The sequence below is a fragment of the Ensifer sp. GW821-FHT05G01 genome (assembly GCF_059419585.1).
This window is the reverse complement of the sequence record NZ_JBWKSC010000004.1, coordinates 215,167-330,509: the sequence shown is the minus strand read 5'-3', so window position 1 is coordinate 330,509 and position 115,343 is coordinate 215,167. Positions and strand designations below refer to the sequence as shown.

Genomic DNA, 115,343 nt, shown 5'->3' with positions numbered 1-115,343 from the left:
TTGGAAGCGCGAGACGAGCTGGATGAGGCCGAGGCAGCCCCAGGTGATGCCGAACGCGATGACGGCGAGGGCGGCTGGCTCATAGGCGCGGTTGGCGCCCAGAAGCTGCATATACGGACCGAAGGCCGGCCTGTTCAAAAGCGCTGCCATGGTGAATTCGCCGATGACGATGGCAAACGTCAGGAAGGCGCCGGAGAGCACCGCGACCAGGACATTCGGCAGAATGATCCGGCCGAGAATGGTCGCCCATCCTGCCCCGAGGCTTTGAGCGGCCTCTGTCAGAGTGGCGATGTCGATCGTGCGAAGCCCGGTGTCTACGGCCCTGTACATGTAGGGAAGGGCGAGGATGGCATAGCCGAACATCAGAAGCACATTGGTGCCCGCGATCGATCCGGTCAGCGGCAGCCAGCTCGAGGTGTTGTAGAGGCGGATGTAGCCGAAGACGATGACGATCGCCGGGATGACGAGCGGCAGCAGCGTGATGAACTCGATGTAGGGCCGCAACCGCGGCAGCTTCAGGCGAACCCAGTAGGCCGTCGGCACCACGAGCAGCACGCCGAAGGCGATGGTGAACAGCGCCTGCATGATGGAATAGGTGAAGGTCTCCTGGAAGCGCGGATCGCTGAAGACCTTGCCATAGGCGTCGAAGGAATACTCGCCGCGACGCATCTTCAGCGAGAAGTTCGTCATGCCGATGAGCGGCAGGGTGAAATAGAGGAGGCCGAAAATGAGGGCCCCCCAGGCCCATATCTTCTTCATTTCAGCCACCTCTCGCTGCGGGCGCGAAGCCAGATGTAGATCGCGTTGGCGATGCCCGTGACGACGATCATGCCGAAGGCGAGTGCGTAGCCGAGGTGCGGATTGCCGAGAACGTCGCCGCGGATCTGGGCGAAGAGCAGGATGGGGACGATCGAGAGCGACGAGCCGGTGAGCGCGATCGCCGTCGCGACGGCTCCGAAGGCGTTGGCGAAGAGGAGCGCGAGGGTGCCGAGAAGTGAAGGCAGCAGGATCGGGAAGGCGACCATGCGCCAGTACTGCAGGCCGGTGGCACCGAGAATTTCGGCAGCCTCGCGCCACTCGCGCTTCAATCCGTCGAGAGCCGGGGTGATGATGAGGATCATCAGCGGAATCTGGAAGAACAGATAGGTGACGGTCAGCCCCCAGAACGACAGGAGGTTGAAGCCGAGCAGCCTGAGGTCGAGACCGAAGTTCGAGCGCAGGAACACGGTAAGGATGCCGACGGGGCCGAGCGTTGCGAGAAACGCGAAGGCGAGCGGGACGCCGGCGAAGTTCGAAGCGACGCCGGAAAAGGTCAAAAGCGGTCCGCGGATCCATTTCGGCAGACTGCCGAAGACGACGGCAGACGCAATCGCAAAGCCGATCAGGCAGCCGAGAAGCGCCGAGGCGATGCTGATCTTGATGGAGATCCAGTAGGCCGACAGGATCGACGGCGTGAACAGGCCGATGATGTTGTCGAAGGTGAAGCTGCCATCAGGCGTCTGGAAGGCGCCGACCACGATCTTCATCGTTGGCAGAATCAGAAAAAGGAACACGAACGCTGCAAAGGGCAGGACGCCGAGCCAGTGAAGCGGAAGACGGCGCGCAGGTGGCCTGGCGCCGGTGTGAGCAGATGACATTCCGTTCGCCCCGAGAAGCCGCGTTACGGACGCGGTCGTTCATTGAATTGCTTATCGATATCGCATCTGCCCCGGCCGGAAAACCGGCCGGGGCAGCATGATTGTGGAAACGCTTACTGAACGTTGGCGCCGACCACGGAATCCCAGGCGCCGGTGACCGCTGCCTTGTTGGCATCGACTTCTTCGAGCGTCGGGAAGTAGGCCTTTTCGTAGGCAGCTGCCGGCGGCAGGGCGTCGATCAGTTCCTGCGGAACCTTGCCGGCCTTGACCATGGCGTTGAAGCGGGTCGGGTGGCAGAAGCCCTTCAGCCAGCCGAGCTGACCTTCGTCGGAGTAGAGGTGTTCCATCCACAGCTTGGCGGCGTTCGGGTGCGGCGCATAGGCCGAGATGCCCTGAACGTAGACGCCGGCGAGAACGCCGCTTGCAGGAACGACGACTTCGGTCGGCGGGTTGCCGTTAAGCGTCTTCGCCCAGCCGAGAGCGTTGTAGTCCCAGGCAACGACGATCGGGGTCGAGCCCTGGGCGAGCGTGCCGGACTTGCCGATAACCGGAACGAAGTTGCCGGCCTTGTTGAGCTCGGCAAAGTAGGCGAGACCGGCTTCACCGGCTTCCTTGCCCGACTTGGCGCCCTTGGCGAGGCCAGCAGCGAGAACGCCGAGGATCGCCTGGTTCGAGGCGCGCGGGTCGCCGGCGAGTGCCACCTGGCCGGCATATTCCGGCTTCAAGAGGTCGGCCCAGTCCTTCGGCGCGTTGGCGACGAGGTCCTTGTTCACCAGGAAGGACATGACGCCGTAGTAGTCGCCGTACCAGTAGCCTTCGGCATCCTTGACGCTGTCAGGAATTTCGTCCCAGGTCGACACCTTGTAGGGCTGCAGCAGGCCTTCGGCCTTCATCTGCGGACCGAAAGCGAGGCCGACGTCGACAACGTCAGGCGCCTGCGGGCCCTTGTTGTCCTTGTTGGCCTTGACGGCCTCGACTTCGTCGGCAGAGCCGGCGTCGGGGTTCAGTTCGTTGACCTGGATTTCCGGATACTTGGCCTTGAAGGCGGCGATGACGTCGCCATAGCCGCACCAGTCGTGGGGCAGGGCAACGGTGGTCAGCATGCCTTCCTTCTTGGCAGCTTCGATGAGCTCTGCGCTCGGCTCGGCAGCGGCAATGGCCGTCGTTGCCAATAGAATGGCGGTGGAAAGCGAGAGCAGGCGTTGAGTCGTTGAAATCACTGGCGTTCTCCTTATGGGTTTTCAGTCAATTTCGGCGATGCTGTTAAAGAGATGCTATGAAACTTGTGTGACAGCGATCTGTCTGTTCGCGCCGCCCATGTCGTTGGAAGAACAAATCTTTTTCCGACACGGCGCCTTCACTGAGACACATGTGCATAAAACTTCGTGAACGTTCCGGCTGTCCCTCCTAAACCGGTTTGCGAAAGATGCGGGTCGAATCGAACAGCCCCTCGAGCGTCTTCATCCGGTCGCGTGTCGCGTCCCAGTTGGAGCTCTGCACGGCTTCGATCAACGCTTCGACCAGAAACAGGATGACGACCGAACTGTCCCAGGCGGATGGCACCTCGATCTGCGAGCGGAAAACCTTGGAGGCGGATTTGGCGACCGGTGAACTCCAGCGATCGGTAAAGAGCACGATCTCGACGCCGCGGTCGCGGGCGGATTTCGCGAGTGTCTCCATCTCCTGCTCGTAGCGGCGGATGTCGAAGAGAATCAGCACGTCGCCATGGCGCATGTCGAGCACGTAATGCGGCCAGGCGCTGGCATTGGAGGCGATTTCGGTGACGCCAGGGCGGATGACCTGCAGGTGGGTAAAGAGATAATCGGCAACGGCGCGGGTGATGCGGCCGCCCAGCAGATAGACGTTGCGCTTGCGGTCGGCGACAAGGGCTACCGCTTCGTCGAATTCCTGCGGTTCGATCTGCGACAGCGTCTCGCGCATGTTGTTCATGGCGGCGTCGGCAAAGCGGTTGAGCGTGTGGGTACCCGGCGCGCTTGCAGCCCAGCGGTCATGCTTGGTGATCGGGTTGGAAATCGTCGCTTCCAGCTCCTGGTGCAGCCGCGACTGAAAATCGGGAAAGCCTTTGAAACCAAGCTTTTGCACCATGCGGGCGACTGTTGGTGTCGACACGCCGGCGTTCTCGGCGACCGTGGTGATCGAACCGAGTCCCGAGACCGGATAATTGTCGAGAAGTGTCTCCGCCAACTGCCTTTCCGCGCGGGTCAGCGCGGTGAAGTGGGCATTGATCACATCCGACACCGTCGTGGATGTCGCCTTGCTGGTCAAATCGGTTCCCCTGAACTGGTCTAATGCCAGTTTGTGACAGATTAAACATCGCTGTCACAATTGGAGTCAATCGCAATTTTGAAGAGATCGTTTCAGATTTCGATTGACACTGGCTAATCTCTGAACAAATCTTTTCATTAATGAACGTCTAACGGGGCAAGAGGGGATGCCGGTGTTGACGCGACTTTTGACCGATACAGATGGCGATCCGGTTGCGATCGAGAATGCGGCCGGCAGAGGCGAAATCGTTCTCGTTTGCGAACATGCATCGCGCCGGGTGCCCGAGCGGCTGGGTTCGCTCGGCCTTTCGCAGCAGGCGCTCGAAAGCCACATCGCCTGGGATCCCGGCGCGCTCGCCGTTGCCGAGCTCCTGTCGCGCAAGCTCGATGCGGCGCTGATTTACCAGCGCTTCTCGCGCCTTGCCTATGATTGCAACCGTCCGCCGGAGGCCGACGGCGCCATGCCTGCCGTCAGCGAAGTTTTCGAGGTTCCCGGCAACCGCGATTTGGCAGAGGACGAGCGGCAGGCGCGTGTCGACGAGATCTACCTGCCGTTTCACGACGCCGTCAGCCGGTTCGTCACCGAGCGCAAGGCGAAGGGCAAGCCGCCCGTGGTTGTCACCATGCACTCGTTCACGCCCGTCTATTTCGGCAAGCCGCGTTCAGTCGAGGTCGGCATATTGCATGACGCCGACAGCCGGCTCGCCGACCAGATGCTGACCTTCGCCACCAAGGGCAAGGTTGCCTACGACATCCGCCGCAACGAGCCCTACGGGCCGGCCGATGGTGTCACGCATAGCCTGATCGAATACGGCGTCCACAACGGATTGCCGAATGTGATGATCGAGATCCGCAACGATCTCATTCGAAACGAGATCGGCCAGAGGGTCATGGCCGATTATCTGGAAGGGTTGCTCAGCCAAGGCGTGGCGGCACTTTCAGCACAATAAAAGACCCTGGGGAGCGGCTTTGCCGCGGTCCTGTTCCGGCTTGCCGGGGCAGGTAGTGATGGGATCCTGCCGCAATGGGGCGGCCGGGTCTGAAGAAATCAGGGGAAGAAAAATGTCAGACTACAGTGATCTCGACAAAAAGCAGGATATGCAGGTCCTGCATTCGATGGGCTATGCCCAGGAGCTCGAGCGGCGAATGAGCCGGTTCTCGAACTTCGCGGTCTCGTTCTCGATCATCTGCATTCTCTCCGGCGGCATCAATTCGCTGGCCCAGGCAACGTCGGGTGCGGGTGGGGCCGCCATCGGCATCGGCTGGCCGCTCGGCTGCTTCATCTCGCTCGTCTTTGCCGTTGCCATGGCGCAGATCAGCTCGGCCTATCCGACCGCCGGCGGCCTCTATCACTGGGGCTCGATCCTCGGCAACCGCTTCACCGGCTGGCTGACCGCCTGGTTCAACCTGCTCGGTCTCGTTACTGTGCTGGGCGCCATCAATGTCGGCACCTACTACTTCTTCATGGGCTCGTTCGGCACACCGTATTTCGGCCTTGAGGATACGACGCTGACGCGGATCATCTTCCTGGCGGTCATCACCGGCGCCCAGGCTCTGGTCAACCACATGGGTATCGGGCTTACGGCCAAGCTCACCGATTTCTCGGGCTACCTGATCTTCGCAACGTCGATCCTGCTCGCTGTCGTGTGCCTTGCCGTTGCCGACAGCTACGACATCGCCCGCCTCTTCACCTTCTCCAACTATTCCGGTGAAGCCGGCGGCAATGTCTGGCCGGCAACCTCGGGCTCGTGGGTCTTCCTGCTCGGTCTCTTGCTGCCAATCTATACGATCACCGGCTACGATGCGTCGGCGCATACCTCGGAAGAAACCGTGAAAGCTGCCGAATCCGTGCCGCGCGGCATGGTCTCGTCGGTGCTGTGGTCGGCGCTGTTCGGCTACATCATGCTGTGCTCTTTCGTGCTGATGATCCCGAACATGGACGAAGCCGCCAAGCAGGGCTGGAACGTGTTCTTCTGGGCCATGGACGCACAGGTCCACCCTGTGATGAAGGACGTGCTCTACCTCGCCATCCTCGTCAGCCAGTGGCTGTGCGGCCTGGCAACCGTGACCTCGGTCTCGCGCATGATCTTCGCCTTCTCGCGTGACGGCGGTCTGCCGGCCTCCAAGGCGCTCGCCAAGGTCAGCCCGACCTACCGCACGCCGGTGGCAGCAATCTGGACCGGCTCGATCCTCGCCGTGCTCTTTGTCTGGGGTTCGTCACTGGTCGCGATCGGCGAGACGCCCGTCTACACCATCGTCGTGTCGTGCACGGTCATCTTCCTGTTCTTCTCCTTCGCGATCCCGATCACGCTCGGCCTCTTCGCCTGGGGCACGTCGAAGTGGGACAAGATGGGCCCGTGGGACTTGGGCGAGGGTATGTTCAAGATCTTTGCGGTGCTCTCGATCATCGCCATGGCGCTGATCTTCGTTCTCGGCATCCAGCCGCCGAACGACTGGGCGCTCTACATCACCGTCGGCTTCCTGGTCCTGACCGCGATCATCTGGTTCGGTTTCGAAAAGCGCCGCTTCCGCGGCCCGCCGATCGGCGACGAAGTCGCACGCCGCCAGGCGGAAATCGCTGCTGCCGAAAAGGCGGTCGGCCAGATCTAAGCAACAATAAAATGGGCGGAAGCGCATCTGCAGCTTCCGCCTTTCTTTTTGCGGCCACGGGAACGGCCGCTTGCCGAAACATGGGATGAATTTTGATGAGCTATTCGTTCGAGCAATTGAAAGAGGATGTTGCCGCGGGCCGCATCGATACGGTTCTCGCCTGCCAGGTCGACATGCAGGGCCGGCTGATGGGCAAGCGCTTCCACGCGCAATATTTCGTCGACAGCGCCTGGCAGGAAACGCATAGCTGCAACTACCTGCTGGCAACCGACATGGAGATGGAAACGGTCTCCGGTTACAAGGCGACGAGCTGGGAGAAGGGCTACGGCGACTATACGATGAAGCCGGACCTTTCGACGCTGCGCCGTATTCCGTGGCTCGAGGGCACCGCGCTTGTGCTCTGCGACATGCTCGACCACCACACACACGCCGAAGTGCCGCACTCGCCGCGCGCCATCCTGAAGAAGCAGATCGCCCGGCTGGAGGCCATGGGCCTCAAGGCCTTCATGGCGAGCGAGCTCGAATTCTTCCTGTTCGACCAGACCTATGACGATGCGCGCCAGTCCGGCTACCGCGACCTGCAGCTCGTCAGCGGCTACAACGAGGACTACCACATCTTCCAGACCACCAAGGAAGAAGACGTGATGCGGGCGATCCGCAACGGCCTGCAGGGCGCCGACATTCCGGTCGAGAATTCCAAGGGCGAGGCGTCTGCCGGCCAGGAAGAAATCAATGTGCGCTACGCCGACGCTCTGACGATGGCCGACCGGCATGCGATCATCAAGAACGGCTGCAAGGAAATCGCCTGGTCGCGCGGCAAGGCGATCACCTTCCTTGCCAAGTGGAACTATCAGGCCGCGGGCTCGTCGTCGCACATCCACCAGTCGCTGTGGAGCGCCGACGGCAAGACGCCGAAATTCTTCGACAAGGACGGCAAATACGGCATGTCGGAGCAGATGCGCCAGTATGTCGCCGGACTCTTGAGCCACGCCAGCGAGATCACCTATTTCCTCGCGCCCTACATCAACTCCTACAAGCGCTTCATGGCCGGTACGTTTGCGCCGACGAAAGCGGTGTGGAGCAAGGACAACCGTACGGCCGGCTATCGCCTATGCGGCGAGGACACCAAGGGGATCCGCATCGAGTGCCGCGTTGGCGGCTCTGACCTCAACCCCTATCTTGCTTTCGCCGCTTTGCTCGCCGCCGGCATTTCCGGTATCGAAGGCAAGATGGAACTGGAAGCGCCCTTTGTCGGCGATGCCTATGGTGGCAAGAACGTGCGCGAGATCCCGCGTACCTTGCGGGCCGCGACAGAAGCGCTGACCGGCTCCAAGATGCTGCGTGCCGCCTTCGGCGACGAGGTCATCGACCACTATGTCCGCGCGGCCGAGTGGGAGCAGGAAGAATACGATCGCCGCGTCACCGATTGGGAAGTGGCACGCGGTTTCGAGCGGGCCTGACAGGGCCGGAATTTCAAGTTTCAGTGGCCGGCCCGCTACCGGGGCCGGCCACGCCGTCATTCGAAATGGAAGCAGGAAGACGATCATGAGCATGATCAAGTGTATTTCTCCGGTGAACGGGGAAGTTTATGCCGAACGCCCGGCGCTGCCGCTGGAGCTTGCCAGGCAGGCCGTCGCCCACGCCCGCCAGGCGCAAAAGGCCTGGGCCCGCCGTCCGCTGGACGAGCGCGTCAACCTGGTGCTGGCCGGCGTCGCCCGTCTCAACGAGATGGTCGACGAGGTCGTGCCGGAGCTTGCCTGGCAGATGGGCCGGCCGGTGCGCTACGGCGGCGAGTTCAAGGGCTTCAACGAGCGCTCGAACTACGTCGCCTCGATTGCCGCCGATGCGCTGCAGCAGATCCTCGTCGAGGACAGCGACCGCTTCGGCCGCCGTATCGAACGCGAGCCGCATGGTGTGGTCTTCGTCATCGCGCCGTGGAACTATCCTTACATGACCGCGATCAACACGGTCGCGCCGGCGCTGATGGCCGGCAACACCGTCATCATCAAGCATGCCAGCCAGACGATCCTCGTCGGTGAGCGCATGGTGCGCGCCTTCGTCGAGGCCGGCGTTCCGGCCGATGTGTTCCAGAACGTCTTCCTCGACCACGAGACGACGGCAGCACTGATTGCGGCGAAAAGCTTCGACTTCATCAACTTCACCGGTTCGGTCGAAGGCGGCCGGTCGATCGAGCGCGCGGCTGCCGGCACATTCACCGGCCTTGGCCTGGAACTCGGCGGCAAGGATCCGGGCTACGTCATGGAAGACGCTGATCTCGATGCGGCGGTCGACACCTTGATGGATGGCGCCACCTTCAATTCCGGCCAGTGCTGCTGCGGCATCGAGCGCATCTATGTGCATGAATCGCTCTATGACGCTTTCGTCGAGAAGTCGGTCGCCTGGGTGTCGAACTACAAGCTCGGCAATCCACTCGATCCGGAAACGACGCTGGGGCCGATGGCGCACAAGCGCTTTGCCGCAACCGTTCGCGAGCAGATCGCCGACGCGATCTCGAAGGGCGCCAAGGCGCTGGTCGACCCGAAGCTGTTCCCGCAGGACGATGGCGGCGCCTATCTCGCGCCGCAGGTGCTGGTCGACGTCGATCACTCCATGGCCTTCATGCGCGAAGAAACCTTCGGCCCGGCCGTCGGCATCATGAAAGTGAAGAGCGACAGCCAGGCGATCGAGCTGATGAACGATTGCCAGTACGGGCTGACGGTGTCGCTGTGGACCAAGGATGCGGACCGCGCCTCGCGCATCGGCCGCGACCTTGAAACCGGCACCGTGTTCATGAACCGCGCCGACTATCTCGATCCGGCGCTTTGCTGGACCGGCGTCAAGGAAACCGGCCGCGGCGGCTCGCTTTCGGTCATCGGCTTCCAGAACCTTACCCGTCCGAAATCCTACCATCTGAAGAAAGTCACAGCATGACGATCACCGCGAACTGGAGCTATCCGACCGCCATCAGGTTTGGCGCCGGCCGGATCAAGGAGCTTGCCGACCATTGCAAGGCGGCCGGCATGAAGAAGCCGCTCTTGATCACCGACCGTGGCCTGGCGCCGATGGCGATCACGCAGAATGCGCTCGATATCCTCGAGGCCAACGGCCTTGGCCGGGCGATCTTCGCCGATGTCGATCCGAACCCGAATGACATCAACCTGGCCGCCGGCGTCAAGGCGTTCAAGGACGGCGGCCATGACGGCGTCGTTGCCTTCGGCGGCGGCTCCGGCCTCGACCTCGGCAAATGCGTGGCCTTCATGGCCGGGCAGACGCGGCCCGTCTGGGACTTCGAGGATGTCGGCGACTGGTGGACGCGTGCGAGCGTCGAGGGTATTGCGCCGATCGTCGCCGTGCCGACGACGGCCGGCACCGGCTCCGAGGTCGGACGCGCCAGCGTCATCACCAATTCCGCAAGCCATGTGAAGAAGGTGATCTTCCATCCGAAGTTCCTGCCTGCCGTTACCATCTGCGACCCGGAACTGACGGTCGGGATGCCGAAGGTCATCACCGCCGGCACCGGCATGGACGCCTTTGCCCATTGCCTGGAAGCCTATTCCTCGCCGTTCTTCCATCCGATGTCGGCGGGTATCGCGCTCGAAGGCATGCGGCTGGTCAAGGAATACCTGCCGCGCGCCTACAAGGACGGCACCGATATCGAAGCCCGCGCCAACTTGATGAGTGCGGCCGCCATGGGCGCCGTCGCCTTCCAGAAGGGGCTCGGTGCCATCCACTCGCTCTCGCATCCGGTCGGCGCGATCTACAACACCCATCATGGCATGACCAATGCCGTGGTGATGCCGCCGGTGCTGCGCTTCAACCGCTCGGCGATCGAGGACAAGATCGTGCGCGCGGCCGCCTATCTCGGCATCTCCGGCGGCTTCGACGGCTTCTACGACTATGTCTTGAAGCTGCGCGAAGAACTCGGCGTTCCCGACAAGCTCGCAGCACTTGGTGTCGGCACCGACCGCATCGACGAGATGTCGGAAATGGCGATCGTCGATCCGACCGCCGGCGGCAACCCGGTCGAGCTGACGCTCGAAGCGGCCAAGAAGCTGTTCAGGGAATGTATCTGAGGCGGGGCGCATTGCCCAAAAGCCTCTGAGCGTTAATTTTCTTGAAGCCCGGGAAACCACCAGTTTTCCGGGCTTTTTTGCGTCCTGCCTGCGGATTGGGCAGGATGGTGTTAATCTTCGCCAGCGAAAATTTCCAATTCGTTAACCATGTTCTGAAAGGTTCTATTAAGCGGCACTGCTCGCTCGACGCTTCGGTCGGGCAGGGCGCGGGAACACAGGATAGAATGAGGAATAAGATGGCGGTCATCACTTTCGCCAATGCAAAGGGCGGCGCGGGCAAGACGACGGCGGCGCTGATCCTGTCGACGGAACTGGCAAGGCAGGGACACCGCGTTGTGGTTCTTGACGCCGATCCGCAGCGTTGGATCACCAGTTGGGCGGAAGTCTCCGGCCAGATCGCCAATCTCTCGGTCATCTCCCACATCACCCCGGCATCGCTGGAATGTCATATCCGGGAAATGAAGGACGAGGCCGATTACATCATCATCGACCTCGCCGGCGCCAAGGACCAGATCGTCGCGCTGGCGCTGGCCCTTTCCGACCAGGTGCTGATCCCGGTTCAGGGCTGTGCCATGGACGCGCGCGGTGCCGTGCAGATCCTCGAACTTATCCGCCAGATCGAGGAGAGGGCCCGGGTTCGCATCAACCATTCGGTCGTGCTCACCCGCGTCAATTCGCTGGTGACGACGCGGGCGCTGCAGACCATCAAGACGCTGCTTGCCTCGCGCGGTGTCTCGGTGCTCGACACGCCGATCGTCGAACGTGTTGCCTATCGCGAAATCTTCGACTGCGGCGGAACGTTGCAGTCGATGGACGAGGCCCGCGTCAGCAACCTCGACAAGGCGCGCGAAAATGCATTGGCGCTTGCTAAGGAAGTGCAGGCCCTGACGCCGATCAAGGCGCGGCGCTCCTGGGCTTCGCGTGCGCCATCTTGGGCTTCGCGGCGCGCCGCCTGATCAGGGGCTCAGGCCCCGACGCCACATGCTTTGAAGAATTTGAACAACCGGAATTGATGTTCGTCAATTCCGGTTGAAGTGCGTGGCGGTTACTCGAAATGGCTGTTTCCCGTAAGGCTTCCTTTACCATGGGCTTATACGAGTGCTGATGGAAAGTGACTGCAGCTCATGGCTTTTGCCGGGATGCAGATAGCCGCCATGATTGCGGCAAGGATTGTGGATCTGACCTTACTCGCCCGGTCTCCCGTCCAGCTTCCATGATCCAGCAAGAGCATGCAGGGAAGTCGCGCATGAAAACGGAACACGTCGCTGCCGGCAAGGAAGACATTGCCGGTCGTCTCAATTTCATGGCGCTTGATGATGCCGCCAAGGCGAGCCTGAAGGCCCTGAAGCCGATCCTGGAAAAGGAGATGGCGCCGGCGCTCGACAAATTCTACGCCCGGGTCAAGAAGACGCCGGAGACCAACCGCTTCTTCTCGTCGGATGCGCATATCAACCGCGCCAAGGGGGCGCAGGTCGGCCATTGGGCGAACATCGCCGACGGCAATTTCAACGACGAATACGGTGCGAAGGTCCGCACCATCGGCCAGGTGCATGCCCGCATCGGGCTTGAGCCGCGCTGGTACATCGGCGGCTACGCGCTGATCGCCGAGCACCTCATCACCGAAATCGTCAAGGCGCATTGGCCGAAAGGCGGCCTGTTCTCCAGCCAGAAGACCTCGGCCGAAGACATGAGCGCGATGCTGTCGAGCCTCGTCAAGGGCATGTTCCTCGACATGGACCTGTCGATCTCGGTCTATATGGACGCCTCCGACGTCACCAAGCAGCGTGCCGTGCAGGAAGAGGTGCTAGCGACCGAACGCAAGCTCGTCAGCCAGACCTTCGGTGTCGCGCTGAAGAAGATCTCCGACGGCGACCTGACGGCACGTATCGCCGCTGACCTTCCCGTGGCTTACGAAGAGCTGGGCGAAAACTTCAACCATGCGATCAGCGAGCTTGCCCGCGCGATCGGCGGCATCGAGGCCGGCGCCAGCCAGATCCACCTGAGCGCCAAGGAGATCGCGGCGGCTGCCGACGACCTAGCCAAGCGCACCGAGCGCCAGGCGGCAAACCTTGAAGAAACCGCGGCTGCCGTCGAGCAGGTAACGCGCACGGTCAAGCAGACCGCCGAGGGCGCCGACCAGGCAAATTCGACGGTCATTGCCGCTCGCGCCAACGCCGAGCAGAGCGGCGAGATCGTCACCCATGCGATCGAGGTGATGCAGGAAATCCAGACGTCGTCGGCAAGCATTGCCCGCATCGTCGACGTCATCGACGAGATCGCCTTCCAGACCAACCTTCTGGCACTCAACGCCGGCATCGAGGCGGCGCGTGCCGGCGAGGCGGGCAGGGGCTTTGCCGTTGTCGCCTCCGAAGTGCGAGCGCTTGCCCAGCGCTGCGCCGATGCGGCCAAGGACATCCAGGGCCTGATCGCCAAGTCGCGCGGTCAGGTTGACGATGGCGTCAACTCGGTCAACCAGGTTGCCCAATCGCTGCAGCAGATCGTCTCGCAGGTGGTGGAAGTCAGCTCGGTCTTCGGCAACATCCGCGCCAGCACCGCCGAGCAGGCGCAGGGCCTGCAAGCGGTCAACACGGCGATCGGCCAGATGGACCAGATCACCCAGCAGAACGCCGCCATGGTCGAAGAGGCCAATGCCGCAAGCCAGGCGCTGACGGTGGAATCCGAACAGATCGCGCTGAAGCTGAAGGCGTTCCAGACGTCCACCCAGGTTCACGCCGCATCTGGCTATCGCCGCGCGGCCTGAACCGGACAGCAAAGTATGAAGCATTGACGCCTCGAACCATCCCGGTCCGGGGCGTTTTTTGTGGCGTCTTGTTGTCTGCGCAGTTGGACTGTCGGTGAAGCGCACGGTCTGTTCCGACTTCACCCACGCGTTGTCGGCATGATTTGGTCTCGCACTTGCTACGTCGGGCTTGGCCATTGGCACGGGGCCGTGAGGCCCAAGCTTTCAAAGTGTCATCCTCGGACTTGACCCGAGGATCCAGCTCTGTGGTCCTCGACAGATCTGCGAGCTCGGCGCGGGGCCTGTGGATCCTCGGGTCAAGCCCGAGGATGACGGGGAGAGTGGGGTGCCACCTGCACAAACGTGTGCCGACGCGGAGCGTGGTTCAGACGGGTTTTCTCCACCGCTCGGTACTTTCTCGGAAGAGTGGCCTCTGGTCCGGTCACGGCGGTGTTCGCCGGCTCAACAAGGCAACTTCGGGCTTGACCTGTCCGGGGCTTCCTCGGCTCTGGCCTTGCATGCGGCATTCTCGGGCTTGACCCAACTCTGCGTCATCCTCGGGCTTGACCCGAGGATCAAGCTCCTCGGTTCATCAAGAACAGATGATTGTTCGCGTGGCGCGACATGGACCCTCGGGGCAGGCTCGAGGATAACGGGGAGAGCGGGTACCACCAGCGGCTCGATGCGTGCCTGCATGGAGCATGTTCAGCAGATCAGCTCTCTATCTCGGCGACGCGGTCGTGCCGACCTACTGAGATCGTTCAAAACCGGTGGTCGACCAGGTGCTTGGCCTGCGCGCCGGCATGGTAGAAGGCGGACTTGACGCTGCGCCAGCTGTCGGGGGTAACGGGCGTTTCGGCAAGGGGGATTGCCGAGGTCTGGCCGGTGACGTGGTTGGCGAGCGCCTTGCCGAAGACGGTGCCCGGCGCGATGCCGCGGCCGTTGTAGCCGCTGACGGAAAAGACGTTTGGCGCCAGCGTGTGCATGGCCGGCAGGTTGTTGGTCGTCATGCCGATGCGGCCGTCCCACCAGTATTCGAAGCGGAAATCGCCGATATAGGGGAAGAGCTTGCGCACGGAGCGGGCGGCAAAGGCGCGGTGCGTTCCTTGAGCCATCGCATCGAGCCGGCCGATCGAGCCGAAGATCAGGCGGTTCTGCTGGTCCATGCGGAACGAGGTCATGACGAGGCCGGTATCCCAGGTGCCCTGGCGCTCCGGCAGGACGCGGTTGGCAACCTTTTCCGGCAGCGGATTGGTGGCGAACTGGAAGTAGGGCAGGATCGTCAACTCCTGCGTGTGCTGCTGCCAGGGCGTCTCGGCGAACATGCCGCCATAGGCATTGGTGGCGAGGATCACCTGCTTGGCCTTGACGGTATTGTCACCCGCCTTCAGCACCCAGGTCTCGCCCTGGCGCTCGGCGCCCCTAAGCGGCGTGTCGGTGTAGATCTCGGCGCCGGCGGCAAGCGCTGCGCGGGCAAGGCCGCGGGCATAGGCAAGCGGCTGGATCGTGCCGGCGCGGCGGTCGAGGAGCGCGCCGGAGAAGCCTTTGGCACCGGAGAGCGTTGCCGCCCGCTCGGCCGAGAGAACCTCGACCGGCGCGCCGCGCTTTTTCCACTGGGCTTCGCGGTCGCTGATATCCTTCAGGCCCTCGGCGCCGACGGCCATGTGCAGGGTGCCGTTGCGAACGGCTTCGCAGGCGATGCCGTGCTTCTCGACGAGGGCATAGACCATGGCAGGGCCGTCGCCGAGTTCGCCGAGCAGGCGGTTGCCGGCGTCGGCACCGAGCGTCGCGATCAGGTCGTCGGGCTTCACCCACATGCCGGCATTGACAAGGCCGACATTGCGGCCGGAGCCGCCGAAGCCGATCATCTTCGCCTCGATGACGGTCGCCTTCACGCCTTTTTCGGCAAGGTGAAGGGCTGCCGAAAGACCGGTGAAGCCGCCGCCGATGATGGCGACGTCCGTTGTCAGGTCGCGGCCAAGCGGCCGGGTGTCCGGCGCTGCAGGCGCCGTCGCATGCCAGAGGTTGGGCAGGGTGCGCTCGGTCGCCATAGCGGACATTCCTTCGGTAAGGTCTGAAATTTAGAGGTGGCTAAGTGATAGGACCAATGCCTTCAAATTTCTCATGACAATGTTTCATGAGGTCATGATGGCTTCTATCAGGTCGTGACGACCGGGCGCCTTGCAGCATGGTGCAGGGTGCCCCTGCAAAAAAATGACCGCAGCCGGTTCGTGGGCGGCCGCGGTCTGGGTCGTGTCGGTGGAGTAGTCGGGTGTAAATGTCTTTGCCGGGACGGTGGTCCGCCGCACCGGCCCTATTGGTTCCGATGAAAATAGCCTGACCAAGAAGTCCCTGGGCAGACAGGGCCATTTTCAACGCAAGCATGTCGGTGTCACTCCCCCAATTGGGTGACGCAGTGCACAAAAAGCTGCGATTTCAAGGGATTCGCGAGGGATTCAGGGGTGTTGGAGATATCCGCGCCGAGGCACCGACTGAGGCGCCGTTGCGCATGTGACGACATAAGGGCTTGGGACGGTGTCGCTCTGTGTCGTCGGCCGATCGCAATGAAGGCTTAGGAAGAGCTGCTTAGGAAGAGCTTAAGGCACCACATTTCTTTGCTTGTCACAGAGGTCCCCAGCAGTTCCGCAGGAACTGCGGGACCATCCCAGGTCTTCGGCATGAAAGGTATTTCGACCTGACGGACGTCAGGTCGCTGGATTCCGGCACAAGGCCGGAATGAGGGAGGCGGGGATGCCTTTTGAGCAAGACGCGCTCTAGACGCTTCTCATGGTCTGACGCCTGGGTAAGGCTCAAGCTCACGGCAGGCCCCAAGATTGCTCAGATATGACGTCTCAGTCGACGAACTCGACCGTGACGCCGACGCTGACCATCTTTGCGAGTTCGGTCGCGTCCCAATTGGTCAGGCGCACGCAGCCGTGGCTCTGGGTCTTGCCGATCTTCGAGGGTTCCGGCGTGCCGTGAATGCCGTAGGTTGGCCGCGATAGCGCGATCCAGACCGTGCCGACCGGGCCGTTCGGCCCCGGCTGCAGCGTCAGGATCTTGTCGTTGTTGCCCTGCTTGAAGTTGATCTTCGGGTTGTACGTGTAGCCGGGATTGAGCGCGATGCGCTCGACATTGACGGTGCCCGATGGTGACGGCGTGTCGGACGAGCCGATCGTTGCCGGGTAGGCGGCGACCAGCTTGTCGGCGGCGTCATAGGCCAGAACCTGCTTGCGGGCCTTGTCGGCGACAATGCGCGCGACCTTTTCCTTGCGGTTTTCGCCGGGGTTGATGACCTTGATGATCGTGCCGGGAATGGTGAAGTCGACGCCCGGGTTGAGCTCGCGCAGATAGGTCTCGTCCATGTGGAACTTCTCGCCGAGCATTTCCGTCGTCGAGGTGAAGGACATGTGCGGCAACATCGCCTTGTGGGCGTAGTCGTCGGGGATCGAGGCGACGTATGGGCCGGAGGCGTCGGCGGCCGTGATGGTGTAGCTGGTGATCGGCAGGCCGCCGTTCATGCGCAGCCGCTCGAGGATGTCTTCGGTATTGTTCGGGTCGAGCGTTTCGCCGGTCGATTGCTGAAAGGCCTCGATCGCCTTGGTGACGTTCGAGCCCATCTTGCCGTCGATGACGCCGGGCGAAAAACCTTCGCGGTCGAGGAACACCTGCAGCGCGGTGATTTCGGCGCGCGACTTGGACTTGACCGAGATGGCCGGCGGCATCGACTGCCTCATCGGCTGGTCGTATTGCGGGTCGATCGCCGCCTGTTCGTCGCCGTCGATCAAGCCGGGCAGGCTGTTGGGCAGTTCGTTGCGCTCGACGGAAGGCGGCACCACGTCGCGATAGGCCGGGTCGCGGTAATCGGGAATGGACCCGGTGACATCGCCGGGCTCGGAATAGCCGTAACCGCGATCGCGGGTGCGACGGTTGGAATAGACGTCTGCTTCCTGCTGGCGCCGATAGGCACCATACCCTTCTGATGGCACGACGGTCGCGACCACATTGCCCCAGTTGTCGACCAGCACGGTGCGGCCGCGACGGTCGCGCATGGTGCGCACTTCGTCGGACCCCGGCATGTAGTCGAGGATTTCGCCTTCCGGCGTCACCAGCATCACGTCGCCATTGCCACGCCGATTGCGGCCGTAGCCTTCCTGAGCAAAGGCGGATGCAAGATCCACGGCGAGGAAGCCGGCTGCGGCGAGGAGCGAGAGGCCGGTGCGGGTCGCTGACGTCACGATAAAACCTGTTCTCATGGTGGTTGATGTGGCGCGGTACATTCCGATTTCGACGTTAATGTGAAAAAAATGAATTCATCATGAATAAGCGGTTAAATTCTATCTAGGCGCAGCCATACCAGCTTTCAACCGATGAAAAACAGCCCCCATCGGCTATCATGTCTTTGTGATCGCTGTGATTCCCGTGGGTTGGAGGTGGAGGGCCGGTGCATGCGAACGAGATTTGATGCACCTGACGACGCACAGGAGAATCACATCCTGTTCGACCGGTCGTCGGCGCTCGACATCGCCGCTTTCGTCGTCGATGGCGTCGACCTTTCACCGGGTGCGGCGATCCCGTCCGATGGCGACCCGCGTATCGACAGGGCGCTTTCCGGCTTTCTCTTCACCTGCGGACCGGAGCACATCCGCCATCCCGAGCCGATTGCCGGTGGCGCAGACGGCGCGCGTTACCCGCTTCACGGTTCACTTGCCGGCACGCCGGTCCAGCACACGCACATGTCTGCGGACAGCACTCTTTGCATCGCGACGGTCGAGGTCAACCTTGCCGATGGTGGGCATGCGCTGCTGGAGCGGCGCTGGCATGTGGACGCCGACCGGCACGAGGTGATGCTGGAAGACAGGCTGACCAACACCGGCGCCCGCGCCTTTCCACCGATGATGATGTACCACCTCAATATTGCCGGCAGGCTGGTCGGAGACAATACCCGGATCATCAGCCCGTCCTTTGCCGAGCGGGAGCGCGGCTGGCGCTTCGGCGAAGGCGAGAGTGCGCATTTTTGCATTCCGGCCGAGGTGGGGGCGGATGGCTGGTCGGATGTGACGCTTGCCCCGCTTGCCGGCGGTAAGCGGCTGACGGTGCGCTTTCGCGCTGACACGCTGCCTTTTCTGCAGATGTGGCGTTGCCAGCGTGGTGTTGCCGATGTCATCAGCATCGAGCCTGCGTCGCATCGGCTGGCCAAGCGGCCGGAGCTCGGCGCTGCCGGTGAGCTGAAACTGCTCGAACCCGGCCAAACGCAGACCTATGCGGTTGCTTTCGGCGTTGCCTGACCCAAGCGTTTGGAATTGACGCCGGCGGGCACCGGGCCTACATCAGTCGCCTCAGGTTTTTTCAAGGGTAAAGCTGCCATGGACATCCGCCCGATCAACGATGAATACTCGGTTTCCGGCCAGATCACGGTCGAGGACCTCGACCAGATCAAGGCGCTTGGCTTCAAGTCCATCGTCTGCCACCGCCCCGATTTCGAGGCACCGGACCAGCCGACCTTCGATTCCATCGCAGCGCGCGCGCAGGAGCTGGGCATCGAAACCATGCATATCCCCGTCGGCCCGATGGGCGTGACGGCGGACGCGGTTCAAAAGATGGTCGACGCGCTCGACGAATTTCAGCGGCCGATGCTCGGCTATTGCCGCTCCGGCGCCCGTTCGACGGCGGTCTTCCAGCAGACACAGCATATTCGCGGCTGAGCCGGCTCTCTGCAGCAGAGGGGCGCATAGCGCCCCATGACGCCTTGCGTCTTCGGGGTTGCCGGCTCGTCCGCGGTTCGAACGGTCGAATGGCGGAGGAGACGGTATGGCGGCAGTACATCTGATTGAGCGCGAGCAGTGGGCTGAAAAACCCGATGTCTGGCAGGGCGAATTCCAGGGCGGCGCCTATGGCGCCGACGTCTCGGTGGTGTTCTTTACCACCGACAAGATCGGCGGCGGGCCGAAGCTGCACCGCCATCCCTATGTCGAGACGTTCATCATTCGCACCGGTCGTGCGCTGTTTACCGTCGGCGATCGCAAGGTCGAGGCCGAAGCCGGCCAGATCGTCGTGGCGCCGGCCAACGTGGCGCACAAATTCGAGAACCTCGGACCCGGGCGACTGGAGACAACCGACCTGCACGTGGCCGGCGCGTTTGCGACCGAGTGGCTGGAGGAGTAGGAAGCTGGATTCCCTGTGACAAGCACAGGAATCCAGCCACGGCGCGTCTGCGCCGTGATTGAACCTTCCAAGCGAGGACCCGCTCAGCCCTTCCTGATCTCGCTCAGCGTGCGCGTCGGGGTGATCGCTTCCGGATCGAGCTTGATCTCGATGATCGCCGGCTTGCCGCTGGCGCGGGCGCGCAGGAATGCATCGGCGAACTCTTCCGTTTTTTCCACCGTCTCGCCGTGGCCGCCATAGGCGCGGGCAAGGGCGGCAAAATCAGGATTGGTCAGGTCCGTGGCGCTGACGCGGCCGGGGTAGTCGCGCTCCTGGTGCATGCGGATCGTGCCGTAGATGCCGTTGTTGACGACGACGGTGATGATCGGCAGGCGGTAGCGCACCGCGGTCGCGAACTCCTGGCCGTGCATCAGGAAGCAGCCGTCGCCGGCAAAGCAGATGACTTCGCGGTCCGGATGCAGATGCTTGGCGGCAACGGCGGCCGGAAGGCCGTAGCCCATGGAGCCCGAGGCGGGGGCCGCCTGCGTCGCGTAGCGGCGGAAGCGGTGGAAGCGGTGCACCCAGGTGGCATAGTTGCCGGCGCCATTGGTGAAGATCGTGTCCTCGGGCGTGTTCGCCTCGATCCAGTTCATGATCGGGCCCATCTGCACGTCGCCGGGGCCGGTTTCCGGTGGTGTCGACCACTTGAGATAGGCTTCGTGCATCGCCCTTGTGCGCGCCGACCAGACCGGTTCGGCTGCCGGCGCAAGGCCTTCGAGGGCGGCAACGAAATCGCGCGGGCTGGCGGCGATCGGCAGTTCCGGGCGGTAGACGCGGCCGAGCTCGGAGGCATCCGGATGCACATGAACCAGCGTCTGGCGCGGGTAGGGGCTATCCATCAGCGTGTAGCCGGACGAGGGCATTTCGGAGAAGCGCCCGCCGATCAGAAGCACGAGATCGGCTTCCTTGATTTCCTTCGCCAGCGCCGGGTTGATGCCGATGCCGACATCGCCGGCGTAATTCGGATGCAGATGGTCGAACAGCATCTGACGGCGGAAGGAGCAGCCGACCGGCAGGCTCCAGCGCTCGGCGAAGCGCTGGAATTCGGCGACGCTGTCGGCAGTCCAGCGCGTGCCTCCAAGGATGGCGATCGGGCGCTTGGCGCCTTCGAGCAGCGCGCCAAGCGTCTTGATCTGGGAGGGACCGGGATGGCCCTCGACCGGCTGGTAGGCCTTTGCAGCCGGCGCATCGGCACTGCGCGTCAGCATGTCCTCAGGCAGCGTCAGCACGACGGGGCCCGGCCGGCCGGAGGTTGCGACCGCAAAGGCGCGGGTGACGAATTCCGGGATGCGGGCGGGATCATCGATCTCGCCGACCCATTTGGCGACTTCGGTGAAGGCGCGGCGATACTCGATCTCCTGGAAGGCTTCGCGCTCGCGCGCCTCGCTCTGCACCTGGCCGATGAACAGGATCATCGGGATGGAGTCCTGCTTGGCGACATGCAGGCCGGCGGAAGCATTGGTGGCGCCGGGGCCGCGCGTGACCATGCAGATGCCGGGCTCGCCTGAGAGGCGGCCCCAGGCATCGGCCATCATCGCAGCGCCTCCCTCCTGGCGGCAGACGACGACATCGATGTCGGTGTCATAGAGCGCATCCAGCACCGCCAGATAGCTTTCGCCGGGTACGCAGGCGATACGCTTGACGCCGTTGGCGACGAGTGCGTCGACGACGAGCTGACCTCCAGTTTTCATGTTTTCCTCCCGATAGTCATTCTTTTGTTTTCAGATTGCTTATTTCAGATTGCCGGCGAAACCGGAGCGATGCTCACGGTCTTGTCGATCCGACGTTCCCGCCAGATGATGTAGAGACCGGAGCCGATGATGATGGAAATGCCCAGCCATTTCAGCGCGTCGGGCAGGTCGCCGAAGACGAGCCAGCCGAAGATCGTCGCCGAGACGATTTCAAGATATTGCAGCGGCGCCAGCACGGAAGCAGGGGCCGAGCGATAGGCATAGACGCCGAGCACGCCCGAGATGGTGGCGGTGACGCCGACGCCGAGCAGGTAGTACCAGGCATTGCCCTCGGGCCAGACCGGATCGAGAACAGCGGATCCGGTGCCTTCGCCCAGCCACAGCAGAACGAGGCAGAAAAGTCCGCCCCAGATGCCGGCATGGAACTGCATCGACCACGGGTCTTCGTTCTGCGCCACCATGCGCGTCACCAGCAGGAACACGGCAAGGCCGAAGGCGGCGACGATCGGCAGCAGCGCGATCAGCCCCACTTCCTGCATGCTCGGCTGGATGACGAGCAGCGCGCCGAGGAAACCGACGGCGCAGGCGGTGTAGCGCCGCCAGCCGATGGTTTCCTTCAGGAAGATGCTGCCGAGGATGGTGAGGATGATCGGCTCGACGAAGAAGATGGCGATGGCATCGGCCACCTCCATCACCTTCAGCGTGGTGATGAAGGAGAGCATGGTGACGACAAGCAGGCCGCCGCGCAGCGCATGCAGACCCGTCTTGCGCCAGGTGAGGTCGAACAGGCTGCCGCGCACGAGCACGATCGGCAGGATGAAAACGACCTGCAGGATGAAGCGCACGGCGGTGATCTGCGCCGAGGGAACGGTTGCGATCGCGAGCTTGGCGAAAATGTCGATCAGCGGCGACAGGAGCACCGAAAGCACCATCAGCGTCAGCCCGAAGGAGATGCGGTCGTTGGAATTGGCGGTCTTGGGGAGGGACATGTCTGCCATGGTGATTTCGGGTCAGGACCTCTTGCCGACGGCGACCTTGTCGGCCGCAGCCTTGGCGGCGGACCTGTCGACGGCGGATTGGCACCAGGCCGCAAAATCCGCGGTCGCCTTCTCACGGCCGATCTCGTTTAGCGTCTCGTGGCGCATGCCCTCGTGAATGGTCACCGACACATTCGTCATGCCGCGCGCTTTCATTTGGCTGCCGAGCCAGCGAATGGCGCCGCCATTTTCCGTCGAGGGGTCGGCGCTGCCGCCGACGAGATGGACGGGCAGGTTGGCCGGCAGGCGCGCCAGCCGGTCTGCGCGGGCGCCGGCAAAGGCGAGCCGCATCAGGTCCAGCCACAGCGATACTGTCGCGTCGAAGCCGCAAAGCGGGTCGGCGATATACTTCGCCACTTCCGCCTCGTCGCGCGACAGCCAGTCGGAATCGGTCTTGCGATCCTTGATCGCCTGACCCCAGGCACCGAAGGTGAGCTTGGAGAGTAGCGGGCTCGGCACATCCGAGCCCTTGAGCGCCTTTTCGATCTTGAGGATCAATTGGCCGCCGCGCCCGGCAATGCCCGGACGGAAATTCGAGTTCCAGACAGCAAGCGCGTCATAGAGATCAGGATCGGTCTCGGCAGCGTTGAGCGCAATCAGCCCGCCCATGGAATGGCCGAAGAGAATGACCGGCAGGCCCGGATGGGCGGCAGTCGCAAGGGCGCGCATCGCCTTGATGTCGGCAAACACCTTGTCGAGTCCATTCCGGTTCGAGAACATCGCAAGCGGCGCATCCGGCGCGCGGGTCGCGCCGTGGCCGCGATGGTCATGGGCGTAGACGTGGAAGCCGTGGGCGGCCATCACTTCCGCGAAACGGGCATAGCGGCCGGAATGTTCGGCAAGCCCGTGGCTGACAAGAACAATGCCGCGCGCGTCGATCGTTGCCGGAAAGTGGCGCCAGCTTAAGGTAGCGCCTGTCGGGCTTTGATGCGTCCTCACCTGCCCGAACATGCCTTCTCCCGGACCAATCGTCAGCTTTGCCGATATCAAATCGATTTGCATGGGAAAGGCAATCGCTGCTTGGTGATCTCTACGCATGAGGTCACAAGCGATTTCCCGGACCTGTAATTACCAGTTGCAATTTTCCCGTTTTGAGCGATATTTGTTCCCGTTTTGTTTTATTGGGAGAGTGTCATGGCATGTTGGAGTAAAGCGATATCAAGTCCAATGACAATTGTTGCGATGGCGCTGGCGATGCTGCTTGCCCCGTCGTCCTTTGCCTTGGCGCAGGAGAAGGTCAACGCTGGAGCGGATAGTGGCTCGTCCCGAACGGACTACGTGCTCGCCGTCAGCTGGCAGCCGGGCTTCTGCGAGACGCGGCCTGAGCGCAAGGAATGCGCCAGCCAGACGGCGGAACGGTTCGATGCCACCAACCTGTCGCTGCATGGGCTTTGGCCGTTGCGCAAGAGCTATTGCGGCGTGGCGGCCGAGATGCGCAGCCAGGACCGCAAGGGTGATTGGCTCGATCTGCCGAAGCTTGCCATGGCTGATGATACCGCTGCGCGGCTGCTGATCGCGATGCCCGGTGTCCAATCCGGGCTCGACCGTCATCAATGGTTGCGCAGCGGAACCTGCCAGGGGGGTACGGTCGACGACTATTTTGCCGCGCAGCTTCGCATGCTCGAGGAGCTCAACCGGTCGGCCGTGGGCGCGCTCTTCAGAGGACGCATCGGCTCAGAGCTCGACGAGACGGCGATCAAGCAGGCGTTCGACCAGAGCTTTGGCCAAGGTGCCGGCGATCGGGTGCGTATGCGCTGCCAGACCGTCGCGGGGCGCAGCGTCATCACCGGCCTGACGATCGGGCTGACTGGAGACATCTCGGGCAAATCCGCCCTCACGCCGCTGATCCAGGCGGCGGGGCCGACGGAGTTCAAATGCGCCAAGGGCTTTGCCGACGCGGCTGGCCGAGGATAGCGGCTGACAAGCCTCACTGGCATGGGATAGGCAGGGGCAAGCGCCTTTGGCGATTGCCCCTTTGCACTAATTCGCCTACATAGCGGGCAAATTTCCTTCCATGCGGAGCTTTCCTTTATGGCACGTCAGTTCATCTATCATATGGCCGGGCTCAATAAGTCCTACGGCGCTAAGAAGGTCCTGGAGAACGTTCATCTGTCGTTCTACCCGGACGCGAAGATCGGTATCCTCGGCCCGAACGGCGCCGGTAAGTCGACCGTGCTGCGCATCATGGCCGGCCTCGACAAGGAATACACCGGCGAGGCCTGGATCGCCGAAGGCGCGACCATCGGCTACCTGCCGCAGGAGCCGCAGCTCGACCCGACCAAGACCGTGCTCGAAAACGCCATGGAAGGCGTCGCCGCCAAGACCGCGATCGTCGAGCGCTACAACGAGCTGATGATGAACTATTCCGACGAGACGGCGGAAGAGGGCGCAAAGCTTCAGGACATCATCGACAGCCAGAACCTCTGGGATCTGGAAAGCCAGGTCGAAATGGCGATGGAAGCGCTGCGCTGCCCGCCTGGTGATGCCGATGTCACCAGCCTTTCGGGCGGTGAAAAGCGCCGTATCGCACTCTGCAAGCTGCTTCTGTCGCAGCCCGACCTGCTTTTGCTCGACGAACCGACCAACCACCTCGACGCCGAGACGATCGCCTGGCTCGAAAAGCACCTGCGCGAATATCCCGGCGCCGTGCTGATGATCACCCACGACCGTTACTTCCTCGACAACGTCACCGGCTGGATCCTCGAGCTCGACCGCGGCCGCAGCATTCCCTACGAAGGCAACTATTCGGCCTACCTGATCGCCAAGGCCAAGCGCATGCAGCAGGAAGGCCGCGAAGAAGCGTCCCGCCAGAAGGCGATCGCCCGCGAACAGGAATGGATCGCCTCCAGCCCGAAGGCCCGCCAGGCCAAGTCGAAGGCGCGTATCCGCTCCTATGACGAACTGGTCAACGCGGCGGAAAACCAGCGTCCTGGTGATGCGCAGATCATCATCCCGGTCGGCGAGCGTCTCGGTCAGGTGGTCATCGAAATGGACGGCGTCACCAAGGGCTATGGCGACCGCCTCCTGATCGACGGTCTATCGCTGAAGTTGCCGCCGGGCGGCATCGTCGGCATCATCGGTCCAAACGGCGCCGGTAAGACGACGCTGTTCCGCATGATCACCGGTCAGGAACAGCCAGACAGCGGCTCGATCCGTATCGGCGACACGGTGCATCTGGGCTATGTCGACCAGAGCCGCGACGCGCTCGACGGCAACAAGACCGTCTGGGAAGAAATTTCCGGCGGCGCCGAAGTCATCAAGCTCGGCAAATACGAAATGAACTCGCGCGCCTATTGCTCGACATTCAACTTCAAGGGCGGCGACCAGCAGCAGAAGGTCGGCAATCTCTCGGGTGGTCAGCGTAACCGCGTTCACCTCGCCAAGATGCTGAAGAACGGCGGCAACGTGCTGCTGCTCGACGAACCGACCAACGACCTCGACACCGAGACGCTGGCGGCACTTGAAATCGCGCTCGAAAACTTTGCCGGTTGCGCTGTTATCATCAGCCACGACCGCATGTTCCTCGACCGCCTGGCGACCCATATCCTCGCCTTCGAGGGCGACAGCCAGGTCGAATGGTTCGAAGGCAACTTCGAAGACTACGAGAAGGACAAGATCCGCCGCCTCGGCCCGGATTCGGTCAACCCGAAGCGCGTCACCTACAAGCGCCTGACGCGCTGACAATCCTGTGCGTCGCGTGAGCCCGGCCTCGCGCGACGCACCCATCTTCTGCAGCATGGGTAGGCGGCAACCGTCTGCGACATTGGGGCGCCGTGCGTCCAGAAGAACGCACCAAGGCTGCGCCAACACTCTGATTCGAGAGCATATTATGGGCCTTCAGAGATTCCGCTTGAAAGCGGGATGCTCAAGGGAGGCATGACGGTGGGTGTCGCGCCACGTGTCGACTTAGAGCGTTTCATCTTTAAACGGAAGCGATTCTGTTGGCTCAAAACGGCCGTTCCACACGAAGGATGGCGCAGAGCGATGCGGACCCATCGGTCAAGCCATCCGACACAGTGGACGGCCGTTTTCAGCCAACCCGAAGGGCCGGATGAATTTCGGCCATTACCGGCGGCGTCCGTCTCGACCGCAGCTTCTGCTGCGCTCTTCGCCAGCCGACTTGGTTCTGGCCGAAATTCCCTCCGGCAGAATGCTTCCGTTTAAAGATGAAGCGCTCTAGCTGAAAAGACTTGAAACGCTTTGTTCTCTCGCCGTCCGGGCCAGGGCCTCGCCTAATAAAGGTGCGATAGTGATGCGTCTTATATTGGGGGTCTGACGTTGAGCTTCGGTTTCGCGAATGGAATCGGTTACCACAAGCTCCTTGAGGCTGCTGGTACCAATGCGTTCGCAGGCACCCTCGGAAAGAACGCCATGGGTGATATAGGCCGAAACCTCCTTGGCACCGGATTTCAACAACGCTTCCGCCGCGTTGATCAATGTCCCGCCACTATCGACGATGTCGTCGATCAGAAGGCAGCTTTTGCCTGAGACATCGCCGATGATGTTCATGACTTCCGATACTCCTACGCGGGGTCGCCGTTTGTCGACGATCGCGAGATCGGTGCCGATGCGCTTGGCGATGGCGCGAGCGCGCGCCACGCCGCCGACGTCGGGCGAAACGACCATTAAATTCTTGGCGTCGTAGTGCTCCTGAATGTCGCGGGTCATCACGGGCGCTGAATAAAGATTATCAGTCGGAATATCGAAAAAGCCCTGAATCTGGTCCGTATGGAGATCGACTGTTATGACGCGATGGACACCTGTGCCCGCGATCATGTTGGCTACCAACTTCGCCGAGATCGGCGTGCGGCCAACGGCGCGGCGATCCTGACGGGCATAGCCGAAGTACGGGATTACGGCGGTGATCCGGCGAACTGACGAGCGTCGCAGCGTATCGGCCAGGATCAGCAGCTCCATGAGATGGCCGTCGGCCGGGGTGCTTGTCGACTGGAGAATATAGACGTCCTCACCGCGCACATTCTCATGAAGCTGAACGTGGACTTCCTGGTCGGCGAAGCGCTTGACCGTGCAATCTGTCAGGGGAAGATCCAAGTGGTTGGCAACGGCTTCGGCAAGGGCGCGGTTGGAGTTACCGGTCACCAGCTTCATGAGCGCGATCCTGTTTCAAGGAGCCTTCGGGAGCAGAAGTTTGCGTCTTCGGCACCTTTAGAGTCTTGCGTGTGGAATCACAACCAAGCGCCTTGCATTTCTTGCGAGATGATCGGTTTGGCTTGACTTAACTACGGGCTTGTCCCGATTGCCGCTTGCGGACCACGACCCTGCTTACGCCGTCGTGTCGAGATCAACCGAATGCAATCCGACGGCGGAGAGCGCGAAAAGCGGTTGACCTCCTGCTGCGATTGGCGAGGCGCCGCGCCCGGCAGGCGCACACAGGCGCACACAGGCGCGCTGCAACGTGTTGACGTGACGCCCGTTTTCCTTCAACCGCATTCGCTTCAAGGCGACAGGGAACAAGGCAGGCCTCGGGCTGCCTCGCAACCCGTGCGCAAGGCGACGACATCTGGGCGCCGCGGGCAGGCAAGCTTCGCCCGCTTGCCGGACGGAACGCTGGAAAGTCCTGTTCCTTGAGCGGCATAGTTTGCTCTGTCCGCGCAAATCCGCTTGCGCTACATCCGTAAATCACATAAACATATCTTTATGTGTTGATGGGGATGGGTATGGCGGATCAGAGAGAATTAAGTCTCGACGCGCTGGTGGATGTGCTGAAGGCTGCGGGTGAGCCGACCCGCATGCGCCTGCTCGCGCTGCTTGGCGCGGGGGATCTCACCGTCACCGATCTTACCGAAATTCTCGGACAATCGCAGCCCCGGATTTCGAGGCACCTGAAGTTGCTGGCCGAAGTCGAGCTCGTCGACCGCTACCAGGAAGGCGCATGGGCCTATTTCCGCCTTCGCCAGGAGGGTGCCCGCGTGTCGCTGGTGCGCGCGATGCTTGCGTCTGCCACATCGGACGACGCGGTTCTGTCGCGCGATGCCTCAAGGCTCGTCACCCTGAAGAAGGCGCGGGCTGAAAAGGCCCAGGCCTATTTCAGCCGCAACGCGGCCGGTTGGGATGAGCTGCGGCGGCTGCATGTCAGCGAGCGGGACGTGGAGACGGCGTTGCGCGACATGGTCGGCGACGAGCCGGTCGACAGCCTGTTGGACCTGGGCACCGGAACGGGACGTATTCTGCAGCTGTTCGAAGGCCTTTACCGACGCGGCATCGGCATCGATGCCAGCCGCGACATGCTGGCCGTTGCCCGCTCAAATCTCGACCGTGCCGGCATCACCAAGGCGTCGATCCGCCACGGTGACATCTTCAACCTGCCGCTCGACGGCCAGGTGTTCGATCTCGTCACCATTCATCAGGTGCTGCATTTCCTCGATCAGCCGGAAGCGGCGATCGCCGAGGCTGCCCGCATGCTGACACCCGGCGGACGGCTGGTGATCATCGATTTTGCCCCGCACGGACTGGAGCACTTGCGCGACGAACATGCCCATGCGCGGCTCGGCTTCTCACATCAGGCCATGACCGATTGGCTGGCGAAGGCCGGGCTCCAACTGGAAAAGACGACCGATCTGTCGCCGGAAGGCACGGACGGAGGAAAATTGACGGTGACAATCTGGCTGGCGCGCGATCAGCGCGCCGTCGAGGAGAGCGAAGCGCCACATCAGCGCATGCAAGCAGGGGGACTTTGAGAATGACGGCACAGACGCTTTATCCTGCCGAGCGCGGCAATCTGCGGCTTTCCTTCGAATACTTCCCCCCTAAAACCGATGAGATGGAAGCGCAGCTCTTCCAGACGGCCGAAGATCTCTCTGTCTTTTGTCCCGCCTTCATGACCGTCACCTATGGTGCGGGCGGTTCGACCAAGACGCGGTCGCTGACGACAGTCAAGCGGATGATCGAGGAGAAGGGCTTTGCCAACACGGCAGCGCACCTGACCTGCGTCGGCGCGCCCAAGTCGGAGGTGGACACGGTTATCGACGAGTTTCTCTCGTTCGGCGTTCGTCACTTCGTGGCGCTGCGCGGCGATCCGCAGGGCGGAATCGGCAGCACCTACCAGCCCTTTCCGGGTGGTTATGAGAGCAGTTCCGATCTCGTGCGGGCGCTCCGCGATCGCGGCGATGTCGAGATCTCGGTATCGTCTTATCCGGAAAAGCACCCGGAAAGCCCTGACGTCGATGCCGACATCGACATGCTGAAGCGCAAGGTGGATGCCGGTGCGACCCGGGCGCTCACCCAGTTCTTCTTCGACAACGACGATTTCGAACGCTACCTCGAGCGCGTGCGCCGGGCCGGCATCGATATCCCGATCGTCCCGGGCATCCTGCCGATCAACAACTTGGGCCAGGTGCAGAAGTTTGCCGGCCTTTGCGGCGCCAGCGTGCCGGAGGTGATCGTCACCCGTCTTGCGCATCTGGAAGACCAGCCGACCGAGCGCTTCAAGGAGGCGACCCATATCGCCGCCGAGCAGATCGTCGATCTTGCCCGTCGTGGCGTCAGGGACTTCCATCTCTATACCATGAACCGTTCGCCGCTGATCACGGCCGTCTTAGACCTCGTCGGGTTCGAGCGCGCGGACGAGACGGCGCAAAGCGAGCATGTTGCGCTGAAGGCGGTTGCCGGCGCGGCGGCGTAAAGCCCCGCGATTTCGCCCGCAAATGTGGAAAGGGTCGATTTCCTCGGGTCAGCACGGATGTCCCGGCGGAAAGCCGACCTTGAAAAAGCGAAAGCGCATGAAGGTGTCCTTCATGCGCTTTCTTTTTTCCTGCAGCGTCGAGGCAGATTGCTGTGTTGGCCTACCTCAAAAATCTCTGCTGCAAATTGAATTCCCGGAAAATTAAAGTCCCTATTTCGGTTTGGACTCTCAGCGGCCTGACTTCAGATGAAGAGCATTGTGGCCACGAATACGAACGCTGCACTAATCATGAGGACATTCAACGAATGTGTAAGTCCCATCGAAGACCCTCCTTGCGCTGACCGTTAAAACATAGGGCGAATTAACGGCGCTTAAAAGGGAAACTTGTGCTGCAGTGCAAAAACACGTGATCACATTTGCCTTATCAACAGGGCTAGTCGCTTGAAATTAAATCGCATTTTAATGTGCCACATTTTTTTCACAATCGCTGCCGGAAGGTTAATGTAAACGTTTGTAACCGAGCGTGAGTGCTTCGGAAGGGCACGTTTCCCGCCATGCCCGGCCTGTTCGATTCCTCCTATGCGGCGCGTTTCATCCTGAGGATCCGGCCGTCGAGTACGGCAAGGCCGGCGGCAATCAGCGCCATGCCGCCCACATCTGCCGGCTGCAATGTCTCGCCCAGGAAGAGATAGCCAAGCAGGATTGCGCTCGGTGGAACCAGAAGCGTGACCAGCGACGTATTGGTGGCGCCAACCTCGCCCATGATGCGGAAGAACAGGATATAGCCATAGGCAGTCGAGACGAGCGCGAGGCCGAGAATGGCAAGCGTCGCCTCGATCGGCGGCATCGGCAGGGCCCAGGGCGTGTCGATGAGGCATGCGACCGGCAGCATCATCAGTGACGAGGCGGTCAATTGGCCGGCCGCGGTGACGGGTGGTGCCAGGCCGCGGAAGCGCTTGCCGTAGGTTGCCGCCAGGCCATAGCTGACGGCGGCCAGTACCGGCAGCAGCAATGCCCAGAGCGGCACGCCGCTGGCGTTGCCGAAAAGCCCGGCGATGGCGCTCGGCCCGATCAACACCACCGTGCCGGCGAGGCCGAGCAGGCAGCCACCGATCTTGGCGGTGCTGAGTTTCTCGTCGTCGGTTGCCATGTTGGCGATGATCACGGTCCAGACAGGCGTGGTTGCGTTCAGGATCGCCGCAAGCCCGGCGCCGACCTGGGTTTGCCCGAGGAAGATGAAGGCGTGCGGAATGGCGTTGTTGATCAGGCCCATCAGCAGGAACTCGCGCCAGCGGCTCGCAAGCACCTGATAGATGCCGAAGCGCCCACGAATATAGATGTGCAGCGCCAGAGCCGCGAGGCCGAGCCGCAGGAACACGAGCGTGAATGGCGGTACATGCGCGACGGCGACTCGGGCAAAGAAAAAGGATCCGCCCCAGATGAGCCCGAGCAGGGCGAGAAGCGCCCAGGTCCGCATGGTCATCTGCTGGCTGGCTGCCTGTGATGGTGCATTCATCGTACTGCTCGCGCTTTCTGCGCGGCCGCTGCCGATCCATTCGAGCAATCGGGATGCGCAACTGATTAGATCACGTCTCCACGGTGCGCCGATGGCGGTTCACTGGCCCCGGGGAGAGGCATCACACAGGTCTAGCGCGGCGAGATGCAGGACACCACCCACTTCTTGCGGGGGGCAGGCCATGAGGATCTCGGTGTCTATCGCTGGTCGGGGAGGGAGGCGCCTGGCGGCTTCGGCCCGTTGCGATCGGGGGAGCAAGGACGAACACCTGCCCGGCCAGATCCCGGCCGGGCAGATGTGCATTCGGTTCAGGCGGAAATGCAGAAGCGCGCGATAGGATTGCCTTCAGGCATTTGCCGCGCTGCTCTTCTTCCGGAAATGCTTAGAGCGAGTTCAGCAGTTCGAGCGTCGCCCAGCCGTCGGCGGGACGGCCGAGGCGTAGCTGTTCCTTCTGCAGCGCTGCGCGGGTGCCCGAGCCGAGGATGCCATCGACCTTGCCGACGTCATGGCCGAGCGTCTGTAGCTTGGTCTGCAGCGCCTTCATGCCGGTGTCGTCGAGGCCCTGTTCCGGGTTGCCGCCCTCATAGGTCGGTGCGCCGCCGAGGCGGGTCGCGAAATAGGCGGCCGAGGTCGTGTAGATGAACGACTGGTTCCACTCGAGATAGACGTTGAAATTGGGGTAGGTCAGGAACGCGACGCCCTTGCGGCCCTGCGGCAGGACCAGCGAGGCTTCCAGGTTGCCGAAGGACGTGTCGCCATTGCGCGGCTTGACGCCGAGCGCGAACCAGTCGCTCGCCTTCATGCCCGGCTGCAGGCCGGTCTTTTCCCAGGGCAACTGTTCGGGAACGCTGACTTCCTGGATCGCCGGCTGGCCGGCCTTGAAGCCGAGGCTCTGGATGAACTTGGCGGCGGTCAGGATCGCGTCCGGCGAGCTCTTCTTCAGGTTGACGTGGCCGTCGCCGTCGCCATCGACGCCATAGGCGATGATGTCTTCCGGCAGCATCTGCACCTGGCCGATCTCGCCGGCCCAGGCGCCGGTGGTCGTTGCCGGGTCGAGGTCGCCGTGCTGGACCATCTCGATGGCGGCGATCAGCTGCGGGCGGAACATTTCCGGCCGGCGGCAGTCATGGGCAAGCGTGACAAGCGCATCGCGGGTGTTGAAGTCGCCCTGAACGGCACCGAAATCGGTTTCCATGGCCCAAAAGGCGGTGATGACAGGGGCGGGAACACCGAATTCCTTCTCGGCGCGGGCGAAGACGTCGGCATATTCCTTCATCTTCTGGGCGCCGATATCGAGGCGCGATTTGCTGACGGTGCGCTTGGAAAACTCGGTGAAGGTCTGCTTGAACACGCCTTGGGCGCGGTCGCGGCTCAGCACTTTCTCATTGATGGCGGCGCCGGCAAGTGCGCGGTCGACCACGTCGGCCGGCACGCCCTTGGCGACTGCCTCGGCCTTGACGCCCTGCAGGAACGCGCCGAGATCGCCGCCGCAAGCCGGTGCCTGCTGCGCGAAAACGGGCGAGGCCGTCAGCGCGAGAAGGGCTGCGGATGCAAGAGCATGCCGGGTTTTGAGGATCATGATAATTCCTTTCTGTCGCCGCACGGCGCGATGCGCCGCCGCTGGCGGTCAATGTACCAAAGATGCAATCTGCCGCTCGTCTCTCAGAGCATTATGACGGAAAGAAGAAAATGGGTCGGTTTGCCGCGCTAATGCACAGAACCGTGGCCGTCGTCATTTCGGCTTGGAGACGGCCGCAACCCAATTCTTCCAGTTCTTCGGCGAGCCGGCAAAGACATTGATGTCGGTGGCGCCGTCGATGCCTGGTATCACGCCGGTGCTGGTATATTGCCAGAAGGCCCAGCGGCGCTCGACATAGACTTCGCCCGGATGCTTGGCGACGGAACGGACCCAGAAGTGGTGTTCCTTGAACTGGTCGACGAGGTTGTCGCGGTGGAAGTCGACCGAGGTGTAGATGATCGGTCGCTTGCCGTAATGGGCTTCGAGCCGGTCCATGAAGCGCTTCATCTCTACGCGGACTTCGTCCGGCGAGGGGCGGGTGCGGCAGGTCTTGGATTCGCCGTTCCACTCGACGTCGAGAACCGGCGGCAGATAGACGGCGCTCTTCGGTACGTTGGCGATGAACCAGTCGGCCTGGGCGTCCGCCGTCGAGCAGAAATAGTAGAAGTGGTAGGGCGCATAGGGAATGCCGGCGGCGCGGGCGCGCTGCCAATATTCGTTGAAGCGCGTGTCGACCCGGTCCTTGCCCTCCGTCGCCTTGATGAAGGCAAAGGAGACGCCGGAGTTCTTCACCTTCATCCAGTCGATATCGCCATTCCATTTGGAGATGTCGATGCCGTGGATATTGTGATGCTGCGGTGTGCGGTCGCCGAAATCCTGCGGATCGGTATCGTTGAAACGCGGCGGGATCGATGCGGTCTGCATCAGATCGTAGTCGGTCGACGAACAGGCGGAAAGGAGGGTGGCGATAGGCAGCAGTGCCAGGAGAAGCCGGCGCATGGAGGTCCTGTTTCGAAACGATCGACGATCCTGCCTCACACGATGGCTTCCATGATGGTGATGTCCCCCAGCGAGGCGTGAACCTCATTTTCACCATATCATCGTAAAAATTGGGTTAGCTCAAGCGGGAATTGCGGCAGCCCTCTGATCGTCAAGCAGTGCGGCGGCCGGATTTGCCCGCGAGGATGCCGTGGCCGAAGGGCGGTGGTAGACTGCAAGCCAGGCGTAACCACGACCGATGGCCCGGCGCTCGAGCTGTGCGCCGTTGCGCCTGGCGCGATCGGCCAGCACCTCGAACAGCGTTTCGCGCGGCGTCACATGGAAACGTTTGAGCCAGCCGCGCAGCAGGCGGCGGAAGCTTTCCGGCAGCCGTTCCTGCTGGCCGAAATCGGCGATATGCAGCGAGCCGCCGGGGTTGAGCGCGGCAATTGCCGCGTCGATCGCACCCTGCCAGTCCGGTATCATCGACAGGGAATAGGAGATGACGATCCGGTCGAAGCCGACTTCGCCGAACGACCGCGGCTCGAAGCTGGTCGCGTCGGCCACACGCAGCATGGCGGGGGATCTGCCGCGGCGGCTGAGCTTGGCTGCGGCCGAGGCGAGCATCTCGGCGGAGATGTCGAGACCGAAGAGCCGGGCTCTCGGAAAGCATGTGCCGATCAGCGCGAGGTTGCGTCCCGTGCCGCACCCGACTTCGAGAACGGAGGCGCCGGGCTCCACGTTCAGCTCGCGGATCAGCGTGTCGCGGCCGAAAAGATAGTATTTGCGCGTCAGATCGTAGACGTGCCTCTGGTAGCGGTACATGTGGTCCATGCGCCGCTGATGGCTGATCTCGCTCTGGTGCACCTCGCTCATGCCTTCTTCCTGTAGATGTGGAAGCCGCCATAGATGGCCGAGCGATCGGCGTTGCCGAGCTTCAGCGATGTCTCGGCATCATAGTGCCACTGCTCCATCAGTGCCGGCGAGAGACGGCCGGTGAGGATGCTGTCTTCGGCGGCCGTGCGGAAGATCACGGTCGCGTCTGCATCGGCGGTGCGGGTGATCTCGGTCCACAGGTCGTTCAACTGCTGGTCGTTCATCCAGTCCTGCGCGTCGAGCAGGACGTAGCGGTCGACCGATGCGGCCGGCTTCTTTCCCAGAAGCTCGGTGAAGCTGGCATGATGGACCTGGACGTCTTCGGCGCGGTTGCGGATCGTCTCATAGTTATCGGCGTGCAGGTAGGCCGGAAGGTCGCCCTCATGCGGCAGGGGATAGCGTCTCGCGAAGGCCTGCCAGGCGAAGTAGTTTTCCCTGAGCGGAAAATGGCACGTCAGCTTTTCAAGGCGATGGCGAAGCACGGCGGCCAGCGACTTGTCGGCGCTGAGGCTTGCCAGTTCGTCGAATTGCTGCGGCGGGATGCCAAGGCCGAACAGCGAGCTTTTCTGGCTGGTGATCCAGCGGATGAACGGACGCTCGAACAAAGGCGCCAGCCGTGTATCGAAAAACTGGCGCTGCTCGCGCATGGAGCGTGCCTGGACGAACTCTTCCGGGTTGACGCCGTGCAGACGTGCCAGGATGTGGCTGGCAGCGATGAAGCGGCCGAGCAGGCCGGTGCGATAGATGTTGCGCCCGAAGACGCCGATGCGTCGACGCCCGCTGACGCTGCGGCCGTTCCAGTAGCTTCGGGTCGCCTGGTCGACCTTCGGGGCGATGAACAGATCGAATGCCTGGACGTTCGATTGGGTGCCCTGCGTCGCCAGGAACCGCACGACGTCCTTATGATCAGGCAGGTGGCGGAAGGCGGCAAGCTTCAATCGGTTGAGCGCGATGTGGTGTGGATTGAGATCGACGACGTCGATGCGGCTGGGGCCGGCCGAGAGATAGGTCAGCATGTTGCAACCGCCGGAGCCAATGGTGACGATGCGGTGCCCCGGGCGAAGCTGCATGGCTTCCATGTCGACGATAGGGTCTTCCCAGATCTGCGGATAGACGAGGCCGGAGAAGAGCAGGCCGAACAGGCGCTCGGAGAGGCCAGCAAGCGAGAAGGTCTTGTGTTGCAGGAGGGCGTTTTTCAGCTTCGGATTGTTTCTGCCAAAGCCGACATCAGGGGCAAGTTCGGTCATCTCTGCCGCTCATCCAGTTGAAACTTAGCCGCTTCTAAAGTGACTCCGCTACACTTTGATGACGGGGTTTTTCACAGCTCCCGCACTGCACAAAAATAGCTGACTACGATTTTTCACCCATAAGAATTCATTAACCCCTGGCGTGCTAGCTCCTTCTCATATTCGGGGGGCGTCGACATGATGTTAAGAACGTTTCTGCCGAAGCCCGAGCAGCGATTTGCGGCTGCCGGCACGGCATTGGGGGCTTTGTTTCCGGCGATCTGGTTGACCACGGAAACGTTTTTTTCGGATGGATCCTTCACCCATTGGAACTTTTCCGGAGCGCTCGCGGCGGGCGTCATGCCCTTCGTCGCTGGAGCCTCCTTCTACCGCTGGTCCTATTCACGACGGTTGGAACGCGAGCTCAAGGCCGCGCGCCGCGCCGAGCGGCGGCTGCGCAACGAGGTTCATCGCGATCGGTTGACCGGGCTTGAAAACCGCTCCGCACTGGAGGCAGACGTGTTGCGCGCTCTGCGCTCTGATGGTGCGCCGTTCGAGCGCCGGCCGCTGCTGCTGATCGATCTCGACCGGTTCAAGGCGGTCAACGACACCATGGGCCATGATGCGGGCGACCGGCTGCTGAGCGGTATCGGCCTGCGGCTGAGGCGAGCCTTCGCTGGCGAGGCGACGGTCTATCGCCTCGGTGGCGACGAGTTCGTACTGCTTGGTCCGGGTTCTCCGTCGGATGCCGAGGTCACGACCCTTGCCGGCCGGGTGAAGGCGCTGTTCGATGCGCCCTTCGATCTGGTCGATGGTCAGGCGGCTTCTGGTTGCAGCATCGGCGTCACGTTCCTGGAACAGGGCGATCTGTCGACCGGCGCGGTCTTGAAACGGGCGGATCTCGCGCTCTACGAAGCCAAGGAAATGCGTGGCAACAGCCACGTCTTCTATGCGCCGCATCTCGCGCAAGCCGCCGAAATGCGCGCCGAGGCCGAGCGCGACCTTGCCCGTGCAGTCTCCCAGCGGGAGTTTTTTCTGGAATACATGCCAATCGCCGGCACTGCGAGCGGCGTCATCCGGGGCTTCGAAGTCTTGCTGCGCTGGTCGCACCCGATCCGCGGCGTCATCGGCACCGAAGCCTTTGCGGAGCCGTTGGAGCAGGGAACACTTGCGTTGACGGTCGGCAACTGGGCGTTGCGGCAGTCTTGCCGGCAGGCGGCGAACTGGCCGTCTCCAGTGGGCCTGACGGTGGCACCCTTCGCGCTTCAACTGCGAGATCGCGATTTCCTCAGCCATGTGAAGACATGTCTGGATGAGGCCGGGCTGGCGCCCGGCCGGCTGACGATCGAGGTGTCGGAAGCGCTGTCGACCGGTGACATGGCGCTGATCGGCGAAAGCCTGCATGGCCTGCGCGCGCTCGGGGTGCGCGTGGCGCTGAGCGGCGGCGCTGCGGCCTCGCTGCCGCTCAACCTTGTCGGCGAACTTCAGCCGGACCAACTGACGGTGGACCTGCCGGCGATCCGCGACATCCATGGCAGCGAACGTAGCGTCGCCCTGCTCGCCTGCCTGGTCAAGATGGGGCAGGTTCTGCGGCTGCCGATGGCGGTGCGCGGTATCGCCAGGGAAAGCGAAATGGATTGCGCCCGCACCGCAGGCGCGGTGGAGGCCTGGGGTCCATGGATATCACCGGCCTTGCCGGCACGGGATCTTCCGCCGCTGTTGCATGGTGCTGGCGACGGCGACGCCCGCCAGCTGGCATAGCCGGACGGCAGCCAACAATCCGAAGCACGACGCAAGGGCTTTTCCTTTCGGTCAAATGCTGCTTCTCTCTCGCGTCAGACGGGAGGATGCGATGGCACGCCTATTGAAGACTGTCGGGACCGCGGTTGTGGTCGCCATTGCCGGCGTCGGCGGATGGCTGGCCATGGCGCCGCCGGAATTGCTGAAGGTCGGCGATGGATACGCCGCCAAGATCGTCTGCTCGAATGTCTTCATCGCCGGACGTGACGGACAGGCGGTGCTGGCCGACGACGTGCAGGCGCCGGGCCATCCGCTGCTGAAGTTCATCACCGTCTCGGTGGACCGCAACAAGCAGTTGGTCTCTGCCCGCATCTTTGGCTTTGCCGCACCGGCGCTTGCCGCCTACCGCCCGGGGCTTGGTTGCGCCAACGTAGACGCAGACGATCTCGCGGCCCCTGTGGCGACCGCAGATCCGCCTGTCCCTGATATCGCACGGTCTGCCGACATCTCCTGGCCGGACGGCGACAAGGCCGATATCGACCCGGCCGTTCAGGCGTTGATCGAGGATGCCAATCTCGCCGGTCCCGGCGTGCGTGCGGTCGCGGTGGTGCGCGATGGACATCTGATTGCCGAGACCTATGCCGCGGGCTTCGATCGCTCGACGCCGCTTCTCGGCTGGTCGATGACCAAATCGGTGACATCAGCGCTGATCGGCATGCGCGTCGCCGAGGGGCGCATGGATTTGACGCGCGCGGGCCTCCTGCCGGAGTGGAGCGGCGATGCGCGCGCCAAGATCCGGCTTGCCGACCTGATGGGCATGGAGAGCGGCCTGGAATTCAACGAGGGCTATGGCAATGTCAGCGACGTGACGCGCATGCTCTATCTCGAACGGGATATGGCCGGATTTGCCGCGGGCAAACCGGCGACATCCGAGCCCGGATCGACCTTCAGCTATTCGAGCGGCACCAGCACGCTGTTGTCGCGGCTGTGGATGCGGAGCTTCGACGATCCTGCCGCTGCACTCGCCTATCCGCGCGATGCCCTGTTCCTGCCGCTCGGCATGACGAGCGCGGTGCTCGAGACCGATGCCAGCGGCACCTTTGTCGGCTCATCCTACATGTATGCGACGGCGCGCGACTGGGCGCGTTTCGCGCAGTTCCTGCTTCAGGACGGCACCTGGAAGGGGAGGGCGCTCTTACCGAGGGATTATGTAATCTTCATGCGCACGCCGACGAAAGCCTCCGCTGGCGAATATGGCGTGGGTCAGGTGTGGCTTCAGGAGAACGGGGTCCGCGCCGGTACCGGTGTCTTTCCGGCGGATGCCTTCTGGATGCTCGGACATGACGGGCAGGCGATCATGCTGGTGCCGTCGCTCAAGCTTGCGGTCGTGCGCCTGGGGCTGACGCCATCGCGTGGCGGCTATGACGTGCAGCAGCTCAACGCCAAAATAATAGAGGCGCTCGATTGAGCGCCTCCTGAAACTTTTTACCAAACAAAACGGGTCGGCTTACTTCATGCCGAGATCGTCGAGCAGGCCCTTGCGCTTGGCGTGGTAGTAGTAGCCGCTGGCATAGAGCTTGACCGCGCCGTCGTGCTTGTTGTCGGCAACCATCCAGGCGCCGTGCAGGTACTTCGTCGCATACATCAGATTGGTTTCCGCATCGAACAGGCCCTCGGCCGGGCCTTCGTAGCCGAGTCCCTTGGCGGTGTTGTAGCGGATCTGCATCAGGCCGTAATTGCCCTTGCTGTAGGCGCGCGGATTGTAGTTGCTCTCGCGCTTGACGACGCGGTGCACAAGCTCGACCGGAATGTCGTTGAGATCGGCGTAGTGCTTGATGAGCTTGTCCAGGTCCGGACGCGAGCTGGACGGCGCGTTGGTCAGCTTCAGCGATTCGGGAATGACGCTCGCAACGGCGGCGACGCTCGAACCGATCACACCCATCTTCGGCTTTTCCGTCGGAACGATCATGCGGTTGGCAACGAGCGTTTCGAGGCCGACGGGTTCGCCGGTGTCGAAGTCCGATTCCATCGCGGCAGCCACCGCAAGGGTCGAAACGGGAAGATCTTGAACGCGGCTCGTCTTCGGCGAGACAAGGGCAGATGCGGTTTCCGGCAATGCCGTGGCATCGGCCGAAGCTGCAACCGGCGTCGCCATGGCGACAGCCTGGGCTTCACCCGGCTTGCTGCCGGGGACGGCCACGACTGCCGGTGCCGGACCGGCAGCCTGCGCGAGGTCGGTGCCGACGGGATAGGTGGTTGCCATGCCGGCCGTCTGTGCCGACAGGGCGGCGGCCGCCGCGGTTGCCGCGCCATCGGGCGTCGGCAGGGCATAGGCCGTCATTTCCGTGCCGGGCTTTGCCAGCGGGGTGACCGTCTGCACGGCCGTAAGCTCTTCCACCGAGGTATGCTCGACAGTGGAGCACCCCGAGACGAGTGTCGCCGACAGAATAGCTGCCACGCCAAACGTCTGTTTTGAAAGGGAAATACGGAATTTCGCCATGCTGTCACTTTCGTGCTTCTGGGCCCCGCAGCCCCTGCAAATCAACGGCTGCCAGCCGCCATGCGTGAATCTCCATTAACCCATGGGGCGGCCGGCAGCAAGCGCAGGGGCGAATTTCAGGCCGATGCCCGCTTCATGGTTGCCGTCAGAAGCCCGGCGCCGATGAGCAGCGAACCGCCTGTACGGTTGACGATGCGCCGGATATTCGGCTTGGAAATGGTGCTCTTGGCGGCGGTCGCGAGTGCGGCATAAAGGCTGGCATTGAGGATGGCGAGGGTCAGGAACGTCACCTCGAAAATCGCCATCTGGGTAAAGAGTGGCTGCGACAGATCGAGGAACTGCGGCAGGAAGGCGACGAAGAAGACGATGCTCTTGGGATTGAGTGCCGTGACCGCGTAGGCGTGCAGGAAGATGCGCAGCGGTCGTTCCCTGGCGGGCGCCTCGCCATCGGCGCCATCATTTCCGGCGACCGGTGCCCGCCAGAGCTGGATGCCGAGCCAGACGAGGTAGGCGGCCCCCACCCACTTCAATACGGTGAAGATCGCAGCCGAGGTGGCAAGCAGCGCGCCGAGCCCGAGCATCGACGCGGTCATGGCGGTAAAATCGCCGAGTGCGACCCCGGCGACGGTCGCGCCCGCCGTCTTGCGGCCGTGACCGAGCGCATAGGAGATGACGAGCAATATGGTCGGGCCGGGGATGGCGAGCAGCACTGCCGAGGCGGCGGCAAAGGCAAACCAATGTTCGAACGACATGAAAAAGGCTCCGCGCTTGAGGGCTTTCCGAGACTGATCTCTGGAGGGAGCCACCAAGGCGCGGAACCGTCAACTGCCAATCGAGAGGCTCGGCTTGCCAATAGGCAGTCGCCCGAAGCCGATGGTCGGCGTCGGGCGCTTCGTTCCTAGAGCGCCGTGCGTTCATATGAATGCACAAAGGACGCTCTAGCACTTTAAATCTAGCGCATCTTTCTGCCCTCAAGTGATCCCACTTGAGGGCAGGATGCTCTAGTCTTCCGCCTGCCACTTCTGGCCGATGACGTCCATGACGTCGCCGAACCACTTGGTCGAGGTGTCGAAGTGCTTGCCGCCCTTGATGCGCGGGAATTCGATGGTTCTGAGCTTGCCTGCCTGGTCTTCGTCGTGGCCGGTAACGCCGGAGACCTTGTTGAGCGCGCTTTCGACGGCGAGATCGACCATGCTCTGGATCAGCCGCAGGTCGTCGCCGTTTGCCGGTGCCGAGCGGGCGTAATAGCCCGACTTCTGCACCATGGAGCGTTCGGCGCCGAGAAGGGCGGCAAACTGCTTGGTGAACCAGTTGCCGACATTGATGGTGTCGATCTTCACGTGGCCGAAGGCATCGCGCTTGACGGTTTCGCCGGCGGCTTCCCGCTCGGCGACGATCGCGTCGAGGCAGGCGCCTTCGCTGACGAACAGCGTGACGAAGCCCGAACGGTTCATGACACCGCGCAGGCGCTCGGCTTCCGCTTCGAGGTCGAACTTGATCTCGGGCAGGTAGAGACCGTCGATGTTCTTCAGCTGCCTGTTCATCATGAAGCCGTCGACGAACTGCTTGTCCTCGGTCATCTGGACGTAGGAGCGGGCGGTTGCTGCCGTCAGCCAGCCGCAGTGGCGGCCCATGACTTCATGGACGACGAGCGTGCGCGGGGCAGCACTCTGTTCGTTGCTGACATGATCGAAGAAGCGAGCGCCGTATTCGGCGGCCGTCCAGGCGCCGAGCGTCTGGCGGATCGGCACCACGTCGTTGTCGACCGTCTTCGGCAGACCGACGACCGTCAGGTTGTAGCCGTTGGCGCCAAGATAGGCGGCAAGGTCTGCGGCGGTGGTGTTGGTATCGTCACCACCGATCGTGTGCAGGATAGAGATGCCGTCGGCGGCAAGCCGTTCGGCGGCGACGCGCAACGGGTTTTCACCTTCCTTGACCAGGCCGCGCTTGACGCAGTCGGCAGCATTGGTGAGCTTGACGCGGCTGTTGCCGATCGGCGAACCGCCGTGGCGGTGGAGGATGTGCGCGTTCTCGCGCATGTCCCTGGTGATCTCGATGCGGTCGCCAAGCAGGACGCCCTGGTAGCCGGAGCGATAGGCCACCAGCTCGTAGTCGGGCGCGATGTCGGTGTAGCGCTCGATCAGGCCGCCAACGGCGGATGACAGACAGGGCGCGAGCCCGCCCGCCGTCAGCATTGCGACTTTCTTCTTGGCCATGTTTCCTCCTCGGGATTCGGCACGCAATTGGTGGGGCCTCTCTAGCGCAAAACGGATGGAAGTTAAATGACGGCTCTGTGGATGTCCTGTCGGCAAGCGCGCAGGTTTCGCCGCATTCGTCTCCATTGCCGCCGTGGACATGATGTCGCGCAAGGGAAGGGGACGGGGCAACGACGCCAGCGTCAATGCGCTGCGGGGCAGGGGCTCAGGCGTTTATCCGCCGCCGCAGGTGTGTTCCCCAGGGAACAGGCGGGAACCCTTGCGCTATCGCAACGTTACTCAAACGGATTGACAATAGTGAGGGGCCATCACAAATTCGTCATTCCCGTGGTTCGCCGCAGGCCACCGCTTGCAATTTGCCACCACAATAGTCCATGCTATAGGCTGGAGAGACAGGAAAATCGTGCATGTCATTCTGGGATAGCCTCCTCAAGATCGTCACCGCCACGGGCAACGCGCTTGCCGGTGTGGTCGAGGCCGTGCGCACCCTGTTCGAAGGCGACCCCGAAACGCGGCGCAAGGTGGCTTTCTCCGTGGCGATGATCGCGCTTTCGGCCAAGATGGCGAAGGCTGACGGCGTGGTAACGGAGGCGGAGGTCTCTGCCTTTCGCGATATCTTCGAGTTTCCCGCCGATCAGGCGCAGAACGTTGCCCGTCTCTATAATCTCGCGCGCCAGGACGTTGCCGGTTTCGAAGCCTATGCCGAAAAGATGGCGTCGCTCTGCTCGTCCTGCGAAAACAATTGCCCGATCCTGGAAGACATCATCGACGGTCTGTTCCACATCGCCAAGTCCGACGGCGCAGTGCATGAGAAGGAACTGGCGTTCCTGATGCGGGTTGCCGAGATCTTCAAGATGGACGAAGCGCACTTCGAACAGATCATGGCGCGTCACGTCCATAGCGACGGCCGCGACCCTTATCTCGTTCTCGGCGTTTCGCCCAAGGACGATTTCGCCAAGATCCGCAAGCATTACCGCGTGCTGGTGTCGGAGAACCATCCCGACAGGCTGGTTGCACGCGGGGTGCCACAAGAGTTCCATGCGATCGCCAATGATCGCATGGCTGCGCTCAATGCCGCCTACGAGGCGATCGAGAGAGAACGCCGCGCCGCATGACGTCGAAATACTGCGACTACTCGGGTGCCCGCTTCATGCCGTCGCCCAATTTCGGCGACCGTGCGGACGGCAGGCTGCCCGATATCATCGTGCTTCATTATACCGGCATGCCGACGGCGAAATCTGCGCTCGAATGGCTGTGTCGCGAGGAAAGCCAGGTTTCCAGCCACTATTTCGTTCATGAGGACGGCCGTGTCGACCAGCTGGTGCCGGAGGCGCGGAGGGCCTGGCACGCGGGGAAAAGCGTGTGGAAGGGCGAGACGGACATCAATTCCAGCTCGATCGGTATCGAGATCGCCAATGCCGGTCACCCGGGCGGGCTTCCCGAATTCCCCGAAAAGCAGATCGCGGCGGTCGCCGAATTGTGTCGGGACTGTGGCGAACGGTGGTCGATTGCCCCTGAGCGGGTGCTGGCACACAGCGATATCGCCCCGATTCGCAAGGTTGACCCGGGCGAAAAATTTCCGTGGCATCAGCTGCACCGCGAGGGCGTCGGGCACTGGGTCGAGCCGGCGCCGATCGGCGGCGGTCGCTTTTTCCAGCGCGGCGACCGCGGCCAGCCGGTCGAGGCGATACAGTCGATGCTGTCGCTCTACGGTTACGGCGTTGAAGTCACTGGCGATTTCTGTGAGAAAACCGAGGGAACCGTTGCCGCGTTCCAGCGGCATTTTCGTCAGCAACGGGTCGACGGCATCGCCGATATCTCGACGCTCGATACGTTGCATCGACTGCTCCAGGCGCTACCTCAGTTTGGTGCCTGACGCGCAAAATTTTTGCGTTCTAAATTAGCTTTTCCGGTCATTTCCGCACAAATTTGCTGCGTTGCCACATGTTTACCATGATGCGGCATTCATTTGCCGCTCATTGAAACTGCAGGAAACGCAAGGGCAACACGCTCCTTCCTGTCAATGAAACGATCGGGAAGTGAGGCTCGAACGGCGGGGTGCGCCGTGCTGTCCATTCCCCAGACCGGAGACTTCAAGCTACATGAGAATATCGTCTGTTGCTGCGGTGGCGGCATGCCTTGGCATGTTCTTCGCCGGGATTGGTACGTCGTATGCGGGGAACGTCGACAAGACCATCAAGACCTCATCCCTCAAGTCAGTTACACGGACGACAGGCTACCCGAACCCACAGCTCGCACAGGGCACGCAGTACACCATCCTGATCCAGTCCTATGCCAAGCAGTACGGCGTTCCGATCGATCTGGCCCATGCGATCGTCAAGGTCGAAAGCAACTTCAACCCGAAGGCTCGCGGCAGCGCCGGTGAAATCGGCCTGATGCAGATCAAGCCCGCAACGGCACGCATGATGGGCTACTCCGGCTCCTCCAACGGTCTCTACGATCCGGAAACGAACATCAAGTTCGGCATGAAGTATCTCGCCATGGCGCATGAGCTTTCCGGCGGAACCACCTGCGGCACGGTCCTGAAGTACAATGCCGGCCATGGTGCCAAGCGCATGAACCCGGTTTCCAAGCGTTACTGCGGCAAGGTTCAGAGCATCATCGACTGATCGATGCCGATCGTAGGGCGCGCCTGATCGTGCGGCTTCATCGGTTGAAGCGTGCAGCATGACCTCCTCGCATCGGCCGACGCCGGCACGAGGAAGGGCCCCGGTTCAGGGGCATTGTTTCCGTCGAATACCGAGCATCAACCGCCGGCTGTCTTCAAGCGGTGGCGGGTGCTCCAGCCGGACAGGTCTCGCGTTCCGGCGACCTTCAAAACGTAATGCAACCGCAGTGCCATATCTGCGCCGGCATGCTATCCAGACCTGATCGAAATGGTGAGGACGGACATGTCGGAAAGCTTTGATTTCATCGTTGTCGGCAAAGGCATGATGGGGGCGGCGGCAGCGCGGCACCTGGCGCTCTCGGGCGCTCGGGTGGCCCTGGTCGGGCCGGACGAGCCCGGCGACTGGGCCAATCACGGCGGCGTCTTTTCCAGCCACTACGACAATGCCCGCATCACACGCACGATCGACGACGATCCGGTCTGGGCGCGGCTCGCCAAGCGTTCCATCGACCGTTACGACGAGATCGCCGCTCAAAGTGGCGTCGACTTCTATGCCGAAGTCGGCTGCCTGATCGCCGGGCCGGCGCCGGGCGGCAGCTACGACTATATCGAGAAGGTGGCCAAGGCGCGCGACGCGCTTGGCGTCGAGGCGCCGCTTCTCGAGCAGGGCGTACTTTCCGACCGCTTTCCCTGGTTCCGTTTTCCCGAAGGTTTTGCCGGCATTCACGAGGCGCAAGGGGCCGGCTACATCAATCCGCGCGCGCTGGTGCTGGCGCAAACGATCTGCGCGGGAAAGGCCGGCGTACGGATCGTGCGCAGCGAAGTGGCCTCGGTATCCGAGGCCGGCGACCGCGTCGTGGTCACAACCGTCGATGGCGTCACGCTCGATGCTGGGCGGGTGATCGTTGCTGCGGGCGGGTTCTCTCTTTCAAACACGCTTCTTCCCCGGCCGATCGACCTTGTCGTCAAGGCGCGCACCGTATTTTTTGCGGAGGTCGCAGCCGGCGATCTTTCGACCTATGACCGCATGCCATCGCTGATCGGCGCGGCACCGGAGCAGGCCAAGAGCTACTATCTGCTGCCGCCGGTCGCTTACGCCGACGGCAAGCACTATATCAAGATCGGCGGCGACCCGACCGATCGCGTGCTCGACAGCGAGCCCGCGGTGCGCGCCTGGTTCCGCGGCAGCGCTGGCGCCGCGGCGGCTGCGCACATGGGCGGGCTGCTCGCCGAGGTGATGCCCGCCTTCAAGCCGGCTTCGACGCATTTCAGACCCTGCGTGACGTCGTTCACCCGCCATGGTTTTCCCTATATCGGCTTTGCCGGCAGCGACCGCATCGCTGTGGTGACCGGCGGCAACGGCCAGGCAGCGAAAAGCTCCGACGAGATCGGCCGGCTCGGCGCCGTGCTGGTGGCCGAGGGCCGGATCGACGACCCGGCCTATGAGACGGATTTCGCCGTGGCGTTCCGCTGAACGTGAAAGCGCGGGTGGGCGAGCGTTGAAACGCCGGGCCTGCCGTTTTTCTCTGGCGCTCGGCTTCCCGGTCGTTTAAGGACCGCCTGCCAGTTGGCCGGGCAGCCGCGCTCCGCAAGTGCCGAAAGGCCGCGGGGGGAGGAAAGTCCGGGCTCCACGGAAGTACGGTGCCGGATAACGTCCGGCGAGGGCGACCTCAGGGAAAGTGCCACAGAAAGCAAACCGCTCCGCTTGCGGAGTAAGGGTGAAAGGGTGGGGTAAGAGCCCACCGCGGACATGGCGACATGGACGGCACGGCAAACCCCACCGGGAGCAAGACCGAATAGGGATGACGCGGACGCGCAAGCGTCCAGCCTGTTTCCGGGCCAGTCATCCGGGTGGGTTGCAAGAGGCTGCGTGCAAACGTAGTCCCAGATGAATGGCTGCCACGTTCCGTTGTCTTCGGGCAGCGGGGCCATACAGAACCCGGCTTACAGGCCAACTGGCGATTTTTCCTTTTCTCAGCGGTGCCGCGCGCTTCGAGACGCGCAGGCGCAACCATGTTCAGGCGGGTATCGTTTCGATGCCGAACCGGATGAAGCGATCAGAAATCGCGCAGGGAAATCCTGCTCCCCCGCTTTGCTGCATTCTTTCTCACATTCTGATTTCTCAACGATTTGAAGCCGTTTGACCGTCGCATTCCAGGGCAGCGGGGGTCGCTTCGTAACGCTTCGTTAAACTTAACAACCTATCAATATTTGATCAGCTACCCGGCTGTTCAAGAGCCAATCCCATTGACGCCCATATGGTCCCATGATATCCCATAATGGTACTGCGCAAGGGCCGCTTCGTGGCCCATCATCGCAAGATTCCAGGGTCTCCCGGCATCGGGAGATGGGCGGGCATGTTGGTGTCCGGCGGGGGCGTTTTGTGAGCGTGGTCGAATGTTCTCGCGGGTCGATGATGATGGCCCGTCAGTCTTGGGCGGCCGTTTCGAGTCATGAACCGCTTCTTGTCAAATGCCACCAATCGGATCGATGCAAAGGGGCGGGTGTCCGTGCCTTCGGCGTTTCGTTCCGTTCTGTCGGATGGGGGCGTCCGGGAGCTATACTGTTTTCAGGACTTCGTCTTTCCGGCGATCAGTGTCGGCGGGCCGGAGCTTCTGGACCGGTTCGAGAGGCAGATGGCGGTCGAGGATCCATTTTCTCCGGCTGCCAACGAGATGTCGCTGCTCGTTCATGGGGGCGGGGTCTTCGTCAAGCTCGATCCGGAAGGCCGGTTGATGGTGACGGATTTCATCCGCGACTTCACCGGTATCTCGACCGACGTGATGTTCGTCGGGCGGGGCGATTATTTTCAGCTCTGGGAGCCGCAGGCCTTTCAAAAGGCGCAAGCGGCAGCCCGGGAAGGGCGCAAGTCACGGGGGCTGCGTCCGGAATAGAATGGAGAGGCGGAATGGTGACGGAACAAGGCGGAGGAGCTTCTGAAGCCGATGGCGGACCGGTCCGTCACATTCCCGTCCTCCTGAACGAGGTTCTCGCGGCACTCGAGCCGGCTCCCGGCAAGGTCATTCTCGACGGCACGTTCGGTGCCGGCGGTTATGCGTCCGCCATCCTTAATGCCGGTGCCGATGTGATCGCGCTCGATCGCGACCCGACGGCGATCGCCGCGGGCCAGTCGATGGTCGCGGCCTCCGGCGGCAGGCTCAAGCTCATTCATTCGCGCTTTTCGGAGCTTGCCGAGCATGCGCCGACTGGCAGCCTTGACGGCGTTGTGCTCGACATCGGCGTGTCGTCGATGCAGATCGACGAGGCAGAGCGCGGCTTCTCCTTCCAGAGGAAGGGTCCGCTCGATATGCGCATGTCGGCCGCCGGTGTCTCCGCTGCCGACGTTGTCAACCGGGCCAAGGTTTCCGATCTCATTCGCATCTTCGGTTTTCTCGGTGAGGAAAAGCAGTCGGGCCGCATTGCCCGCGCCATCGAGAAGCGCCGCGCCGAAACGCCGTTTGAAACCACCCGCGATCTCGCCGGGCTGATCGAAATCGTCACGCCGCGCAAGGCCAAGGACAAGATCCATCCGGCAACGCGCGTTTTCCAGGCGCTGCGCATCTTCGTCAACGACGAGCTCGGCGAACTCGCCCAGGTGCTCTTTGCTGCCGAGCGGGCGCTGAAGCCGGGCGGTCGGCTCGTGGTCGTCACCTTCCATTCCCTTGAAGACCGGATCGTCAAGGCCTTCTTCCAGGATCGCTCGGGCAAGGCCGCCGGTTCGCGGCATCTGCCGCTGGTAACCGCGCGGCCGGCAACCTTCACACCAGTTGGAAAGCCTATGGTGGCAGCCAGCGAGGAAGAAGCGTCCCTCAATCCGCGCGCCCGGTCTGCCAAGCTCAGAGCCGGTATCCGCACGGAAGCGCCATCGCCGGGAAACGATCTATCCATTTTCAATCTGCCGGAACTGGCGAGCCTTGCACGGTTGGGGGGCTGAGAGAGATATGCTGCGAACACTCGACATAGTCCTTATCGTCGTCATGACGGCAGCCGCCACGGTCACCTACACGATCAAGCACCAGGCCGAAAACAAGCTTGAGCAGGTGCGCAAGCTCGATGCTGCCATCAAGCTGGAAGAAGACACGATCGATCTTCTGCGTGCTGACTGGGCGCTGCTGACGCAGCCGAACCGGCTGGAGCGGCTGGTTGGCGCCTTCGGTGCCGACCTGCAGCTGGCGCCGACGCCCTCTACCCAGCTCGTTCGTCCCCAGGAACTGCCGATGCTGAAGGCGGATGTGCCGCCGACGGAAGAAGAAAAGAAGCTCGCCGCCGCCAAGGCAGCGGAGCAGACGACCGATAATATCGAAACAGGTTCGGTGGCGCGCTGATGTCGTTTCTCTCCCGCATCATGGTTCTGAAGAGCAAGGCGCATTTCTCCGCCGGCGGCAACAACCTGCCGGCCGAGGCCAAGCTCAACGTCACTTTCCAGGGCACGCGCAAGAAGACCACCAATCAGGCGAAGAACCGTGTGGCGATCATCATCGCCAGCTTCGGCATCGTCTATGCGGTCATCGGTGGCCGGCTGGTGCAATATGGCATGGCGCAGCCGGAGACGGTGTCGAGCATCGGCCGTGCCGACAACCTGATGGCCTCACGCCCCGATATTCTCGATCGAAACGGCGAGATCCTCGCCACCGACATCCGCACGGTTTCGCTCTATGCCGAGCCGCACAAGATCGTCGATGCGGACGAGGCGGTTGAGCGGCTGGCAACGGTTCTGCCTGACATCAACGCCCGCGAAATCTACAACAAGCTGAAGTCGAAATCGCGCTTCCAGTGGCTGCGCCGCCAGCTGACGCCCAAGCAGCAGAGCGAGATCCTGGCGCTCGGCATTCCCGGTGTCGGCTTCCGGCCGGAGAAGCGTCGCTTCTATCCGGGTGGCCCGACGGCCGCCCACATCCTCGGTCACGTCAACATCGACAACCGCGGCGTTGCCGGCATGGAGCGCTACATCGACGGGCAGGGGCTCGCCGATCTCGCCGCCATCGGCATGACCAGCGATGCCAAGCTCGAGCCGGTCAAGCTGTCGATCGACGTCCGCGTGCAGAACATCGTCCGCGACGTCATCGATTCCGGCATGAAGAACTACCAGGCGCTGGCCGCCGGCGCCGTCGTGCTCGACGTGCATACCGGCGAAGTGCTGGCGATGGCGTCCGTCCCCGACTACGACCCGAACAAGCCGGCCGAAGGCGCCGAAGAGGGCTGGATGAACCGCATGTCGAACGGCACGTTCGAAATGGGCTCCACCTTCAAGACCTTCACCATCGCCATGGGGCTCGATTCCGGCAAGGTGACGCTCAACGACAGTTTCGACGCCACGGCGCCGATCCGCATCGGCGGCTTCACCATCAAGGACTTCCACGGCAAGCGCCGCGTGCTGACCGTGCCGGAAATCTTCCAGTATTCGTCGAACATCGGCACGGCCAAGATCGCCGACCTCATCGGCATTCCCGGCCACAAGGAATTCCTGACCCGCATCGGCCTGCTGTCGAAGCTGCCGACCGAGCTGCCGGAGGTCAAATCCCCGAGCCAGCCGCGTGAATGGAAGAAGATCAACTCGATCACCATCTCCTTCGGCCACGGCGTTTCGACGACCCCGTTGCAGACGGCCGTTGCCGGTGCAGCACTCGTCAACGGCGGTAAGCTGATTCCGCCGACCTTCCTGCCGCGTTCGGAAGAGCAAGCGGACGAACTGGCAACCACGGTCGTCAAGAAGAGCACCAGCGACGACATGCGCTTCCTGCTTCGCTGGAACGGCATCGCCGGCTCGGGCAAGCGCGCGCAGGTGCCGGGCTTCAACGTCGGTGGCAAGACCGGCACGGCCGACAAGGTCGTCAACGGTCGCTATGCCAGCGACCAGAACTTCAACGCCTTTCTTGCAGCCTTTCCGATCGACAATCCGAAGTACATCGTGCTGACCTTCATCGATGCGCCGAAGACCGGCGAAGGCGGCGGACGGACCGCCGGTTCGAATGCCGCACCCATGGTTCGCGACATCATCAGCCGCTCCGCACCGCTTCTCGGCGTCGAACCGAAGTTCGGAGAAGATGGTTCTGCCATGCTTGTGTCTTATTAGGCATGAAATGAGAATGCGGGACGATTCGCGATTCCAGCGGATCGAGAGCGATGTGAGACGTGCGGTTCATGAAGATAAAAGACCTGGCGGGAACGAGCTTCCCTGAACTTTCTGCGCAACTGGATGGCGCTTCCTCTTCGATCGAGGTTGCCGGCATCACGGCCGACAGTCGGCAGGTGCAGCCAGGGGATCTTTTCGTCGCCGTTTCCGGCAGCAAGGCAAACGGCAACACCTATATCGCCGATGCGCTTTCGCGCGGCGCAGTCGCCGTGGTTGCCGAAAGCAATGCGAAACCGGATGGAGCCTCCGCGCCCGTTCTCTCGCTCGCCAATCCGCGCGCCTTCCTCGCGCGCGCTGCCGCCGCCTTCTACGGCCGCCAGCCCGAGACGATGGTGGCGGTGACGGGGACGGCCGGCAAGACCTCGGTTGCCTCCTTCACCCGGCAGATCTGGGCGCATTCCGGCCTTGCTGCCGCGATGATCGGCACCACGGGCGTCGTTGCGCCCGGCCGCAACGATTATGGCTCGCTGACCACGCCAGATCCTGTTTCCCTGCACAAGCTTCTGGCCGAACTCGCCGACGCCGGCGTCACCCATGCGGCGATGGAAGCGTCCAGCCACGGCCTCGACCAGAGCCGGCTCGACGGCGTCAAGCTTTCGGCCGCCGCCTTTACCAATCTCGGTCGCGACCACATGGATTATCATCCGACCGTCGAACACTACATGGCCTCGAAGATGCGGCTGTTCGATGCGCTGTTGCCGAAGGGCGCGCCGGCGGTGATCTTTGCCGACGACCAGTGGTCGGAGCAGGCGATCGCGGCTGCCCGCAAGGCCAAGCTCGACGTGCGCACCGTCGGCCGCAAGGGCGATTTCATCTCGCTGAAACGGGTCGAGCATTTCCGCCACAAGCAGTCTGCCGAAGTCCATGTCGGCGACGACATCTTCGAAATCCACATTCCGCTGGCTGGCGATTTCCAGGTGGCCAATGCGCTTGTCGCCGCCGGCCTTGCGATCTCCACCGGCATCAGCGCCAAGGCGGCGTTCTCCGCGCTTGAAAAGCTGCAGGGCGCCTCCGGCCGCCTCGAACTGGTCGGCCAGACGCGCGATGGCGCGCTTGCCTATGTCGATTATGCCCACAAGCCGGATGCGCTCGAAAACGTACTCGCCTCCGTGCGACCATTCACGACGGGTCGCGTCATCGTTGTCTTCGGCTGCGGCGGCGACCGCGACAAGGGCAAGCGCCCGATCATGGGCGAGATCGCGACGCGGCTTGCCGATGTGGTGATCGTCACCGATGACAATCCGCGCTCGGAAGTCCCTGAGGTCATCCGCTCCGAAATCATGGCTGCCGCCCCGGGCGCGACCGAAATCGGCGACCGCGCCGAAGCGATCCGCGCCGCCGTCGGCATGCTTCAAAGCGGCGACACGCTGATCGTCGCCGGCAAGGGACACGAGGAGGGCCAGACGGTCGGTTCCGTCACGCTGCCGTTCTCGGATCATGCGGAAGTCCGCAAGGCACTGGGAGGTCTTTGATTTGAACTGGCTCTGGACAAGCAGCGATCTTCTGGCCGCAATGCACGGCCGACCGGTTGGAAACCTGCCCGAAGGAGTAAGCGGCATATCGATCGACAGCCGCTCTGTCGGCAAGGGCGAAGCCTTCTTCGCGATCAAGGGTGACCGGGTCGACGGCCACGATTATGCCGGCCTCGCGCTTGCCAACGGCGCGGCGTTGCTCGTCGTCAGCGAAGGCAAGCTGCCGGCGCTCGGCCGCCTCAGCGCGCCGATGATCGTCGTCGACGACGTGCTCGAGGCAATGATTCGGCTTGGATGTGCGGCGCGCGATCGCAGCGCCGCCAAGATCATCGCCGTCACCGGTTCGGTCGGTAAGACCACCACCAAGGAGATGCTGCGCCACGTGCTGGTGCCGCAAGGCCGCGTGCATGCGTCCGTCGCCTCCTTCAACAATCATTGGGGCGTGCCGCTGACACTGGCGCGCATGCCGGAGGCCACCGATTTCGGCATCTTCGAAATCGGCATGAACCATCCGGACGAGATCCGGCCGCTGACGAAGATGGTCCGCCCGCATGTGGCCATCGTCACCAGCATCGCGGCCGCCCATCTCGGCAACTTCGAAAGCCTCGACCAGATCGCCGAGGCCAAGGCCGAGATCTTCGAGGGCGTCGTCAACGGCGGTCACGCTGTGATCAATCACGATAGCGCCCAGTACAGGCTGCTCGAGAAGGCGGCGGGTGCCGCCGGTGTCAGCTACATTCATTCGTTCGGCGTCAACCCGAAGGCGGAGTTCCGTCTTGTGGAATTTGCCGGCGCTGCGGATGGATCGGTGCTCTGGGCAGCGCTTGGTGGCCGGACGATGGAGATCACCATCGGCGCACCTGGCCGTCACATTGCCGAAAACGCGCTGGCCGTGCTCGCAGCCGTCAAGCTCGTCGGCGCTGACGTCGATTACGCCGCCTCGTCGCTTGCGACCATGCAGGCCGAAACCGGCAGGGGACGCAGGCACCAGTTGCTGGTCGGCCCCGGCACGCTGACGCTGATCGACGAAAGCTACAACGCCAACCCGACCTCGATGCGGGCAGCGATTTCGCTCTTGAAGGATTCGACACCGGCACCGGGCGGGCGTCGCATCGCCGTGCTCGGCGACATGCTGGAGATGGGCGACCATGCCGTCGAGGTTCACGCGGCACTCGCGAGGCCCCTGTTCGAGGCCGGGATTACCGATGTGTGGCTCGCAGGGCCGTTGATGGCCCACTTGCGCGACGCGCTGCCGCCGGAAGTCTCGGTCGTCTACCGCGAGAGCGTGGAAGAACTGAAGGCCTACGCACTCGGCGCGGTTGTGGCTGGCGACGTGGTGATGATCAAGTCGTCGAAAGGCACGGGCTGCGTCAAGATCGTCCACGCGCTGATCGAAGCCTATCCCGAGCCTGAGGCCGAGGAGAACGAACCGACGGCATGATTGGCCCGGCCGCAGGCGGTCGGCGGGCAATGATGCGACCGAAGACATGACGATAGCGACCGTTGCGCGCCTCATGGCGCGCGCAGCGTTGTGAGGGTCGCCGCAGATGCCGGTGACGGTGGGTACAGCTTTGGGTTAGGCAGCGCGACCTAACACTTTTGTATACAAGCGCGTATCGTTTTTCAGATGATTCTGTTGGACGGTGTCCGATTTTAAACCTTTGGGGAAAGGTCCCTTATGCTCATCTGGCTCGTGGAACTGGCGGACCACTTTCAATTTTTCAATCTCTTTCGCTACATCACGTTCCGTACCGGTGCAGCGCTTTTCACGTCGGCCTTGATCGTATTTCTGTTCGGACCGCGCATGATCGATTCGCTCCGTATCCGTCAGGGCAAGGGCCAACCCATCCGCGCCGACGGGCCGCAGACGCATTTCAAGAAGGCCGGCACGCCGACGATGGGCGGCCTGATGATCCTTGCCGGCATCGTGGTGTCGTCGCTGCTGTGGGCCGATCTTTCCAGCGTCTATGTGGTGTCGACCCTTCTCGTCACGCTCGGCTTCGGCGCCATCGGCTTCTATGACGATTATCTCAAGGTCACCAAGCAGTCGGACAAGGGCTTTTCCGGCAAGGCGCGTCTCGGTTTCGAGTTCCTCATCGCTGCCATCGCTGTGTTCTTCATGATGCAGGCTTCGCTCTCGGGCGGCGCTGCCGGCTCGACCTTCGGCTCCTCGGTCACGTTCCCGTTCTTCAAGGACCTGGTGATCAATCTCGGTTACTTCTTCGTGCTTTTCGGCGGCTTCGTCATCGTCGGCGCCGGCAATGCGGTGAACCTGACGGATGGTCTCGACGGGCTTGCGATCGTGCCTGTGATGATCGCGGCCGCCGCCTTCGGCCTGATCGCCTATCTCGCCGGTAACGCCGTATTCGCCAACTATCTGCAGATCCATTTCGTGCCGGGCACGGGCGAACTTGCCGTCATCCTCGGCGCCGTCATCGGCGCCGGCCTCGGCTTCCTCTGGTTCAACGCGCCGCCCGCCGCCATCTTCATGGGCGATACCGGTTCGCTGGCGCTCGGCGGCCTGATCGGCACCGTCGCCGTCGCCGTCAAGCATGAGTTCGTCATGATCATCATCGGCGGCCTGTTCGTCATGGAAACGCTGTCGGTGATCATCCAGGTGTTCTGGTTCAAGCGCACCGGCCGCCGCGTCTTCCTGATGGCGCCGATCCACCACCACTTCGAAAAGAAGGGCTGGACGGAAAGCCAGGTCGTGATCCGCTTCTGGATCATCGCCGTCATCCTGGCGATGATCGGTCTCTCCACCCTCAAGCTGCGGTGATCGGACGATGATCGCGGTCAGCACACTCAAGGGCAAAAAGGTCGCTCTCTTCGGGCTCGGCGGCTCGGGGCTCGCGACCGCGCAGGCGCTCGTGGCCGGCGGGGCGGAAGTGACGGCGTGGGACGACAATCCCGACAGCGTCGCCAAGGCCACCGACGCAGGCGTGCCGACGGCGAACCTGCACGGCATCGACTGGCGCGCTTACGCCGCTTTCGTGCTGTCGCCCGGCGTGCCGCTGACCCATCCGAAGCCGCACTGGACCGTCGACCTCGCGCATGCAGCCGGCGTCGAGATCATCGGTGATGTCGAGCTTTTCGTGCGCGAGCGCCGTGCGCAGGCGCCCGACTGCCCGTTCATCGCCATTACCGGCACCAACGGCAAATCGACGACGACGGCGCTGATCGCCCATATCCTGAAGGAAAGCGGCCGCGACACGCAGCTCGGCGGCAATATCGGCACGGCCGTGCTGACACTCGATCCTCCGAAGGCCGGCCGGTTCCACGTGGTCGAGTGCTCGTCCTACCAGATCGATCTTGCGCCGACGCTCAACCCGACAGCCGGCATCCTGCTCAACCTCACGCCCGATCATCTCGACCGCCACGGCACCATGCAGCATTATGCCGACATCAAGGAGCGGCTGGTGGCGGGCAGCGGCACGGCGATCGTCGGCGTCGATGACAGTTTCTCAGCGCTGATTGCCGACCGCGTCGAGCGGGCAGGCACCAAGGTGGTGCGCATCTCGCGCCGGCATGTCCTGGCAGACGGAATCCACGCCGATGGATCACGCATCCTGCAGGCGCACGGTGGAACGTCGCGGCTTTTCGTCGATCTGGATGGCATCCAGACGCTGCGCGGCGGCCACAATGCCCAGAATGCGGCAGCCGCAATTGCCGCCTGCCTTGCCGTCGGCGTCAGCGAAGACGAGATCCGCCAGGGGCTGGCAAGTTTCCCCGGGCTGAAGCATCGCATGCAGCCGGTCGGCCGTAAGGGTGCGGTCGTGTTCGTCAATGACAGCAAGGCGACCAATGCGGATGCGGCAGCGCCGGCCTTGTCGAGCTATGAACGCATCTACTGGATTGCCGGCGGTCTGCCCAAGGAAGGTGGCATCACCTCGCTGTCGCCGTTCTTCCCGAAGATCGTCAAGGCGTATCTCATCGGCGAGGCGGCACCTGCATTTGCCGCGACGCTCGGCGAGGCGGTGCCCTACGAGATCTCAGGCACGCTGGAAAAGGCCGTGGCGCATGCGGCGGCGGATGCGGAAGGCGACGGCAAGGGCGCTGCGGCGGTGATGTTATCCCCGGCTTGCGCAAGCTTCGACCAGTATAAGAACTTTGAAATACGCGGTGATGCCTTCGTGACCCACGTTCAGGGATTGCAGGGCGTGACGATGCTGATCTGACGCGCACCCGCCGACGCGCTCCCGTAGCGCGCGGCAGGTGGCGGTGATGCCGGGGTTTCGGACGTTTGGCGCAAGCGCGCCTGATAAAGGGGACTGACAAGATGGTAAGCCGAGCCGAACGTGGCCCTGTGGCCGACTGGTTCTGGACGATCGACAGGTTCTTCCTGGCGACCTTCATCCTGTTGATGGGCGTCGGCTTCATGCTGTCCTTTGCGGCAAGCCCGGCGGTCGCCGAGCGCATCGGTCTCGACAGCTTCCACTTCGTCAAGCGCCACGCCGTCTTCCTCTTGCCGTCGCTGGTGGTGATGGTCGCGATCTCCTTCCTCTCCCCCCGTCAGGTGCGCCGAGCGGCGATCATCCTGCTCGGCGTGTCGCTCTCGATGATGGTGCTGGTCCTGTTCATTGGCCAGGAGGTCAAGGGCTCCATGCGCTGGATCTCGATTGCCGGCATCTCCATCCAGCCCTCCGAATTCATGAAGCCGGCCTTCGTCGTCGTCTGCGCCTGGCTGTTTTCCGAACATGCGCGCCAGCCGGAAATTCCCGGCAACCTTTTTGCCATCCTGCTCTTCGGCATCGTCGGCGCACTGCTCGTCGCCCAGCCCGACCTTGGCCAGACCATCCTGACGACCGCGGTCTGGGGCGGCATGTTCTTCATGGCCGGCATGCCGTGGCTGTGGATCATCGTGCTTGCGGGTGCTGCCTTCGGCGGCTTCTTCGTCGCCTATACCATGCTGCCGCACGTCGCCGGCCGTATCGACAAGTTCCTGACCGGGGAAGGCGACACCTTCCAGATGGACACGGCGCGCGAGGCGATCATCCGCGGCGACTGGTTCGGTCGTGGTCCGGGCGAAGGCATCGTCAAGCGCATCATTCCCGATAGTCACACCGACTTCGTGTTCTCGGTGGCCGCCGAAGAGTTCGGCATCGTCTTCTGCATGCTGATCGTGATGATCTTTGCCTTCCTGGTGCTGCGCGGCCTCAACCACGCCTTCCGCGAGCGCAACGACTTCAACCGTTTTGCCGTCGCCGGCCTCGTGCTACAGATCGGCATCCAGTCGATGATCAACATCGGCGTGAACCTCGAACTGCTTCCGGCCAAGGGCATGACCCTGCCGCTGATCTCCTATGGCGGTTCGTCCATGGTGGCGATCTGCGTCACCGCCGGCTTCATCCTGGCGCTCACGCGCCATCGCCCGGAGAAGCGCGCCGTGGAGCGCAGCCTGTTTCGGTCCGGCATCGGCGTGCCGGCGGAGTAAAGTATGACCAAAGGCATCATCCTTCTTGCCGCCGGGGGAACCGGCGGCCATCTGTTTCCAGCCGAGGCGCTGGCCCACGAGCTGAAAGCCAACGGCTATTCGGTGCATCTGGTGACGGACAGCCGGGCGGAACGTTTCGCCGGCAAGTTTCCGGCCGACGAGGTGCATGTCGTACCGTCGGCGACCATCGGCTCGAAGAACCCCATCCATGTCGTGCGCTCGCTGTGGACGCTGTGGACCGGCATGCGCGCCGCGCGCCGGCTGATTGCCCGCCTGCGGCCGAAGGCCGTCGTCGGCTTCGGGGGCTACCCGACCGTGCCGCCGCTTCTGGCTGCGACCGGCATGGGCGTGCCGTCGATGATCCACGAGCAGAACGCTGTCATGGGCCGCGCCAACAAGGCGCTCGCCTCCCGCGTCAAGGCGATTGCCGGCGGCTTCCTGCCTGAAGGAACCGGCGCCTTTGCAGCAAAGACGGTGACGACGGGCAATCCGGTGCGCCCCGCGGTGCTCGAGGCCGCGAACGTTGCCTATGGCGCTTCAGCGGGCGAAGCACCGTTTCACCTTGTCGTCTTCGGCGGCAGCCAGGGCGCGCAGTATTTTTCGAAGGCCGTCCCGCAGGCGATCTGCCGTCTCGACGACGCACTTCGCCAGCGGCTGAAGGTGACGCAGCAGGCGCGTCCGGAAGACCGCGACGGCGTCATTGCCACCTATGAGAAGCTCGGCGTTCCCGCCGACGTCTCGCCGTTCTTCACCGACATGGCCGAGCGTATCGCCGATGCCCAGCTCGTCATCTGCCGCTCCGGCGCATCGACGGTTTCCGAGCTTGCCGTCATCGGCCGGCCGGCGATCCTCGTTCCCTATCCCTATGCGCTCGATCACGACCAGGCGGCCAATGCGGCGGCCATTGCTGCCAAGGGCGGGGCCAAGGTGATCGTCCAGGCGGAGCTGACCGCCGAGCGCCTGGCCGGCATTCTCGCCGATGCCATGGCCAATCCGCAATCGCTGGCGCAGATGGCCGCGCATGCGCGCGAAACCGGAAAGCCGGACGCCGCGCGCTTGCTTGCGAGCATGGTAGAGGCTATTGCCAGCGGTTTGACAGTCGAGACATTCAAGGAAAAACGCTCATGAAAATGCCGAAGACGATCGGTCTGGTCCATTTTATCGGTATCGGCGGTATCGGCATGAGCGGCATTGCCGAGGTTCTGCACAATCTCGGTCACCGGGTGCAGGGCTCCGACCAGTCCGATAGTGCCAATGTCCAGCGCCTGCGCGAAAAGGGCATCGAAGTGTTCGTCGGTCACAAGGCCGAGAACATCGGTGACGCCGAAGTCGTCGTCGTTTCGACGGCGATCAAGAAGGACAACCCCGAACTGATCGCCGCGCGCGAAAAGCTGCTGCCGGTCGTGCGCCGCGCCGAGATGCTCGCCGAGCTGATGCGCTTCCGCAATGCGATCGCCATCGGCGGCACGCACGGCAAGACGACGACGACCTCGATGGTCGCAGCCCTTCTTGATGCCGGCGGCCTCGACCCGACGGTCATCAACGGCGGCATCATCAATGCCTACGGCACCAATGCCCGCATGGGCGAGGGCGAGTGGATGGTGGTGGAGGCCGACGAATCCGACGGCACGTTCCTGAAGCTGCCGGCAGACGTCGCTATCGTCACCAATATCGACCCGGAGCATCTCGACCATTACGGCAATTTCGACGCCGTGCGCGCAGCGTTCCGCCAGTTCGTCGAGAACGTGCCGTTCTACGGCTTCGGCGTGCTTTGCCTCGATCACCCCGAAGTGCAGACCATGGTCAGCAAGATCGAGGATCGCAAGGTCGTCACCTACGGCGAAAACCCGCAAGCCGACGTGCGCTTCCACAATATCCGCATGGATGGCGCCACCTCCGTCTTCGACGTCGAGATCCGCCGCCGCCGGACCGGCCAAGTGATCACGATGAAGGATCTGCGCCTGCCGATGCCCGGCCGCCACAACGTCTCGAACGCAACGGCTGCAATCGCGGTTGCCCAGCGCCTCGGTGTCAGCCCGGAAGCGATCGCCAAGGGGCTTGCCTCTTTCGGCGGCGTCAAGCGCCGCTTCACCTTTACCGGCGACTGGAACGGCGTGCGCGTCTATGACGACTACGGCCACCATCCGGTCGAGATCAAGGCGGTGCTGCGGGCCGCGCGCGAGGCGTGCCAGGGCCGAATCATCGCCGTGCACCAGCCGCACCGCTACTCGCGGCTCGCTAGCCTGTTTGAAGATTTTTCCGCCTGCTTCAACGACGCCGATACGATCCTGATCGCGCCTGTCTATGCGGCGGGTGAAGATGCCATCGACGGCATCAACGCCGAAGAGCTTGTCAATCGCATCAAGGCGGGCGGTCATCGCGACGCCCGGTATGTGGTCGGCCCCGAAACAATCGCGCCGGTTGTCAGCAAGATTGCGCAGCCGGGTGATTTTGTGGTTCTCTTGGGGGCTGGCAGCATCACCTACTGGGCTGCCGCATTGCCACGGGAACTCGCAGACATTTCAGGAAATTGAGTATGAAACAGGTCAACGGTCAGAAACTACTCGAAGCACTCGGAAGCGGGGTCAGCGCCGTTCGCGGCCGCATCACGCCCGACGCGCCGATGGATCGCGTGACCTGGTTCCGCGCCGGCGGTCTTGCCGAGCTGATGTTCCAGCCGCACGACACCGACGATCTCGTCACCTTCCTGAAGCTGGTTCCGGCGGACGTGCCCGTCATGGTCATGGGCGTCGGCTCCAACCTGCTGGTGCGCGACGGCGGCATTCCCGGCGTGGTCATCCGGCTGTCGGCCAAGGGTTTTGGCGATCTCGAACTCGTCGGCGAGAACCGCATCAAGGCCGGCGCGATCTGCCCGGACAAGAACATCGCGGCGATGGCGCTCGATAACGGCATCGGCGGCTTCTACTTCTACTACGGCATTCCCGGTGCCATCGGCGGCGCTCTGCGCATGAATGCCGGCGCCAACGGCTCAGAGACGCGCGAGCGCGTCGTCGAGGTGCATGCGGTCGATCGCCAGGGTAATGCCCATGTGCTGTCGAATGCCGATATGGGCTACGGCTATCGTCATTCCTCGGCGGCGAAGGATTTGATCTTCACGCATGCCATCTTCGAAGGCTATCCCGAGGACAAGAACAAGATCCGCACCGACATGGACGCCGTGCGCCAGCACCGCGAAACCGTACAGCCGATCCGCGAAAAGACCGGGGGATCGACCTTCAAGAACCCTGAGGGACATTCGGCCTGGAAGCTGATCGACGAAGCCGGTTGCCGCGGCATGATGATCGGCGGCGCGCAGATGTCGCCGCTGCACTGCAACTTCATGATCAACACCGGCCAAGCGACCGGCTACGAGCTGGAGTATCTCGGCGAGACCGTGCGCAACCGCGTGCTCGAACATTCCGGCGTCCGGCTGGAATGGGAGATCAAGCGCATCGGCACCTTCATGCCGGGCTACGAGATCAAGGAATTCCTCGGCCGCGGCATCGCCTGAGGTTGAGTGAACAGGCATATTGAGAAGGGCCGTAGCGGCGACGCTGCGGCCTTTTGTTTATCTGGCGAGCGGTATGACCTGCACCACTCTGCTCAGGGAAAGAACAGTGGATCGGAGAACGCCACCATTGGGCAGCGACTGCCACCTGGGTCTTTGATAAAGAATGCCGTATTCCCAGTGCAGCAGTGACGTCCCAGGAGAAAAGCGCGAGTGAGTTGCCTGCAAAAACTGTCGCCCGTGAGGTCGTTCCTCTTTCTCGCTCTGTTGGCCAATTTCGTATTCGTTGTGCCCGCCATGGCGATGGATGAGGTTCGCCTGCGCGCTGTCGTGGCTTCGCTGGGCGACGGTGCTGAAGCACAACGTCTCGAAGCCAAGGTTGCCGATTTCGTGAAATCTGGCGATCAGGCCGGGCTTGTGAAGCTGGCCGAACAGATCGAGATGAAGGACGGTGATTTCTTGGAGAGCCTGGATACGATCCCCAACTTGCAGCAAATCGGGGTTTCCATGGGGCCATGCCATCACGCCAACATTGCCATCAGGCTCATTGCGATGTCGATCTCCGAAGGCGCACAGCCAGCCATCCGAAGCGGCGCGATCATGCTCGACGGTACGGAGGTCGACAACACTTTCGCTGAATCGATGCACCGCTGTGAGCTGATTGCCGGGCTTCCCAAGCCTGCTCGGCAGATCGGTTCGAGCTGCGCAATGACCGGGGACTGCGGCGACGATCCTGACCTTGCGACACCACAGTGAGCCGTCACTTTATTGGCCGAGCTGGTCACGGAGCTGGCCGACACGACGGTCAAGACATCGACGAAGATCGAGGCTTCCCGGATCCGGCGTAGGAAGTCCGCTGAGATCAGGCCGTCTGCCGGAGATTTCGCCAGCCGACCCGGCCAAAACAGAAGGGGTACACAGGCTCCGTCATGCTCGGGCTTGACCCGAGCATCCAGGCTTCACTCCCTATGAGGGAGGTCCGGGCGCGGATCCTCGGGTCAAGCCCGAGGATGACGGGAGGAGAGGGGTTGGCCACCTCAAACTCCGGGATCAATGCAAAGAGCCGCAGCGTTGCCGCTGCGGCTCTTCTTGTTCGTGGCCGGCTGCGAAGTCGCAGCCAATCCAATATCAGGCTGAAACCTCTTCCTCGGTGGACAGGACCAGGCACACGAGCGTGATCGCGGCGGCCGCCAGCAGGTAGTAGCCGACATAATCCAGGCTGTAGTTGGTCGCGAGCCAGGTGGCGATGTAGGGCGCCAGCGACGCGCCGAAGATACCGGCGAGGTTGAAGGTCATCGACGCGCCGGTGTAGCGCACCGAGGTTGGGAACGGGGCGGCAAGGGCTGCGCCGATCGGACCATAGGTGAGCCCCATCAGGCCGAGACCGAGGATGGAGAACAGGAAGGCGCCGCCAAGACCGCCCGCCAAAAGCGGGGCCATGACGAGGCCGAAGGCGCCGATGGCGATGGTGGTGACGATCAGCACCAGGCGGCGACCGTAGCGGTCCGACAGGATGCCCGAGACCGGGATCATCAGGCCGAAGAACACCACGCCGGTCATCTGCACCACGAGGAACTGCTCACGCGAGTAGCCAAGCTTGGCCGTGCCCCAGGACAGCGAGAACACTGTCATCAGGTAGAACAGGACGAAGGTGGCGAGCGCCACGAAGGTGCCGAGCACGAGGCTGCGCTTGTGGAAGCGGAAGATCTGCGCGATCGGAACCTGCACGCGCTCGTGCTTGTCGATCGCCTTCTGGAATTCCGGTGTCTCGGTGATTTTCAGGCGGACATAGAGGCCGACGATCACGAGCAGAATGCTGGCAACGAAGGGCACGCGCCATCCCCAGGCGAGGAAGGCCTCGTCGGTCATGACTTCGCCGAGGATGAGGAAGGTGCCGGCCGACAGGATGAAGCCGATCGGCGCGCCGAGCTGCGGGAACATGGCATACCAAGTGCGCTTGCCTTCCGGCGCATTCTCGGTGGCGAGCAGCACGGCGCCGCCCCATTCGCCACCGAGGCCGAGGCCCTGGCCGAAGCGGCAAAGGGCCAGCAGCAGCGGGGCTGCGACGCCGATCGAGGCATAGGTCGGCAGAAGACCGATGACGACGGTGGAAATGCCCATGGTCATCAAGGCGGCCACCAGCGTCACCTTGCGGCCGACCTTGTCACCGTAATGGCCGAAGATCACCGCGCCGAACGGGCGGGCGAAGAAGGCGATGGAGAAGGTGGCGAAGGACTGCAGCATCGCCGATGTCGGGTCCGACGTCGGGAAGAAGAGGTGCGGGAAGACCAGCACGGCTGCGGTGGCGTAAACGTAGAAGTCGAAGAATTCGATGGTGGTGCCGACGAGGCTGGCGAACAGCACCCGGGCAGGGGAGTTCACTGCCGGCGTCTGCAACGCGCTATCCTTCGGCGACAGGGAGGGTGTCGCGTCTGTCATTGTTGTCGTTCCTGATATGGATGTCATGCCGTCTTGGGAGGCGGTTCGGGCGTCGTAACGCAAGTTTCCGCACGATGAAACCCTGAATTCGTAAGAAGTGCGAACGAATCCCTGGGGTGACGCAGCATTATTCCGGGGCTGCATGGCTTCGGTGGATGGAGGGATTCGTTGCCGCCGAAATAGGCACTGCAGCGCGTGTGCCGTGTCCGATTTCGTGTTTTGCGCGCGCTGGCGGCCCGCCGCAACCGGGGTTGACCGGAATCAAAATGTGGCAAACTCTGGCCGACAGAAGCAATGGGCTTCGGTTTTCGGGAGAGAGTGCATGTTCAAGAAGCTTTCTGCGGAATTTCTCGGTACATTCTGGCTCGTTTTCGGCGGTTGCGGCAGTGCGGTGCTGGCAGCTGCCTTTCCTGAGGTCGGCATCGGCCTGCTCGGCGTCTCCTTCGCTTTCGGTCTCACCGTTCTCACCATGGCCTATGCCGTCGGAGGCATTTCAGGCGGGCATTTCAACCCGGCCGTTTCCGTTGGCCTGACCGTTGCCGGCAAGTTTCCGGCGTCCAGCCTGGTCGGCTATATCATCGCCCAGGTGGCGGGTGCGATCGTCGCGGCTGCCGTCCTTTATGTCATTGCCAGCGGCAAGGCGGACTTCCAGCTCGGTGGCTTTGCCGCCAACGGCTTTGGCGAACATTCGCCCGGCGGCTATTCGCTGACTGCGGCGCTGGTCATGGAGGTGGTGATGACCTTCTTCTTCCTGTTCATCATTCTCGGCGCCACCCACGGCCGCGTGCCCTCAGGTTTCGCACCGATCGCCATCGGCCTGGCGCTGACCCTGATCCACCTGGTGTCGATCCCGGTCACCAATACGTCGGTCAATCCGGCCCGCTCGACGGGGCAGGCACTGTTCGTCGGCGACTGGGCGCTTTCGCAGCTCTGGCTCTTCTGGCTAGCTCCGATCGTCGGTGCGGCGATCGCCGGTATCGTCTGGAAGATTGTCGGTGAAGACGAGGTATCGCTCGCGCATAATTCCCTTAAGGAGAAATTGGCCTGACAAGAATATCGTGCAGCAAATCTGAGCTGTTCGGCGTCTTCACCCATCACGTTTGACGCTTGGCGCTCCGCTGAAAATGCCGCCAATCACTAAGGCCCCGCATCGAACTGGTGCGGGGCCTTCATTTTTTAGTAGTTTGTGTTTTGTGTAAGCAGGTCGCGGCAAGTCGCTGATTTCGCGCCGGAAAGTGTTGTATTCACTGCGTTTTCGCGCGCCGCTGCCGATCGTTTCCCGACTAAGGTTAATAAAAGTAAACGGTTCATTAACTATAATGCCGCTCTAGTGCCCCCAATGGCCACCGGCGACTCGCGATGCCGGAACAAGCCAGACGCAAGCAAGCGCTGCGATAGTGGCGTATTTTCGGGGGTATGAATGAACGGCAAGCATGTAGCTGTCCTTATGGGCGGATTTTCTTCGGAGCGACCGGTTAGTCTGTCGTCCGGGGCTGCGTGCGCCGATGCTCTGGAAGCGGAAGGTTTCCGCGTTACGCGTGTAGACGTCGCGCGCGACGTCGCCTCTGTGCTTGCCGCGCTGCGCCCCGACGTCGCCTTCAATGCACTGCATGGCCCCTTCGGCGAAGACGGCACGATCCAGGGCATCCTCGAATATCTGGAAATTCCCTACACCCATTCCGGCGTGCTGGCCTCGGCGCTCGCCATGGACAAGGCGCAGGCAAAGCATGTGGCTGCCGCGTCCGGCATTCCGGTTGCTGAAGCGCTCGTCATGGATCGCAAGGCATTTGGCCCGAAGCATCCGATGAAGCCGCCTTACGTCGTCAAGCCGGTTTGCGAGGGCTCGAGCTTCGGCGTCGTGATCGTCAAGGAAGATCAGTCGCACCCGCCGCAGGTCGTGACCTCCAGCGAGTGGCGCTATGGCGACCGAATCATGGTCGAGCGTTATGTCGCCGGCCGCGAACTCACCTGCGGCGTCATGGGCGACAAGGCGCTTGGCGTCACCGAAATCATCCCGCAGGGCCACGCCTTCTACGATTACGATTCCAAATACGTAAAAGGTGGCTCGCAACACGTCATTCCGGCACAGGTTTCACCAAATATTTACCAAAAAATACAAACACTCGCATTGAAGGCGCATCAGGCAATTGGTTGCCGCGGCGTCAGCCGATCCGACTTTCGCTTCGACGACCGTGGCTCCGATGAAGGCGAACTGATCTGGCTGGAAATCAACACCCAGCCCGGCATGACCCCGACCTCCCTGGTGCCTGAAATGGCTCAGCATGCGGGCCTTGGCTTTGGCGAGTTTCTGACGTGGATGGTGGAGGACGCTTCGTGCTTGCGGTAAGGGGCAAAAGGGGCAAGAGAGTTCGTGACCCGCTGGGCGCAGTTGCCGCCGAGGCGGATGGCGCACGCGTTCTGCCGCGTCCGCTTCGCAAGGCCGTGCGCTTCCTGGTCAGCCTCGGTAGTGGCCGTGTCCGCTTTCCCGCCCACACCGGCACGATTGCCGCCATCGCCTTTTTTGCCGCCACCGGTTTTTACGGCATGTCGCTCGGCGGTCACACACAGAACGTCGCGCAGGCGTCGACGACCGCGGCCGGCTTTGCCATCGAGGATGTGCGCGTCTCTGGCAACGAGCAGACGTCTGAGATCGATATCCTTCAGCAGCTTGGCCTTGACGGCACGACGTCGCTTGTGGCGCTCGACATCATCGAGGCGCGCAAGCTGATCGCCGAACTGCCCTGGGTTCAGGGCGTGACCGTCCGCAAGGTCTACCCGAGCACAATCGAAGTGACGCTCACCGAGCGCAAGGCCTTCGGCATCTGGCAGCACGGTTCCGACCTGTCGCTGATCGAGCGCAGCGGCAGCGCGATCGCGCCGCTGCGCGACAACAAGTTTGCGGCGCTTCCGCTGTTCGTCGGTCGTGACGCCGAGACGGCGGCGGCCGATTTCTACGACGAGTTTTCCCGCTGGCCTGAAATTCGCTCGCGGGTGAAGGCCTTCGTGCGCGTTGCCGGCCGTCGCTGGGACCTGCGCCTCGACAACGGCATCGTCGTCAAGCTGCCGGAACACGATGTCGCCCGCGCGATGCAGGTTCTCTCCGACATGGAAAGCCAGCATCAGCTGCTCGAGCGCGACATCGCAGCCGTCGATCTCAGGCTGGAAGATCGGACCACAGTTCAATTGACGCCGGGTGCGGTCAGCCGGCGCGAAGTTGCCTTGAAGGCGAGGGACAAGATGTTGAAGGCGCAGGAGACGGAGAAGAAGAAAGAGGGGCGGATATGAGTTTGTTCGGTTCCTCCAGCTTTGGCCTGCCGCGCCTGAAGCCGCTTTCTTCGAAGCGGTCTCATGTCGTCTCGGTGCTGGATATCGGTTCGACCAAGATCGTGTGCATGATCGGCCGGCTGACGCCGCGCGCCGAAAGCCAGATCCTGCCCAATCGCACGCATAGCGTCGAGATCATCGGCATCGGCCACCAGAAATCCCGCGGCGTGAAGAACGGCGTCGTGGCCGATCTCGATGCGGTCGAAAGCGTCGTGCGGCTCGCCGTCGATGCGGCCGAGCGCATGGCCGGCCTCACCATCGACAGCCTGATCGTCAACATTTCCGCCGGCCGCCTGCAGAGCGACGTCTATACCGCGACCATCGACCTCGGTGGCCAGGAAGTGGACGCCAGCGACTTGAAGCGCGTTCTGTCGGCCGCCGGCCAGCAGTCGCTGCGCTCCGACCGCGCCATCCTGCATTCGCTGCCGACCGGCTTCTCGCTCGACGGCGAGCGCGGCATCCGTGATCCGCTCGCCATGTTCGGCGATGTTTTGGGCGTCGACATGCACGTGCTGACGGCCGAGCGGGCCGCGCTGAAGAATCTCGAACTTTGCGTCAACCGAGCGCATCTCTCGGTCGAAGGCATCGTCGCGACGCCCTATGCCAGCGGTCTGGCGGCTCTCGTCGACGATGAAGTCGAACTGGGCTGTGCCGCGATCGACATGGGCGGCGGCACGACGACGATCTCGGTCTTTGCCGACGGCAAGCTGGTTCATGCGGACGCGGTCAACCTTGGCGGCCACCATGTGACGACGGATCTGGCGCGCGGTCTTTCGACCCGCATCGAAGACGCCGAGCGGCTGAAGGTCGTGCACGGTTCGGCACTTCCGAACAGCGCCGACGAGCGCGACATCGTCTCGGTCCCGCCGATCGGCGAGGACGACCGCGATCAGCCGACCCATGTGCCGCGCGCGCTCGTTTCGCGGATCGTGCGTGCCCGCATCGAGGAAACGCTGGAACTCATCCGCGATCGCATCCAGCGCTCGGGCTTCAGCCCGATCGTCGGCAAGCGCATCGTCCTGACCGGTGGCGCCAGCCAACTGACCGGCCTGCCGGAAGCGGCGCGCCGCATCCTCGCACGTAATGTTCGCATCGGCCGTCCGCTCGGCGTTTCCGGGCTGCCGACTGCTGCCAAGGGACCGGCGTTCTCCACGGCCGTCGGCCTGATGATCTATCCGCAGGTCGCCGACCTCGAAACACATGCGACCCATGGCGGCATGTTTTCGTCGATCGGCAACGGCAACGGCCGCATCGCCCGCATGGGCCAGTGGCTGAAGGAAAGTTTTTGAGTAGCACTGGTGCCGAACAGGGACGGCACCGGTGAAGACAAATTTGGAATTTCAAGGATTTGGTCGGCTCGGCAAGGCGGCCAGAAAACAGAAGGAACGGGTACTATGACTATCAACTTGCAGAAGCCGGATATCACGGAGCTGAAGCCCCGCATCACCGTCTTTGGTGTTGGCGGCGGCGGCGGCAATGCCGTCAACAACATGATCACCGCGGGTCTTGAAGGCGTCGACTTCGTCGTTGCCAACACCGACGCGCAGGCACTGACCATGACCAAGGCAGAGCGCGTCATCCAGATGGGTGTCGCCGTGACCGAAGGTCTTGGCGCCGGCTCGCAGCCGGAAGTCGGCCGTGCGGCTGCCGAAGAGTGCATCGACGAGATCATCGATCACCTGCACGGCACCCACATGTGCTTCGTCACCGCCGGCATGGGCGGCGGCACCGGCACCGGTGCAGCCCCGATCGTCGCACAGGCCGCCCGCAACAAGGGCATCCTGACCGTCGGCGTCGTCACCAAGCCGTTCCATTTCGAAGGCCAGCGCCGCATGCGTCTGGCTGACCAGGGCATTGCCGAACTGCAGAAGTCGGTCGACACCCTGATCGTTATCCCGAACCAGAACCTTTTCCGCATCGCCAATGACCGCACGACGTTTGCCGATGCGTTCGCGATGGCCGACCAGGTCCTCTATTCGGGCGTTGCCTGCATCACCGACCTCATGGTCAAGGAAGGCCTCATCAACCTCGACTTCGCCGACGTCCGCTCGGTGATGCGTGAAATGGGCCGCGCCATGATGGGCACCGGCGAAGCCTCGGGCGAGGGCCGTGCAATGGCCGCCGCCGAAGCTGCTATCGCCAACCCGCTGCTCGACGAAACCTCGATGAAGGGCGCGCAGGGCCTGCTGATCTCCATCACCGGCGGTCGCGACCTGACGCTGTTCGAACTCGACGAAGCGGCAACCCGCATCCGCGAAGAAGTCGACCCGGACGCCAACATCATCCTCGGCGCCACATTCGACGAAGAACTCGAAGGCCTGATCCGCGTATCGGTCGTTGCGACCGGCATCGATCGCACGGCCGCGGAGGTAGCCGGTCGTTCGGCTGACTTTCGTTCGGTAGCAGCCCAGAAGCCGATCATCCGCCCGTCGGCAGCCATTCCGGCCCAGCAGCCGGCTGTTGCCCACCACCAGCCCGCTCCGGTTCAGCAGCCGGTCGCCCAGCCGGTGCAGCAGCAGAACTCCGTCGACCAGATCGCGCTTGCGATCCGCGAAGCGGAAATGGAACGCGAACTCGATATCGCGACCCGTGCCGCCACCCAGGCACCAGCACCGATGCAGCAGGCCCATGAGGACTTCCGTCCCCAGAGCAAGCTTTTTGCCGGTGCTGCACCGGTAGAGGCCGCTCCTGTCATGCGCCAGCCGGCCCCGGTTCAGCGTCCGGTCGAAATGCCTGTTCACGCACAGGTCCAGCCGCAGCCGGTTCAGCGCCAGGAGCCGATCGCTCCGGTCATCCGCCAGCAGGCCGAGCCGGTTCGCATGCCGAAGGTCGAAGACTTCCCGCCGGTCGTGAAGGCCGAGATGGACCAGCGCGCCCAGCCGGCGCCGCAGATGCCGGAAGAACGCGGCCCGATGGGCCTCTTGAACCGCATCACCAGCTCGCTCGGCCTGCGCGAAAAGGAAAGCCACAGCGTTTCCGCCGACATGACGGCTGGTGCGCCGGCTGCCGCTTCCCAGCAGCGCCGTCCGCTGTCGCCCGAAGCCAGCCTCTATGCGCCGCGTCGCGGCCAGCTTGACGATCACGGTCGCGCCGCACCGCAGGCGCGCTCGCACGAAGATGATCAGCTCGAGATCCCGGCGTTCCTGCGCCGTCAATCGAACTGATCTTGAAGGCCCGTTCCTTCACCTTGCCGAGTGCCCGGGCTAACGCCCGGGCATTTTTGCATTTCCGTCATTTTTTCAATAGGTTGCTTTGGCTGCCTCGTCCGTCGCAAATGCGTAACAAAGCGAAACGAACAGTGATTTGGAATGGTGCCTCAGAACCTCTATTTTCAGACTCGGAATTGGGGATGCATGCGATTCGATCACGCGCTGTCTGTTCGAAACGCAGAGTTCCGACCTTTGTGTCGAAACTCTCGGGCGCCTTTCTTGTGCCCTGAAAACCGCTGCATCCGCCTGATGTTTGGGCCCTGGGGCCATAGGTATTGAAAGTGACGACGAGAATGGGAATCGAATTGCTCGGGTTTCAGACCACGATTGCTAGCCCGGTAACGCTCAAGGGAATTGGCGTTCATTCCGGCGCCGAGGTGGAAATCACCTTCCATCCGGCCGAAGCCGATGCGGGCATCGTTTTCCAGCGCGTTCTTTCCAACGGTCGCCTGAGCGAGTTCAAGGCGGTGTCGTCGCAGGTCGGCAATACCGATCTCTGCACTGTTCTCGGCATGTCGCCGGCCACCTCGATCGCGACGATCGAGCATGTGATGGCGGCCATCTACGCGCTCGGCCTCGACAACCTGACCATCGAGGTTCACGGCGCCGAGATGCCGATCATGGACGGCAGCTCAGAACCCTTTATCGACGCGATTGAACAGGTCGGCGTTCGTGCGCTTGCGGTCAAGCGTCGCTACATCCGCGTGATCAAGCCGGTCAGAATCGAATCGGGCGCGTCCTGGTCGGAGTTCACGCCCTATGACGGCATGCGCTTCGAGGTGGAGATCGATTTCGATTGCCCGTTGATCGGACGCCAGGCCTGGAAGGGCGACATGACGCCTTCGGTGTTCAAGCGCGAACTGTCGCGTGCCCGCACCTTCGGCTTCATGCGCGACGTCGAGCGCCTCTGGGCGGCCGGCTACGCGCTGGGTTCGTCGCTCGAAAATTCGGTCGTGATTTCCGACGACAATTCGGTCATCAACGTCGAAGGCCTTCGCTACACAGACGAATTCGTGCGCCACAAGACGCTCGACGCTGTTGGCGACCTGTCGCTTGCCGGCGCGCCGTTCATCGGCTGCTACCGTTCCTACCGCGGTGGTCACAAGATGAACGCAAATGCGCTCAAGGCTCTGCTCAGCGATCCCTCGGCCTACGAGGTTGTCGAAACCGCCACACCACGCCAGCGCACCCGTGCGCGCGACATGGTTGCGGTTGCAGTTCCGGGCTTCGCGCCCTGGTCCGCATAACAACAAAAGGACACTCTCCTCCAGTCGCCGGCCGAAAGGCCGGCATTTTCATGTCGGCGCCGCCACAAATTTGCATGAATCACCGATCATGACGTTGCGGTCTTGAGGCAACTTGCTCTAAAAGCGCATGTCTGGCGGGGTCCATGCCCGCAGAATGGAACGGGAATATCCGATGGTTCTTGCAGTTTCTGTTGATTTGAAGAAGTCAGCGCGTGTGTTCGCCGTGGTTGTCGCGGCCGTTGCCGGCAGCGCCCTGATTACCGCCTGCCAGAACGATCCCGATATCGACATCACCAAGCTGACGGCCGAGACCGATCCGCCGGAAGTGCTGTACAACCAGGGTCTTGCCAACCTCAATGCCGGCAAGACCGGCGAGGCGGCGCGCAAGTTCGAAGCGCTCGACAGGCAGCACCCGTTCTCCGAATACGCCCGCAAGGCGCTGGTAATGAACGCGTTCGTTTCCTACCGTAACGGTCAGTACCAGGAGGCGATCAACGCCACCGGTCGCTACCTCAACCTCTATCCGCAGTCCGAAGATGCTGCCTACGCGCAGTACATCCAGGGCCTTGCCTATACCAAGCAGATCCCGGCGGTGACGCAGGATCAGAAGCCGGCGTTCAAGGCGATCGAGGCGATGCAGGCCGTCGTCGACAGGTATCCGGACTCGCAATATGTCGAGGATGCGCAGTCGAAGATCCGCTTTGCCCGTGACCAGCTCGCCGGCAAGGAAATGCAGGTCGGCCGCTATTATCTCGAGCGCAAGGAATATCTCGCCGCCGTGTCGCGTTTCCGCACCGTCGTCGAGCAGTATCCCAATACCAACCAGGTTGAAGAGGCTCTGGCCCGTCTGGTCGAAGCTTACTACGCCATGGGCGTGACCTCCGAAGCGCAGACCGCTGCCGCCGTTCTCGGACACAACTATCCTGACAGCCAGTGGTATGGTGATTCGTTCAAGCTGCTGCAGTCGGGTGGTCTCGAGCCACGCGAAAGCGGAAGTTCCTGGATTGCGCGCGCAGGCAAGAAGCTGATCGGCGCCTGATACGGAAGATTTGACCCCGGATGCTCGCCCAGATTTCGATCCGCGATATCGTCCTGATTGAACGGCTTGATCTGGCGTTCGAGGCCGGACTTTCCGTGCTGACCGGTGAGACCGGCGCGGGTAAATCCATTCTTCTCGACAGTCTGTCGCTCGCCCTTGGCGGGCGCGGCGACGGCTCGCTGGTGCGTCATGGTTCCGACAAGGGGCAGGTGACGGCGGTGTTCGACGTGCCGATGGGGCACTCGGCGCGGCTGATGCTGCGCGACAATGGCATCGACGATGACGGCGACCTGATCTTCCGTCGGGTGCAGTCGGCCGATGGCCGCACAAAAGCTTTCGTCAACGACCAACCGGTCAGCGTGCAGCTGATGCGGCAGCTCGGCCAGACGCTGGTCGAAATCCACGGACAGCATGACGACCGGGCGCTGGTCGATATCGACGCCCACCGCACGCTGCTCGACGCCTTCGGCGGCACGACCGACGAGGCCGAACAGGTTTCCGGTCTCTATCGTGCCTGGAAGGACGCCGAGCGTGGGCTGAAGAAACACCGCGAGCGCGTCGAGGCAGCGGCCCGCGAGGCCGACTATCTGCGCTCTTCGGTCGAAGAACTGGAAAAACTCAATCCGCGCGACGGTGAAGAGGATGAGCTCGCCGAAAAGCGCGCCCGGATGATGAAGTCCGAGCGCATTGCCGGCGACATCAACGAAGCGTCCGAATTCCTGAACGGCAATGGCTCGCCGGTTCCGCTGATCGCCTCGCTCGTGCGCCGGCTCGAGCGCAAGAGCCATGAGGCGCCCGGCCTGCTCGAAGAAACCGTCGAGCTGCTCGACGGCGCGCTCAACCAGCTTTCCGACGCGCAGATGGCCGTCGAGCGGGCGTTGCGCAACACCGAATTCGATCCGAAGGAGCTGGAGCGGGTGGAAGAACGCCTGTTTGCGCTCCGTGGCGCCAGCCGCAAATATTCCGTGCCGGTTGCCGAGCTTCCTGCACTGGCCGTCCGGATGATTTCCGATCTCGCCGACCTCGACGCCGGTGAAGAGAAACTGAAGCAGCTCGATGCGCAGGTGGGCGCTGCACGGGTGGCCTTCGACGCTGCCGCGCGCACGCTGTCCGACAAGCGCCAAAGCACCGCGTCGGCGCTGTCGGCCGCCGTCATGGCCGAGCTGCCGGCACTGAAGCTCGAGCGCGCCCGCTTCATGGTGGAAGTGCAGAGCGACGCCGCGCAGCCGACCGCAGACGGAATCGATCTCGTCGAATTCCATGTCCAGACCAATCCGGGCACCCGGCCGGGACCGATCATGAAGGTGGCGTCCGGGGGCGAGCTTTCGCGCTTCCTGCTGGCGCTGAAGGTGGCGCTTGCCGACCGCGGCTCGGCGCCGACACTCGTCTTCGACGAAATCGATACCGGCGTCGGTGGCGCGGTTGCCGATGCGATCGGCCAGCGGCTGAAGCGGCTTTCCGGCACGGTGCAGGTGCTTTCCGTCACCCACGCGCCGCAGGTGGCCGCACGCGCGGCAACACATCTCCTGATCTCCAAGGGGCCATCGGCCGAGAAGGCCGAGATGATCTCGACCCGCGTCGCCCGCATGGACGACAAGGCCCGCACGGAGGAAATCGCCCGCATGCTCGCCGGCGCCTCGATCACCGAAGAGGCGAGGGCGGCTGCCGCAAGGTTGCTGTCCGGCAATGGTTAGGACTCCTACGTCTTCTCGCCAGGTTGCCGGGCCCTCCGCGTCCGTGTTTTTATTCGTCTTTGGCGGATTGGCGGGCGGCATAGCGCATGTGGGAGAGACTACAGCAGCGACTTCAGCTTCGGCTGGAGCAGATGCGCAAGCATCCAGAGCTGATCGTGATCTATTCGCTCGCCTTCGTCGGTTACATCCTGACGATAAAGGAAGCGGACAAACAGCTCGGAGCGCTTGGTATCCTGACAGTGGTCGGCGCGACCGCGGTCCTTCCTTTTGTGGTCGCGCGGCTTTCAGGTCTGCGCAGCATCGAATTGCCGGAGGAAAGCGATGGCTGGATCGAGTCGCCCGGCCTTCTGCGTTCCAGCATGGAGGACGAGCGTCCGTATCTGGTTCGTATCCCGCCTTCGACCGCGGTTGCCTATGATGTGATCCGCAAGGCGCAGGATGTCTTCCAGAGCGACGCGATCGATCCGGAGGAGGATATGAAGGCCTTCTTCTCCGATCCCTACAGCCTGATCTGCCTGCAGGATTCGGACGACCATATCTTCGGTTTCACCGACTATTACGTCTTCGAGAAGAACCACTTCAAGCTGTTCCTGCAAGGCGACTACGGCTTCGACGATCTGCTTGCCAACGGGCTGCTCGCCCATCCGAAAGCGCGCAAGGCCAAGGTGGTCTATCTCGCCACCATCCTTAATCTGAGCTACCTGCTTGATTCCATGCGCAGCGAACGCCGACGGCAAAACGGCATTCTTGTCTGGGCGACGGTGTCGGCGATCCTAGAGTACCAGGAGTTTCCGCCTGAAGGTATCGACCTCTACGGCATCGGCTGGGACAAGGGCGGCGCCGCCATCCTGAAGATGTTCGGGCTGGAGCCGGTCGGTCGTGTCATGCGAGGCCTTGCCGAAGGCAAATGGATCTACACCCGACGCGGCATTCACCGGCAGGATCTGGAGGTGATACGCGCCCGCTACCAGAAGCGATACGAACGTTGGTGCGAACTGGAGATCCGCCGCTGCGCCGATGTCGCACCGAGTGTCGTTTCCGCCGGATGATCAGGGGAGCTTGCTCGCGGTCGCTCTTTTCTTTCCCGGCAGTTGCTCTAAAAAACGACTCCCAATCCGGAGTCGTCGCGCATGTCCAGTGAACTGAAACCCGTCGAGAACCTCACCGAAACGGAAGCTGCCGGGGAGCTGGCTTTTCTCGCCTCCGAGCTCGCCCGTCACGATGCGCTCTATCACGGCAACGACGCGCCGGAGATCACGGACGCGGACTATGACGCGCTGAAACGGCGCAACGACGCGATCGAGGCGCGGTTCCCGACACTCATTCGCGAGGACAGCCCGTCGAAGAAGGTGGGGGCGGCCCCCTCGGTCACGTTCCAGCCGGTCGTCCACGCCCGGCCGATGCTGTCGCTCGACAACACGTTTTCCGACGAAGACGCTCGCGATTTTGTCGCTTCCGTCTACCGCTTCCTCGGTCAGCTGCCCGACAACTCGATCGCTTTTACCGCCGAGCCCAAGATCGACGGTCTCTCGATGTCGCTGCGCTACGAAAACCGGAAGCTGGTGACGGCGGCGACGCGCGGCGACGGCACGACAGGTGAAAACGTCACCGCCAATATCCGCACCATCGGCATGATCCCGCAGACGCTGCCGGCTGGCGCACCTGAGATTGTCGAGGTGCGCGGTGAAATCTACATGGGGAAATCGGACTTCGCCGCCCTCAACGCCGAGATGGCAGCACTCGGCAAGCCGCTCTACGTCAATCCGCGCAACACCGCGTCAGGCTCGCTGCGCCAGCTCGACGCCAAGGTGACGGCCAGCCGCAAGCTGCGCTTCTTTGCCTATGCCTGGGGCGAGATGTCGGAAATGCCGGCCGATACCCAGTTCGGCATGGTGGAAGCGTTCAAGGCCTGGGGCTTCCCGGTTAACCCGCTGATGCAGCGGATCTCGTCCGCCGACGAACTGCTCGCGCACTACCATCACATCGAGCGCGAGCGCCCGGATCTCGATTACGATATCGACGGCGTGGTCTACAAGGTCGACAGTCTCGACCTGCAGGCCCGCCTCGGCTTCCGCTCGCGCTCGCCGCGTTGGGCGACGGCGCACAAATTCCCGGCCGAGCAGGCGTTTACGCGGCTGACGGCCATCGACATCCAGGTGGGCCGCACCGGCGCGCTGACGCCGGTCGCACGGCTGGAGCCGATCACCGTCGGCGGCGTCGTCGTCACCAACGCCACACTGCACAACGAGGATTACATCAAGGGGCTCGGCAACTCAGGCGAGCCGATCCGCGAGGGCCGCGACATCCGCATCGGCGACATGGTCATCGTCCAGCGCGCCGGCGACGTCATCCCGCAGATCGTCGATGTTGTCATGGACGAGCGCAAGGAGGGGAACGAACCCTATCGTTTTCCAACGACATGCCCCGTCTGCGGCAGCCATGCGGTGCGCGACATCAACGAGAAATCCGGCAAGGTTGATGCGGTGCGCCGCTGCACCGGCGGCTTCGTCTGCCGGGCGCAGGCGGTCGAGCATTTGAAGCATTTCGTCTCGCGCAATGCCTATGACATCGAGGGTCTCGGTTCCAAGCAGATCGAGTTTTTCTTCGAAAGCGAGGATCCGACGCTGTCGATCCGCACGGCCGCCGATATCTTCACGCTGGAGAAGCGCCAGGAGGCATCGCTGACGAAGCTCGAGAATATCGACGGCTTCGGCCGTGTCAGCGTGCGCAAGCTCTATGATGCGATCAATACGCGGCGCTCGATCGCGCTCAACCGCTTCATCTATGCGCTCGGCATCCGTCATGTCGGCGAGACCACGGCCAAGCTGCTGGCGCGCTCCTACGGCACTTATGCGACCTTCGGTGCGGCCATGGGCGAGGCCGGCAGCTTTACCGGCGATGCCTGGAACGAGCTCAACAGCATCGACGGGATCGGCGAAGTGGTCGCGCGCGCCATCGTCGAATTCTACAAGGAGCCGCGCAATCTCGAAGTGGTGACGCGGCTGCTTGCGGAGGTCACGCCTGAAGACGCGGAAAAGCCGGTTGCCAGTGACAGCCCGGTCGCCGGCAAGACCGTCGTCTTTACCGGTTCGCTCGAAAAGATGACGCGCGACGAGGCCAAGGCGAGGGCAGAAAGCCTCGGCGCCAAGGTGGCAGGTTCTGTGTCGAAGAAGACCGATATCGTCGTCGCCGGTCCGGGCGCGGGCTCCAAGCTCGACAAGGCCCGCGAGCTGGGCGTGCAGACGATGGACGAGGACGAGTGGCTGGCGCTGATCGCGGGCTGATGCATTTCCAGGAAAAGTGCGAAGCGGCTTTTCGTCAAGACATGCGTAAAACAAGGAGATAGAGCGTTTCCGCGGGGTCGTTCAGACTGGAAACGCTCTGATGCCTGCCGATCAGGCGCGACCGGCAGGCGTCGTGGTTACGCCTGCTCTCGATCGTAGGCTTCTGATGCGGCTTTCAGCGCGGAAATGTCGTCGGCGCAGATAAAGCGCCGTAGCGCTTCGAATTTCGCCCTCTCCCATTGGTAGATGCCGAGACCGAGCACCGTCTCGACGTCGGTTTCGGAAAAGCGCTGGCGCACCGGCCGGGCCGGATTGCCGGCAACAATGGTATAGGGCGCCACATCCTTGGTGACGATTGCGCCGGATGCGATGACGGCACCTTCGCCCAGCGTGACGCCCGGCATGATCATGGCACGCATGCCGATCCAGGCGCCATCGCCGATGACGGTGTCGCCCTTGCCGATATAGGCTTCGCCGATGACGTCGAGGAAGGGATAGAGGCTCACCCAATCGGTCCGGTGGGTGTGGTTGCCGCCCATCAGGATCACGGCCTCGGCCCCGATCGCGACGTAGTCGCCGATGCGCAACTGGTCGATCGGCCATTGCGGCTCCCAGGCCTTCAGGCTGTAGTCGTCGCCATAGAGGTAGCGAACGACGCTCTCTTCGAAAGAGCCCGTCCAGGCGTTGCTATAGTAGCTGTTGGTGCCGCGCACGTGGATGTTCGGGTTGCGCACGGTCTCGTGCAAAAGCTCGACCTTGGACCAATGCTTGGCTTCGACAGTCGTGGACATGGGGCTTCCTCTTTCTACATGCTTGCAAGCGGTGGCTATCATTCGCTTGCCATTCGTATCCGCTCCCCAACTATCGGATTTCCGGTGCAACTTCTTCCAGAAATGGCCGCCGAGCGACGGCTTCGGCCGGTGCTGCGGCCATTCGATCACACAAAAACGCCCGCCGCTGAAAGCGGCGGGCGCAAGGCAGGGGCATCGCGTCAGATCAGGAGGCCTGCTGCTGGGCTGCCATATCCATCCACATGTATTCCCAGACGTGGCCATCCAGATCCTGGAAACTGATGCCGTACATGAAGCCGTAATCGATGGCCGGCTTCCAGGGCTTGGCGCCGGCGGCGAGCGCCTTGGCGAGCAGGTCGTCGCATTCGGCACGGCTTGAAGCTGACAGCGCCGTGATGACTTCCGTGCCCTTTGACGTGTCGCTGATCTCGCCGGTGATGAAATTGCGGAACTTCGGTTCGGTCAAAAGCATGACGAAGATATTGTCCGAGATCACCGTGCAGGCGGCCGTGTCGTCGGAGAACTGCTCGTTGAAGGTATAGCCGAGTGCCGCGAAAAAGCTCCGCGACGCCTTCAGGTCCTTGACGGGCAGGTTCACAAAAATCATGCGCATGGAATGCTCCTCATAAGGGATTTTCTTGGTTGGACATTACTAGGACGAACGGCTGGACACGCAGCCGACAGCCGGTCAGACATTTTTTTGAGGAATGCGATGTGTCCGTGCTGAGGTGGTGCGCAATCAGCGGTTTTCAAGAATTCCTGGCTCACCCAAGGCTGCCGGCAAAGCGCTCGGCGAGGCGGTGGCGTTTGAAATGCTCGGCGATGAAGTCGACGAAGACACGGGTCTTTGCCGGCAACAGCGTCCGGCTGCCGTAGTAGATCGAGATCGGGCCTGCATCGGCATACCATTTGGGAACGAGCCGCACGAGGGCGCCGCTTTCGAGGTGGCCGAGCACATCGGGAACGGCGATCAGGGTCACGCCGAGGCCGATGAGGGCCGCCCGGCACATGGCGGTCGGGTCGTTGACGACGAGGGTTTCGCGCGGCGTGGCGCTCATTTCATCGCCGCTCACGTTGCGCATCGTCCAGTGGCGGATGCGTCCGGTGCCGCTGGCACGCATGACGATGCCATCAAGGTCGGCGAGCCCCGAAGGGTCCAGCGGAAAAGGATGTTTCTTCAGGTAGGCGGGCGAGGCGACCGCGATGATGTGCGCCGGTGCGATCGGCCGCGCGATGATGCCGGGCGAAAGCTCGAAGCCGCCGCCGATCGCCGCGTCGAAACCTTCGGCTACCAGATCCACCTGCCGGTTATCGAATTGCCAGTCGAGGCGGACAGCCGGATATCTCTCCAGGAACGCCGGCACCAGCGGCAGGATGTGATCGATGCCGAAGGTAGGGCTGAGGCTGACCTTGAGCAGGCCCGCGGGTGCGCCGCCTTCGGCCGACATGCCAGCGATCGCGTTTTGCAGGCCCTCGAGATTGTCACGGATGGAAGCGAGGAAGCGCTCGCCTTCCTCGGTCAACGTCAACTTACGCGTCGATCGATGAAACAGGCGAACGCCTAGGTTCCGCTCCAGCATCGCGACGTTGCGGCTGACCGCCGCCGGCGTCAGCGCCAATTTTCGCGCCGCGCCGGAAAAGCCGCCGAGTTCGGCGCTGCGCACGAAGGATTCGAGATTGGCAAGGGTTTCCATGGTCGAATACTCAAGCAATCGTTGAAGATGATGAAAGCGATTGCCAGCTTATGCTGGCGGAATGAAATGGCAATATCCACTCCATCGAAACACTGAAGGAGTTGATGTCATGACCGAGAATAGAAAGACGCTGGAAGGCAAGGTGGCGTTGGTGACGGGAGGTTCGCGCTCGATCGGCGCCGCCGTCGCAAAGCGCCTCGCAACCGACGGTGCGGCCGTCGCCATCACCTATCACGGTTCGCCGGAAAAGGCGGCCGCGGTGGTCTCGGAGATCGAGGCTGCGGGCGGCCATGCGCTTGCCATCAGGGCGGATGCCGGCGATGCCGGTGCGGTGCGCGCCGCTGTCAACGAGGTGGCAAAGACGCTCGGAGGCGTCGATATCCTCGTCAACAACGCCGGCATTGCGCTGGGCGGTCCGATCGACGAGATCAGCGACGCCGATTACAACCGCATGATCGCCGTCAACGTCACCGGCGTCTTCGTCGCCACGCCGGAGGCCGTGCGCCGGATGAAGCCGGGTGGCCGCGTCATTCATATCGGCTCGTCGATGGTGCGTTACGCCGCCTTTCCAACCGCCTCGCTCTACACGCTGACCAAGGGTGCGGTCGCCGGCTTCAACCGCAGCCTGGTGCGCGATCTCGGCCCTCGCGGCATCACCGTCAACACGGTGCATCCGGGGCCGACCGATACCGACATGAACCCGGACGGCGGACCCGTCTCCAAGATCGTCGGTCCCGGCATGGCGATCGGGCGCTATGGCAAGCCGGAGGAGATCGCCAGCGTCGTCTCTTATCTGGCAAGCCCGGAGGCTGCCTTCGTCACCGGCGCCGACATCGTTGCCGACGGCGGCTTTACCGCCTGACCGGTCCACGTCGATGAGAAACGGGTGTGCCGGTCGGCGCCCCGTCAACACTCCTCAACCCTGATCAGCGTCGCCGCAGCCCCAAGAAATCGGCTGCTACCAGCGGCGCGTACCAAGGAGAATGTCCATGTCCATCGGTATTATCGGATCCGGCAATATCGGGTCGGCCTTCGCCCGGGCGCTCGCCAAAGCGTCGATCCCTGCAACCATCGCCAACAGCCGCGGGCCGGAAAGCCTGAAGGCGCTGACAGATGAACTTTCGCCCTTCATCACCGCCGGCACGCGGGAGGAAGCGGCAAGCGCCGACATCGTGCTCGTTGCCGTCAACTGGTCGAAATTGCCGAAGGCACTTGCCGGCCTGCCAGCCTGGAACGGTCGCATCGCCATCGACGCCAACAACCCGATCGAGGCGCCGCTGTTCAAGCCGGCCGAGCTTGACGGCCGATTGTCGAGCGAGATCTTCGCCGACCTCGTCCCCCGCGCCCGCGTCGTCAAGGCCTTCAACCATCTGCTGGCACAGCTCCTCTCGGGTGATCCGGAGGCAGAAGGCGGCAGCCGCGTGCTGTTTTTCTCCGGTGACGACCAGAGCGCAAAGGCCGACGTTGCCCGACTGATCGACCGGCTCGGCTTCTTCGGCATCGATCTCGGGTCGCTTGCGGTCGGGGCCAAGCTCGCGCAGTTTCCCGGTGGGCCGCTACCGGCGCTCAACCTCGTCAAGTTCGGCTAGGGGGCCCCGGAGCCGATCTCTGCCCAATCCCGCGGGTGTGTCGCGCCGATTTTTTCGGCGCGACACACTGAACTTTGCCGGCTTTGCCGCCCTTCGGACCAACGGTTTCCGGCAGGGCGCTTATCATTTGCACCGCGAATGTTTCTGACCGATGTTCCGTAGTCTCCAGACCCTGCTGAGGGGTGCTGCGAGACAGGAGGAACCGGGCCGCGGGCCTTTGACATGAGGAAACATCATGCGCTTGAACCAAGTGACGGTGACGATGCCCGATCTCGATGCCGGGTGGGTATTCTACCGGAAACTCGGCCTGGAGCCGATCGTCGATGCAAGGCCGCATTATGTGCGCTTCGTCTGCCCTGACGGAGGCAGTTCATTTTCGCTGCATCAGGGCGAGGCGACGGCGGGTGGGACCACCGTCTATTTCGAGTGCGATGATCTGGATCTGACCGTCAGCCGGCTGATCGAGGCCGGCATCCTGTTTGCCAGCAGCCCTGCTGACAAAAGCTGGCTCTGGCGGGAAGCCGAAGTTTTTGATCCCGCCGGCAACCGTATTGTGCTCTATTTCGCCGGAACCAACAGGCTCGATCCACCTTGGCGGGTGCCAGCGTCTCCGGCTCAGTGAGCCTCAGCGTGCCAAGGGGGCGCAAGTTCATCGGACCGATACCGCACTTTTGCGTCTGGCCGGTGCGACGTCGATGACCGGGTTGTTCCCATTCGCAGCGGCACCATTTCCGTTTGTCTTTTTGCGCTGCACAAGATAGAGGTTTGCAGCCAAATTTTGTGCAATTGCCTTTTCGCGGAGCGGGCCAAGCGCCATATGCCGCGGGGCGGGGCGCGATCGGCGCCTTCGCGGATTGGAGGGTCCGGATTTGAAGACCATCACCACCATTGCCGAGCTGCGCGCAGCCCTTTCCGAGCACCGCCGTGCAGGCCGAACGGTCGGGCTCGTGCCGACCATGGGCTATCTTCATGTCGGCCATATGGAACTTGTGCGACGCGCGCGTGAAGACAACGATGTCGTGGTTGCCAGCATCTTCGTCAATCCGCTGCAGTTCGGCCCCAACGAAGATCTCAGCAAGTATCCGCGTGATCTCGCACGCGACCAGGCGATGCTGGAGCAGGGCGGCGTCGACTTCCTGTTTTCGCCTGACGTGTCCGACATGTATCCGCGCCCGATGGAAACGGTCGTCGACGTGCCGAAGCTCGGTTCCGAGCTCGAAGGCTCGGTGCGTCCTGGCCACTTTGCCGGCGTTTCCACCGTCGTCACCAAGCTGTTCAACATCGTTCAGCCGGATCGAGCCTATTTCGGCGAGAAGGATTTCCAGCAGCTGCAGATCATTCGCCGCATGGTCGAAGATCTCGCTCAGCCGGTTTCCGTCGTCGGCGTTCCGACGGTGCGCGAGGCCGACGGACTCGCCTGTTCGTCGCGCAATGTCTATCTGACGGCAGAAGAACGCCGGGCGGCGGCCATCGTGCCGAAGGCGCTTGCCGAGGCCGAACGGCTGGTGGCGTCCGGCATCACCGACGCTGCCGAGGTGGAAAAGGCGGTTACCGCATTTCTCTCGACCGAGCCGCTCGCACGGCCCGAAGTCGTGGCGCTGCGCGACCCCGACACGCTCGAAACCATTCACGAGGTCGGCAAAAAGCCGGTCCTCCTGTTGCTCTTCGTCCGCTTCGGCACGACGAAGCTGCTCGATAACCGCGTGATTGCGTCCAAATCCGCACGTTTTGCAAAGGTTGCCTGAGAATGAGCGTACAGTCCTCGAAACGCCGCCTGAGCCCCGCCAGCATCGAAGCGCTGAAGGGCGAACGCCCGATCGTCAGCCTGACGGCCTATACGACGCCGATCGCCCGGCTGCTCGATCCGCATGTCGATTTCCTGCTGGTCGGCGATTCGCTCGGCATGGTGCTCTACGGTCTCGACACCACCGTCGGCGTCACGCTCGACATGATGATCGCCCATGGCCAGGCGGTCATGCGCGGTTCGGAGCGCTCCTGCATCGTCATCGACCTGCCGTTCGGCTCCTATCAGGAATCCAAGGAACAGGCCTTCCGCAGTGCCGCCCGCATCCTGAAGGAAACCGGCTGTAGCGCGGTGAAGCTCGAAGGTGGCGCCGAGATGGCCGAGACCGTCGATTTCCTCGTCAGCCGCGGCATTCCGGTCCTCGGTCATGTCGGGTTGATGCCGCAGCTCGTCAACACCACCGGCGGCTATCGCTCGGTCGGCCGCAACGAGAAGGAAGTGGCGAAGATCCGCCGCGACGCCAAGGCGATCGATGATGCCGGTGCGTTTGCGATCGTCGTTGAAGGCACGGTCGAGCCGGTTGCCCGTGAAATCACCGGCGAGTTGCGTTCGCCGACGATCGGCATCGGCGCGTCGCCGGCCTGTGATGGCCAGATCCTCGTCTCCGACGACATGCTCGGCCTGTTCAACGACTTCAAGCCGCGCTTCGTCAAGCATTTCGCCGAGCTGGCTCCGGCGATTTCCAAGGCGGCCGAGGAATATGCGGCGGAGGTGAAGGCGCGCAGCTTCCCGGGCATCGAACATACGTTCCAGGTCAAGCGCTAAGGCGTTCCGCCTTCACGCGACTTTGCCCGTGCCGAATGAAAGCACGGCGCTTGTGACAAGGGGGTAGGTCGATGCGGCCTGCGCCCCATCCACCGGGGTGATCCCGGATGGGCCTCAGGCTGACCTCATGTTGACCTGACGGTTTTCGGGACATGGGATGTCGGCGGCAACGAAACGCCAGCGTTTGCCGGCCTCATGCGCATTTCGTTCAAGCCTGCAGCCGCCAGGCATCATAAAATTCAATCATTGTATAAGCGCAATTGAATTGTTGGGCAGGGGCGAAGCGCCTATCTGTCCGGCACAGGACGATGGCCGTGAGCACCAAGGTGCGCGACGGCCGTTGCACCAAGTTTGAAATGCTGCATGTGGCCTGGATCGATCTCGATCGAAGGCAGCATGCCGCGGGCGCCGAGACAAGGCGCCGCGGGAGGAACCCATGAGAAAAGACGAATTCTGGGAGGGCGTGCGCGGCGGCTTTCCGATCATGCTGGCGGCTTCGCCGTTCGGCGCGCTGTTCGGCGCGCTTGCGGTCGACAACGGCTTTACCATCGCCGATACCGTGTTCATGAGCGCGACGGTTTATGCCGGCGCGAGCCAGATGGTCGGCATCGAGCTGTTCGGCAACCATGTCCAGCCCTGGCTGGTGGTGCTTTCGGTGTTCGCGGTCAACTTCCGCCACGTGCTCTATTCCGCCTCGATCGCCAAATACATCCGACATTTCACGCCGATCCAGAAATTCTTCGCCTTCTTCCTGCTGGTCGATCCGCAATATGCCGAGACCGAGAAGCGCGGCGAACGCGGCCTGCCGGTGACCTTCCCCTGGTATCTCGGCTTCGGCCTGGTGATCTATTTCCCCTGGATCTTCAACACGCTGCTGGGCGCGATCTTCGGCCAGATGATCGGCGACCCCAAGGCGATTGGCCTCGACGTGCTCTTGCCGATCTATTTCCTTGGCCTCGTCATGGGCTTTCGCAAGCGCGACCGCTTCCTGCCGATCGTTGCCGTTTCGGCCGTCGCATCCGTTGCCGGCATGCATTTCGTCGGCTCGCCCTGGCATGTCAGCATCGGGGCGCTGGCGGGTGTGCTGCTCGCTGCCTGCCTGCCGCCGGTCGAGTCTGTGGCTGCACCGCCCGTCGCCATCGAGAAGGAGGCCTGAGCCATGGATCCGCAGCACCTCAACCTTATCTATCTCATCATCGCGGCGGCCGTTGCCACCTTCGTCACCCGCATCGGCGGCTATGTGCTCATCACCCAGATGAAGCAGATCCCGCCGCGGCTGGAGGCGGCGCTGAATGCCGTGCCGGCCGCAGTCTTGACGACGCTGGTCGCGCCCGCCTTCGTCTATGGCGGCTTCGACGTGGCGGTCTCGATGTTCGTCGCCTTCGCCATTGCGCTCGGGCTCAACCTGTCCACCCTGCGCATGCTGGTCATCGGCTGGGTGGTGGTGATGCTGCTGCGCCACCTGGTGCTGTAGGCGAGCAGTCGCGCATCCAAAACGAAAACGCCGCGGTTCTGATGAACCGCGGCGTTTTCGTTTTGTCTCTGATCGTATTCCGGCTTAGCGGCTCAGCGCCTCGGTTGCTGCCTTCAACCAGTTGCGGGTCTCGTCGCTGACCAACAATGGCATCAGCTTTTCGCGCGTCTCGGCATGGTAGGCGTTGAACCAGGCGAGTTCCTCGTCGGTCAAAAGCGCCGGCAGCACCAGGCGGCGGTCGATCGGGCAATAGGTGATCGTATCGAAGCCGAGCATGGGCAAGTCGCCGCCCGCGATCTCTTCGGCCGGCTGGACCACGATCAGGTTTTCGATGCGGATACCGAAGGCGCCGGGGCGGTAGTAGCCCGGCTCGTTCGAAAGGATCATGCCGGCCAGCAGCTCCTGGGTGGAAAGCCGGGCGATGCGCTGTGGGCCCTCATGCACCGAGAGATAGGAGCCGACGCCGTGGCCGGTGCCGTGGGCGTAATCAGCACCCGCCTTCCAGAGCGCGATGCGGGCCAAGGGGTCGAGGTCGACGCCGCGCGTGCCCTTGGGGAAACGCGCCGTGCTGATGGCGATCATGCCCTTGAGCACCAGGGTGAAGAAGCGCTTCTGCTCTTCCGGCACCGCGCCGATCGCGACCGTGCGGGTGATGTCGGTGGTGCCGTTGATGTATTGCGCGCCGGAATCGATCAGGAACATGGTTCCGGCCTCGATGGCGCGGTCGGTGTCGGTCGTCACGCGATAGTGCATGATCGCCGCATGCGAACCGGCGCCGGAGATGGTGTCGAAGGAAATGTCTTTCAGCGGGTTCTGCATGCGCTCGCCGACAGTGGCGCGGGCGGCTTCCAGCTGGTTGGCGGCGCCGATTTCGGTGACCGTGCCGGGTTCGGCCCTGTCGAGCCAGGCGAGGAACTCGACCATGGCAGCGCCGTCCTGCAGATGCGCGCGGGTGGAACCCTCGATCTCGGCCTTGTTCTTCTGGGCGCGGGGCAGGCGGGCGGGATCGACGGCTTCGACTACCTTGCCGCCGTTGCCGCGGATCAACTCGGAAATGGCAAACGAAGCGAGGTCCGGGTCGAGCATCACGGCGGCGCCTGCAGCACCGAGCGCCTTCAGGCGGTCGTCGAAGGTCGAGGGTGCGGCGATCTCGGCGATCTGGGTGAGATAAGCTTCCTGCTCGATGCCGGTCTTGCGCTTATCGAGGAAGATCTCGGCGCGGCCGTCGGCATGGATGATGGCGCGGGCGAGGGGATGCGGCGTGTGCGGTACATCGGTGCCGCGGATGTTGAAGGTCCAGGCGACGGACGAGGGGTCGGTCAAGACGACGGCGGTGGCGCCGGCCTTGCCGAGGCCGGCCGCGATGATCGCGATCTTGTCCTTGGCCAGTTCACCGGCCTGTTCGATCGGCTGGATGGAGACGCGGCCAAGGGGCGCGGCCGGGCGTCCTGTCCAGATGCGGTCGAGCGGGTTGTGATCGAGGAAGACCAGCGAGCCGCCGAGCGTGGCAAGGGCCTTTTCCAAGCGGCGCACTTCAGCACCGGTGTGCAGCCACGGGTCGATGCCGAGCCTGAAGCCCTTGGTGCCGTTGTTTTCCAGCCAGAGATGCGGCGGTTCGCCGATGAGGTCGCCGCCGGTAAAGACCTGCCCGTCGACCTGCTCTTTCAATTGGGTGACGTAACGTCCATCGACGAACACGACGGCCTGACTCTGCGTGATCAATGCGATACCGGCCGAACCGGTAAAGCCGGTCAGCCAGGAAAGCCGCTCGGACGAGGCCGGCACATACTCGCCCTGGAACTCGTCGGCACGCGGCACGAGAAAGCCGTCGATGCCGAGGCTCGCGAAGGACGCGCGCAACGCTTCTATGCGCTCCTTGCCGAACTGCGGCGTGGAGGTGACTTCAAAGGACTGAAACATGAGGGATTTCCGGTAAATTGGGCGGAGAACCGCGGGAAAGATGCGCGATCTTAGCGGAAACGACCCTTATGAGGAAAGAGGCGACTTCCTGCCGGGCAAGTGTGCCGCATGGCGTGCACAGATTTGAAGGGCAATTGCTCATTTACCATACATATGCGCTTTGTGCATGGCTCCTATGCCAAGAAGCCGCTTTCTCTATCGGAATAATAGTTTATAAGCCGCCTCAACGAACACGGACGAACATCCGGTGGTTCAAAAGCCTGCAGTTCCGAGAATAGTTGATCATTCTGTTCTCCTCCTCCCTCAAGGGTGGTCAATTTCGGAACAGTAGACGCCCGCTCGAGCGCTCCTCCTCCTCAGGCTCGCGGGCATGGTCGGTCTCAAGCCGACCAGCAGGCGATGCCCCTGGCATCGCCTTTGTTTCGAAGGGCCGCCCGTCATGATGGACGTGGCGGCCTTTTCGTTTTTCCCGAGTTTTGGTTATGTGTCCGCGAAGTGTGTCAGGCGCGACGGCTGCGTTGGTGCCGCTTGTTCGTTCGAACGTCCGTGCGACGCCGGCTCTCATTGTGGTCTGCGGCCGCCCCTCACCCTAGCCCTCTCCCCGCAGGCGGGGCGAGGGGACGTGCCCCATGGCGGCCGTTGCGAATTCGAGCTTGATCTTTGGGTGGGGCGTTGCGGCAGGTCCCTTCGCCCCGCTTGCGGGGAGAAGGTGCCGGCAGGCGGATGAGGGGTAGCCTCGACGTCGCCAGCAAAAGCCGAAATTACTTCTCCAGGTGGATCGTGACCCAGCCGTTGCGCCAGATGGTGCGCACGTGGCGCAGGTGCTGGCCGTTGTAGTGGGCAAGCACTTTCCAGCGCTGTTCAGCGAGAATACCCGAGAGGATCACCGAGCCGCCGGGCGCGAGGTTGGCGGTCAGCTGCGGCGCCATCTTCATCAGCGGGCGGGCGAGGATGTTGGCGATGATCAGGTCGAACGGGCCGTTGCCGCTGAAGGCGGTCGAGTGAAAGCCGGGGGCGGTCGCAAAGGTCATGCCCGTGACGACACCGTTGCGCCGCGCGTTTTCCTCGGCGACGCGGGTTGCGATCGGGTCGATGTCGGTGGCAAGCACCGGCACGTGCAGGAGCTTCCAGGCGGCGATCGCGAGCACGCCGCTGCCGGTGCCAAGGTCGAGCACATTGCGCACCGTGCGGGTGCGCGCGACCGTCGCCAGCACCTCGAGGCAGCCCGCGGTGGTGCCGTGGTGGCCGGTGCCGAAGGCCTGGCCTGCCTCGATCTCGATGGCGATTTCGCCTGTGCGGACCTTGTCGCGATCATGGGAGCCGTGCACGACGAAGCGGCCGGCACGCACCGGTGCCAACCCCTCGAGCGACTTGGCGATCCAGTCGATATCCGGCAGCACTTCGCGCGTGATCGCGAGATGGGCAAAGCCATCGGCCAGCGCCTCGGTCAGGCGCTCGTTCACGCCTTCCTCATCAACCCTCATCATGTAGATCGAGGCTTCCCACACATCACGCTTTTCGTCGACTTCCGTCGTGCCGATGGCAAAATCCTCTTCGCCGAAAACCTCGCTCAAGCGGTCGAGCACGGCTTCCGCCTGCTTCTCGGTGGTGGTGACGAAAAGTCTGATCTCGCTCAAGGCTCTGTCCTTCGGCTGACACTGCATAATCTTCGCGCGCCCGTTCTGGCGCGCGGCGCTGCAAGCCCCCGCCGCTAGCATGAATGCCGGGCAAACGCAAAGCGCCGGGCGATGCCGGCGCTTGCAAAATCATTCAATTGAGGCTGGAGCCGTCCTCAGCCCTTGGCGAGGTTCTCGAGCTTCTTGATCGCCGTCTCGGGGTTCTCCTCATAGGCGATGGTGCCGGAGAATTTGCCGTCGGCGTCAAGCAGGAACACGGACGCCGTATGGTCCATGGTGTAGTCTCCGTTAGGCTGCTTCTCGTCGAGCGGCACCTTCTTGGCGTAGACGCGGTAGCCCTTGACCATGTCCAGGACCTTTTCGGCCGGGCCGGAAATGCCGGTGATGCGCTTGGAGACGTTGGACACGTACTGGCCGAGAATGTCAGGCGTGTCGCGCTCGGGGTCGACGGTGATGAAATAGGCCTGCAGCTTGTTGCCTTCCGGATCGACCTTTTCCAGCCAGCCGTTCAGCTCGAACAACGTGGTCGGGCAAACCTCCGGGCAATGGGTGAAGCCGAAGAACAGCGCTGTCGGTTTGCCGGTGAAGGCCTTTTCGGTGATCTCCTTGCCGTCCTGCGCCACCAGTGTGAAGGGCACGCCGAAGGGGCCGGAGGCGGCCTGCTGCTTCGACTGGGTCATCTCGTAGGTCAGCCAGCCGAGAACGCCGGCCATGACGACGACAGCGGCCCAAAGGGCGATGCGAATGGTTTTCATGCGTGCTACCGATTTGTTGGGGCCTGAGCCGGCCATATCAGGTTGATCGGCTTTTGATACCGTCTCCATCGCGGCCGCGCAAATGGGAGAATTGCCGCAGGCAAGTTGACGCATTTCCAGACGAAAACCGCTTCGGACTTTTCCTGGAAATGCTCAGGCGGTCGGCTTCATCAGGTCACAGGCACCAGGCAAGGCCGGATTGGGCAAGCGCCAGGAACATGTCGGCGCCGTTCGCCATCCAGCCGCGGAATGCAAGAACCGACACGACGGCGAGCGTCATCGCGACAGCTGCAAGCAGCGGGAGCCGGATCGATCTCTGCGGTTTCGTGTTCATGGCCCCATCATAGCATCTGAAACTGCGCGGGGAAGGGGTGGTGAACCGCGCTTGTCCCCAGACTTGCGTGCCCGTCTTAGCGAATGCTTAAGGTCTGTTTGCCAGTGTTTCGACAACGCGGGTGAAGTGCTTCACCTCTACATGACATGACGTCATCCGGTTTGATCGAGCCCGGCTTTCCGCATCGATTTTAACGGAGGACTTCGCCTGGCTTTGGGCAGGTCCGTGACCATGGACTGCTCTATGACCGCAACGTCTGCTCCTTTCAAGAAGAACCTCTCCGTCAGCCAGCGGCTCGCAACGCTTGCCGGTGCCGCCTTCGTCGGCTTCGGCTCGGTGCTTGGCGTCGGCTGGTACGAAGACATGCGCTCGAACGAGGCGCTGAACGGCGCGATCACCGCGCAACGTGGCCTGACCACTGTCGATGAGATGCGGCTCGCCACCACCAACCTCGTCCTCAACGCCATGGATACGATCGTCGACCGCGACGAAGGCGTCGTGCATCCGGAACGTGCCGCCGGCATTGCGACCACGCTCGGTCTGTTGGAGGCGAGCAAGGCCGATATCAAGACGCTGGCGACTTTGCTTGGCCGTGCCGACGCGCTCTCCACCTTCGACGCGGATCTGGCAGAACTTCGACAGGCGATCGGTGTCGACCTGAAGGCGCTGGTCGAAGGCAAGGCCTCGACGGAAGAATTCGGCAAGATCGACGACGCGATCGATGGCGCCGGCGAACGGCTGGGCGCTGCACTGGCACAGCTCTCTGAGGCTGCAACCCAGCTGGTTCAGACGCGGGTCGACGAAGCGCGCGCCGTTTCGGCCGATGCGCTTCTGCTCCAGACAGCCGCCGGCCTGCTCGCCATGGCGACCTTGCTTGGCCTGCTCTGGTTCCACGGCTCAACGCTTCGCCGCGGTATCCTCGGGCTTCGCGACAGCATGCAGCGCATCCAGAAGGGCGAGCTCGGCTCCAAGGTCGAAGCGCTCGATCGCGGTGACGAGATCGGCGTCATGGCCCGCTCGGTCGATCTTTTCCGCGTGTCGGCCATCGAAAAACAATCGCTCGAGCAGAATGCGGCGGCCAGCCGCCGCGAGATCGAGAAGGAGCGCGAGCAGCAGCAGGGCGAGCGCGACGAAGCGGTGCGCCGCATCCAGGCGGCGGTCGACAGCCTCGGCCTGGCGCTGACGCAGCTTGCGGATGGCGATCTGGCCGTGACGATCGACCGGCCCTTCGACGGCAATCTCGACACGCTGCGCCGCAACTTCAACCAGACGGTCGAGCGCCTGCGCGACGTGCTCTTCAACGTCAAGGAAAACGCGCTTTCGATCGAATCGAACGGTCGCCAGATGCGCAGCGCCGCCGACGACCTGGCGCGCCGCACCGAAAAACAGGCAGCCTCGCTGGAGCAGACCTCCGCAGCCCTCGACGAGATCACGGTGACCGTGCGCACGGCGACACAGCGCGCCGAAGAGGCGAGCCGCATGGTCGACGACACCCGCACCAATGCGCAGGAATCCGGCCGGATCGTCGGCGAGGCGATCGACGCCATGGCCCGCATCGAGGATGCGTCGAAAGAGATCGGCAAGATCATCAATGTCATCGACGAGATCGCCTTCCAGACCAATCTGCTGGCGCTGAACGCCGGCGTCGAGGCGGCGCGGGCAGGGGAAGCCGGCAAGGGCTTTGCCGTGGTGGCACAGGAAGTGCGCGAACTGGCGCAGCGCGCCGCCGGTGCCGCGAAGGATATCAAGACACTCGTCAGCCGCTCCGGCAACGAGGTCGGCACCGGTGTCCGGCTGGTGCAGGCGACGGGTGAAGCGCTCGGCCGCATCGGCGTCGATGTCGCCCGCATCAACGAACACATGAGCTCCATCGTCATGGCGGCGCGCGAGCAGTCGACCGGGCTCAACGAAATCAGCACGGCCGTCGGCCAGCTCGACCAGATGACCCAGCAGAACGCCGCGATGGTCGAGCAGACGAACGCCTCCAGCCACACGCTGGCGCAGGACGCGGAAAAGCTGACGCAGCTCGTCGGCCAGTTCCACGAAGGCCGCGCCGCTCACGCTTCGATGCGCTCCAGCGCGCCTTCGCAGGCGACCTCCGGCGTGAAGCCGGCAACACCTCCTCCTGTCCAGACGAAGACGACAGCGTCGCCGGCATCGACGCCGGTATCTGCAAGGCTGGTGCCCAGGGGCACCGACAGGGCCGTGCCTCTGCGCAACCTTGCCTCGGCAAAATCGACCGCGCGTCCAGCTCCATCCCCCGCCAAGGCCCTCATGGGCAAGCTTGCGGGCGCATTCGGCAACCAACCGGGCTCCGTGCCATCGACTTCGGCCTCCGGTGAGAATTGGGAAGAATTCTGATCATGTCCAACGCAATCAAGCAGTCCGGCGCCTACCTCGAAATCGTTTCGTTCCATCTGGGCGACCAGGAGTTCTGCATCGACATCATGGCGATCCGCGAAATCCGCGGCTGGGCGCCGGTGACGCCGATGCCGCACACGCCGCCCTACGTGCTCGGTCTCATCAACCTGCGCGGCGCGGTGATCCCGGTCATCGACATGGCCTGCCGTCTCGGCATGAAGATGACCGAACCGTCGGAACGTTCGGCGATCATCGTCACCGATATCGCCGGCAAGCTGGTCGGCCTCTTGGTCGAGCAGGTGTCCGACATGATGACCATCAAGAGCGAAGACCTGCAGCCGGCACCGGAAATCATTCCGGAAGCGCAGCGCGCCTTCTGCCGCGGCATCGTGGCGCTCGAAAAGACCATGGTCTGCTTCCTCAATCTCGACACCGTGATTGCCGACGAGCTGGCCCAGGCGGCCTGATCGCAGTCAGTCGCGTCTTTCTGCGCCACGGCCCGGAGCATTGTTCCGGGCCGTTTTCGTTTATTTTTTCCGCGGAACCTTCGGCGACGGCGAGCGGTTTCCCTCGAAATAGCCGATCATTCCGGCGACATCGCTCGCGGCACTGCGCTTGCGCGCGCCGTTTCGGCTGCGAAAAATTCCACTCTTTCAGATGCTTGCTGACCCGACCCCGCGCCGGACGCGTTTGGCGTGCAAACCGGTCAAGTTACAGTCGCGTAATGTCCATCACGGTTGCACGAGATTATGTGAGCGAAACGTCAACTACATCAGAGGAACAAGTGGGTGTATGGTACGTTCTTGCTCGTACCCGAACGGAGGCCGGGTGGTGCAAGGACAACGACATAGGAGTTATGTCATGAAAACGTCTCTGAGAAACTCACTTGCTGTATTGGTTCTAACGACGGCGGTCGCCGGTATTGCAGCTCCGGCATTTGCCGACAGCTACTACCAGGGTATCGACGCCCATGCCATGAAGCCGCGCACGACAACGGCGCAGCCGAGGATGATGTATGACAACGGATCCGTTGATCGCATGTCGACCGGCAGCATTTACAGAACCGCTCCGCCGCGTGTCATCTACCAGCAGCCCAGTTTTGAAAGCTATCAAGGTGGCGACGGCGAATACTACCAGGGTATCGTCCCTCCTAACTCGTACTGAACATTGAAGACTTTCGGCCAGTTGTGGGGACTGGCCAGTGACAAAGCCCCCCGGAACGTGGTTCGGGGGGCTGTTTTTCAACCAATATCGTCTGAAGGGTTGGCAGCGGGACGCGCGATCAGGGCGCAGGCTTGCCTTCCTGCCAGTTGACGGTCTGTCCGTAGAGCGGGATCGTCGTGATCGACATCTTGGCCGAGCCGTCGGTCAGTTCGCGCGAATGGGCGAGGTAGATCAGCGTGTCGTTCTTGCGGTCGTAGATCCGGGTGACGAGCAGGTCTTTCCAGATCAGCGACAGGCCGGAGCGGAAGACTTCCTCGCCTTCCTTTGACAACTCGATGTCGCCGATCTCGATCGGGCCCGTCTGGCGGCAGGCGATCGAGTTGTTGGAAGGGTCCTCAAACCAGTTGCCGTTCTTCAGCCGATCGATGACGCCGCGATCGAAATAGGTGACGTGGCAGGTGACGCCCTTGACCTTGGGGTCGCTGACCGCGTCGACGATGATGTCGTTGCCGAGCCAGTCGACCCCGACTTCGCCGACGGTTTCGGCGTGGGCGAGGGTCGTCACGAGGGCGGCAAGGCCGGCAAGCATCGAGATGCGGAACGAACGGGACATGGATTTCCTCCGGTGGATTGCACCGTTCACATAGGTTCTGCCGCGGTCAATGCAAGATGAAACTGCATGGCGGCCCGGCGGTTCAGGCTTTGACAGGACAGGCTGGTTCAGCCGGTATCGCGCAGCAACTGCGGCGTGAGAGAATAGTCTTCGGCAGCACGAAGCTGGGCTGCGGCAGCGGCCAGCACGCGGGCGCTCGCATCCGGCTGCAGCCGGCCTGCGATGGTGCAGCGGTCGCGACCGTCTGCCTTGGAAGCGTAGAGCGCCATGTCGGCCCGGACCATCACGTCGGTCATGGTATCGCCGGTGCTCGCACTGGCAATGCCGATGCTGACCGTCAATCGGATCGGTTGGCCAAAGCGGCCGACCGGCGTGTCGCGGACCGTGCGCCCGATCTCCTCGGCCAGGAGAAACGCTTCCCCTTCGGTATGATCGGACAGCACGATGCCGAACTCCTCGCCGCCGATGCGCCCGAAAGTGCCGCGCCCGGCAAGGCAAGCGGTGACGATACCGGCGAAGTGACCAAGTGCCGCATCGCCGGCAGCATGGCCGTAACGGTCGTTGATCTGCTTGAAGTAGTCGAGGTCCAGCAACAGGAATGCGGCCGGGCGCGTTCGGGCGAGGCACGATGCGAGCAGGCGCTCGCCGAGATCGGTGAAGGCGCGTCGCGACAGCGCTCCCGTCAGCTCGTCGCGGGCGATCGTGGACTTGAGATCGGCGATGACGCGATCATGCGCCATGAGGACGACGCCGAGATAAAGGATTGGCATATAGAGCAGCCACATGGACGCCAGCGCGAAATTCCAGGCGACCTCGGCGACCGGACCTGTCTGGTCGACGGTGGCAGCCGGCAAATGTGCAGCGATATGCAGAAGCGTTACACCGGCAACCGCACTGCCGATGACTATCGCTCGGCGTGCCGTCGGGTCGCTGGCGGTGCGCAATCTCAGGACGGAAATGGAGGCGATCACGAACACGGCAGCCGCTATGCCGAGCGCGATCAGCGCCCGAGTCGCGAAACTGTGCGAGCCTGATGCGGCCAGAACCGAAAGGGTGGCAGCCAAGGTCGTACCGAGCGACAGGATTGCCGGCCACCAGCTGGGCAGCGCGAAGAACGCCCGGAAGCCGGCGAGCACGAAAAGACAGGAGACGGCAAGGAACGCATAGCCGACGAGCGCCAGCGGCTGGAGCGACGGAAGCCCGGATACCATCACCAACGCCATGGCCACAGCCGTGGTTACACAGCCTGAAGCGAACTCCGCAGCCCCTGGCGTCGCGCCTTTCCGCAGCGACAGCAGAACCGGCAGCATCACCAAAAGGGAGATGATCGATAAGGCAGGAAGAAAGCTCATTTCGAAACGGCCTGTCGTGCTAAAATCGAGGAAGGCGGCTTGCGGCAAAGTCAGATATGCAGGGTCAATTGGTAGCTTTGGCGCCTTAATGAAATCCGGCGAAAATCGCTGCAATTTTAGCGATTGCCGTGATTGGAACGGTTGTCCACCGACGCCGCGTGACAACTGACGGACGGTGCGTTGTTTTGCCGGTTACGACCTTGCACGGGACGGTTCAAGCGGCCTTTTGCCGGCCGGGAGAGGCGATATGTTCACGGGACCGGTGTTCTTCGAAGACAGGGCCGATGCCGGCCGTCGGCTGGCGCTGGCGGTGGCAGCCTCCGTCCCGTCGGCTCCCCTGGTGATGGCGTTGCCGCGTGGCGGCGTGCCGGTTGCCTTCGAGATCGCCCTGCACCTCGACGCACCGCTTGAAGTGCTGATCGTGCGCAAGATCGGCGCGCCCGGACACCAGGAGTTCGGGCTTGGCGCCCTGGTCGACGGCGAGGAGGCGGAGCTGGTTCTGAACCGCGAGGCGGTGCGCCTCGTCCGGCCGGCACGCGGCTACATCGCCGCCGAAGCCGAACGACAACGTGCCGAAATCGCACGGCGGCGGGTGCTCTATCTCGGCGACCGCGAGCCACTGTCGCCAAAGGGGCGCAACGTGGTGCTCGTCGATGACGGCATCGCGACCGGCGGCACGATCCGCGCGGCGATCCAGGCGCTGCGCCGCGCCGATGTGCGCAGCCTGCTGCTGGCGGTTCCGGTCGCGCCGGCGAGCGCAATCGCAAGCCTGCGCCCGTCGGTCGAGGCCATCGTCTGTCTTTCGACGCCAGCCTTCTTCCGCGCCGTCGGTCTGCACTATCGCGACTTCGAGCAGACCTCGGATGCGGAAGTCATGGCCTTGCTCCGCAAGGCGAGGCACGGCGAAGGTGAGGGCGCTTGAGACGGTGGTGCCGCCGCCGTCCTCAGATCCGGACCGTATTGAAACCTTGCAACCGCCGCGCCACATTCCCAGTGCTTGATTGAAGCGTGGGGGACGGCCGCCTGAGGAGGTGGGCCGAAAGAGGGGAATGATGGTAGTTTCACGGGACATTGGGAAAACGCTTGCCGATTTTTGCCGGCCGGAGCGGATGGCGCTTGTCGTCTATGACATGCAGGTGGGGATCACCAACCAGGTCAAGAATGGTCCGGCGATCCTGGCCGAGGTGCTGAAGGTGCTGGAGGCGGCGCGCGCCGGCGGCTATCCCGTCATCTTCCTCAGGCACCTGTCGATGCCGAAGCCGCTGATGGGCGCGTTCCAGATGCGCCAGGCGATGGCCTGGCAGCGCACGGACGATCCGGATGCGGTCAGGCCCTGGTTCCTGCGCGGCGCGCCGGGCTTCGAGCTGGTGCCGGAACTGGCGCCACGCGAGGATGAGGCGATCCTCGACAAGATCACGTTTTCCGCCTTCGAGGGCACGCCGCTTGCCATCATCCTGCGCGATCTCGGGCTGACGTCGTTTGCCATCTGCGGCATTGCTACGGAAATCGGCATCGACCCGACGGTGCGTCATGGCGCCGATCTCGGGCTCGTGCCCATCGTCATCCGCGACGCCTGCGGCGCCGGGCATCACGAGGCTGGCGAACGGTCGATGGACAACATCGCCTTCATGGGCGACGCGATCCTGACCGGCGTCGACGAGATCATCGGGCAGATGGCAAGGGGGTCGTCAACGGGCCGGCGTGTCGCCTGACGGCCTCTGCCCGCAAAGACCGGTGTCCGGCATGAAGATGCGCTGTTAGCGGACCGGTTCCGGTCGGTCTGCCGCGCACGGTTCACTCAGGCTCGGTTCCGCCAATCCACCTATCGTGCTTGCCCAAGGCATGTCGCCACCTGATCGTTGAGACAGGCAGTTCGCGACAACATCAGTCGCGCCTAATGTTTTCAAATTGCAGGGGAAAAGTCAGTCTCAAAGATGCGCTGCGCGCACAATTCGCAGATGCTGTCGGGCAAAGGCCCGTGCTCAACCAAAAACAGGAACCGACATGACCGACGCACTTCGCATCCGCCCGATTGCCCGCGATGATTACGAGCAATGGCTGCCGCTCTGGGATGGCTATAACGCCTTCTATGGCCGCTCCGGCGCAACGGCGCTGGACCCGGCGATTACCGCGATGACCTGGTCGCGCTTCTTTGACGGCTATGAGCCGGTGCATGCGCTGGTGGCTGAAATTCATGGGCGGCTCGTTGGGCTCACCCATTATCTCTTTCACCGCAACACGACGGCGATCGGCCCGAACTGCTATCTCCAGGATCTGTTCACCAGCGAGGCTGCGCGCGGCAAGGGTGTCGGCGCAGCGCTGATCGAAGGCGTCTACGAGGCTGCTCGCCAGGCCGGATCGACGCGGGTTTACTGGCAGACGCACGAGACCAACGAGACGGCGATGAAGCTCTATGACAAGGTGGCGGAGAAGTCCGGCTTTCTCGTCTACCGCAAGATGGTCTAGGCTTCAGCCGGGCTGGGGTCGCGGACAGGGGGAGCGCGATGGACAACGTGCAGGTTTCGACGATCGGCTTCACGAAATCGTCGGCGGAGGATTTCTTCGATCGCCTGCAGAAGGCCGGCGTCAGGACGATTGTCGATGTCAGGCTGCACAACACCTCGCAGCTTGCTGGCTTTGCCAAGGCCGCTGATCTTGCCTTCTTCCTGAAGCGGATCGGCGGCATCGACTATGCGCACCAGCCGCTATTCGCGCCGACCGAGGCGATCATGAGGGCCTACAAGACCGACAAGGGTGACTGGAAGACCTTCTCGCGGGACTTTCTGGATTTGATGGCCGAGCGCAAGATCGAGCAGCAGGTAAAGCCTGAGGCACTACAGGGCGCCTGCCTGCTCTGCGCCGAGGACAAGCCGCACCGCTGCCACCGCACGCTCGTCTGCGAATACCTCAACGACCGCTGGGGCGGACGGCTCAGCGTCGAGCACCTTTAGGCCCGGAAAGCGCAATCGGTGATCTACTCGTGCCTTCTCGACGAACGCGTCGAGCACGGGTTTCCGGCCGTCCTTGTCGAAGTCGATCGTCAGCTTGTTGCCTTCGATCGCCGTGACACTTCAACACTGAGGCTGCGTCCTGCAAGGGCGTGGGCGCGGCGCTGATCGAAGGCGTCTACGAAGCCGCCCACGCGGCTGGCTCGCGGCGGGCTATCGGCAGACGCACGAGACCGATGAGACGGTGACGGCGCTCTACGACAAGGAGGGGGGAAATCGAGGTTCTTCGTCCATCGGAAGTTGGATTGAGGCCATTCAAGACGTGGAGCCGTGGTCTCGATGGTAGCTCGACACTAGGGCGTGCAACCTGTCCAAGTTGATTGCGAGATCATTTGTGTAGAGGTGAAGTGCCCTCGGTGTCGAAAGTAAACCGGTTGGGGCCATCGCTCTGTCCAGGTTCGGCGGGAGTGCGCCGGCGTAAATTTTCAACTCCAGCCACCTAGTGTGCATGGCGGAAATGACTTCCACGCGGGCGATGGTCGACCACGGAATGAAATCCGGCGCGATGCGTAAATCTCTGATGCCTGCGGGAGAAAGTGTAACCAAATGGCCCCGCAACGTCAAAGTTCGCCAAAGCACGATCAACATGGCGGCACAGCAGGTCACGCCGCCAAGAATGCTCAGGAGTTTCGCGAAAAAACTCTCGCTCTTGCCGAGCGCGTCTAACGCGAAGCTAAGACCATAGGCGGCGATGCAGGCAGACAGGAATAGCAGAACGATGGTCTTGGGCCAGGACCTGTCAACTTCGGTCGCGCTGGAAGTGTCGATGGCGAAGGTCGGGTGTACATGGTCATACTGGGAAGGTTTCATCATCCGTCAGTGGCCCGCGATCCATCGGCTGCAAACAGGGTCTCTTTCTCCGACCAAAGCCCGAGTGACCTTGTAAGCCGCGGGGGCGAAGTTGTCGCAATAGAGGATATACTGGCTGCTGTTCTGTTCGGTGAAATAACTGCGAGGGATATCGCAGGACTTCGAGCGTTCAACGTCGCACTCAATGGCGAGCCTTAGCAGCCCCGCCGCCATGCCGGTCATGCTGTGCTGGTCGATCCACTTCCAGTGGCCTTTCTCGATTGGATTGAGCCCGTAAGTCGCTCGGCGCTCGTCATTCACATTTCTGGATTGCGGCTGGAACGCGAACTTTCTCAGATTGGCGAGGACTTCGTTCTTCTCATATATCTCGATAACCGTGGACGGGCGATTGCGGCAAAGAAGGGTATTTTGCACGAAGGATGGATCGAAGGTCACCGCATCCGTGTTGTCGAAGCATCTTGCAAGGTGGATGGCCAAACCGCCGCCCAACGAATGCCCGGTGGCCACGTAGCGGACCGTCCTTCCCTCGAACAAGATTTTCGCTCGTTCCATGACTTGGGCAAACTTCTTGTCGATCAGCCGATATTGGTTGGGGAAGAGCGGCGAAAACCAGGAAAGATTCGTGTTCCAGTCGGCGATGGAGGTGAAGTCCGTTCCACGTATCGCGACAAGCACGGTGACACAGTCGCTCCCCTCCTTGAAATAGGTATCAAGCGAGAGCCCCGTCAACGTGTCTTGAAACCTGTGCGGGATTACGTCGCCGAAACCAAGGTTCAGCCGCTGCCACTCGGTGCGCCGGACTGTGTCTCGGTGGAGGAAGACATACTGATCCTCGTTGTCCGCATAGGTGTCGGCGCTGGCCGCCGCATAGAGCCCATATTTGGCCGCGACCCGGTCAGCGTTGAAATTCCAGGTCGCGTCCGGCCCATAGTGGTCGTCGACGAGCGTGACGCGGTCACGGGAACACCCCGAGACCGTCGACTTCGGCGCAGCACTAGCGGGTGAAAAATCAATCAAACCTATCGCTGCGAACACCGCGGCGAGAACCACGAAAAAAACGACCCTCATTCCGTCTTCCCCCACTGATCCCCTCGACCAGATCAGCAGAAAAATCAGGGGAGGTCAATTTAGGGTTGAGCTTACACCTTCTCCACAAACCCATCCAGCACGCGCTTCTGCCCGGCCTTGTCGAAGTCGATCGTCAGCTTGTTGCCTTCGATTGCCGAAATGTTGCCGTTGCCGAACTTCATGTGGAAGACGCGGTCGCCGACGGTGAAGCGCGAGGGTTCGGTGCTGGTCGATTTTGCCACCAGTTCGCCGTCGATGGTGCGGCTGCGCGGGCCGCTTTCGCCGTAGCCGATGCGCTCGACAGCGTGGCCGGAGCGTGAGCCCCAGTTGTCGCGCGTCGCATCCGAACGGTTCTGCTGGGCGCGCTTCCAACCGGGGGTCGAGTAGTTGTTCTGGAACGGGTCGGCCTTGTCGAAGCGCGACTGGCCGTAGCCGCCGCGGCCGTACCCGCCATAGGATTGCTCGCTCTCGGCGACGTCGACATGGGTGATCGGCAGTTCGTCGAGGAAGCGTGAGGGCAGGGTGGATTGCCACAGGCCATGGATGCGGCGGTTGGAGACGAACCAGATGTGGCAGCGGTGCTTTGCCCGGGTGATGCCGACATAGGCAAGGCGCCGTTCTTCCTCGAGGCCGGAGCGGCCGCCTTCGTCCAGCGCGCGCTGGTGCGGAAACAGGCCTTCCTCCCAGCCGGGCAGGAATACGGTGTCGAATTCCAGCCCCTTGGCCGAATGCAGCGTCATGATCGAGACGGCATCGAGGTTTTCGTTCTGCTCGGCGTCCATCACCAGCGAGACGTGTTCGAGGAAGCCACGCAGGCTCTCGAAGGCTTCCATCGAGCGGATGAGTTCCTTCAGGTTTTCGAGCCGCCCCGGCGCTTCGGCCGATTTGTCGTTCTGCCACATCGCAGTATAGCCGCTCTCGTCGAGGATCTGCTCGGCAAGTTCGGTATGAGGGGTGGTTTCGAGCAGGCCCTGCCAGCGGCGGAAATCGGCAACGACGTCGAACAGGCCTTTTCGGGCCTTCGGCTTCAGCTCGTCCGTCCCGATGATATCGGTCGCAGCCGCCAGCATCGGGATGTCGCGGGCGCGGGCATAGTCATGCAGCGTGCGGACGGTGGTGTCGCCAAGGCCGCGCTTCGGCGTGTTGACGATGCGTTCGAAGGCGAGATCGTCGGCCGGCTGGCAGACGAGCCGGAAATAGGCCATGGCGTCGCGGATCTCGAGCCGCTCATAAAAGCGCGGGCCGCCGATGACGCGGTAGTTGAGGCCGAGCGTGACGAAGCGATCTTCGAACTCGCGCATCTGGAACGAGGCGCGCACCAGGATCGCCATGTCGTTGAGCTTGTGGCTCTTGCGCTGCAGCTGCTCGATTTCCTCGCCGACGGCGCGGGCTTCCTCTTCGGAATCCCAGGCCGCGTGCACCTGCACCTTCTCGTCATCCGGGTCGGTGCGTTCGGTGAACAGCGTCTTGCCGAGCCGCCCCTCGTTATGGGCGATCAGATGGGCGGCAGCGCCGAGAATATGCTCGGTCGAGCGGTAGTTGCGCTCGAGTTTGATCACCTTGGCGCCCGGGAAATCCTTCTCGAAGCGCAGGATATTGTCCACTTCCGCGCCGCGCCAGCCATAGATCGACTGGTCGTCGTCGCCGACGCAGCAGACGTTCTGCGGCACGCCCTTGGGGCGCTGCGCCAGGAGCCGCAGCCACATGTACTGTGCGGTGTTGGTGTCCTGATACTCGTCGACGAGGATGTAGCGGAACTTGTCGTGATACTCCTTCAGCACATCCGGATTGCTGCGGAACATGCGGATCGGGTGCAGCAGCAGGTCTCCGAAGTCGCAGGCGTTCAGGGTGCGCAGGCGGTTCTGGTAAGCGGCGTAAAGCTCGCGGCCCTTGCCGTTGGCAAAGGCGCGAGCATCGCCCTCGGGGATCTGCGCGGGGTCGAGCCCCTTGTTCTTCCAGCCGTCGATCATGCCGGCGAACTGCTTGGCCGGCCAGCGCTTGTCGTCGAGACCCTCGGCCTGGATGATCTGCTTGATCAACCGGATGACGTCGTCGGTGTCTAGAATGGTGAAATCGGAGCGCAGGCCCACGAGCTCGGCGTGGCGGCGCAGAAGCTTGACGCCGATCGAGTGGAAGGTGCCGAGCCAGGGCATGCCCTCGACCGCATGGCCGACGAGCACGCCGATGCGTTCCTTCATCTCGCGCGCAGCCTTGTTGGTGAAGGTCACCGACAGGATCTGCGAGGGGAAGGCGCGGCCGGTGGAGAGAATATGCGCGATGCGGGTGGTGAGCACACGGGTCTTGCCCGTGCCGGCGCCAGCGAGAACAAGCACCGGGCCGTCGAGCGATTCCACCGCTTCGGCCTGCTCCGGGTTGAGGCCGGAGAGATAATCCGGGCGCTGCTGCCGGTCGCGCGCTGCCATGGCGCGCGCGGCGATGCCGCCCGTTGCCGGCGGCTGCGGCTTACGCGGGGCCGGCTCTTCGTCGAAGAAGGGTATGTCGTCGAAACCACTCATCATGCGGCTCAATGTAGTGATTCGGAGGCGAAAGGCCAGAAAGGATGTTCTTCTTTTATTCCGTTTTCTGCGCCAGCCGCACCAAGCCTGTGGAAAGACAGGCGATTTCGAAGCCGCTTATTCTCCATCAAGTTCGACTGCGAGCCGTCGTCAGGCCGTCCTGTCGAAGGCGGCGTCCACCGGCACCTGCAAGGCGGTCGCCAACTGGTTGGTTCTGGCGGCAAGCGAGATCACCCGGAGGAGATCGGCATGTTCGGCATCGGTCATGCCCTTGGCCTTCGCTGCCGCCGTATGGGAATGGGCGCAGTAGCCGCAGCCATTGCTGACGGAAACGGCGATGTAGAGCATTTCCTTGACCAGCGGATCGAGGGCCGAGGGCGTTGCCATCACTGCCTTGACGTCGCGCCAGGTCTGCTCCAGCAGATCCGGATCGAAGGCGAGCCACAGCCACATGTTGTTGATGAAGTCCGCTTTGCGGGTCGTGCGGATGTCGTCGAACACGGCCTTGACGCGCGGGTCGGATTCCGGATCGGCGGGTGGGGTAATGGTGCTCATGATGTCTCCGGGTCATTGTCCGGCGGCGCGTGCCGCCGGATCGGTAGGAAAACGGGTTCAGATGAGCGCAAACACGCGCGCAGGGCCGCCGGTGCCGCCCCGATGCTTCGGCGCGCCGAGCACCAGGGTCGCGCCCTTGGCCGGCACCTTGTCGAGGTTGGCGGCCGCCTCCAGCCCCCAACGGCCTTCCGGCAGCCAGGCATAGTGGGTGGCGAAATCGGGCGAGGGGCCGTGGTCGAGCGACAGCGTGTCGACGGCAATGCCGGCGGCCTTGGTCTCTTCCAGCAGATACTTTGCCGCCTCGACGTGGAAGCCGGGGAAATGGAGCTTGCCGTCGGCATCGGCGTTGCGGAACTTGTCGGTGCCCAGATGCGCGCCCCAGCCCGAGAGCATGGCGACGCAGGCGTTTTCAGGAATGTCGCCATTGGCGGCGACCCAGGCCTTGATGTCGTCGGGCGTCACTTGGGCATCGGCGTCGGCAGAGGCCTTCTGGCGGATGTCGATGACTGCGAGCGGCACGACCAGCTTCTCGACCGGCAGTTCGGCCACGGACAGGCCGTCGGCGGAGAAATGCAGCGGCGCGTCGACATGGGTGCCGGTGTGCTCGTTCACCCGGAGCTCGAACATGTTGAACTTGTCCTTGGCGTAGTTGAATTTCTCCTCGCGGAAGAATTGCTGCTGGCCGAAGAAGGTCGGGAACTCCTCGTAGAGTTCGTGGGTGAGGTCGGTAACGCTGGCATGTCCCTGGGCCAGCGCCGGCGGCGCGATGCCCGCACTTGCCGCTGCGATGCCCGCCGTTCCGACGGCTGCAGCTTTAAAGAAGCTGCGGCGGGACAACATTTTCTGCTTTACGGATTCCATGACACACGCATCGCACATGACTTTGCTCCCCTCTCAAGAACCGGTCGAAACCTGATGGCAATGGCTGCCGGCGGTTGCAGGATACCTCAGTCGCCGTGACTGTAAACGGTGATTGTCTAGTGTTTTTCTAGGGAATAACACGATATCGCCGCTGCTGGTGCGATGATGGTCCGGATGACATCATACCGCCAACAAATTCGCTTTTATTACAATTGCGTAATGATGGCATTCCGTCGTTGCCCCCAAAGGCCCGAACAACGATACTTGGGGCAAATCGGAACGTTCCGCCGGTGCGTGCCGCGCTGGAGCGTGTTTTGCATATTTGGAGACATGAATGCGGGTTTGGAAACAGCTGGCGGTCAGCGCCGTTGTGCTTTTGGTGGGTGCCGGCGTCTGGGTGCGGTTCGTGCCCGGGGCAGGCGAAACGCTGGCGGCGATTGGTGTTTCGCACCCGTTGATCGATGCTCTCTCCAAGCAGGACGGCGGTGCTGGCGGCGAGGGCGGCCAGGGTGGCGGTGCGCGCAGGCAAGGCGGCAACGATGCCGTGCTCGTCATGGTGCGTCCGTCGGCAACGGCCGTCGTCAACGACCGGCTGAACGCTATCGGCAATGGCGAGGCGATCCACTCCGTCACCGTGACACCGACGGCCACCGGCAATCTCACCGAAATTCTCGTGCGTTCCGGCGACAGGGTGGCTGAGGGCCAGGTGATCGCCAAGCTCGACAGCGACGACCAGAAGATTGCCGCCGACCAGGCGCGTCTGACGCGCGACAGCGCAAAGGAAAAGGTGGAACGCTACCGCAACCTCAGCACCGCGCGCGCGGTGACGGCCGTCGAAGTGCGCGACGCCGAAATCGCCATGCAGACCGCCGAACTGGCACTCAAGACAGCCGAGCTCGATTTGAAGCGCCGCGATATCGTCGCGCCGTCGAAGGGCGTCGTCGGCATCATCACCGTCAATGTCGGCGACTACGTCACCACGACGACGCCGATTGCCGTCGTCGACGACCGTTCGGAAATCCTCGTCGACTTCTGGGTACCGGAGCGTTTTGCCAACAAGATCGTCGTCGGCCAGCCGGTGACGGCGCATGCCATCGCCCAGCCGGGCAGCCAGCTCGACGGCGTCATCCATGCCATCGACAACCGACTGGACCAGGCAAGCCGCACGTTGCGGGTGCGGGCACGTCTGGAAAACCCTGACGACACATTGCGGGCGGGCATGTCCTTCTCGGTAACGATGGCCTTCGATGGCGACACCTATCCGACCGTCGATCCGCTCGCCATCCAGTGGAGCTCCGACGGCTCCTATGTCTGGCGCGTGAGCGCCGACAAGAGCGAGCGTGTTCCGGTCAAGATCATCCAGCGCAACCCGGACAAGGTGCTGGTCGATGCGGCCTTGAGCGAAGGCGACGAAGTCGTCACCGAAGGCGTGCAGCGGCTGCGCGATGGCGGCGAAGTCCGCATCGCCGGGCGCGAGCGCCGCGATACCGCGCAGAAGGTCGCGGAGGACGTGAAGTGAGCGGCGCCAAGGAACCGGGACACCAAACCGCCCGCGAGGCCGGCAAGACCGGCTTCACCGCCCTTTTCATTCGCCGGCCGATCTTCGCGCTGGTGGTCAATACGCTGATCGTCGTTGCCGGCCTTGCGGCCTGGAACGGCATCGAAATCCGCGAGCTGCCACAGGTCGACCAGCCGGTCATATCGGTCACGACGACACTCGATGGTGCTGCGCCCGAAACGATGGACCGCGAGGTGACCTCGGTGGTCGAGGGCGCCGTCTCGCGCGTTCAGGGCATCAAGGACATTTCCTCGACATCGTCCTTCGGCCGCAGCCGGGTGACGCTGCAATTCTCCGACACCACCGATATCGGCCAGGCGGCGAACGACATTCGCGATGCGCTCGGCCGCGTGCGCAACCAGCTGCCCGAGGATGTCGACGAGCCGAGCATCGTCAAGGCGGATGCCGACAGCCAGCCGATCATGCGACTGGCGCTGACCTCCGACACCATGTCGATGGAAGACATGACGCTGCTGGTCGAAAACGAGATCAGCGACCGGCTCGCCGCTGTCGAGGGTGTCGCCGACGTCGCCGTTTACGGCGACCAGGAAAAGATCTTCCGAATCGACCTCGACCAGGCCAAGCTCGCAGGGCGCGGGGTGACGGTGGCAAACCTCAGGACGGCGCTTTCCAACGCCTCCTATGACGTGCCGGCCGGCAAGCTGACGAGCGCCAGCCAGGACATCTCGGTACGTGCGACCGCCGACCTGCAGACGCCGGAGCAGTTCGAAAACCTGATCCTTGTCAACAATGTGCGGCTGCGCGATATCGGCACGGTGACGCTCGGGCCCGATACCGGCTCGACGGCGCTGCGCTCCAACGGTCGCCAGGGCATCGGCCTTGGCATCATCCGCCAGGCACAGTCCAACACCGTCGATATTTCGGAAGGCGTGCGCAAGGTTGTCGAGACGATCCAGACGGAAATCCTTCCCGAGGGCACGCAGCTCAGGATCACCAGCGACGATGCGGTGTTCATCAACGGCGCCATCCACGAGGTGGAAATCGCGCTGGTCGTGGCAATCTTCATCGTTACGCTCGTCATCTACATGTTCCTGCTCGACTGGCGGGCGACGCTGATCCCGACGATCACCATGCCGATCGCGCTGATCGGCACCGTGGCGGCGATCTACATGGCCGGCTTCTCGATCAACATCCTGACGCTGCTCGCCATCGTGCTTGCGACAGGTCTTGTGGTCGACGATGCGATCGTGGTTCTGGAAAACATCGTGCGGCGACGGGCCGAGGGGCTCGGCCCAAGGGCCGCGGCCGTGCACGGCACGCTCGAAGTGTTCTTCGCGGTGCTGGCGACGACGGCGACGCTTGCGGCCGTGTTCATTCCACTGTCGTTCCTGCCGGGGCAGACCGGCGGTCTCTTCCGCGAGTTCGGCTTCGTGCTTGCCTTCTCGATCCTCTTGTCGTCCTTCGTGTCGCTGACGCTCTGCCCGATGCTGGCATCGCGCATGCTGACGCAGGAGAACCATTCCAAACCCGGGCCGATGCGCCGTTTCGGCGCGCGTGCGTCCGAATTCTATCGCGTCACCCTGCGCGGCTGCCTCAATGCGCCACTGATCGTCTTCGTCGTTGCCGCCTTCTTCACGGCCATGGGCGGTATTGGCTTCATGACGCTGAAATCGGAGCTGACGCCGAGCGAGGACCGCTCGCAGGTGATGATGCGCATCAACGCGCCGCAGGGGGTGTCGCTCGAATATGCGCAGGCGCAGATGCGCCGGATCGAGGACGGGTTGCAGCCGCTGGTCAAATCCGGCGAGATCGACAACATCTTCTCGATCTCCGGCCAGGGCGGCTCGGCCAATAGTGGCTTCATGGTGCTGACGCTGGCGCCCTGGGGCGAACGCGAACGCAGCCAGCAGCAGATCGTCGCGGAGATCAACAAGGTGACCGCGCGCATTCCCTCGGTGCGGGTGTTTGCGATGCAGCCCAACAGCCTTGGCATTCGCGGCGCCGGCAGTGGCCTGCAGGTAGCGCTGGTCGGAAACGACTACACCAAGCTTGGCGATGCCGCGGCAAAGCTCGTGCGCCAGATGGAAGACAGCGGTCGCTTCGAGAACGTGCGGCTGAACTACGAGGCCAACCAGGCGCAGCTTTCGATCACCATCGACCGCGAGCGTGCCTCCGACATGGGCGTCGATATCGGTGGCCTGGCCTGGGCGTTGCAGGCGATGCTCGACGGCAACAGCGTCGTCGATGTCTTCGTCGACGGCGAATCTTACCCGGTCAAGCTTCTGTCCTCGACCAATCCGGTCAATGATCCGACCGACCTGCAGAACATCTTCCTGAAGGCCGGCGACGGCAAGATCGTGCCGATGTCGACGATTGCCAGCGTCGAGGAAACGGCCGTGGCGCCGCAGCTGTCGCGGGAATCGCAGCTTCGCGCCGTGTCGCTGTCGGCGGGGCTCAAGTCTGACCTCGCGCTCGGCGAAGCCTTGACCATGGTCGAGCAAATGGCGGAACCGCTGTTGCCGCCGGGCTCGCGCATCATGCCGCTTGCTGAAGCTGCGACCCTCAACGAAAACGCCAACGGTCTCATCGTCACCTTCGGCTTTGCCCTCGTCATCATCTTCCTGGTGCTGGCCGCACAGTTCGAAAGCTTCGTCAGCGGCCTGATCATCATGGCGACGGTGCCGCTGGGGCTCGCCTGCGCGGTCTTTGCGATGATCCTCACCGGCAATACGCTCAACATCTACAGCCAGATCGGCCTGGTGATGCTCGTCGGTATCATGGCGAAGAACGGCATTCTCATTGTCGAATTCGCCAACCAGCTGCGCGACCGCGGCCAGGATGTGCGAACCGCGATCGAGAATGCTGCCAACATCCGCCTCAGGCCGGTGATGATGACAATGATCGCCACCATCGTCGGCGCGGTGCCGCTGGTGATGGCAAGCGGTGCGGGGGCGGAAGCGCGCATCGCGCTCGGCTGGGTGCTGGTCGGCGGTCTCGGCCTTGCGGTGGTTGTGACGCTTTACCTGACGCCCGTCGCCTATCTCGTCATTGCCGGGCTCACCAAGCCGCATGCGGACGAGGAGCGCAAGCTCCACGAGGAAATGGAGGCCGCCGCCGCGCTTGAAGCGAAGTAACGGCGGCTCGCGTGGCGCTGCCGGCCCAAGGATGTTCCAGCACTCTGGCTATAGGGCAGCTTGCCGGCCTTCCGTGGCTCCGCTTGAAAGCGGGATGCGCTAGCCCCGAAGCTCCAGCCAGACGGCGAGGAGGTAGACCAGCATGGCGATAGCGCCGAACGCGCTCCTGCCTGCGTGCAGCCTGCCCCAGTGAACGAGAAGCCCGCGGGTTTCCTCGTTGACTTCCTCTGGCCGCGTTGCCTCCAGGCGCCGGTTGATCGGCATGATCAAGAGGATCGTAAAGGGCCAGTTCAGGAGAATGACTGCTGCCCCGAAGCCCCAGAGCCCATTGCCGCTCTGCCACCAGGCGGCAAGACCAAGCAGGCCCGAGATGATCGCGAGCGAGGCCTGCATCTGGAAACCGCGACGGTAGGCCGGCACCCATTGCGTCAGCGCTGCGCGGTTGTCGAGCCGAAGCCTTGCCGGCTGTTCAGCCACGTTGATGTAGATGGCGGCGCCGAAGAATATCGAGGCCGTCAGCAAAGCGAGCAGACCGAACATATTTCTTTTTCCTCATGTAGTGCCGGGAGCGGCCAGCCGACCGGGCTTCTTCTCTATCCCGTTTGTCGCAGGAAAGGGCCAGATTGTTGTGTTGGCAGGATGTTGTGACAGGCCGGTGTCGTCGGCACAACGCTTGGCGCCTACGCTCCGCCCTCGGGGGCGTTTCCCGTCACAAGACGAAAGCTTTGTGACACTCAGGTCTCACCACCGGCGTTTTCACGCGATAGTCTGCTAGAGACTGCGTCAACGTCTGGACAAAGTGATTCCGATTTGCACAGTAGCGCCTTGAAATGAAAGCGCTTCCCCAAGGTCGGAATGGGGCGGTGCGGATGGCATGAAGAAGGGACGTTTTCCGTGGCATTGAAGGCGATCAGGGCTGGCTCGCGAAACGAAACCGGGATCGATACCGCAAAGGCGCAGCTTGCCGCCCGATTCGGCGATCGGTTCCAGACGGGCGAAGCGATCCGCGCCCAGCATGCCCACACCACCACCTATATCCCGGCGCAGCTTCCCGACGGCGTCGTCTTTCCAGAAAGTGCAGACGAAGTCCGCGAGATCGTTGCGATCGCCGCGGCCAACACCGTGCCGCTCATTCCCTTCGGCACCGGCTCGTCGCTCGAGGGCCATGTCAACGCGCCGCACGGCGGCATCTCCGTCGACATGATGAGCATGAACCGCGTGCTCGAAGTCAACGCGGAAGATCTGGACTGCCGGGTCGAGCCCGGCATCACCCGCGAAGAGCTCAACACCTATCTGCGCGACACCGGCCTGTTCTTCCCGATCGACCCTGGCGCCAACGCCTCGATAGGCGGCATGGCCTCGACGCGTGCATCCGGCACCAATGCGGTGCGCTACGGCACCATGAAGGACAATGTGCTGGCGCTGACAGTGGTGACGGCAGACGGTCGCGAGGTGCGCACGGCGCATCGGGCCCGCAAGTCGTCGGCAGGCTACGACCTTACCCGGTTGTTCGTCGGTGCCGAGGGCACGCTTGGCATCATCACCTCGATCACGCTCCGGCTCCAGGGCATTCCCGAAGTCATCTCCGGCGGCGTCTGCCCGTTCCCGACGATTGCCGATGCCTGCAATGCGGTGATCCTGACGATTCAATCCGGCATTCCGGTTGCCCGCATTGAGCTGTTGGACGCGCTGCAGATGAGGGCCTGCAACAACTATTCCGGCCTTTCCTATGAGGAGACGCCGACGCTGTTCGTCGAATTCCACGGCAACAGCGAGAGCGTCGAAATGCAGTCGCGGCATTTTGCCGAAATTGCGGCCGACTTCGGCTCCAGCGGCTTCATCTGGACCACCAACCCCGAAGAGCGGGCGCGGCTGTGGAAGGCGCGGCACAACGCCTACTGGGCCCAGAAGAGCCTGATCCCGGGGGCAGCCATTCTTTCCACCGATGTGTGCGTGCCGATCTCGCGGCTGGCAGATTGCGTGGCGGCAACCCATGAGGATATCGCGGCACACGGCCTGACGGCCCCGATCGTCGGGCATGCCGGCGACGGCAACTTCCATGTCGGGCTGCTGTTTGACGACAAGGACGCCGCAGACGTGGCGCGGGCCGAGGCCTTCGTCGAGAGGCTGAACGCGCGGGCGCTGTCGATGGATGGCACCTGCACCGGCGAGCACGGCATCGGTCAGGGCAAGATGCCGTTTCTCGAAGCCGAACTTGGCGACGCGCTGGATCTGATGCGGCAGGTCAAGCGTTCGCTCGATCCGCAGGGCATCTTCAACCCCGGCAAGATCTTCGGCTGACGCGGGCGGACGGGCGAGGGGAGAGCGGTGCTGCAGCCGCCCGGTGGGGCGGCAGGCGACGCCCTCGCAATGGATAAGGACGAAGGCGTCCAAATGTAATGGACGAAGACGTCGCTTTGGCGTTCATATGGACGCAGACGGCGCCGACGGGCGCCAGAGAACTTGATGGGAATGTAGGCACGGTGCTTTCGCGAATTCTGGTTGCCATCGGCGGTCTTGTGGTCGTTGCGCTTTTTGCGGCGCTGATCGCCCCGTGGTTCATCGACTGGACGGGATTCCGCAAGGAATTCGAACGCGAGGCAAGCCGCATCATGGGCAAGCCTGTCGTCGTCCACGGCAGTGTCGACGCACGGCTGATCCCGTTCCCGACGGTCACGCTCAACGACGTGCGTGTCGGCGGCAGCGACAAGGCCGAGCCGCTGATCCAGGTCGCGCAGTTCTCGATGAGCGCGGAACTGGCGCCGTTCTTGAGCGGCGAAGCCCTGATCTTCGATATGCGCCTCGACCGGCCGAAGGCCAAGGTCAGGCTTCTCCCTGACGGCACGCTCGATTGGGCACGCGGAACGCGCACGGCGATCCCCGCCAAAACGGTGGTGCTGGAAAACGTCGAGATCACCAACGGCGAGATCGAGTTCATCGACGAGCAGACCGGCCGCACCCGGCGCGTGACCGACCTTTCCGCCGATCTTTCCGCCCGTACCCTGGCCGGCCCCTGGAAAGTCGAGGGGCGGGCTGCGCTTGATGGCGAGGCCGGCAGTTTCGCCTTTTCCAGCAACGAGGTGGACGAGACAGGTGCGCTGAGCCTCAAGGCGCGGGTGACGCCGGACAAGCGTCCCTTCGGCGTCGAGCTCGACGGTGCACTGAAGATCGTCGACTTCAAGCCGGTCTACGGCGGTCGCTTCACGCTGACCGAAAACCGCCCGCAGGGCGAGGCAAAGGATGCGGACGGCCATGCGCCGCTGCGCATCAACGGTGATTTCCAGCTGACCAATGAGAGCATCCGCGTGCCGGAATACCGGTTCGAGATCGGCCCCGCGGACGATCCTTACGTGGTGACGGGCGAGGCGACGCTTGATACCGGCAAGGATCAGAAGTTCCTGCTGATCGCCGACGGCCAGCAGATCGACGTCAGCCGCATCGGCAATTCCGGCAGCAACGGCAAGACCGGGCGCGACCCGGCGATCTCCATGCGCCAGCGGCTGGAAGCGATGCTGGCGATTGCCGCCGATATCCCCATTCCGCAGGTGCCGGGACGGGCCAGTCTGAAACTGCCGGCGATCGTCATCGGCGATACGACCGTGCGCGACGTGCGCATCGACGTGCAGCCGGATGGTGCCGGGTGGGTGATCGACAATGTCGTGGCCCTTCTGCCCGGGCGCACCCAGCTGGAGGCCAAGGGACGGCTCAACCTCAAGGGCCAGCGGTCATTTCGCGGTGACCTGCTTCTCGCGTCCAACCAGCCTTCGGGCCTCGCGAGCTGGCTGGCTGGCTCCGTCGATCCGGCGATCCGCAAGCTGAAGACCGCGGGCTTTTCGGCAACCGTCAACCTGACCGACACGCTGCAGCAGTTCGAAAACCTGGAGGTGGCCGCCGGCGACGCCAGCCTCAAGGGGCGGCTCGAGCGTCAGTCCTTCGCCGAACAGCAGCCGAACCTGTCGCTGCAGCTGAACGGCAATCGCATCGACCTCGAAGCGCTGCAGGCGCTGGCGGGGCTGGTTGCCGGCGATGCCTCGGCCTCGACGCTGATGCAGCATGCGATTGCCGCCGACCTTTCCGCCGACGAGTTCTCGGCCTTCGGCGAGGACGCGCGCGACGTTCAGGCGGTGGTGACATTCAAGAATGGCCAGCTTCAGGCCGAGCGCGTGGCGATCGGTTCGCTTGCCGGCGCGCAACTTGCCTTTTCCGGGCGCGCCAGCGGCGATCTCGAAAAGCCGGTGATTTCGGCCAAGATGAAGCTGGCGGCCAAGGACCTGACACCGTTTCTGGAAATGATCGGTCGGCACGCCGTCGATCATCCGGCCCTTCGCCGCCTGACCAGGGCCGGACCATTCTATACGGACGCTGCCTTCGACGTGACGCTGACTGCCGGTAACAAGGAAGGCAACGCGCCGGCGACCTTCGGCATTTTCGGCACGGCCAACGGCACAAAGATCGCTGCCAGCTACCAGGCGCCCGACATGGCCCAGGCGCTTTCCGGCAAGGGCATGCTGCTCGAAGCAACGCTCGAAAACCCGCAGACGCTGCTGCTGCTCGGCCAGGCCGGGTTCGACCCGCTGCCTTTCGATGCCGATGCCAACGGCATCCTCTCCATCAAGCTGCAGAGCACCGATGGCTCCAACGCCAATGGCACGGTGACCTTTACCACCGAGAAGACGTCGCTTGCCGCCAAAGGCAGCTTCGATCTCTCGCGAGACCATTTCCTCGAGGGCCAGGCCAAACTGACACTCCAGACCGAAGACCTCGAACCCTATCTGCTGCAGCAGGGCATCGCGTTGCCGCAGACGGGCACAGGCCTGCCGATCTCTGTTTCGGCCGACGTGGCGACGACGCCGGAGGCGATCGCCTTTACGACCGTCGAAGGCAAGGCCGACAACAACGGCTTTGAAGGCGCCCTGACGATCGACCGCAAGGTGCCGGGCAAGGCAGAAGGCCAGATCAGTGTTGCCACGCTCGATCTCGCCTGGCTGGCCGAGGGCATCCTTGGCCATGTTCAGGACATGTCGAGCGGAGCGCTGTCGAAAACCCCCGTGACGCAACCCGCCTGGACCGGTTTCAACGTGGCGCTCGATGTGCAGGCCGCAAACTTCTGGCCGGGGTTCTACGGCGCCATCGGCAACTTTGCCGGCAAGCTTGAGTGGAAGGGCGACGAGATCGCCTTTACCGATGCGACCGGCGACTGGCTCGGCGGCAAGCTCGAAGGCCGGTTGCAGCTCGGCAATGCCAATGGCTCCGGCTTCCTGCGCTCGCGGCTTGACGTCAAGGGCGGGGATCTGGCGCAGGCTGGTTGGACGCATGCGGGCGCCCCGGTCGCCACCGGCACCTTCGACCTTTCGGTAGCGCTCGAGGCCTCGGGTGCGAACGCGCAAGCCATGGCCCATTCCGCAAGCGGCTCGGGCACCGCCACCTTCAACGGCGTGACGCTCAACGGCGTCAACAGCGCGGCGCTGCCGCAGCTGATGGCAACTGCCGACGCCATGAAAACGGAGATTTCGGCCGACGCAATCCGCCAGGCGGCAGAGGCAGCCGTGTTTTCCGGCCAGTCGGTCGTCGGTGTGGTCAAGGTCCCCTTCAGCATCGCCGGTGGCGTGCTCAGGGCGCAGAACGTCACGGCTGCCGACGGCAACGCAGCCTTTGTCGGCGAAGCATCGGTGGATCTGGCGGCGGAGCGTCTCGACGCGAACATCGACATGACCTTC

95 protein-coding genes, 1 other RNA gene and 1 pseudogene (2 of these 97 only partly in view) are annotated in these 115,343 nt (G+C 62.9%); 62 read left to right on the top strand and 35 right to left on the bottom strand.

The window, feature by feature from the left end; translation table 11 throughout:
* From AC07UR_RS12780 to AC07UR_RS12765, 4 genes are all read right to left on the bottom strand, one after another.
* Positions 1–759, bottom strand: the 5' portion of a protein-coding gene (locus AC07UR_RS12780; protein WP_173420649.1) for an ABC transporter permease. It extends 24 nt beyond the left edge of the window; the window shows 759 of its 783 coding nt (coding positions 1–759); the start codon lies at positions 757–759; the stop codon falls past the left edge of the window.
* Positions 756–1,637, bottom strand: coding sequence for an ABC transporter permease (locus tag AC07UR_RS12775; RefSeq protein WP_173420648.1), 882 nt, complete (start codon positions 1,635–1,637; stop codon positions 756–758). The genes AC07UR_RS12780 and AC07UR_RS12775 overlap by 4 nt, the downstream gene beginning before the upstream one ends.
* Positions 1,638–1,750: 113 nt before the next feature.
* On the bottom strand, positions 1,751–2,857 hold the full coding sequence (locus tag AC07UR_RS12770) for an ABC transporter substrate-binding protein (RefSeq protein ID WP_173420647.1): 1,107 nt from the start codon (positions 2,855–2,857) through the stop codon (positions 1,751–1,753).
* 187 nt (positions 2,858–3,044) lie between these two features.
* The gene (locus AC07UR_RS12765; RefSeq protein WP_173420646.1) at positions 3,045–3,923 is read right to left on the bottom strand and encodes a MurR/RpiR family transcriptional regulator; all 879 of its coding nucleotides are present in this window, start codon (positions 3,921–3,923) and stop codon (positions 3,045–3,047) included.
* A gap of 175 nt (positions 3,924–4,098) precedes the next feature.
* Here AC07UR_RS12765 and AC07UR_RS12760 point away from each other — a divergent pair, with 175 nt between their 5' ends.
* The 5 genes from AC07UR_RS12760 (at position 4,099) to AC07UR_RS12740 (ending at position 10,605) form a co-directional block, all read left to right on the top strand.
* On the top strand, positions 4,099–4,872 hold the full coding sequence (locus tag AC07UR_RS12760) for an N-formylglutamate amidohydrolase (RefSeq protein ID WP_173421056.1): 774 nt from the start codon (positions 4,099–4,101) through the stop codon (positions 4,870–4,872).
* A gap of 112 nt (positions 4,873–4,984) precedes the next feature.
* Positions 4,985–6,532, top strand: a complete 1,548-nt coding sequence (locus tag AC07UR_RS12755; RefSeq protein WP_173420645.1) for an amino acid permease — start codon at positions 4,985–4,987, stop codon at positions 6,530–6,532.
* A gap of 95 nt (positions 6,533–6,627) precedes the next feature.
* On the top strand, positions 6,628–7,992 hold the full coding sequence (locus tag AC07UR_RS12750) for a glutamine synthetase family protein (RefSeq protein ID WP_173420644.1): 1,365 nt from the start codon (positions 6,628–6,630) through the stop codon (positions 7,990–7,992).
* An 85-nt stretch (positions 7,993–8,077) separates the two neighbouring features.
* Entirely contained in the window at positions 8,078–9,463 is a 1,386-nt protein-coding gene (locus tag AC07UR_RS12745; protein WP_209790684.1) for an aldehyde dehydrogenase family protein, read from the top strand.
* Positions 9,460–10,605, top strand: coding sequence for an iron-containing alcohol dehydrogenase (locus AC07UR_RS12740; RefSeq protein WP_209790685.1), 1,146 nt, complete (start codon positions 9,460–9,462; stop codon positions 10,603–10,605). The genes AC07UR_RS12745 and AC07UR_RS12740 overlap by 4 nt, the downstream gene beginning before the upstream one ends.
* Here the strand turns inward: AC07UR_RS12740 and AC07UR_RS12735 are convergent.
* On the bottom strand, positions 10,589–10,852 hold the full coding sequence (locus AC07UR_RS12735; protein WP_494700228.1) for a hypothetical protein: 264 nt from the start codon (positions 10,850–10,852) through the stop codon (positions 10,589–10,591). The two genes, AC07UR_RS12740 and AC07UR_RS12735, sit on opposite strands and share 17 nt — an antisense overlap.
* On the opposite strand from AC07UR_RS12735, the gene AC07UR_RS12730 reads away from it, so the two are divergent.
* Positions 10,842–11,561: a ParA family protein gene (locus AC07UR_RS12730; RefSeq protein WP_173420641.1), complete on the top strand. Its 720-nt coding sequence runs from the start codon at positions 10,842–10,844 to the stop codon at positions 11,559–11,561. The genes AC07UR_RS12735 and AC07UR_RS12730 overlap by 11 nt on opposite strands.
* Before the next feature lie 290 nt (positions 11,562–11,851).
* Positions 11,852–13,366 (top strand): globin-coupled sensor protein, encoded by a 1,515-nt coding sequence (locus AC07UR_RS12725; RefSeq protein ID WP_209790686.1) that lies wholly within the window; start codon positions 11,852–11,854, stop codon positions 13,364–13,366.
* Between the two features lie 740 nt (positions 13,367–14,106).
* Here the strand turns inward: AC07UR_RS12725 and AC07UR_RS12720 are convergent.
* Together AC07UR_RS12720 and AC07UR_RS12715 are read right to left on the bottom strand one after the other, a co-directional pair.
* Positions 14,107–15,396, bottom strand: coding sequence for an NAD(P)/FAD-dependent oxidoreductase (locus AC07UR_RS12720; protein ID WP_209790687.1), 1,290 nt, complete (start codon positions 15,394–15,396; stop codon positions 14,107–14,109).
* An 801-nt stretch (positions 15,397–16,197) separates the two neighbouring features.
* Positions 16,198–17,625, bottom strand: coding sequence for a L,D-transpeptidase family protein (locus AC07UR_RS12715; RefSeq protein ID WP_209790688.1), 1,428 nt, complete (start codon positions 17,623–17,625; stop codon positions 16,198–16,200).
* 168 nt (positions 17,626–17,793) lie between these two features.
* Between AC07UR_RS12715 and AC07UR_RS12710 the strand changes: the two genes are divergently transcribed.
* From AC07UR_RS12710 to AC07UR_RS12700, 3 genes are all read left to right on the top strand, one after another.
* Complete coding sequence (locus AC07UR_RS12710; protein ID WP_209790689.1) at positions 17,794–18,633, top strand: DUF4432 family protein; 840 nt, start codon at positions 17,794–17,796, stop codon at positions 18,631–18,633.
* A gap of 78 nt (positions 18,634–18,711) precedes the next feature.
* A complete protein-coding gene (locus AC07UR_RS12705; protein ID WP_025427758.1) occupies positions 18,712–19,050 on the top strand; it encodes a protein tyrosine phosphatase family protein in 339 nt (112 codons plus the stop codon).
* 106 nt (positions 19,051–19,156) lie between these two features.
* Positions 19,157–19,510, top strand: coding sequence for a cupin domain-containing protein (locus AC07UR_RS12700; RefSeq protein ID WP_209790690.1), 354 nt, complete (start codon positions 19,157–19,159; stop codon positions 19,508–19,510).
* Positions 19,511–19,593: 83 nt separating this feature from the next.
* On the opposite strand, the gene AC07UR_RS12695 is transcribed toward AC07UR_RS12700, so the two are convergent.
* Genes AC07UR_RS12695 through AC07UR_RS12685 form a run of 3 tightly spaced genes read right to left on the bottom strand, consistent with a single transcriptional unit; the run spans position 19,594 to position 23,228 of the window.
* Positions 19,594–21,240, bottom strand: coding sequence for a thiamine pyrophosphate-binding protein (locus AC07UR_RS12695; protein ID WP_209790691.1), 1,647 nt, complete (start codon positions 21,238–21,240; stop codon positions 19,594–19,596).
* Between the two features lie 44 nt (positions 21,241–21,284).
* Positions 21,285–22,238 (bottom strand): DMT family transporter, encoded by a 954-nt coding sequence (locus AC07UR_RS12690; RefSeq protein ID WP_209790692.1) that lies wholly within the window; start codon positions 22,236–22,238, stop codon positions 21,285–21,287.
* 12 nt (positions 22,239–22,250) lie between these two features.
* Entirely contained in the window at positions 22,251–23,228 is a 978-nt protein-coding gene (locus AC07UR_RS12685; RefSeq protein ID WP_209790881.1) for an alpha/beta fold hydrolase, read from the bottom strand.
* A 216-nt stretch (positions 23,229–23,444) separates the two neighbouring features.
* Between AC07UR_RS12685 and AC07UR_RS12680 the strand changes: the two genes are divergently transcribed.
* Together AC07UR_RS12680 and ettA are read left to right on the top strand one after the other, a co-directional pair.
* Complete coding sequence (locus AC07UR_RS12680) at positions 23,445–24,191, top strand: ribonuclease T2 (RefSeq protein ID WP_173420632.1); 747 nt, start codon at positions 23,445–23,447, stop codon at positions 24,189–24,191.
* 117 nt (positions 24,192–24,308) lie between these two features.
* Positions 24,309–25,958, top strand: coding sequence for an energy-dependent translational throttle protein EttA (ettA, locus tag AC07UR_RS12675; protein ID WP_173420631.1), 1,650 nt, complete (start codon positions 24,309–24,311; stop codon positions 25,956–25,958).
* A 495-nt stretch (positions 25,959–26,453) separates the two neighbouring features.
* Here the strand turns inward: ettA and AC07UR_RS12670 are convergent, their stop codons facing one another.
* A complete protein-coding gene (locus AC07UR_RS12670; protein ID WP_210264398.1) occupies positions 26,454–27,386 on the bottom strand; it encodes a ribose-phosphate pyrophosphokinase in 933 nt (310 codons plus the stop codon).
* A gap of 569 nt (positions 27,387–27,955) precedes the next feature.
* Here AC07UR_RS12670 and AC07UR_RS12665 point away from each other — a divergent pair.
* Together AC07UR_RS12665 and metF are read left to right on the top strand one after the other, a co-directional pair.
* Positions 27,956–28,975, top strand: a complete 1,020-nt coding sequence (locus AC07UR_RS12665; RefSeq protein ID WP_173420630.1) for an ArsR/SmtB family transcription factor — start codon at positions 27,956–27,958, stop codon at positions 28,973–28,975.
* A 2-nt stretch (positions 28,976–28,977) separates the two neighbouring features.
* Positions 28,978–29,919, top strand: coding sequence for a methylenetetrahydrofolate reductase [NAD(P)H] (gene metF, locus AC07UR_RS12660; protein WP_209790693.1), 942 nt, complete (start codon positions 28,978–28,980; stop codon positions 29,917–29,919).
* A gap of 577 nt (positions 29,920–30,496) precedes the next feature.
* On the opposite strand, the gene AC07UR_RS12655 is transcribed toward metF, so the two are convergent.
* From AC07UR_RS12655 to AC07UR_RS12635, 5 genes and pseudogenes are all read right to left on the bottom strand, one after another.
* The gene (locus AC07UR_RS12655; protein WP_209790694.1) at positions 30,497–31,435 is read right to left on the bottom strand and encodes a DMT family transporter; all 939 of its coding nucleotides are present in this window, start codon (positions 31,433–31,435) and stop codon (positions 30,497–30,499) included.
* Between the two features lie 382 nt (positions 31,436–31,817).
* Entirely contained in the window at positions 31,818–33,014 is a 1,197-nt protein-coding gene (locus tag AC07UR_RS12650) for a lytic murein transglycosylase (protein ID WP_209790695.1), read from the bottom strand.
* 153 nt (positions 33,015–33,167) lie between these two features.
* Positions 33,168–33,953 carry a glycoside hydrolase family 25 protein gene (locus tag AC07UR_RS12645; RefSeq protein ID WP_173420626.1) on the bottom strand — a complete coding sequence of 262 codons (786 nt, stop codon included), beginning with the start codon at positions 33,951–33,953 and terminating at the stop codon, positions 33,168–33,170.
* 201 nt (positions 33,954–34,154) lie between these two features.
* Positions 34,155–34,808: pseudogene (locus AC07UR_RS12640) on the bottom strand (class I SAM-dependent methyltransferase); the annotation flags it as partial.
* The gene (locus tag AC07UR_RS12635) at positions 34,805–36,055 is read right to left on the bottom strand and encodes a BtaA family protein (protein ID WP_209790697.1); all 1,251 of its coding nucleotides are present in this window, start codon (positions 36,053–36,055) and stop codon (positions 34,805–34,807) included. The gene AC07UR_RS12635 and the pseudogene AC07UR_RS12640, both read right to left, overlap by 4 nt.
* Before the next feature lie 177 nt (positions 36,056–36,232).
* Between AC07UR_RS12635 and AC07UR_RS12630 the strand changes: the two genes are divergently transcribed.
* Both AC07UR_RS12630 and AC07UR_RS12625 read left to right on the top strand, forming a co-directional pair.
* On the top strand, positions 36,233–37,795 hold the full coding sequence (locus AC07UR_RS12630) for a putative bifunctional diguanylate cyclase/phosphodiesterase (RefSeq protein WP_209790698.1): 1,563 nt from the start codon (positions 36,233–36,235) through the stop codon (positions 37,793–37,795).
* A gap of 91 nt (positions 37,796–37,886) precedes the next feature.
* On the top strand, positions 37,887–39,242 hold the full coding sequence (locus tag AC07UR_RS12625; RefSeq protein WP_209790699.1) for a serine hydrolase domain-containing protein: 1,356 nt from the start codon (positions 37,887–37,889) through the stop codon (positions 39,240–39,242).
* Between the two features lie 39 nt (positions 39,243–39,281).
* Here the strand turns inward: AC07UR_RS12625 and AC07UR_RS12620 are convergent, their stop codons facing one another.
* The 3 genes from AC07UR_RS12620 to AC07UR_RS12610 all read right to left on the bottom strand — a co-directional run bounded on the left by AC07UR_RS12620 (position 39,282) and on the right by AC07UR_RS12610 (position 42,490).
* Entirely contained in the window at positions 39,282–40,274 is a 993-nt protein-coding gene (locus AC07UR_RS12620; protein ID WP_209790700.1) for a lytic transglycosylase domain-containing protein, read from the bottom strand.
* Positions 40,275–40,390: 116 nt separating this feature from the next.
* Positions 40,391–41,026, bottom strand: coding sequence for a LysE family translocator (locus tag AC07UR_RS12615; protein ID WP_209790701.1), 636 nt, complete (start codon positions 41,024–41,026; stop codon positions 40,391–40,393).
* Positions 41,027–41,275: 249 nt separating this feature from the next.
* Positions 41,276–42,490, bottom strand: coding sequence for a pyrophosphate--fructose-6-phosphate 1-phosphotransferase (locus AC07UR_RS12610; protein WP_173420619.1), 1,215 nt, complete (start codon positions 42,488–42,490; stop codon positions 41,276–41,278).
* 407 nt (positions 42,491–42,897) lie between these two features.
* On the opposite strand from AC07UR_RS12610, the gene AC07UR_RS12605 reads away from it, so the two are divergent.
* From AC07UR_RS12605 to AC07UR_RS12520, 18 genes are all read left to right on the top strand, one after another.
* Positions 42,898–43,605, top strand: a complete 708-nt coding sequence (locus tag AC07UR_RS12605; RefSeq protein ID WP_173420618.1) for a J domain-containing protein — start codon at positions 42,898–42,900, stop codon at positions 43,603–43,605.
* The gene (locus AC07UR_RS12600; protein ID WP_209790702.1) at positions 43,602–44,366 is read left to right on the top strand and encodes an N-acetylmuramoyl-L-alanine amidase; all 765 of its coding nucleotides are present in this window, start codon (positions 43,602–43,604) and stop codon (positions 44,364–44,366) included. The genes AC07UR_RS12605 and AC07UR_RS12600 overlap by 4 nt, the downstream gene beginning before the upstream one ends.
* Before the next feature lie 226 nt (positions 44,367–44,592).
* Entirely contained in the window at positions 44,593–45,120 is a 528-nt protein-coding gene (locus AC07UR_RS12595; protein WP_173420616.1) for a lytic transglycosylase domain-containing protein, read from the top strand.
* A 282-nt stretch (positions 45,121–45,402) separates the two neighbouring features.
* The gene (locus AC07UR_RS12590) at positions 45,403–46,593 is read left to right on the top strand and encodes an NAD(P)/FAD-dependent oxidoreductase (RefSeq protein ID WP_209790703.1); all 1,191 of its coding nucleotides are present in this window, start codon (positions 45,403–45,405) and stop codon (positions 46,591–46,593) included.
* Positions 46,594–46,682: 89 nt separating this feature from the next.
* Positions 46,683–47,082: RNase P RNA component class A (gene rnpB / locus AC07UR_RS12585), an RNA gene on the top strand.
* Positions 47,083–47,572: 490 nt separating this feature from the next.
* Positions 47,573–48,013, top strand: coding sequence for a division/cell wall cluster transcriptional repressor MraZ (gene mraZ, locus AC07UR_RS12580; protein ID WP_112810281.1), 441 nt, complete (start codon positions 47,573–47,575; stop codon positions 48,011–48,013).
* A gap of 14 nt (positions 48,014–48,027) precedes the next feature.
* Entirely contained in the window at positions 48,028–49,053 is a 1,026-nt protein-coding gene (gene rsmH, locus AC07UR_RS12575) for a 16S rRNA (cytosine(1402)-N(4))-methyltransferase RsmH (RefSeq protein WP_209790704.1), read from the top strand.
* A 7-nt stretch (positions 49,054–49,060) separates the two neighbouring features.
* The gene (ftsL, locus tag AC07UR_RS12570) at positions 49,061–49,444 is read left to right on the top strand and encodes a cell division protein FtsL (RefSeq protein WP_173420613.1); all 384 of its coding nucleotides are present in this window, start codon (positions 49,061–49,063) and stop codon (positions 49,442–49,444) included.
* Entirely contained in the window at positions 49,444–51,192 is a 1,749-nt protein-coding gene (locus AC07UR_RS12565) for a peptidoglycan D,D-transpeptidase FtsI family protein (protein ID WP_173420612.1), read from the top strand. Before ftsL ends, AC07UR_RS12565 begins: the two co-directional genes overlap by 1 nt.
* 68 nt (positions 51,193–51,260) lie before the next feature.
* The gene (locus AC07UR_RS12560) at positions 51,261–52,724 is read left to right on the top strand and encodes a UDP-N-acetylmuramoyl-L-alanyl-D-glutamate--2,6-diaminopimelate ligase (RefSeq protein WP_209790705.1); all 1,464 of its coding nucleotides are present in this window, start codon (positions 51,261–51,263) and stop codon (positions 52,722–52,724) included.
* A 1-nt stretch (position 52,725) separates the two neighbouring features.
* Positions 52,726–54,165, top strand: coding sequence for a UDP-N-acetylmuramoylalanyl-D-glutamyl-2,6-diaminopimelate--D-alanyl-D-alanine ligase (locus AC07UR_RS12555; RefSeq protein ID WP_209790706.1), 1,440 nt, complete (start codon positions 52,726–52,728; stop codon positions 54,163–54,165).
* A gap of 237 nt (positions 54,166–54,402) precedes the next feature.
* Positions 54,403–55,503, top strand: a complete 1,101-nt coding sequence (mraY, locus tag AC07UR_RS12550) for a phospho-N-acetylmuramoyl-pentapeptide-transferase (protein WP_209790707.1) — start codon at positions 54,403–54,405, stop codon at positions 55,501–55,503.
* Positions 55,504–55,510: 7 nt separating this feature from the next.
* Entirely contained in the window at positions 55,511–56,902 is a 1,392-nt protein-coding gene (gene murD / locus AC07UR_RS12545) for a UDP-N-acetylmuramoyl-L-alanine--D-glutamate ligase (RefSeq protein ID WP_209790708.1), read from the top strand.
* Between the two features lie 101 nt (positions 56,903–57,003).
* Positions 57,004–58,158, top strand: coding sequence for a putative lipid II flippase FtsW (ftsW, locus tag AC07UR_RS12540; RefSeq protein ID WP_112810274.1), 1,155 nt, complete (start codon positions 57,004–57,006; stop codon positions 58,156–58,158).
* Positions 58,159–58,161: 3 nt separating this feature from the next.
* A complete protein-coding gene (murG, locus tag AC07UR_RS12535) occupies positions 58,162–59,286 on the top strand; it encodes an undecaprenyldiphospho-muramoylpentapeptide beta-N-acetylglucosaminyltransferase (protein WP_173420608.1) in 1,125 nt (374 codons plus the stop codon).
* Positions 59,283–60,692 carry a UDP-N-acetylmuramate--L-alanine ligase gene (gene murC / locus AC07UR_RS12530; protein ID WP_173420607.1) on the top strand — a complete coding sequence of 470 codons (1,410 nt, stop codon included), beginning with the start codon at positions 59,283–59,285 and terminating at the stop codon, positions 60,690–60,692. The genes murG and murC overlap by 4 nt, the downstream gene beginning before the upstream one ends.
* 2 nt (positions 60,693–60,694) lie before the next feature.
* Positions 60,695–61,669: a UDP-N-acetylmuramate dehydrogenase gene (gene murB / locus AC07UR_RS12525; protein WP_209790709.1), complete on the top strand. Its 975-nt coding sequence runs from the start codon at positions 60,695–60,697 to the stop codon at positions 61,667–61,669.
* A gap of 294 nt (positions 61,670–61,963) precedes the next feature.
* Positions 61,964–62,422 carry a hypothetical protein gene (locus AC07UR_RS12520; RefSeq protein WP_494700196.1) on the top strand — a complete coding sequence of 153 codons (459 nt, stop codon included), beginning with the start codon at positions 61,964–61,966 and terminating at the stop codon, positions 62,420–62,422.
* Between the two features lie 372 nt (positions 62,423–62,794).
* Here AC07UR_RS12520 and AC07UR_RS12515 read toward each other — a convergent pair whose 3' ends face one another.
* On the bottom strand, positions 62,795–64,105 hold the full coding sequence (locus AC07UR_RS12515) for an MFS transporter (protein WP_209790711.1): 1,311 nt from the start codon (positions 64,103–64,105) through the stop codon (positions 62,795–62,797).
* 322 nt (positions 64,106–64,427) lie between these two features.
* Between AC07UR_RS12515 and aqpZ the strand changes: the two genes are divergently transcribed.
* The 10 genes from aqpZ to ligA all read left to right on the top strand — a co-directional run bounded on the left by aqpZ (position 64,428) and on the right by ligA (position 77,902).
* On the top strand, positions 64,428–65,153 hold the full coding sequence (aqpZ, locus tag AC07UR_RS12510) for an aquaporin Z (protein ID WP_209790712.1): 726 nt from the start codon (positions 64,428–64,430) through the stop codon (positions 65,151–65,153).
* Between the two features lie 372 nt (positions 65,154–65,525).
* Positions 65,526–66,452, top strand: a complete 927-nt coding sequence (locus AC07UR_RS12505; RefSeq protein ID WP_209790713.1) for a D-alanine--D-alanine ligase — start codon at positions 65,526–65,528, stop codon at positions 66,450–66,452.
* A gap of 32 nt (positions 66,453–66,484) precedes the next feature.
* A complete protein-coding gene (gene ftsQ / locus AC07UR_RS12500) occupies positions 66,485–67,390 on the top strand; it encodes a cell division protein FtsQ (RefSeq protein ID WP_234941881.1) in 906 nt (301 codons plus the stop codon).
* A complete protein-coding gene (gene ftsA / locus AC07UR_RS12495) occupies positions 67,387–68,718 on the top strand; it encodes a cell division protein FtsA (RefSeq protein WP_209790714.1) in 1,332 nt (443 codons plus the stop codon). The genes ftsQ and ftsA overlap by 4 nt, the downstream gene beginning before the upstream one ends.
* A 105-nt stretch (positions 68,719–68,823) precedes the next feature.
* On the top strand, positions 68,824–70,593 hold the full coding sequence (gene ftsZ, locus AC07UR_RS12490) for a cell division protein FtsZ (RefSeq protein ID WP_173420599.1): 1,770 nt from the start codon (positions 68,824–68,826) through the stop codon (positions 70,591–70,593).
* Between the two features lie 338 nt (positions 70,594–70,931).
* A complete protein-coding gene (gene lpxC / locus AC07UR_RS12485) occupies positions 70,932–71,885 on the top strand; it encodes a UDP-3-O-acyl-N-acetylglucosamine deacetylase (protein WP_173420598.1) in 954 nt (317 codons plus the stop codon).
* A gap of 172 nt (positions 71,886–72,057) precedes the next feature.
* Positions 72,058–72,924, top strand: coding sequence for an outer membrane protein assembly factor BamD (locus tag AC07UR_RS12480; protein ID WP_173420597.1), 867 nt, complete (start codon positions 72,058–72,060; stop codon positions 72,922–72,924).
* 20 nt (positions 72,925–72,944) lie between these two features.
* Entirely contained in the window at positions 72,945–74,618 is a 1,674-nt protein-coding gene (recN, locus tag AC07UR_RS12475; RefSeq protein ID WP_209790715.1) for a DNA repair protein RecN, read from the top strand.
* Positions 74,619–74,704: 86 nt separating this feature from the next.
* The gene (locus AC07UR_RS12470; protein ID WP_209790716.1) at positions 74,705–75,667 is read left to right on the top strand and encodes a hypothetical protein; all 963 of its coding nucleotides are present in this window, start codon (positions 74,705–74,707) and stop codon (positions 75,665–75,667) included.
* An 81-nt stretch (positions 75,668–75,748) separates the two neighbouring features.
* The gene (gene ligA, locus AC07UR_RS12465; protein WP_209790717.1) at positions 75,749–77,902 is read left to right on the top strand and encodes an NAD-dependent DNA ligase LigA; all 2,154 of its coding nucleotides are present in this window, start codon (positions 75,749–75,751) and stop codon (positions 77,900–77,902) included.
* 137 nt (positions 77,903–78,039) lie between these two features.
* Here ligA and AC07UR_RS12460 read toward each other — a convergent pair whose 3' ends face one another.
* The 3 genes from AC07UR_RS12460 to AC07UR_RS12450 all read right to left on the bottom strand — a co-directional run bounded on the left by AC07UR_RS12460 (position 78,040) and on the right by AC07UR_RS12450 (position 80,387).
* Entirely contained in the window at positions 78,040–78,693 is a 654-nt protein-coding gene (locus tag AC07UR_RS12460; protein WP_209790718.1) for a CatB-related O-acetyltransferase, read from the bottom strand.
* 205 nt (positions 78,694–78,898) lie between these two features.
* Positions 78,899–79,306 (bottom strand): VOC family protein, encoded by a 408-nt coding sequence (locus AC07UR_RS12455; RefSeq protein WP_173420592.1) that lies wholly within the window; start codon positions 79,304–79,306, stop codon positions 78,899–78,901.
* 151 nt (positions 79,307–79,457) lie between these two features.
* The gene (locus AC07UR_RS12450; RefSeq protein WP_209790719.1) at positions 79,458–80,387 is read right to left on the bottom strand and encodes a LysR family transcriptional regulator; all 930 of its coding nucleotides are present in this window, start codon (positions 80,385–80,387) and stop codon (positions 79,458–79,460) included.
* 109 nt (positions 80,388–80,496) lie between these two features.
* On the opposite strand from AC07UR_RS12450, the gene AC07UR_RS12445 reads away from it, so the two are divergent.
* The 7 genes from AC07UR_RS12445 (at position 80,497) to AC07UR_RS12415 (ending at position 86,019) form a co-directional block, all read left to right on the top strand.
* On the top strand, positions 80,497–81,249 hold the full coding sequence (locus tag AC07UR_RS12445; RefSeq protein ID WP_209790720.1) for a 3-oxoacyl-ACP reductase family protein: 753 nt from the start codon (positions 80,497–80,499) through the stop codon (positions 81,247–81,249).
* A gap of 127 nt (positions 81,250–81,376) precedes the next feature.
* Positions 81,377–81,976, top strand: coding sequence for an NADPH-dependent F420 reductase (locus tag AC07UR_RS12440; protein WP_209790721.1), 600 nt, complete (start codon positions 81,377–81,379; stop codon positions 81,974–81,976).
* A 235-nt stretch (positions 81,977–82,211) separates the two neighbouring features.
* Complete coding sequence (locus AC07UR_RS12435) at positions 82,212–82,598, top strand: VOC family protein (protein ID WP_209790722.1); 387 nt, start codon at positions 82,212–82,214, stop codon at positions 82,596–82,598.
* Positions 82,599–82,845: 247 nt separating this feature from the next.
* Entirely contained in the window at positions 82,846–83,721 is an 876-nt protein-coding gene (gene panC, locus AC07UR_RS12430) for a pantoate--beta-alanine ligase (RefSeq protein ID WP_209790723.1), read from the top strand.
* Positions 83,722–83,723: 2 nt separating this feature from the next.
* Positions 83,724–84,545 carry a 3-methyl-2-oxobutanoate hydroxymethyltransferase gene (panB, locus tag AC07UR_RS12425; protein WP_173420586.1) on the top strand — a complete coding sequence of 274 codons (822 nt, stop codon included), beginning with the start codon at positions 83,724–83,726 and terminating at the stop codon, positions 84,543–84,545.
* A 436-nt stretch (positions 84,546–84,981) separates the two neighbouring features.
* Positions 84,982–85,701, top strand: coding sequence for an AzlC family ABC transporter permease (locus AC07UR_RS12420; RefSeq protein ID WP_209790724.1), 720 nt, complete (start codon positions 84,982–84,984; stop codon positions 85,699–85,701).
* Positions 85,702–85,704: 3 nt separating this feature from the next.
* Positions 85,705–86,019: an AzlD family protein gene (locus AC07UR_RS12415; RefSeq protein ID WP_077500059.1), complete on the top strand. Its 315-nt coding sequence runs from the start codon at positions 85,705–85,707 to the stop codon at positions 86,017–86,019.
* A gap of 84 nt (positions 86,020–86,103) precedes the next feature.
* Here the strand turns inward: AC07UR_RS12415 and AC07UR_RS12410 are convergent, their stop codons facing one another.
* The 4 genes from AC07UR_RS12410 to AC07UR_RS12395 form a co-directional block, all read right to left on the bottom strand.
* A complete protein-coding gene (locus AC07UR_RS12410; protein ID WP_209790725.1) occupies positions 86,104–87,939 on the bottom strand; it encodes an aminopeptidase P family protein in 1,836 nt (611 codons plus the stop codon).
* A gap of 761 nt (positions 87,940–88,700) precedes the next feature.
* Positions 88,701–89,576 (bottom strand): 50S ribosomal protein L11 methyltransferase, encoded by an 876-nt coding sequence (locus AC07UR_RS12405; RefSeq protein ID WP_173420583.1) that lies wholly within the window; start codon positions 89,574–89,576, stop codon positions 88,701–88,703.
* Positions 89,577–89,731: 155 nt separating this feature from the next.
* Complete coding sequence (locus tag AC07UR_RS12400) at positions 89,732–90,331, bottom strand: SCO family protein (protein WP_173420582.1); 600 nt, start codon at positions 90,329–90,331, stop codon at positions 89,732–89,734.
* A 175-nt stretch (positions 90,332–90,506) separates the two neighbouring features.
* Positions 90,507–90,665 (bottom strand): hypothetical protein, encoded by a 159-nt coding sequence (locus AC07UR_RS12395; RefSeq protein ID WP_173420581.1) that lies wholly within the window; start codon positions 90,663–90,665, stop codon positions 90,507–90,509.
* A 243-nt stretch (positions 90,666–90,908) separates the two neighbouring features.
* Between AC07UR_RS12395 and AC07UR_RS12390 the strand changes: the two genes are divergently transcribed.
* From AC07UR_RS12390 to AC07UR_RS12380, 3 genes are all read left to right on the top strand, one after another.
* A complete protein-coding gene (locus tag AC07UR_RS12390; protein WP_234941862.1) occupies positions 90,909–93,026 on the top strand; it encodes a methyl-accepting chemotaxis protein in 2,118 nt (705 codons plus the stop codon).
* A 2-nt stretch (positions 93,027–93,028) separates the two neighbouring features.
* Positions 93,029–93,493: a chemotaxis protein CheW gene (locus tag AC07UR_RS12385; RefSeq protein ID WP_018326507.1), complete on the top strand. Its 465-nt coding sequence runs from the start codon at positions 93,029–93,031 to the stop codon at positions 93,491–93,493.
* 394 nt (positions 93,494–93,887) lie between these two features.
* Positions 93,888–94,190, top strand: a complete 303-nt coding sequence (locus AC07UR_RS12380) for a hypothetical protein (protein WP_173420579.1) — start codon at positions 93,888–93,890, stop codon at positions 94,188–94,190.
* 118 nt (positions 94,191–94,308) lie between these two features.
* Here AC07UR_RS12380 and AC07UR_RS12375 read toward each other — a convergent pair whose 3' ends face one another.
* Positions 94,309–94,803 carry a CreA family protein gene (locus AC07UR_RS12375; protein WP_209790727.1) on the bottom strand — a complete coding sequence of 165 codons (495 nt, stop codon included), beginning with the start codon at positions 94,801–94,803 and terminating at the stop codon, positions 94,309–94,311.
* A 107-nt stretch (positions 94,804–94,910) separates the two neighbouring features.
* Positions 94,911–96,155 carry a GGDEF domain-containing protein gene (locus tag AC07UR_RS12370; protein ID WP_209790728.1) on the bottom strand — a complete coding sequence of 415 codons (1,245 nt, stop codon included), beginning with the start codon at positions 96,153–96,155 and terminating at the stop codon, positions 94,911–94,913.
* A 247-nt stretch (positions 96,156–96,402) separates the two neighbouring features.
* Between AC07UR_RS12370 and AC07UR_RS12365 the strand changes: the two genes are divergently transcribed.
* The 4 genes from AC07UR_RS12365 (at position 96,403) to AC07UR_RS12350 (ending at position 99,106) form a co-directional block, all read left to right on the top strand.
* On the top strand, positions 96,403–97,077 hold the full coding sequence (locus AC07UR_RS12365; protein ID WP_209790729.1) for a phosphoribosyltransferase: 675 nt from the start codon (positions 96,403–96,405) through the stop codon (positions 97,075–97,077).
* Between the two features lie 130 nt (positions 97,078–97,207).
* On the top strand, positions 97,208–97,867 hold the full coding sequence (locus AC07UR_RS12360; protein WP_209790730.1) for a cysteine hydrolase family protein: 660 nt from the start codon (positions 97,208–97,210) through the stop codon (positions 97,865–97,867).
* A gap of 292 nt (positions 97,868–98,159) precedes the next feature.
* Entirely contained in the window at positions 98,160–98,621 is a 462-nt protein-coding gene (locus AC07UR_RS12355) for a GNAT family N-acetyltransferase (protein ID WP_209790731.1), read from the top strand.
* Positions 98,622–98,659: 38 nt separating this feature from the next.
* Positions 98,660–99,106, top strand: a complete 447-nt coding sequence (locus AC07UR_RS12350) for a DUF488 domain-containing protein (RefSeq protein WP_234941863.1) — start codon at positions 98,660–98,662, stop codon at positions 99,104–99,106.
* A gap of 312 nt (positions 99,107–99,418) precedes the next feature.
* On the opposite strand, the gene AC07UR_RS12345 is transcribed toward AC07UR_RS12350, so the two are convergent.
* From AC07UR_RS12345 to AC07UR_RS12325, 5 genes are all read right to left on the bottom strand, one after another.
* The gene (locus AC07UR_RS12345; protein ID WP_209790732.1) at positions 99,419–99,976 is read right to left on the bottom strand and encodes a hypothetical protein; all 558 of its coding nucleotides are present in this window, start codon (positions 99,974–99,976) and stop codon (positions 99,419–99,421) included.
* Between the two features lie 3 nt (positions 99,977–99,979).
* Positions 99,980–101,041, bottom strand: coding sequence for a Tle-like phospholipase domain-containing protein (locus tag AC07UR_RS12340; RefSeq protein WP_209790733.1), 1,062 nt, complete (start codon positions 101,039–101,041; stop codon positions 99,980–99,982).
* A 71-nt stretch (positions 101,042–101,112) separates the two neighbouring features.
* On the bottom strand, positions 101,113–103,560 hold the full coding sequence (locus tag AC07UR_RS12335) for an ATP-dependent helicase (protein WP_209790883.1): 2,448 nt from the start codon (positions 103,558–103,560) through the stop codon (positions 101,113–101,115).
* Positions 103,561–103,707: 147 nt separating this feature from the next.
* Entirely contained in the window at positions 103,708–104,112 is a 405-nt protein-coding gene (locus tag AC07UR_RS12330; RefSeq protein ID WP_209790734.1) for a carboxymuconolactone decarboxylase family protein, read from the bottom strand.
* Positions 104,113–104,169: 57 nt separating this feature from the next.
* The gene (locus tag AC07UR_RS12325) at positions 104,170–104,991 is read right to left on the bottom strand and encodes a cyclase family protein (protein ID WP_209790735.1); all 822 of its coding nucleotides are present in this window, start codon (positions 104,989–104,991) and stop codon (positions 104,170–104,172) included.
* 316 nt (positions 104,992–105,307) lie between these two features.
* On the opposite strand from AC07UR_RS12325, the gene AC07UR_RS12320 reads away from it, so the two are divergent.
* Both AC07UR_RS12320 and AC07UR_RS12315 read left to right on the top strand, forming a co-directional pair.
* The gene (locus tag AC07UR_RS12320; protein ID WP_173420570.1) at positions 105,308–106,492 is read left to right on the top strand and encodes an efflux RND transporter periplasmic adaptor subunit; all 1,185 of its coding nucleotides are present in this window, start codon (positions 105,308–105,310) and stop codon (positions 106,490–106,492) included.
* Positions 106,489–109,626 (top strand): efflux RND transporter permease subunit, encoded by a 3,138-nt coding sequence (locus AC07UR_RS12315; protein ID WP_209790736.1) that lies wholly within the window; start codon positions 106,489–106,491, stop codon positions 109,624–109,626. Before AC07UR_RS12320 ends, AC07UR_RS12315 begins: the two co-directional genes overlap by 4 nt.
* 99 nt (positions 109,627–109,725) lie before the next feature.
* Here AC07UR_RS12315 and AC07UR_RS12310 read toward each other — a convergent pair whose 3' ends face one another.
* The gene (locus tag AC07UR_RS12310) at positions 109,726–110,166 is read right to left on the bottom strand and encodes an anthrone oxygenase family protein (protein ID WP_173420568.1); all 441 of its coding nucleotides are present in this window, start codon (positions 110,164–110,166) and stop codon (positions 109,726–109,728) included.
* A 354-nt stretch (positions 110,167–110,520) separates the two neighbouring features.
* Between AC07UR_RS12310 and AC07UR_RS12305 the strand changes: the two genes are divergently transcribed.
* Positions 110,521–111,927, top strand: a complete 1,407-nt coding sequence (locus AC07UR_RS12305) for an FAD-binding oxidoreductase (protein ID WP_209790737.1) — start codon at positions 110,521–110,523, stop codon at positions 111,925–111,927.
* 182 nt (positions 111,928–112,109) lie between these two features.
* Positions 112,110–115,343 carry the 5' portion of an AsmA family protein gene (locus AC07UR_RS12300; RefSeq protein ID WP_327795854.1) on the top strand. The gene runs 522 nt beyond the window's last position, so only the first 3,234 of its 3,756 coding nucleotides appear in the window; it begins with the start codon at positions 112,110–112,112; its stop codon lies beyond the right edge, outside the window.

Coding starts and splice junctions, on each gene's coding strand:
- AC07UR_RS12775 (WP_173420648.1), bottom strand. CDS start 1,637: ATGTCATCTGCTCACACCGGCGCCAGGCCACCTGCGCGCCGTCTTCCG.
- AC07UR_RS12755 (WP_173420645.1), top strand. CDS start 4,985: ATGTCAGACTACAGTGATCTCGACAAAAAGCAGGATATGCAGGTCCTG.
- AC07UR_RS12750 (WP_173420644.1), top strand. CDS start 6,628: ATGAGCTATTCGTTCGAGCAATTGAAAGAGGATGTTGCCGCGGGCCGC.
- AC07UR_RS12745 (WP_209790684.1), top strand. CDS start 8,078: ATGAGCATGATCAAGTGTATTTCTCCGGTGAACGGGGAAGTTTATGCC.
- AC07UR_RS12740 (WP_209790685.1), top strand. CDS start 9,460: ATGACGATCACCGCGAACTGGAGCTATCCGACCGCCATCAGGTTTGGC.
- AC07UR_RS12730 (WP_173420641.1), top strand. CDS start 10,842: ATGGCGGTCATCACTTTCGCCAATGCAAAGGGCGGCGCGGGCAAGACG.
- AC07UR_RS12735 (WP_494700228.1), bottom strand. CDS start 10,852: ATGACCGCCATCTTATTCCTCATTCTATCCTGTGTTCCCGCGCCCTGC.
- AC07UR_RS12725 (WP_209790686.1), top strand. CDS start 11,852: ATGAAAACGGAACACGTCGCTGCCGGCAAGGAAGACATTGCCGGTCGT.
- AC07UR_RS12720 (WP_209790687.1), bottom strand. CDS start 15,396: ATGGCGACCGAGCGCACCCTGCCCAACCTCTGGCATGCGACGGCGCCT.
- AC07UR_RS12715 (WP_209790688.1), bottom strand. CDS start 17,625: ATGTACCGCGCCACATCAACCACCATGAGAACAGGTTTTATCGTGACG.
- AC07UR_RS12710 (WP_209790689.1), top strand. CDS start 17,794: ATGCGAACGAGATTTGATGCACCTGACGACGCACAGGAGAATCACATC.
- AC07UR_RS12705 (WP_025427758.1), top strand. CDS start 18,712: ATGGACATCCGCCCGATCAACGATGAATACTCGGTTTCCGGCCAGATC.
- AC07UR_RS12700 (WP_209790690.1), top strand. CDS start 19,157: ATGGCGGCAGTACATCTGATTGAGCGCGAGCAGTGGGCTGAAAAACCC.
- AC07UR_RS12695 (WP_209790691.1), bottom strand. CDS start 21,240: ATGAAAACTGGAGGTCAGCTCGTCGTCGACGCACTCGTCGCCAACGGC.
- AC07UR_RS12690 (WP_209790692.1), bottom strand. CDS start 22,238: ATGGCAGACATGTCCCTCCCCAAGACCGCCAATTCCAACGACCGCATC.
- AC07UR_RS12685 (WP_209790881.1), bottom strand. CDS start 23,228: ATGTTCGGGCAGGTGAGGACGCATCAAAGCCCGACAGGCGCTACCTTA.
- AC07UR_RS12680 (WP_173420632.1), top strand. CDS start 23,445: ATGACAATTGTTGCGATGGCGCTGGCGATGCTGCTTGCCCCGTCGTCC.
- ettA (WP_173420631.1), top strand. CDS start 24,309: ATGGCACGTCAGTTCATCTATCATATGGCCGGGCTCAATAAGTCCTAC.
- AC07UR_RS12670 (WP_210264398.1), bottom strand. CDS start 27,386: ATGAAGCTGGTGACCGGTAACTCCAACCGCGCCCTTGCCGAAGCCGTT.
- AC07UR_RS12665 (WP_173420630.1), top strand. CDS start 27,956: ATGGCGGATCAGAGAGAATTAAGTCTCGACGCGCTGGTGGATGTGCTG.
- metF (WP_209790693.1), top strand. CDS start 28,978: ATGACGGCACAGACGCTTTATCCTGCCGAGCGCGGCAATCTGCGGCTT.
- AC07UR_RS12655 (WP_209790694.1), bottom strand. CDS start 31,435: ATGAATGCACCATCACAGGCAGCCAGCCAGCAGATGACCATGCGGACC.
- AC07UR_RS12650 (WP_209790695.1), bottom strand. CDS start 33,014: ATGATCCTCAAAACCCGGCATGCTCTTGCATCCGCAGCCCTTCTCGCG.
- AC07UR_RS12645 (WP_173420626.1), bottom strand. CDS start 33,953: ATGCGCCGGCTTCTCCTGGCACTGCTGCCTATCGCCACCCTCCTTTCC.
- AC07UR_RS12635 (WP_209790697.1), bottom strand. CDS start 36,055: ATGACCGAACTTGCCCCTGATGTCGGCTTTGGCAGAAACAATCCGAAG.
- AC07UR_RS12630 (WP_209790698.1), top strand. CDS start 36,233: ATGATGTTAAGAACGTTTCTGCCGAAGCCCGAGCAGCGATTTGCGGCT.
- AC07UR_RS12625 (WP_209790699.1), top strand. CDS start 37,887: ATGGCACGCCTATTGAAGACTGTCGGGACCGCGGTTGTGGTCGCCATT.
- AC07UR_RS12620 (WP_209790700.1), bottom strand. CDS start 40,274: ATGGCGAAATTCCGTATTTCCCTTTCAAAACAGACGTTTGGCGTGGCA.
- AC07UR_RS12615 (WP_209790701.1), bottom strand. CDS start 41,026: ATGTCGTTCGAACATTGGTTTGCCTTTGCCGCCGCCTCGGCAGTGCTG.
- AC07UR_RS12610 (WP_173420619.1), bottom strand. CDS start 42,490: ATGGCCAAGAAGAAAGTCGCAATGCTGACGGCGGGCGGGCTCGCGCCC.
- AC07UR_RS12605 (WP_173420618.1), top strand. CDS start 42,898: ATGTCATTCTGGGATAGCCTCCTCAAGATCGTCACCGCCACGGGCAAC.
- AC07UR_RS12600 (WP_209790702.1), top strand. CDS start 43,602: ATGACGTCGAAATACTGCGACTACTCGGGTGCCCGCTTCATGCCGTCG.
- AC07UR_RS12595 (WP_173420616.1), top strand. CDS start 44,593: ATGAGAATATCGTCTGTTGCTGCGGTGGCGGCATGCCTTGGCATGTTC.
- AC07UR_RS12590 (WP_209790703.1), top strand. CDS start 45,403: ATGTCGGAAAGCTTTGATTTCATCGTTGTCGGCAAAGGCATGATGGGG.
- mraZ (WP_112810281.1), top strand. CDS start 47,573: ATGAACCGCTTCTTGTCAAATGCCACCAATCGGATCGATGCAAAGGGG.
- rsmH (WP_209790704.1), top strand. CDS start 48,028: ATGGTGACGGAACAAGGCGGAGGAGCTTCTGAAGCCGATGGCGGACCG.
- ftsL (WP_173420613.1), top strand. CDS start 49,061: ATGCTGCGAACACTCGACATAGTCCTTATCGTCGTCATGACGGCAGCC.
- AC07UR_RS12565 (WP_173420612.1), top strand. CDS start 49,444: ATGTCGTTTCTCTCCCGCATCATGGTTCTGAAGAGCAAGGCGCATTTC.
- AC07UR_RS12560 (WP_209790705.1), top strand. CDS start 51,261: ATGAAGATAAAAGACCTGGCGGGAACGAGCTTCCCTGAACTTTCTGCG.
- mraY (WP_209790707.1), top strand. CDS start 54,403: ATGCTCATCTGGCTCGTGGAACTGGCGGACCACTTTCAATTTTTCAAT.
- murD (WP_209790708.1), top strand. CDS start 55,511: ATGATCGCGGTCAGCACACTCAAGGGCAAAAAGGTCGCTCTCTTCGGG.
- ftsW (WP_112810274.1), top strand. CDS start 57,004: ATGGTAAGCCGAGCCGAACGTGGCCCTGTGGCCGACTGGTTCTGGACG.
- murG (WP_173420608.1), top strand. CDS start 58,162: ATGACCAAAGGCATCATCCTTCTTGCCGCCGGGGGAACCGGCGGCCAT.
- murC (WP_173420607.1), top strand. CDS start 59,283: ATGAAAATGCCGAAGACGATCGGTCTGGTCCATTTTATCGGTATCGGC.
- murB (WP_209790709.1), top strand. CDS start 60,695: ATGAAACAGGTCAACGGTCAGAAACTACTCGAAGCACTCGGAAGCGGG.
- AC07UR_RS12520 (WP_494700196.1), top strand. CDS start 61,964: ATGGCGATGGATGAGGTTCGCCTGCGCGCTGTCGTGGCTTCGCTGGGC.
- AC07UR_RS12515 (WP_209790711.1), bottom strand. CDS start 64,105: ATGACAGACGCGACACCCTCCCTGTCGCCGAAGGATAGCGCGTTGCAG.
- aqpZ (WP_209790712.1), top strand. CDS start 64,428: ATGTTCAAGAAGCTTTCTGCGGAATTTCTCGGTACATTCTGGCTCGTT.
- AC07UR_RS12505 (WP_209790713.1), top strand. CDS start 65,526: ATGAACGGCAAGCATGTAGCTGTCCTTATGGGCGGATTTTCTTCGGAG.
- ftsA (WP_209790714.1), top strand. CDS start 67,387: ATGAGTTTGTTCGGTTCCTCCAGCTTTGGCCTGCCGCGCCTGAAGCCG.
- ftsZ (WP_173420599.1), top strand. CDS start 68,824: ATGACTATCAACTTGCAGAAGCCGGATATCACGGAGCTGAAGCCCCGC.
- lpxC (WP_173420598.1), top strand. CDS start 70,932: ATGGGAATCGAATTGCTCGGGTTTCAGACCACGATTGCTAGCCCGGTA.
- AC07UR_RS12480 (WP_173420597.1), top strand. CDS start 72,058: ATGGTTCTTGCAGTTTCTGTTGATTTGAAGAAGTCAGCGCGTGTGTTC.
- recN (WP_209790715.1), top strand. CDS start 72,945: ATGCTCGCCCAGATTTCGATCCGCGATATCGTCCTGATTGAACGGCTT.
- AC07UR_RS12470 (WP_209790716.1), top strand. CDS start 74,705: ATGTGGGAGAGACTACAGCAGCGACTTCAGCTTCGGCTGGAGCAGATG.
- ligA (WP_209790717.1), top strand. CDS start 75,749: ATGTCCAGTGAACTGAAACCCGTCGAGAACCTCACCGAAACGGAAGCT.
- AC07UR_RS12460 (WP_209790718.1), bottom strand. CDS start 78,693: ATGTCCACGACTGTCGAAGCCAAGCATTGGTCCAAGGTCGAGCTTTTG.
- AC07UR_RS12455 (WP_173420592.1), bottom strand. CDS start 79,306: ATGCGCATGATTTTTGTGAACCTGCCCGTCAAGGACCTGAAGGCGTCG.
- AC07UR_RS12450 (WP_209790719.1), bottom strand. CDS start 80,387: ATGGAAACCCTTGCCAATCTCGAATCCTTCGTGCGCAGCGCCGAACTC.
- AC07UR_RS12445 (WP_209790720.1), top strand. CDS start 80,497: ATGACCGAGAATAGAAAGACGCTGGAAGGCAAGGTGGCGTTGGTGACG.
- AC07UR_RS12440 (WP_209790721.1), top strand. CDS start 81,377: ATGTCCATCGGTATTATCGGATCCGGCAATATCGGGTCGGCCTTCGCC.
- AC07UR_RS12435 (WP_209790722.1), top strand. CDS start 82,212: ATGCGCTTGAACCAAGTGACGGTGACGATGCCCGATCTCGATGCCGGG.
- panB (WP_173420586.1), top strand. CDS start 83,724: ATGAGCGTACAGTCCTCGAAACGCCGCCTGAGCCCCGCCAGCATCGAA.
- AC07UR_RS12420 (WP_209790724.1), top strand. CDS start 84,982: ATGAGAAAAGACGAATTCTGGGAGGGCGTGCGCGGCGGCTTTCCGATC.
- AC07UR_RS12415 (WP_077500059.1), top strand. CDS start 85,705: ATGGATCCGCAGCACCTCAACCTTATCTATCTCATCATCGCGGCGGCC.
- AC07UR_RS12410 (WP_209790725.1), bottom strand. CDS start 87,939: ATGTTTCAGTCCTTTGAAGTCACCTCCACGCCGCAGTTCGGCAAGGAG.
- AC07UR_RS12400 (WP_173420582.1), bottom strand. CDS start 90,331: ATGAAAACCATTCGCATCGCCCTTTGGGCCGCTGTCGTCGTCATGGCC.
- AC07UR_RS12395 (WP_173420581.1), bottom strand. CDS start 90,665: ATGAACACGAAACCGCAGAGATCGATCCGGCTCCCGCTGCTTGCAGCT.
- AC07UR_RS12390 (WP_234941862.1), top strand. CDS start 90,909: ATGACCGCAACGTCTGCTCCTTTCAAGAAGAACCTCTCCGTCAGCCAG.
- AC07UR_RS12385 (WP_018326507.1), top strand. CDS start 93,029: ATGTCCAACGCAATCAAGCAGTCCGGCGCCTACCTCGAAATCGTTTCG.
- AC07UR_RS12380 (WP_173420579.1), top strand. CDS start 93,888: ATGAAAACGTCTCTGAGAAACTCACTTGCTGTATTGGTTCTAACGACG.
- AC07UR_RS12375 (WP_209790727.1), bottom strand. CDS start 94,803: ATGTCCCGTTCGTTCCGCATCTCGATGCTTGCCGGCCTTGCCGCCCTC.
- AC07UR_RS12370 (WP_209790728.1), bottom strand. CDS start 96,155: ATGAGCTTTCTTCCTGCCTTATCGATCATCTCCCTTTTGGTGATGCTG.
- AC07UR_RS12365 (WP_209790729.1), top strand. CDS start 96,403: ATGTTCACGGGACCGGTGTTCTTCGAAGACAGGGCCGATGCCGGCCGT.
- AC07UR_RS12360 (WP_209790730.1), top strand. CDS start 97,208: ATGGTAGTTTCACGGGACATTGGGAAAACGCTTGCCGATTTTTGCCGG.
- AC07UR_RS12355 (WP_209790731.1), top strand. CDS start 98,160: ATGACCGACGCACTTCGCATCCGCCCGATTGCCCGCGATGATTACGAG.
- AC07UR_RS12350 (WP_234941863.1), top strand. CDS start 98,660: ATGGACAACGTGCAGGTTTCGACGATCGGCTTCACGAAATCGTCGGCG.
- AC07UR_RS12345 (WP_209790732.1), bottom strand. CDS start 99,976: ATGATGAAACCTTCCCAGTATGACCATGTACACCCGACCTTCGCCATC.
- AC07UR_RS12340 (WP_209790733.1), bottom strand. CDS start 101,041: ATGAGGGTCGTTTTTTTCGTGGTTCTCGCCGCGGTGTTCGCAGCGATA.
- AC07UR_RS12335 (WP_209790883.1), bottom strand. CDS start 103,560: ATGATGAGTGGTTTCGACGACATACCCTTCTTCGACGAAGAGCCGGCC.
- AC07UR_RS12330 (WP_209790734.1), bottom strand. CDS start 104,112: ATGAGCACCATTACCCCACCCGCCGATCCGGAATCCGACCCGCGCGTC.
- AC07UR_RS12325 (WP_209790735.1), bottom strand. CDS start 104,991: ATGTGCGATGCGTGTGTCATGGAATCCGTAAAGCAGAAAATGTTGTCC.
- AC07UR_RS12320 (WP_173420570.1), top strand. CDS start 105,308: ATGCGGGTTTGGAAACAGCTGGCGGTCAGCGCCGTTGTGCTTTTGGTG.
- AC07UR_RS12310 (WP_173420568.1), bottom strand. CDS start 110,166: ATGTTCGGTCTGCTCGCTTTGCTGACGGCCTCGATATTCTTCGGCGCC.